This window comes from Bacillus inaquosorum, assembly GCF_023238325.1.
Lineage (GTDB): Bacteria > Bacillota > Bacilli > Bacillales > Bacillaceae > Bacillus > Bacillus inaquosorum.
Map to the genome: position 1 here is coordinate 1,157,916 of NZ_CP096592.1, position 115,343 is coordinate 1,273,258.

Annotated in this window: 116 protein-coding genes and 2 pseudogenes (2 of these 118 cut by a window edge); 60 read left to right on the top strand and 58 right to left on the bottom strand. The window is 45.8% G+C overall.

The features are described from left to right. Positions 1-513, bottom strand: partial view of a glycerophosphodiester phosphodiesterase gene (locus tag M1M80_RS05510; protein ID WP_060398270.1) — the 5' portion only. Its footprint begins 219 nt before the window's first position; the window shows 513 of its 732 coding nt (coding positions 1-513); it begins with the start codon at positions 511-513; its stop codon lies off the left edge, out of view. Positions 514-746: 233 nt separating this feature from the next. Here M1M80_RS05510 and M1M80_RS05515 point away from each other — a divergent pair, with 233 nt between their 5' ends. The 3 genes from M1M80_RS05515 (at position 747) to srtN (ending at position 2,938) form a co-directional block, all read left to right on the top strand. Next, positions 747-854: a YhdX family protein gene (locus M1M80_RS05515; RefSeq protein WP_003224203.1), complete on the top strand. Its 108-nt coding sequence runs from the start codon at positions 747-749 to the stop codon at positions 852-854. A gap of 150 nt (positions 855-1,004) precedes the next feature. Beyond that, positions 1,005-2,120, top strand: coding sequence for a small-conductance mechanosensitive channel protein MscY (gene mscY / locus M1M80_RS05520; RefSeq protein ID WP_003239536.1), 1,116 nt, complete (start codon positions 1,005-1,007; stop codon positions 2,118-2,120). 74 nt (positions 2,121-2,194) lie between these two features. Next, entirely contained in the window at positions 2,195-2,938 is a 744-nt protein-coding gene (gene srtN, locus M1M80_RS05525; protein ID WP_060398271.1) for a sirtuin NAD-dependent deacetylase, read from the top strand. A gap of 26 nt (positions 2,939-2,964) precedes the next feature. Here the strand turns inward: srtN and M1M80_RS05530 are convergent, their stop codons facing one another. After that, the gene (locus M1M80_RS05530; RefSeq protein WP_003239534.1) at positions 2,965-3,813 is read right to left on the bottom strand and encodes a polysaccharide deacetylase family protein; all 849 of its coding nucleotides are present in this window, start codon (positions 3,811-3,813) and stop codon (positions 2,965-2,967) included. A 285-nt stretch (positions 3,814-4,098) separates the two neighbouring features. Between M1M80_RS05530 and dat the strand changes: the two genes are divergently transcribed. Next, a complete protein-coding gene (gene dat, locus M1M80_RS05535) occupies positions 4,099-4,947 on the top strand; it encodes a D-amino-acid transaminase (RefSeq protein WP_003239533.1) in 849 nt (282 codons plus the stop codon). Positions 4,948-4,989: 42 nt separating this feature from the next. Here dat and nhaC read toward each other — a convergent pair whose 3' ends face one another. Together nhaC and M1M80_RS05545 are read right to left on the bottom strand one after the other, a co-directional pair. Next, positions 4,990-6,351 carry a Na+/H+ antiporter NhaC gene (nhaC, locus tag M1M80_RS05540; RefSeq protein ID WP_060398272.1) on the bottom strand — a complete coding sequence of 454 codons (1,362 nt, stop codon included), beginning with the start codon at positions 6,349-6,351 and terminating at the stop codon, positions 4,990-4,992. A gap of 123 nt (positions 6,352-6,474) precedes the next feature. Then, positions 6,475-6,975 (bottom strand): universal stress protein, encoded by a 501-nt coding sequence (locus tag M1M80_RS05545; protein WP_060398273.1) that lies wholly within the window; start codon positions 6,973-6,975, stop codon positions 6,475-6,477. Positions 6,976-7,138: 163 nt separating this feature from the next. Here M1M80_RS05545 and M1M80_RS05550 point away from each other — a divergent pair, with 163 nt between their 5' ends. From M1M80_RS05550 to bmrD, 3 genes are all read left to right on the top strand, one after another. Continuing rightward, a complete protein-coding gene (locus tag M1M80_RS05550; RefSeq protein ID WP_060398274.1) occupies positions 7,139-7,300 on the top strand; it encodes a hypothetical protein in 162 nt (53 codons plus the stop codon). A 119-nt stretch (positions 7,301-7,419) separates the two neighbouring features. Further along, on the top strand, positions 7,420-9,177 hold the full coding sequence (gene bmrC, locus M1M80_RS05555) for a multidrug ABC transporter ATP-binding protein BmrC (RefSeq protein WP_060398275.1): 1,758 nt from the start codon (positions 7,420-7,422) through the stop codon (positions 9,175-9,177). Next, positions 9,174-11,195 carry a multidrug resistance ABC transporter ATP-binding protein/permease BmrD gene (gene bmrD / locus M1M80_RS05560; RefSeq protein WP_060398276.1) on the top strand — a complete coding sequence of 674 codons (2,022 nt, stop codon included), beginning with the start codon at positions 9,174-9,176 and terminating at the stop codon, positions 11,193-11,195. Before bmrC ends, bmrD begins: the two co-directional genes overlap by 4 nt. A gap of 46 nt (positions 11,196-11,241) precedes the next feature. On the opposite strand, the gene M1M80_RS05565 is transcribed toward bmrD, so the two are convergent. The 6 genes from M1M80_RS05565 to spaC form a co-directional block, all read right to left on the bottom strand. Then, the gene (locus M1M80_RS05565) at positions 11,242-11,862 is read right to left on the bottom strand and encodes an NAD(P)-dependent oxidoreductase (protein WP_060398277.1); all 621 of its coding nucleotides are present in this window, start codon (positions 11,860-11,862) and stop codon (positions 11,242-11,244) included. Positions 11,863-11,899: 37 nt separating this feature from the next. Then, entirely contained in the window at positions 11,900-12,025 is a 126-nt protein-coding gene (locus tag M1M80_RS05570) for a hypothetical protein (RefSeq protein WP_080428983.1), read from the bottom strand. A 104-nt stretch (positions 12,026-12,129) separates the two neighbouring features. Further along, positions 12,130-12,333, bottom strand: coding sequence for a beta type acid-soluble spore protein SspB (gene sspB, locus M1M80_RS05575; protein WP_003233287.1), 204 nt, complete (start codon positions 12,331-12,333; stop codon positions 12,130-12,132). A gap of 210 nt (positions 12,334-12,543) precedes the next feature. Next, entirely contained in the window at positions 12,544-12,762 is a 219-nt protein-coding gene (locus M1M80_RS05580; protein ID WP_080010759.1) for a YheE family protein, read from the bottom strand. A gap of 151 nt (positions 12,763-12,913) precedes the next feature. After that, positions 12,914-14,275, bottom strand: coding sequence for a spore coat associated protein YheD (gene yheD / locus M1M80_RS05585; RefSeq protein WP_060398278.1), 1,362 nt, complete (start codon positions 14,273-14,275; stop codon positions 12,914-12,916). Beyond that, positions 14,265-15,356, bottom strand: coding sequence for a spore coat associated protein SpaC (gene spaC / locus M1M80_RS05590; protein WP_003239523.1), 1,092 nt, complete (start codon positions 15,354-15,356; stop codon positions 14,265-14,267). Before spaC ends, yheD begins: the two co-directional genes overlap by 11 nt. Positions 15,357-15,623: 267 nt before the next feature. On the opposite strand from spaC, the gene M1M80_RS05595 reads away from it, so the two are divergent. Both M1M80_RS05595 and M1M80_RS05600 read left to right on the top strand, forming a co-directional pair. Next, on the top strand, positions 15,624-16,757 hold the full coding sequence (locus M1M80_RS05595; protein WP_060398279.1) for a DUF445 domain-containing protein: 1,134 nt from the start codon (positions 15,624-15,626) through the stop codon (positions 16,755-16,757). 92 nt (positions 16,758-16,849) lie between these two features. After that, positions 16,850-17,203 carry a YlbF/YmcA family competence regulator gene (locus tag M1M80_RS05600; protein ID WP_060398280.1) on the top strand — a complete coding sequence of 118 codons (354 nt, stop codon included), beginning with the start codon at positions 16,850-16,852 and terminating at the stop codon, positions 17,201-17,203. Positions 17,204-17,246: 43 nt separating this feature from the next. Here M1M80_RS05600 and M1M80_RS05605 read toward each other — a convergent pair whose 3' ends face one another. Then, positions 17,247-18,320, bottom strand: coding sequence for a DNA alkylation repair protein (locus M1M80_RS05605; RefSeq protein WP_060398281.1), 1,074 nt, complete (start codon positions 18,318-18,320; stop codon positions 17,247-17,249). A gap of 488 nt (positions 18,321-18,808) precedes the next feature. Here M1M80_RS05605 and M1M80_RS05610 point away from each other — a divergent pair, with 488 nt between their 5' ends. Further along, positions 18,809-19,675, top strand: coding sequence for a Cof-type HAD-IIB family hydrolase (locus M1M80_RS05610; protein ID WP_003239519.1), 867 nt, complete (start codon positions 18,809-18,811; stop codon positions 19,673-19,675). Between the two features lie 111 nt (positions 19,676-19,786). After that, on the top strand, positions 19,787-21,292 hold the full coding sequence (locus tag M1M80_RS05615; protein WP_060398282.1) for a coproporphyrinogen III oxidase: 1,506 nt from the start codon (positions 19,787-19,789) through the stop codon (positions 21,290-21,292). A gap of 17 nt (positions 21,293-21,309) precedes the next feature. On the opposite strand, the gene khtU is transcribed toward M1M80_RS05615, so the two are convergent. The 3 genes from khtU to M1M80_RS05630 are packed head-to-tail and all read right to left on the bottom strand — an operon-like array spanning position 21,310 to position 23,428. Continuing rightward, positions 21,310-22,527, bottom strand: coding sequence for a K(+)/H(+) antiporter subunit KhtU (khtU, locus tag M1M80_RS05620; protein WP_003239517.1), 1,218 nt, complete (start codon positions 22,525-22,527; stop codon positions 21,310-21,312). 7 nt (positions 22,528-22,534) lie between these two features. Next, on the bottom strand, positions 22,535-23,032 hold the full coding sequence (gene khtT / locus M1M80_RS05625) for a K(+)/H(+) antiporter subunit KhtT (RefSeq protein WP_060398283.1): 498 nt from the start codon (positions 23,030-23,032) through the stop codon (positions 22,535-22,537). Between the two features lie 57 nt (positions 23,033-23,089). Further along, on the bottom strand, positions 23,090-23,428 hold the full coding sequence (locus M1M80_RS05630; protein WP_080428984.1) for a hypothetical protein: 339 nt from the start codon (positions 23,426-23,428) through the stop codon (positions 23,090-23,092). Between the two features lie 165 nt (positions 23,429-23,593). On the opposite strand from M1M80_RS05630, the gene M1M80_RS05635 reads away from it, so the two are divergent. Next, complete coding sequence (locus M1M80_RS05635; protein WP_060400011.1) at positions 23,594-24,361, top strand: enoyl-CoA hydratase; 768 nt, start codon at positions 23,594-23,596, stop codon at positions 24,359-24,361. A 20-nt stretch (positions 24,362-24,381) separates the two neighbouring features. Here the strand turns inward: M1M80_RS05635 and M1M80_RS05640 are convergent, their stop codons facing one another. Further along, a complete protein-coding gene (locus M1M80_RS05640; RefSeq protein WP_003239513.1) occupies positions 24,382-24,567 on the bottom strand; it encodes a YhzD family protein in 186 nt (61 codons plus the stop codon). A gap of 127 nt (positions 24,568-24,694) precedes the next feature. Between M1M80_RS05640 and M1M80_RS05645 the strand changes: the two genes are divergently transcribed. From M1M80_RS05645 to yhaL, 6 genes are all read left to right on the top strand, one after another. After that, positions 24,695-25,591, top strand: a complete 897-nt coding sequence (locus tag M1M80_RS05645; RefSeq protein WP_003239512.1) for an ABC transporter ATP-binding protein — start codon at positions 24,695-24,697, stop codon at positions 25,589-25,591. After that, on the top strand, positions 25,584-26,843 hold the full coding sequence (locus M1M80_RS05650) for an ABC transporter permease (protein WP_060398285.1): 1,260 nt from the start codon (positions 25,584-25,586) through the stop codon (positions 26,841-26,843). Before M1M80_RS05645 ends, M1M80_RS05650 begins: the two co-directional genes overlap by 8 nt. A gap of 106 nt (positions 26,844-26,949) precedes the next feature. Beyond that, the gene (locus M1M80_RS05655; protein ID WP_060398286.1) at positions 26,950-28,176 is read left to right on the top strand and encodes a metallophosphoesterase family protein; all 1,227 of its coding nucleotides are present in this window, start codon (positions 26,950-26,952) and stop codon (positions 28,174-28,176) included. A gap of 4 nt (positions 28,177-28,180) precedes the next feature. After that, a complete protein-coding gene (locus M1M80_RS05660; RefSeq protein WP_080429089.1) occupies positions 28,181-31,078 on the top strand; it encodes an ATP-binding protein in 2,898 nt (965 codons plus the stop codon). Positions 31,079-31,151: 73 nt separating this feature from the next. Further along, complete coding sequence (gene yhaM / locus M1M80_RS05665; protein WP_019257939.1) at positions 31,152-32,096, top strand: 3'-5' exoribonuclease YhaM; 945 nt, start codon at positions 31,152-31,154, stop codon at positions 32,094-32,096. 125 nt (positions 32,097-32,221) lie between these two features. Beyond that, positions 32,222-32,434: a sporulation protein YhaL gene (yhaL, locus tag M1M80_RS05670; protein ID WP_019257940.1), complete on the top strand. Its 213-nt coding sequence runs from the start codon at positions 32,222-32,224 to the stop codon at positions 32,432-32,434. Between the two features lie 42 nt (positions 32,435-32,476). Here yhaL and prsA read toward each other — a convergent pair whose 3' ends face one another. Beyond that, positions 32,477-33,352, bottom strand: coding sequence for a peptidylprolyl isomerase PrsA (gene prsA / locus M1M80_RS05675; protein WP_060398287.1), 876 nt, complete (start codon positions 33,350-33,352; stop codon positions 32,477-32,479). Between the two features lie 159 nt (positions 33,353-33,511). Between prsA and yhzE1 the strand changes: the two genes are divergently transcribed. Together yhzE1 and yhzE2 are read left to right on the top strand one after the other, a co-directional pair. Beyond that, positions 33,512-33,598: a sporulation protein YhzE1 gene (gene yhzE1 / locus M1M80_RS05680; RefSeq protein WP_003327753.1), complete on the top strand. Its 87-nt coding sequence runs from the start codon at positions 33,512-33,514 to the stop codon at positions 33,596-33,598. Positions 33,599-33,722: 124 nt separating this feature from the next. Continuing rightward, entirely contained in the window at positions 33,723-33,809 is an 87-nt protein-coding gene (gene yhzE2 / locus M1M80_RS05685) for a sporulation protein YhzE2 (protein ID WP_003155248.1), read from the top strand. Between the two features lie 342 nt (positions 33,810-34,151). Here the strand turns inward: yhzE2 and M1M80_RS05690 are convergent, their stop codons facing one another. Next, on the bottom strand, positions 34,152-34,670 hold the full coding sequence (locus M1M80_RS05690; RefSeq protein WP_060398288.1) for a DUF3267 domain-containing protein: 519 nt from the start codon (positions 34,668-34,670) through the stop codon (positions 34,152-34,154). Between the two features lie 206 nt (positions 34,671-34,876). On the opposite strand from M1M80_RS05690, the gene M1M80_RS05695 reads away from it, so the two are divergent. Continuing rightward, positions 34,877-35,218, top strand: a complete 342-nt coding sequence (locus tag M1M80_RS05695; protein WP_003239502.1) for a YhaI family protein — start codon at positions 34,877-34,879, stop codon at positions 35,216-35,218. Here M1M80_RS05695 and M1M80_RS05700 read toward each other — a convergent pair. Together M1M80_RS05700 and M1M80_RS05705 are read right to left on the bottom strand one after the other, a co-directional pair. Continuing rightward, positions 35,215-35,826, bottom strand: coding sequence for an HTH-type transcriptional regulator Hpr (locus M1M80_RS05700; RefSeq protein ID WP_003239501.1), 612 nt, complete (start codon positions 35,824-35,826; stop codon positions 35,215-35,217). The two genes, M1M80_RS05695 and M1M80_RS05700, sit on opposite strands and share 4 nt — an antisense overlap. A gap of 177 nt (positions 35,827-36,003) precedes the next feature. Continuing rightward, entirely contained in the window at positions 36,004-36,360 is a 357-nt protein-coding gene (locus M1M80_RS05705) for a YtxH domain-containing protein (protein WP_003239500.1), read from the bottom strand. Positions 36,361-36,488: 128 nt separating this feature from the next. On the opposite strand from M1M80_RS05705, the gene yhzF reads away from it, so the two are divergent. Next, positions 36,489-36,680, top strand: a complete 192-nt coding sequence (gene yhzF, locus M1M80_RS05710) for a membrane protein YhzF (protein ID WP_003239499.1) — start codon at positions 36,489-36,491, stop codon at positions 36,678-36,680. Positions 36,681-36,752: 72 nt separating this feature from the next. Here yhzF and M1M80_RS05715 read toward each other — a convergent pair whose 3' ends face one another. The 3 genes from M1M80_RS05715 to M1M80_RS05725 all read right to left on the bottom strand — a co-directional run bounded on the left by M1M80_RS05715 (position 36,753) and on the right by M1M80_RS05725 (position 39,057). Then, positions 36,753-37,271, bottom strand: a complete 519-nt coding sequence (locus M1M80_RS05715; RefSeq protein ID WP_060398289.1) for a tryptophan transporter — start codon at positions 37,269-37,271, stop codon at positions 36,753-36,755. Positions 37,272-37,394: 123 nt separating this feature from the next. Beyond that, positions 37,395-38,474 (bottom strand): 3-phosphoserine/phosphohydroxythreonine transaminase, encoded by a 1,080-nt coding sequence (gene serC / locus M1M80_RS05720; RefSeq protein WP_060398290.1) that lies wholly within the window; start codon positions 38,472-38,474, stop codon positions 37,395-37,397. A gap of 145 nt (positions 38,475-38,619) precedes the next feature. Next, a complete protein-coding gene (locus M1M80_RS05725) occupies positions 38,620-39,057 on the bottom strand; it encodes an HIT family protein (protein WP_003239494.1) in 438 nt (145 codons plus the stop codon). A gap of 488 nt (positions 39,058-39,545) precedes the next feature. On the opposite strand from M1M80_RS05725, the gene ecsA reads away from it, so the two are divergent. From ecsA to M1M80_RS05740, 3 genes are read left to right on the top strand one after another with little or no spacing between them, the layout of a single operon-like run. After that, entirely contained in the window at positions 39,546-40,289 is a 744-nt protein-coding gene (gene ecsA, locus M1M80_RS05730) for an ABC transporter ATP-binding protein EcsA (RefSeq protein ID WP_060398291.1), read from the top strand. Next, complete coding sequence (gene ecsB / locus M1M80_RS05735; RefSeq protein ID WP_060398292.1) at positions 40,282-41,508, top strand: ABC transporter permease EcsB; 1,227 nt, start codon at positions 40,282-40,284, stop codon at positions 41,506-41,508. Before ecsA ends, ecsB begins: the two co-directional genes overlap by 8 nt. 22 nt (positions 41,509-41,530) lie before the next feature. Then, positions 41,531-42,241, top strand: a complete 711-nt coding sequence (locus tag M1M80_RS05740; RefSeq protein ID WP_003239491.1) for an EcsC family protein — start codon at positions 41,531-41,533, stop codon at positions 42,239-42,241. A 16-nt stretch (positions 42,242-42,257) separates the two neighbouring features. On the opposite strand, the gene sndC is transcribed toward M1M80_RS05740, so the two are convergent. From sndC to hmoB, 4 genes and pseudogenes are all read right to left on the bottom strand, one after another. Then, positions 42,258-43,448, bottom strand: coding sequence for an N-acetyl amino acid acetylase SndC (gene sndC / locus M1M80_RS05745; protein WP_060398293.1), 1,191 nt, complete (start codon positions 43,446-43,448; stop codon positions 42,258-42,260). Positions 43,449-43,516: 68 nt separating this feature from the next. Beyond that, a complete protein-coding gene (locus M1M80_RS05750) occupies positions 43,517-44,908 on the bottom strand; it encodes a hypothetical protein (protein WP_080428985.1) in 1,392 nt (463 codons plus the stop codon). Positions 44,909-44,976: 68 nt separating this feature from the next. Continuing rightward, positions 44,977-45,294 (bottom strand): annotated as a pseudogene (locus M1M80_RS05755) (hypothetical protein). A gap of 42 nt (positions 45,295-45,336) precedes the next feature. After that, on the bottom strand, positions 45,337-45,837 hold the full coding sequence (hmoB, locus tag M1M80_RS05760) for a heme-degrading oxygenase HmoB (protein ID WP_060398296.1): 501 nt from the start codon (positions 45,835-45,837) through the stop codon (positions 45,337-45,339). Positions 45,838-45,958: 121 nt separating this feature from the next. On the opposite strand from hmoB, the gene M1M80_RS05765 reads away from it, so the two are divergent. The 6 genes from M1M80_RS05765 to M1M80_RS05790 all read left to right on the top strand — a co-directional run bounded on the left by M1M80_RS05765 (position 45,959) and on the right by M1M80_RS05790 (position 54,839). After that, the gene (locus M1M80_RS05765; RefSeq protein ID WP_060398297.1) at positions 45,959-48,103 is read left to right on the top strand and encodes a transglycosylase domain-containing protein; all 2,145 of its coding nucleotides are present in this window, start codon (positions 45,959-45,961) and stop codon (positions 48,101-48,103) included. A 121-nt stretch (positions 48,104-48,224) separates the two neighbouring features. Further along, positions 48,225-49,286, top strand: a complete 1,062-nt coding sequence (gene hemE / locus M1M80_RS05770) for a uroporphyrinogen decarboxylase (RefSeq protein WP_060398298.1) — start codon at positions 48,225-48,227, stop codon at positions 49,284-49,286. A 71-nt stretch (positions 49,287-49,357) separates the two neighbouring features. After that, on the top strand, positions 49,358-50,290 hold the full coding sequence (gene hemH / locus M1M80_RS05775) for a ferrochelatase (protein ID WP_060398299.1): 933 nt from the start codon (positions 49,358-49,360) through the stop codon (positions 50,288-50,290). A gap of 14 nt (positions 50,291-50,304) precedes the next feature. After that, positions 50,305-51,717, top strand: a complete 1,413-nt coding sequence (gene hemY, locus M1M80_RS05780; RefSeq protein ID WP_060398300.1) for a protoporphyrinogen oxidase — start codon at positions 50,305-50,307, stop codon at positions 51,715-51,717. A 148-nt stretch (positions 51,718-51,865) separates the two neighbouring features. Next, on the top strand, positions 51,866-52,441 hold the full coding sequence (locus M1M80_RS05785; protein ID WP_019257956.1) for a TetR/AcrR family transcriptional regulator: 576 nt from the start codon (positions 51,866-51,868) through the stop codon (positions 52,439-52,441). A gap of 70 nt (positions 52,442-52,511) precedes the next feature. Continuing rightward, positions 52,512-54,839: a YhgE/Pip domain-containing protein gene (locus M1M80_RS05790; protein WP_060398301.1), complete on the top strand. Its 2,328-nt coding sequence runs from the start codon at positions 52,512-52,514 to the stop codon at positions 54,837-54,839. Between the two features lie 41 nt (positions 54,840-54,880). On the opposite strand, the gene fabHB is transcribed toward M1M80_RS05790, so the two are convergent. After that, a complete protein-coding gene (gene fabHB, locus M1M80_RS05795) occupies positions 54,881-55,858 on the bottom strand; it encodes a beta-ketoacyl-ACP synthase III FabHB (RefSeq protein WP_060398302.1) in 978 nt (325 codons plus the stop codon). A gap of 129 nt (positions 55,859-55,987) precedes the next feature. Between fabHB and M1M80_RS05800 the strand changes: the two genes are divergently transcribed. From M1M80_RS05800 to M1M80_RS05815, 4 genes are all read left to right on the top strand, one after another. Continuing rightward, the gene (locus M1M80_RS05800) at positions 55,988-56,764 is read left to right on the top strand and encodes a YhfC family intramembrane metalloprotease (RefSeq protein WP_060398303.1); all 777 of its coding nucleotides are present in this window, start codon (positions 55,988-55,990) and stop codon (positions 56,762-56,764) included. A gap of 96 nt (positions 56,765-56,860) precedes the next feature. Continuing rightward, positions 56,861-57,046, top strand: a complete 186-nt coding sequence (locus M1M80_RS05805) for a hypothetical protein (RefSeq protein ID WP_250648307.1) — start codon at positions 56,861-56,863, stop codon at positions 57,044-57,046. A 134-nt stretch (positions 57,047-57,180) separates the two neighbouring features. After that, positions 57,181-58,221 carry a M42 family metallopeptidase gene (locus tag M1M80_RS05810; protein ID WP_060398304.1) on the top strand — a complete coding sequence of 347 codons (1,041 nt, stop codon included), beginning with the start codon at positions 57,181-57,183 and terminating at the stop codon, positions 58,219-58,221. Between the two features lie 12 nt (positions 58,222-58,233). Then, positions 58,234-58,641 carry an ASCH domain-containing protein gene (locus M1M80_RS05815; protein ID WP_060398305.1) on the top strand — a complete coding sequence of 136 codons (408 nt, stop codon included), beginning with the start codon at positions 58,234-58,236 and terminating at the stop codon, positions 58,639-58,641. Positions 58,642-58,677: 36 nt separating this feature from the next. On the opposite strand, the gene gltT is transcribed toward M1M80_RS05815, so the two are convergent. Together gltT and yhfH are read right to left on the bottom strand one after the other, a co-directional pair. Continuing rightward, positions 58,678-59,967: a glutamate/proton symporter GltT gene (gene gltT, locus M1M80_RS05820; protein WP_003239471.1), complete on the bottom strand. Its 1,290-nt coding sequence runs from the start codon at positions 59,965-59,967 to the stop codon at positions 58,678-58,680. A 270-nt stretch (positions 59,968-60,237) separates the two neighbouring features. Continuing rightward, the gene (gene yhfH / locus M1M80_RS05825; protein WP_003244802.1) at positions 60,238-60,372 is read right to left on the bottom strand and encodes a protein YhfH; all 135 of its coding nucleotides are present in this window, start codon (positions 60,370-60,372) and stop codon (positions 60,238-60,240) included. A 157-nt stretch (positions 60,373-60,529) separates the two neighbouring features. Between yhfH and M1M80_RS05830 the strand changes: the two genes are divergently transcribed. The 4 genes from M1M80_RS05830 (at position 60,530) to lcfB (ending at position 64,640) form a co-directional block, all read left to right on the top strand. Next, the gene (locus M1M80_RS05830; RefSeq protein ID WP_060398306.1) at positions 60,530-61,264 is read left to right on the top strand and encodes an MBL fold metallo-hydrolase; all 735 of its coding nucleotides are present in this window, start codon (positions 60,530-60,532) and stop codon (positions 61,262-61,264) included. A 12-nt stretch (positions 61,265-61,276) separates the two neighbouring features. Continuing rightward, the gene (gene lplA / locus M1M80_RS05835; RefSeq protein ID WP_060398307.1) at positions 61,277-62,272 is read left to right on the top strand and encodes a lipoate--protein ligase; all 996 of its coding nucleotides are present in this window, start codon (positions 61,277-61,279) and stop codon (positions 62,270-62,272) included. A 64-nt stretch (positions 62,273-62,336) separates the two neighbouring features. After that, positions 62,337-62,981 carry an SDR family oxidoreductase gene (locus M1M80_RS05840; protein ID WP_003239467.1) on the top strand — a complete coding sequence of 215 codons (645 nt, stop codon included), beginning with the start codon at positions 62,337-62,339 and terminating at the stop codon, positions 62,979-62,981. 117 nt (positions 62,982-63,098) lie between these two features. Next, positions 63,099-64,640 carry a long-chain-fatty-acid--CoA ligase LcfB gene (gene lcfB / locus M1M80_RS05845; RefSeq protein ID WP_060398308.1) on the top strand — a complete coding sequence of 514 codons (1,542 nt, stop codon included), beginning with the start codon at positions 63,099-63,101 and terminating at the stop codon, positions 64,638-64,640. A 40-nt stretch (positions 64,641-64,680) separates the two neighbouring features. Here lcfB and M1M80_RS05850 read toward each other — a convergent pair whose 3' ends face one another. Then, positions 64,681-65,076 carry a YhfM domain-containing protein gene (locus M1M80_RS05850; RefSeq protein ID WP_032732151.1) on the bottom strand — a complete coding sequence of 132 codons (396 nt, stop codon included), beginning with the start codon at positions 65,074-65,076 and terminating at the stop codon, positions 64,681-64,683. A gap of 149 nt (positions 65,077-65,225) precedes the next feature. On the opposite strand from M1M80_RS05850, the gene M1M80_RS05855 reads away from it, so the two are divergent. Continuing rightward, complete coding sequence (locus tag M1M80_RS05855) at positions 65,226-66,518, top strand: M48 family metallopeptidase (protein ID WP_003239460.1); 1,293 nt, start codon at positions 65,226-65,228, stop codon at positions 66,516-66,518. Between the two features lie 39 nt (positions 66,519-66,557). On the opposite strand, the gene aprE is transcribed toward M1M80_RS05855, so the two are convergent. Continuing rightward, a complete protein-coding gene (aprE, locus tag M1M80_RS05860; RefSeq protein ID WP_003239459.1) occupies positions 66,558-67,703 on the bottom strand; it encodes a subtilisin AprE in 1,146 nt (381 codons plus the stop codon). Positions 67,704-68,147: 444 nt separating this feature from the next. Between aprE and M1M80_RS05865 the strand changes: the two genes are divergently transcribed. Together M1M80_RS05865 and M1M80_RS05870 are read left to right on the top strand one after the other, a co-directional pair. Further along, positions 68,148-68,597, top strand: a complete 450-nt coding sequence (locus M1M80_RS05865) for a GNAT family N-acetyltransferase (RefSeq protein ID WP_060398309.1) — start codon at positions 68,148-68,150, stop codon at positions 68,595-68,597. A gap of 71 nt (positions 68,598-68,668) precedes the next feature. Further along, positions 68,669-69,661 (top strand): NADPH:quinone oxidoreductase family protein, encoded by a 993-nt coding sequence (locus M1M80_RS05870; RefSeq protein WP_060398310.1) that lies wholly within the window; start codon positions 68,669-68,671, stop codon positions 69,659-69,661. Here M1M80_RS05870 and M1M80_RS05875 read toward each other — a convergent pair. Then, positions 69,608-69,976: a hypothetical protein gene (locus M1M80_RS05875; RefSeq protein ID WP_060398311.1), complete on the bottom strand. Its 369-nt coding sequence runs from the start codon at positions 69,974-69,976 to the stop codon at positions 69,608-69,610. The two genes, M1M80_RS05870 and M1M80_RS05875, sit on opposite strands and share 54 nt — an antisense overlap. A 169-nt stretch (positions 69,977-70,145) precedes the next feature. Between M1M80_RS05875 and M1M80_RS05880 the strand changes: the two genes are divergently transcribed. Then, entirely contained in the window at positions 70,146-71,117 is a 972-nt protein-coding gene (locus M1M80_RS05880) for an ABC transporter substrate-binding protein (RefSeq protein WP_060398312.1), read from the top strand. Positions 71,118-71,148: 31 nt separating this feature from the next. Here the strand turns inward: M1M80_RS05880 and phoE are convergent, their stop codons facing one another. The 7 genes and pseudogenes from phoE to M1M80_RS05910 all read right to left on the bottom strand — a co-directional run bounded on the left by phoE (position 71,149) and on the right by M1M80_RS05910 (position 78,003). Then, on the bottom strand, positions 71,149-71,730 hold the full coding sequence (gene phoE / locus M1M80_RS05885; protein ID WP_003239453.1) for a phosphatase PhoE: 582 nt from the start codon (positions 71,728-71,730) through the stop codon (positions 71,149-71,151). Between the two features lie 70 nt (positions 71,731-71,800). Next, on the bottom strand, positions 71,801-72,895 hold the full coding sequence (locus M1M80_RS05890) for an acetyl-CoA C-acyltransferase (RefSeq protein WP_060398313.1): 1,095 nt from the start codon (positions 72,893-72,895) through the stop codon (positions 71,801-71,803). Position 72,896: 1 nt separating this feature from the next. Further along, positions 72,897-74,336 (bottom strand): acyl-CoA synthetase, encoded by a 1,440-nt coding sequence (locus tag M1M80_RS05895; RefSeq protein ID WP_060398314.1) that lies wholly within the window; start codon positions 74,334-74,336, stop codon positions 72,897-72,899. A 4-nt stretch (positions 74,337-74,340) separates the two neighbouring features. Next, the gene (locus M1M80_RS05900; protein WP_060398315.1) at positions 74,341-74,901 is read right to left on the bottom strand and encodes a biotin transporter BioY; all 561 of its coding nucleotides are present in this window, start codon (positions 74,899-74,901) and stop codon (positions 74,341-74,343) included. 134 nt (positions 74,902-75,035) lie between these two features. Next, positions 75,036-75,551: a methyl-accepting chemotaxis protein gene (locus M1M80_RS21660; RefSeq protein WP_373695039.1), complete on the bottom strand. Its 516-nt coding sequence runs from the start codon at positions 75,549-75,551 to the stop codon at positions 75,036-75,038. A gap of 240 nt (positions 75,552-75,791) precedes the next feature. After that, positions 75,792-76,460: pseudogene (locus M1M80_RS21665) on the bottom strand (protoglobin domain-containing protein); the annotation flags it as partial. A 13-nt stretch (positions 76,461-76,473) separates the two neighbouring features. Continuing rightward, on the bottom strand, positions 76,474-78,003 hold the full coding sequence (locus M1M80_RS05910; protein ID WP_060398317.1) for an FAD-dependent oxidoreductase: 1,530 nt from the start codon (positions 78,001-78,003) through the stop codon (positions 76,474-76,476). A 111-nt stretch (positions 78,004-78,114) separates the two neighbouring features. On the opposite strand from M1M80_RS05910, the gene M1M80_RS05915 reads away from it, so the two are divergent. Continuing rightward, positions 78,115-78,972: an SDR family oxidoreductase gene (locus M1M80_RS05915; RefSeq protein ID WP_003239442.1), complete on the top strand. Its 858-nt coding sequence runs from the start codon at positions 78,115-78,117 to the stop codon at positions 78,970-78,972. Positions 78,973-78,998: 26 nt separating this feature from the next. On the opposite strand, the gene M1M80_RS05920 is transcribed toward M1M80_RS05915, so the two are convergent. Beyond that, entirely contained in the window at positions 78,999-79,232 is a 234-nt protein-coding gene (locus M1M80_RS05920) for an IDEAL domain-containing protein (RefSeq protein ID WP_003239440.1), read from the bottom strand. Between the two features lie 292 nt (positions 79,233-79,524). Here M1M80_RS05920 and comK point away from each other — a divergent pair, with 292 nt between their 5' ends. Continuing rightward, on the top strand, positions 79,525-80,103 hold the full coding sequence (gene comK / locus M1M80_RS05925; RefSeq protein WP_060398318.1) for a competence transcription factor ComK: 579 nt from the start codon (positions 79,525-79,527) through the stop codon (positions 80,101-80,103). 45 nt (positions 80,104-80,148) lie between these two features. On the opposite strand, the gene M1M80_RS05930 is transcribed toward comK, so the two are convergent. Next, a complete protein-coding gene (locus M1M80_RS05930; RefSeq protein WP_060398319.1) occupies positions 80,149-81,048 on the bottom strand; it encodes an SDR family oxidoreductase in 900 nt (299 codons plus the stop codon). A gap of 207 nt (positions 81,049-81,255) precedes the next feature. Between M1M80_RS05930 and M1M80_RS05935 the strand changes: the two genes are divergently transcribed. After that, positions 81,256-81,525 carry an excalibur calcium-binding domain-containing protein gene (locus tag M1M80_RS05935; protein ID WP_019713871.1) on the top strand — a complete coding sequence of 90 codons (270 nt, stop codon included), beginning with the start codon at positions 81,256-81,258 and terminating at the stop codon, positions 81,523-81,525. 42 nt (positions 81,526-81,567) lie between these two features. On the opposite strand, the gene M1M80_RS05940 is transcribed toward M1M80_RS05935, so the two are convergent. The 3 genes from M1M80_RS05940 to M1M80_RS05950 all read right to left on the bottom strand — a co-directional run bounded on the left by M1M80_RS05940 (position 81,568) and on the right by M1M80_RS05950 (position 83,814). Beyond that, positions 81,568-83,037 (bottom strand): sodium:solute symporter family protein, encoded by a 1,470-nt coding sequence (locus M1M80_RS05940; protein WP_003239433.1) that lies wholly within the window; start codon positions 83,035-83,037, stop codon positions 81,568-81,570. After that, a complete protein-coding gene (locus M1M80_RS05945; protein WP_019257983.1) occupies positions 83,034-83,234 on the bottom strand; it encodes a DUF3311 domain-containing protein in 201 nt (66 codons plus the stop codon). Before M1M80_RS05945 ends, M1M80_RS05940 begins: the two co-directional genes overlap by 4 nt. 217 nt (positions 83,235-83,451) lie before the next feature. Beyond that, positions 83,452-83,814 (bottom strand): YhjD family protein, encoded by a 363-nt coding sequence (locus M1M80_RS05950; RefSeq protein WP_003239431.1) that lies wholly within the window; start codon positions 83,812-83,814, stop codon positions 83,452-83,454. 153 nt (positions 83,815-83,967) lie between these two features. Here M1M80_RS05950 and M1M80_RS05955 point away from each other — a divergent pair, with 153 nt between their 5' ends. The 4 genes from M1M80_RS05955 (at position 83,968) to M1M80_RS05970 (ending at position 87,379) form a co-directional block, all read left to right on the top strand. Beyond that, the gene (locus M1M80_RS05955; RefSeq protein WP_003239430.1) at positions 83,968-84,591 is read left to right on the top strand and encodes a TVP38/TMEM64 family protein; all 624 of its coding nucleotides are present in this window, start codon (positions 83,968-83,970) and stop codon (positions 84,589-84,591) included. A gap of 1 nt (position 84,592) precedes the next feature. Continuing rightward, positions 84,593-85,114 carry a signal peptidase I gene (gene lepB / locus M1M80_RS05960; protein WP_060398320.1) on the top strand — a complete coding sequence of 174 codons (522 nt, stop codon included), beginning with the start codon at positions 84,593-84,595 and terminating at the stop codon, positions 85,112-85,114. 167 nt (positions 85,115-85,281) lie between these two features. Beyond that, positions 85,282-86,775 carry a monooxygenase gene (locus M1M80_RS05965; protein ID WP_060398321.1) on the top strand — a complete coding sequence of 498 codons (1,494 nt, stop codon included), beginning with the start codon at positions 85,282-85,284 and terminating at the stop codon, positions 86,773-86,775. 76 nt (positions 86,776-86,851) lie between these two features. Further along, positions 86,852-87,379 (top strand): MarR family transcriptional regulator, encoded by a 528-nt coding sequence (locus M1M80_RS05970; protein WP_060398322.1) that lies wholly within the window; start codon positions 86,852-86,854, stop codon positions 87,377-87,379. Between the two features lie 26 nt (positions 87,380-87,405). Here M1M80_RS05970 and M1M80_RS05975 read toward each other — a convergent pair whose 3' ends face one another. From M1M80_RS05975 to M1M80_RS05985, 3 genes are all read right to left on the bottom strand, one after another. After that, complete coding sequence (locus M1M80_RS05975; protein ID WP_154599138.1) at positions 87,406-87,576, bottom strand: hypothetical protein; 171 nt, start codon at positions 87,574-87,576, stop codon at positions 87,406-87,408. Between the two features lie 57 nt (positions 87,577-87,633). After that, positions 87,634-88,788 carry an AbrB family transcriptional regulator gene (locus M1M80_RS05980; protein ID WP_060398323.1) on the bottom strand — a complete coding sequence of 385 codons (1,155 nt, stop codon included), beginning with the start codon at positions 88,786-88,788 and terminating at the stop codon, positions 87,634-87,636. Between the two features lie 107 nt (positions 88,789-88,895). Beyond that, positions 88,896-90,098: an MDR family MFS transporter gene (locus M1M80_RS05985; protein WP_060398324.1), complete on the bottom strand. Its 1,203-nt coding sequence runs from the start codon at positions 90,096-90,098 to the stop codon at positions 88,896-88,898. A 113-nt stretch (positions 90,099-90,211) separates the two neighbouring features. On the opposite strand from M1M80_RS05985, the gene M1M80_RS05990 reads away from it, so the two are divergent. Further along, on the top strand, positions 90,212-91,939 hold the full coding sequence (locus M1M80_RS05990) for an SgrR family transcriptional regulator (RefSeq protein WP_060398325.1): 1,728 nt from the start codon (positions 90,212-90,214) through the stop codon (positions 91,937-91,939). A 36-nt stretch (positions 91,940-91,975) separates the two neighbouring features. Here M1M80_RS05990 and M1M80_RS05995 read toward each other — a convergent pair whose 3' ends face one another. Next, a complete protein-coding gene (locus M1M80_RS05995) occupies positions 91,976-92,305 on the bottom strand; it encodes a four-helix bundle copper-binding protein (protein WP_060398326.1) in 330 nt (109 codons plus the stop codon). A 116-nt stretch (positions 92,306-92,421) separates the two neighbouring features. Further along, a complete protein-coding gene (locus tag M1M80_RS06000) occupies positions 92,422-92,859 on the bottom strand; it encodes a ferritin family protein (RefSeq protein WP_044427329.1) in 438 nt (145 codons plus the stop codon). Between the two features lie 182 nt (positions 92,860-93,041). Between M1M80_RS06000 and addB the strand changes: the two genes are divergently transcribed. The 5 genes from addB (at position 93,042) to hlpB (ending at position 105,185) form a co-directional block, all read left to right on the top strand. Next, positions 93,042-96,542: a helicase-exonuclease AddAB subunit AddB gene (gene addB, locus M1M80_RS06005; RefSeq protein WP_060398327.1), complete on the top strand. Its 3,501-nt coding sequence runs from the start codon at positions 93,042-93,044 to the stop codon at positions 96,540-96,542. Continuing rightward, positions 96,529-100,233: a helicase-exonuclease AddAB subunit AddA gene (gene addA, locus M1M80_RS06010; RefSeq protein ID WP_060398328.1), complete on the top strand. Its 3,705-nt coding sequence runs from the start codon at positions 96,529-96,531 to the stop codon at positions 100,231-100,233. The genes addB and addA overlap by 14 nt, the downstream gene beginning before the upstream one ends. A gap of 71 nt (positions 100,234-100,304) precedes the next feature. Beyond that, positions 100,305-101,480 (top strand): exonuclease subunit SbcD, encoded by a 1,176-nt coding sequence (gene sbcD, locus M1M80_RS06015; RefSeq protein WP_060398329.1) that lies wholly within the window; start codon positions 100,305-100,307, stop codon positions 101,478-101,480. Further along, a complete protein-coding gene (gene sbcC, locus M1M80_RS06020; protein ID WP_060398330.1) occupies positions 101,477-104,869 on the top strand; it encodes an exonuclease subunit SbcC in 3,393 nt (1,130 codons plus the stop codon). The genes sbcD and sbcC overlap by 4 nt, the downstream gene beginning before the upstream one ends. 13 nt (positions 104,870-104,882) lie before the next feature. Further along, on the top strand, positions 104,883-105,185 hold the full coding sequence (gene hlpB / locus M1M80_RS06025; RefSeq protein ID WP_060398331.1) for an HNH nuclease-like protein HlpB: 303 nt from the start codon (positions 104,883-104,885) through the stop codon (positions 105,183-105,185). A gap of 36 nt (positions 105,186-105,221) precedes the next feature. Here the strand turns inward: hlpB and M1M80_RS06030 are convergent, their stop codons facing one another. The 8 genes from M1M80_RS06030 to M1M80_RS06065 all read right to left on the bottom strand — a co-directional run bounded on the left by M1M80_RS06030 (position 105,222) and on the right by M1M80_RS06065 (position 108,813). Next, positions 105,222-105,440, bottom strand: coding sequence for a spore germination protein (locus M1M80_RS06030; protein WP_003239412.1), 219 nt, complete (start codon positions 105,438-105,440; stop codon positions 105,222-105,224). Positions 105,441-105,471: 31 nt separating this feature from the next. Continuing rightward, positions 105,472-105,873 (bottom strand): spore germination protein GerPE, encoded by a 402-nt coding sequence (locus tag M1M80_RS06035; RefSeq protein WP_032732143.1) that lies wholly within the window; start codon positions 105,871-105,873, stop codon positions 105,472-105,474. After that, the gene (gene gerPD, locus M1M80_RS06040; protein WP_019258000.1) at positions 105,866-106,048 is read right to left on the bottom strand and encodes a spore germination protein GerPD; all 183 of its coding nucleotides are present in this window, start codon (positions 106,046-106,048) and stop codon (positions 105,866-105,868) included. The genes M1M80_RS06035 and gerPD overlap by 8 nt, the downstream gene beginning before the upstream one ends. Then, positions 106,045-106,662, bottom strand: coding sequence for a spore germination protein GerPC (gene gerPC, locus M1M80_RS06045; RefSeq protein WP_060398332.1), 618 nt, complete (start codon positions 106,660-106,662; stop codon positions 106,045-106,047). The genes gerPD and gerPC overlap by 4 nt, the downstream gene beginning before the upstream one ends. A 23-nt stretch (positions 106,663-106,685) precedes the next feature. Further along, positions 106,686-106,919 carry a spore germination protein GerPB gene (locus tag M1M80_RS06050; RefSeq protein ID WP_003239410.1) on the bottom strand — a complete coding sequence of 78 codons (234 nt, stop codon included), beginning with the start codon at positions 106,917-106,919 and terminating at the stop codon, positions 106,686-106,688. A gap of 13 nt (positions 106,920-106,932) precedes the next feature. Then, positions 106,933-107,154 (bottom strand): spore germination protein, encoded by a 222-nt coding sequence (locus M1M80_RS06055; protein ID WP_003239409.1) that lies wholly within the window; start codon positions 107,152-107,154, stop codon positions 106,933-106,935. A gap of 422 nt (positions 107,155-107,576) precedes the next feature. Further along, positions 107,577-107,747 (bottom strand): aspartyl-phosphate phosphatase Spo0E family protein, encoded by a 171-nt coding sequence (locus tag M1M80_RS06060; protein WP_003239407.1) that lies wholly within the window; start codon positions 107,745-107,747, stop codon positions 107,577-107,579. Between the two features lie 142 nt (positions 107,748-107,889). Continuing rightward, complete coding sequence (locus tag M1M80_RS06065) at positions 107,890-108,813, bottom strand: CotH kinase family protein (RefSeq protein WP_003239404.1); 924 nt, start codon at positions 108,811-108,813, stop codon at positions 107,890-107,892. A gap of 154 nt (positions 108,814-108,967) precedes the next feature. Here M1M80_RS06065 and M1M80_RS06070 point away from each other — a divergent pair, with 154 nt between their 5' ends. From M1M80_RS06070 to wprA, 3 genes are all read left to right on the top strand, one after another. After that, on the top strand, positions 108,968-109,873 hold the full coding sequence (locus M1M80_RS06070) for a fumarylacetoacetate hydrolase family protein (RefSeq protein WP_019258003.1): 906 nt from the start codon (positions 108,968-108,970) through the stop codon (positions 109,871-109,873). 114 nt (positions 109,874-109,987) lie between these two features. Beyond that, positions 109,988-110,344: a YisL family protein gene (locus tag M1M80_RS06075; RefSeq protein WP_003239401.1), complete on the top strand. Its 357-nt coding sequence runs from the start codon at positions 109,988-109,990 to the stop codon at positions 110,342-110,344. Positions 110,345-110,509: 165 nt separating this feature from the next. Then, complete coding sequence (gene wprA / locus M1M80_RS06080) at positions 110,510-113,194, top strand: cell wall-associated protease WprA (RefSeq protein ID WP_060398333.1); 2,685 nt, start codon at positions 110,510-110,512, stop codon at positions 113,192-113,194. A 32-nt stretch (positions 113,195-113,226) separates the two neighbouring features. Here wprA and M1M80_RS06085 read toward each other — a convergent pair whose 3' ends face one another. Next, positions 113,227-113,784 carry a DUF2777 domain-containing protein gene (locus M1M80_RS06085; RefSeq protein ID WP_019258005.1) on the bottom strand — a complete coding sequence of 186 codons (558 nt, stop codon included), beginning with the start codon at positions 113,782-113,784 and terminating at the stop codon, positions 113,227-113,229. A 169-nt stretch (positions 113,785-113,953) separates the two neighbouring features. On the opposite strand from M1M80_RS06085, the gene asnB reads away from it, so the two are divergent. Next, on the top strand, positions 113,954-115,343 hold the 5' portion of the coding sequence (gene asnB / locus M1M80_RS06090) for an asparagine synthase (glutamine-hydrolyzing) (protein WP_060398334.1). The gene runs 455 nt beyond the window's last position; the window shows 1,390 of its 1,845 coding nt (coding positions 1-1,390); the start codon lies at positions 113,954-113,956; its stop codon lies off the right edge, out of view.

Sequence of the window (115,343 nt, forward strand, 5' to 3'; positions counted from 1 at the left end):
CTGATTTCTGGACAGCATGCCGAAATTGGGCCTTGTAATGACTGCTGTCGAAATCGATGGATAAAGCTCGCGGAACCGCTGGACGGAGCGGAACTGAAAGGATTGGACAATATTATTAATAGAAAAAGAAAATTGCCCTAACAGCTGTCCCACTTCTTCTTCAATTCCGACTTGAGATGAATGGCCTTTTAATTCAATTAAAAGGCCGATTTTTTTGTGGTAGCGCTTGAGCACCGCTTCCAAGGTTGGAATACGCTCTCCCTGAAAAGCGGGGCCGTACCAGCTTCCTGCATCGAGCTTCTGTAATTCCTCCAATGTAAAATCCTTAACAAAACCCGATCCGTTTGTTGTTCGGTCAACCCTGTCATCGTGTATCACAACAATCTGCCTGTCTTTAGTAAGCTGGACATCCAGTTCGATCATATCTGCATTCATTTTCACCGCAAGGTCAAAGGCGGAAATCGTATTTTCCGGAGCGTAGCCGGATGCTCCGCGATGGGCAATGGTGTACAAGCTCAGTCAGCTCCTCGTATGGGCATTTCTGTTATTGTATCAAATCCATATATGCGCGGCGATACAAACTGGTGAATTTTTTCTGCCAGATCGGAATCGTCCGGGCTGAGCGTTGCGTATAACTAAAAAAAGACACTCAGCGTATCAGAGCATATTTCGGCAGAAAATTAGGTCTTTCGACATGTTCACAACAAATTCTGATCCTTTATAATAGCAAAAAAGGAGGCGAGATCATGGGAAAAGGGAGAATTAGAGTGGAGGAAAGAATTAAAGCCGAAACGGATGCTGAAATGCAAAAAGCAACTCTCCTTGATCAGACACAAACGAAAAAAAGTAAGTGACTGTCCCTATTGAATCTGGCTGAAAAGATGAATTGAGAATTGGCCCCGGCGTTCCGCCGGGGTTTTGTGCTGCAAAGAGACATTTAGAAGAGCATCTTTACGAATCTTTTAGTATAATAAACATTCGATTGAGATAGAGGGGAGACTGTCATGCCAGATTATCTGCAGCAATATTTCACGCTTGATAAAATCATACAAATCGGCATCAGCTTGGCGATTTTGCTGGTGTTTCTTATACTTAGAAAACTGTTTACAAGATATTTCTTTAATCTGCTTTTTAATTTGACAAACCGGCCGAAAACAGAAATTTTCAAACAGGTGGTACTTGCGTTTGACAAGCCGGCCAGATGGTTTTTTGTTGCCTTGGGGCTGTTTTTAGCGATCCGCTATTCACCGTTTTTAGACGAGCAAATGCCGGTCATCAGCAAAATATACCGTTCACTGATTGTGGCGCTCTTGTGCTGGGGGCTTTGTAATTTAACCGCAACGTCGTCGTTTATCTTCCATAAGGTGAATCAGCGCTTCGAGCTGGACATGGATGATATTCTGGCGCCGTTTTTATCCAAATTGCTCCGTTTTGTCATTATTGCGCTCAGTGTCAGTGTGATCGCTCAGGAATTCAATTATGATGTCAACGGATTTGTAGCGGGCCTTGGTCTTGGCGGACTGGCTTTTGCGCTTGCCGCGAAGGATACCATCAGCAACTTCTTCGGCGGGATCATTATTATTACTGAGAAGCCGTTTACTATCGGTGACTGGGTGGAGACGTCGACGGTAACCGGATCAGTAGAGGATATTACCTTCAGGAGCACTAGATTCAGAACAGCACAGGGGGCACTTGTAACGGTGCCGAATTCTACGCTGTCGATGGAAGCGATCACGAACTGGACAAGAATGACCAAACGCCAAATTACGTTTTCCATTCATGTGTCCTACGCTACGCCGATTGAGAACCTTGAACGCTCCATTCGTTCTCTCAGAACAATGCTCTTGGAGCATGAAGGCGTTGATAATGAAACGATCATGGTCAATTTTGATACGTTTGCGGACAGCTATTACAATTTATTTTTCAACTTCTATACAAAAACAACGGTTTGGGCTGAAAACCTCGATATTAGAGAGGACATTAACTATAAAATCATTGAAATCCTTGGCGCAGAAGGTGTCGAGTTTGCCTATCCCGGCCAAATGGTTGTTGTAAAGCAAAAGCACCAAAACGATCCGTTCCAAGTGAATCTAAATAAAGAGGAAAAGGAACGGGCTTAAAAAGGGGAAGACTTCGTCTGACAGAGGCGGAGTCTTTTTCATGGTAAAATAAGAGAAAAAAAGGCGGTGTTGAGTTGGAAGCATTCAGAAAGATTTTAAATGAAGCGCAGCGAATTGTCGTGCTGACCGGAGCGGGAATGAGCACAGAATCAGGAATTCCCGACTTTCGTTCAGCCGGGGGCATTTGGACGGAGGATGCCTCAAGAATGGAAGCGATGAGCCTTGATTATTTTTTAAGCTATCCGCGTCTGTTTTGGCCCAAATTCAAAGAATTGTTCCAGATGAAAATGAGCGGCAGCTTTGAACCGAATGAAGGGCACTTGCTTTTAGCTGAGCTGGAGAAGCAAGGGAAGCAGGTTGATATCTTTACACAAAACATTGACGGCCTTCATAAAAAAGCCGGGAGCAGGCATGTGTATGAACTGCACGGCTCTATCCAGACAGCAGCTTGTCCGGCATGCGGCGCCCGGTATGATCTCCCTTATTTGCTGGAGCGGGAGGTGCCGGAGTGTACGGCAGCCGGAAAAGATGGGGAGATTTGCGGAACGGTATTAAAAACAGATGTTGTTCTCTTTGGCGATGCCGTCCTGCACTTTGACACCCTTTATGAAAAACTGGAACAAGCAGATCTTTTATTGGTCATCGGCACGTCTCTCGAGGTTGCTCCGGCGAGGTTTGTGCCTGAGGACGCAAGCCGGATTCCCGGCATGAAGAAAGTCATCATTAACCTCGAGCCGACGTATTGCGACAGCTTGTTTGACATGGTCATCCATCAAAAAATTGGAGAGTTTGCCCGGAGTTTGGGCATAAAAAAGTGAGGCTGCACTTATGCGCCTCACTTTTTTTATTCGTGAACAGGAACCATTGTGTCCTCTAACACTCCGAAGGAATAGCCCTTTTCTTTTAGTTTATTGATTAGTACCGGCAGCGCGTTTACTGTAGCAGGAAGATCATGCATGAGAATCACATACGGCCGGCTTGAATGGCCGTGTTCCATATTCTCAAGCTGTTGTAATACTGCAGTCACATATTTTGAATTGCGGTATTTCCAGTCCATGCTGTCGATCGTCCAATCCCAGTACACAAAACCGTCTTTTTCAAGATTGCGGATTTGTGAGGCGGTCAGTGACGGCTTGCTCCCGTATGGCGTTCGGACAAGATCGGTTTTATAACCTGTAATATCTTGCAGCGTGTCACGCGCCTCCTCCATTTCTTTTAACGGAGATGTCGGCGTTTGATAGAACAATTTGTTATTATGGGTGACGCCGTGTAAACCGAGTGCGTGGCCTTCCTTTTCTGACCTTTTCACAGCTTGTTTGAATTCGTTCATCCGCGGTGACAGCATAAAAAATGTCGCTTTTACATCAGCGCTTTTCAGTACGTCGAGCAAGCGGTTTGTAAAGGCTGACGGGCCATCATCGAAGGTTAAGTAAACCGTCTTATCTCCCATGTTCCGCTTTGTCTGCAGATGTTTTATCAGCAGATCGGGGGAGTCGTTTTTCAGCTTCAGGCTTTCCTTCTCATTGCGAAGCTGGCCGTTTGTTGTGACAGTGACTTCCTTTGCTTTTGATGAGCTGTTGGAATAACCTAAAATCACCATAAGCAAAAGCAGCACACATAAAACTGCTAAACTTGCAAATTTAAAAGCAAGCGAAACTGCAGAAGGAGAAGCGTCTCCTCTCGTTTGTCGCATAACAATCTCTCCATTGGCATAAAATCTCTACATATCGCTGTACAGCAGGCAGCTTATGAAGATGCCATATGTTTACAACCTATGTATTACCAGTCAAGTATACAGGAATAAAACTGGAAAGAACATAGGGAATTTGTCGAAATATCAGATTTTAAGGGAAAAATAAACTCCTTCCCGCTATAGATCTCTTGATCTTTCTGTTTTTCAGCTTGTCCAATATGATAGAATAAGTGACAACAACAGCTTGAAAAGCATCAGGGAAAATCTCGAAAAGGGAGGGCTTTTATGAAGGTTTTAGTCAATGGCCAGCTGATTGGGCGCAGCGAAGCATCGATCGATTTGGAGGATCGCGGTTATCAGTTTGGTGACGGTATCTATGAGGTTATCAGGGTGTACAAAGGGGTATTGTTCGGCTTGCGCGAGCATGCGGAGCGTTTTTTCAGAAGTGCGGCTGAAATAGGGATTTCACTGCCGTTCAGTATAGAAGATCTCGAGTGGGACCTGCAAAAGCTTGTACAGGAGAATGCGGTCAGTGAAGGAGCGGTATACATTCAGACAACAAGAGGTGTGGCGCCGCGAAAACACCAGTATGAAGCAGGACTTGAGCCGCAGACGACTGCTTACACATTTACTGTGAAAAAACCGGAGCAAGAGCAGGCATACGGAGTGGCAGCCATTACAGATGAGGACCTTCGCTGGCTGAGATGCGACATCAAAAGTCTGAATTTACTGTATAATGTTATGACAAAGCAAAAAGCCTATGAAGCTGGAGCATTTGAGAGCATTTTAATGAGAGACGGCGTTGTCACGGAAGGTACATCCTCTAACGTTTATGTTGTTATCAATGGAACGGTGCGGACACATCCTGCTAACCGGCTCATTCTTAATGGAATTACACGGATGAAGATTTTAGGGCTGATTGAAAAGAATGGGATCAAGCTTGATGAGAAGCCTGTCAGTGAGGAAGAGCTGAGACAGGCGGAAGAAATCTTTATTTCCTCAACGACGGCGGAGATCATTCCGGTCGTGACGCTCGATGGAGAGTCGATCGGAAGCGGTAAACCCGGACCGGTGACAAAACAGCTTCAGGCTGCTTTTCAAGAAAGCATTCAGCAGGCCGCAAGCATTTCATAATGAAGCATAAAAAAAGAGCCCGCTTTGCAAGCGGCGCTCTTTTTATTTTTTAACAAATCCAATCAAAATGGAGATCATCGGTGATATATAGAGGAAGAACGTAAACGGGATATAGTCTATGACGGGAACACCAAGCGCGCTCGCCATAAAAGCGCCGCTGACGCCCCAAGGGATCAACGGGTTAATCAATGTCCCGCCGTCCTCCAATGATCTTGTCAGAAATTTTCGCTGGATGTTTTGTTTGTCATATAAGGATTTAAATGATTGTCCCGGTATTAATATTGATAAATACTGTTCGCCGGTTGCAAGATTGACGCCGATGCTTGAGCCGACGGTCGCCGCAACAAGACGGCCTTTTGAGCGGATGCCTTTCATGACGCCTTCCAAAAGTGCAGAAATCAATCCGATTTTCTCCATCAATCCGCCCAGTGCAAAAGCAATCATAATGAGAGAGACAGAGCCCATCATGGATTGCAGTCCGCCTCTGTTGATAATTTTTGCGGCCGCTTCATTGTCAGTTTGGAACGTCGTGCCATTTTGCAAAGCTGTCATAAACGCCTGCAAGCTGCTGTCAGGTACAAAAATAGCAGTCAAAATTCCCGAGGAAATAATTCCGATAGTCAGAACGGGAATTACAGATACACGCTTAATCGCCAGCAAAACGACTAAGAGCGGGGAAAGAAGAGCCCACGGTGTCACGTTTGCGGCATCCTTTATTCCGGTGATGACATGTTGGATATCATCGGTTGAAGCAGCATCCGCTGATACAGATAAACCGAGAAAGTAAAACAAAACGATGGTGATAAGCAAAGCCGGAATGGTAGTGCCCATCATATGGCGAATATGTTCAAAGATCGGTATTTCGCCTATGCCGGCGGCGAAATTGGTTGTGTCCGACATCGGAGACATTTTATCACCAAAACAAGCACCGCATATGACTGCGCCTGCTGTCCATTCAAGGGGAACGCCGGCCGCACTCGCCACGCCGATCAGCGCTACCCCAATCGTGCTCACAGTTGTCAGGCTTGAGCCGACAAGTGTGCTGATGATCATGCATGAAAACAAAGCTGTCAAAAGAAGGTGGCTTGGTTCAATAAAGGACAGGGCATAAACTGTCACGGACGGTATGGCGCCGCTGTACATCCAAGCGCCGATTAAGATGCCGATCAGCGCCAGAACGATAATTGGCTGTACGCCGTTTTTGATTCCCTCTACAATCCCTTTTTCTAGGGTCTTCCAAGAAAAACCGAACCATAAACCGGCTGCTGAAAGCATGACAACACATAGAAACAGCGGGATATGCGGTTCTGTATGAAGAAAGAATAAGCAAGAAATAATGATGCCTAACATGAATATAAATAAACCGACGGCTAACGGAAACGTCAGCTTTTTTTGAGAATCCAAAATAACACCCCATATATCTTTAATGCTTTTGTGCTTTTGGGCACGAAAGCATTATAACAGAAAAAAACGAAAATCTATGTTTTTTCACAATTATGAATATAAAAAAGCGAGCACAGGGCGTGCTCACTTCACGATTAAAACGGGTATATCAGATTTCGCTGAAAGCTTTTCACTTACACTTCCGAATATTAGCTTTTTCAGCCTGTTTTGGTCTCTGCTTCCGGTTACGATCATATCGGCAGAAATGCGGTTTGCATGTTCGATAATCGACTCAGCCGGATCACCTTCTAATATATCGATATCTCCATTTGCCTGCTGGTCATTCAGCATCATTCTGGCTTCGGCGATGACTTCTTCCGTACGGTCTTCATAGATCATTGGCTCAGGTGGTGCAACATCTGATATCAGCGGATCAGGAACACTTGTCATGCTTCCGCCAATATAGCTTGCCCCTGCTGCGGGCCTCGGCGGGTCGATGATGGTTTGATTGTCTTTCATATCATGTGAATGGGCGACGGTAATGGCGGCATTTACGGTTTTAGCAAGATCGATGGCTGTCTGAAGCGCTTTCTTACTATTTTCACTTCCGTCAAACGCGACAATGATACGGTCAGCATGAAACATCATTCTCACCCTTTCAAAAAACGTCTTACAACACAATACCCGGATTTGAGTACAATTAACCTTTTCCTATTCAAGTCATGATTGACAAAAAAAGGTTTTGTTTATATGATGAAAAAAGATGAAATCAGAATGGAAGGAGGGTTTGCTATGCCAAGGAATTTGCGTGTTTATCAAACAGTTTCATATTGGCGCGGCAAACCCTATGTTCTGTTTAATTGAACGGTTTTTTTGGTCGAGCCGCGCGCTGAAAAGCGCTGTGCATATCATATCGGTTAGAAAAGGCATGGAGCTGACGCTTCATGCCTTTTTTATATACAAAATCTAAGGAAAGACAGGTGTATGGGATGTGAAGACAAATACAAAGGCGAGGGCAGCTCATGTCAAACTGAACGAAAAAAGCTGCAAGGAAAAAATAGAAGGCGGCTGATGAGGAGATGGGAATCGATGTTTTCAGTATTGAAAAAGCTTGGCTGGTTTTTTAAAGCTTACTGGCTGCGCTATACGATTGCGATTGTGCTTTTATTAGGAGTCAATGTAATTGAAATGTTTCCGCCTAAGCTCTTGGGGAACGCCATAGATGATATGAAATCGGGGGCGTTTACTACGGAAGGGCTGCTGTTTTATATCGGTATCTTTTTTGTGCTGACGGCGGCCGTGTATATCATGTCTTATTTTTGGATGCATCAGCTGTTTGGCGGAGCGAATGTGATGGAGAAAACTCTTCGTACGAAGCTGATGGGACATCTGCTGGCCATGTCACCGCCGTTTTATGAAAAAAACCGTACAGGCGATTTAATGGCACGGGGGACGAATGATCTTCAGGCCGTCAGTTTAACGACGGGGTTTGGCATATTGACGTTAGTCGACTCTACGATGTTTATGATGACGATCTTTTTGACGATGGGTTTACTGATTAGCTGGAAGCTGACCTTTGCCGCCATTATCCCGCTTCCCGTCATGGCGATTGCAATCAGTCTATACGGAAGTAAAATTCACGAGCGGTTTACGGAGGCCCAAAATGCGTTCGGGGCGCTGAATGACAGGGTGCTTGAATCTGTTTCAGGCGTGCGGGTGGTTCGCGCGTATGTACAGGAAACAAACGATGTCCGCCGGTTTAATGAAATGACCGCCGATGTTTATCAGAAAAATATGAAAGTGGCTTTTATTGATTCGCTGTTTGAGCCGACGGTGAAGCTGCTTGTCGGCGCCAGCTATCTGATTGGGCTCGGCTACGGAGCGTTTCTAGTGTTCAGGAATGAGCTGACGCTTGGCGAGCTTGTTTCCTTTAATGTTTATCTCGGCATGATGATTTGGCCGATGTTTGCAATCGGTGAACTCATTAATGTGATGCAGCGAGGCAATGCGTCTTTAGACCGGGTAAATGAAACTCTATCTTATGAACCGGATGTGACAGAGCCAAAGCAGCCAGCTGAATTGAAAGAGCCTGGAAATATCGTTTTCAGCCATGTCAGCTTTACATATCCAAGCTCAACAAGCAGCAATATTCAAGATATTTCTTTTACAGTGCGAAAAGGGCAGACTGTCGGGATTGCCGGTAAAACCGGGAGCGGAAAAACGACGATTATTAAGCAGCTTTTGCGCCAGTACCCTGCCGGTGAAGGGAGCATCACATTCTCAGGCGTGCCGATTGAGCAGATCCCTCTTGACCGGCTCCGCGGGTGGATCGGATATGTGCCGCAGGATCATTTGCTGTTTTCACGGACGGTAAAAGAAAATATTTTATACGGAAAACAGGATGCAAGTGATGAAGAGGTTAAGCAAGCGATTGCCGAAGCACACTTTAAAAACGATTTACACATGCTTCCGTCCGGTCTGGAGACAATGGTCGGTGAAAAAGGCGTGGCGCTGTCCGGCGGGCAAAAGCAAAGAATTTCGATTGCGAGAGCACTCATGGCGAATCCGGAGATTTTGATTTTGGATGATTCGCTTTCTGCTGTAGATGCCAAAACAGAGGCGGCGATTATCAGCAATATCAGAGAAAACCGAAAAGGAAAAACGACATTTATTTTGACGCACCGTTTATCCGCGGTAGAGCATGCTGATCTGATCCTTGTGATGGACGGCGGCGTGATTTCTGAGAGAGGCACGCATCAGGAACTGCTGGTAAATAATGGGTGGTACCGGGAACAATATGAAAGACAGCAGCTGTTCACTGCGGAGGAGGGGGGAGCAGGGGCATGAAAACAGGGAAAACGTTATGGAGATATGCACTCCTTTATCGAAAATTGCTGATCACAGCCGTCCTATTGCTTGCGATCGCTGTCGGGGCAGAACTGACCGGGCCGTTTATCGGCAAAAAAATGATTGACGACCATATCCTTGGCATTGAGAAAACATGGTATGAAGCTGCGGAAAAAGATAAAAACGCCGTTCAGTTTCACGGCGCCTCTTATGTCAGAGAGGACCGTATGCAGGGACCTGTTTCTAAAGAAAAAGAAGCGCATATTTATCAAGTGGGAATGGCGTTTTATTTTGTTGATCAGGCGGTCAGTTTTGACGGGAACAGAACGGTTTCTGACGGAAAGCTGACGATTACAAACGGCGATGAGAGCCGGACATATGCTGCCGAAAAGCTGTCAAAGCAGGAACTTTTCCAGTTCTATCAACCGGAAATAAAGGGAATGGTGTTTCTGATCTGTCTGTATGGGGGCTTGCTCGTCTTTTCGGTATTCTTTCAATACGGACAGCATTATTTGCTGCAGATGAGCGCCAACCGCATTATCCAAAAGATGAGGCAGGACGTGTTTTCGCACATACAAAAAATGCCGATTCGCTATTTTGACAACCTTCCGGCCGGCAAAGTGGTTGCACGGATTACCAATGATACGGAGGCCGTCAGGGATTTATATGTCACAGTGCTGTCAACATTTGTGACAAGCGGAATCTATATGCTCGGGATATTCACGGCTTTGTTTCTGCTGGATGTTAAGCTCGCGTTTGTGTGTCTGGCAATTGTGCCGATTATCTGGCTGTGGTCGGTCATATACCGAAAATACGCGTCTTATTACAATCAAAAAATCCGTTCGATCAACAGTGACATTAACGCAAAAATGAATGAGTCCATTCAAGGCATGACGATTATTCAGGCTTTCCGTCATCAAAAGGAAACGATGAGAGAATTTGAGGAATTAAATGAATCTCATTTTTACTTTCAAAACAGGATGCTGAATTTAAACTCCTTAATGTCCCATAACCTTGTCAATGTGATCCGGAACCTTGCGTTTGTCAGTCTGATCTGGCATTTTGGCGGTGCAAGCCTGAATGCGGCCGGGGTTGTTTCCATCGGTGTGCTGTACGCGTTTGTCGATTATTTAAACCGGTTATTTCAGCCGATTACAGGCATCGTCAATCAGTTTTCAAAGCTGGAGCTTGCACGGGTCTCCGCCGGCCGCGTTTTTGAACTGCTTGAAGAAAAGAATACGGAAGAAGCGGGTGAACCGGCGAAGGAGCACGCGCTGGGGCGGGTTGAATTTCGTGATGTGTCATTTGCCTATCAAGAAGGTGAAGAGGTATTAAAGCATATTTCCTTTACCGCCCAAAAAGGCGAAACCGTAGCGCTCGTCGGCCATACCGGATCAGGAAAGAGCTCAATTTTGAATCTCCTGTTTCGTTTTTATGACGCACAAAAAGGGGATATTCTGATTGATGGGAGAAGCATTTACAACATGTCAAGACAGGAACTCAGATCCCATATGGGCATTGTGCTTCAGGACCCGTACTTATTCTCGGGCACAATCGGTTCTAACGTAAGTCTGGATGACGAGAGAATGACTGAAGAAAATATCAAAAAAGCATTGCGGCAAGTCGGAGCCGAGCCGCTTCTGGAAAAGCTTCCGAAAGGCATTAATGAACCTGTGATTGAAAAAGGGAGCACGCTGTCCTCTGGAGAGCGGCAGTTAATTTCTTTCGCAAGAGCTTTGGCGTTTGATCCCGCCATTTTGATTTTAGATGAAGCAACGGCACACATTGATACAGAGACAGAGGCCGTGATTCAGAAGGCGCTCGATGTCGTCAAACAAGGACGCACAACCTTCGTCATTGCCCACCGGCTTTCAACAATCAGAAACGCGGATCAGATTTTGGTCCTCGATAAAGGAGAAATAGTTGAGAGAGGGAACCATGAGGAATTGATGGAGGTCAAAGGCCAATATTATCAAATGTATGAGCTGCAAAAGGGTCAAAAGCATTCCATTGCATAACGCTCAAAAACCCAAAACAATCGTGTTTTGGGTTTTTTATATGTACTTAATAAGCCAGTCCGGCACGGTATCCGACATACTCTCCTGTAACGAGCTCACGATAGAGAAAATCAGCAGTATCACCGACCGTAATGCTTGAACCGCCCTCCGGCAAAACGTCACGCTCCGCACGATAAACGCCGGTGGCTGTTCCGTCCGGGAGGTAAGTGGGGCAGATGATGGTCCAGTCTAAAGATGATTCTTTTAGCATTTCGTATACTTTTGCATGCTCCTTGGCTGCGCGGGTCAGCTTTCGTTTTGATTCATTTGTTTCAAACCGGTATTTTCCCGGTTCATATCGGGAATCAAGAATGCCTGCAGTGCCGATTGTAATCAGCCTTTTGATATGCTGTTCCAGCATAATGTCGAGAATGTGTGTCAAAGCTGCTGACAGGGTATCATCACCATCTGTACCGAGACAGCTGATCACGATTTCAGCATCCTTCATAACTTTTTTCACATCTTCCCGGCAGCGTGCGTTCCCTATAACGATTCGGTCTTTTGGAAGGGGAAGTTCAGTAGGTTGAGATCTGACCAGAGCATAAATGTCAAATTGTTCATCTGCGGCAGCTTGTTTTAAAAAAGCTTGTCCGACGCGGCCGCTGGCTCCAAATAAAGCGATTTTCATCAAAAAACCTCCTCGCCCTCATTATAAAAGGATGTTCTCAATTTGAACAGCGCGGGAAAGAATACCTGTACAAATAGACAGAACGATGGGAAACATATTCATGAATCAAGGATATACTTACGAACTGAACCAGTTCCCAATTCACAACGGCGATGAATGACACCCTTATTCCCTCCCTTTTTTTCTAGGATATGTGGATCAGGAAAAAAGGGTGACAAATATAAAGAGAGCGCGGAAACCGCGCCCTCATAGCCATATATTGAGTTGTTATTGTACTCTGCCGCCCATTTGCTGCTGAGCGAAAGATACTAAACGTTTTGTGATTTCTCCTCCGACAGAACCGTTAGCGCGGGAAGTTGTATCCGCTCCAAGGTTAACGCCGAATTCAGAAGCGATTTCAAGTTTCATTTGATCGATAGCCTGAGCTGCGCCAGGAACTAGTAAGTCATTTGAAGAGTTTTGGTTAGCCATGTGTAAAATCTCCTTTTTGTTTAGTATGGTTGGGTTAACTGGAGTTGCACCAGTCTGTGGACCCGTCTCGGGTATCACTGCCGTCTCGGCGTAACCCAATGCTTGCCGGCTTGTTACTAGTATTATGTTAAAATGGCCGGAAACTCATGCGGAGAATTGAGTGGTAAATCTTGAGAAGACATAAAAAAAAGCTTAGCCGTTCAGGCTAAGCTAGTCATAAATATGAAAAAGCATCAGTTCATGTATCTCGTTTTTAAGAGCAGGCTCGTCAGCGCGGGCGGGAAACAAATTTCCCCATTCAATCTCACCGCTTTTATGATAGATGCCTTCATAATGGGTCCCTTTATAATAAAACGAAATTCTCCATCCGGGCAGCTTTTCTTTTTGGAACAAAGGTTTCCAGCTGAAATGAGAAATCATTACGGCCACGCTCCTTAAAATTGATGTCAATTGACCTGGATACGAACGAATTATGTTCATTGTATCACTGTTTCAGAACATCATTGAAGAGGTCTTTGGGATACAGTTTGTCCCAGCTCTAGATAAAGATAGGCCCGCTTTAATAAAAAAAGCGGACAGATTACGAAGGCCACAGCGCTTCATGGGAGGTGATCGCCTTCTCGGATAGATAGGAGGCGTATTCAAAGCTTCTTCGTTTTGTTAAAGAATCAACATGATACAAATTCGGATGAGAAAAAATACTTCGGCCCGGCCGTGAATTCGCTTCAAACATCCATACTTTACCGTTCTGATCAATGCCAAAATCGAAGCCAATCTCCCCGATAAACCCCTCAATATGATCGTGAAGCACATGGCTTGCCGTCAGTGCCGCAGCAGAAAGCTTTTTAATGACCTCAACTCTTTCAGCGGGATCATCGTATACTTCTGCAAGTGTTTTAACAGTTCCGCCATTAGAAAGATGTGTTGTAATGCTGTTTTCTCCGGAAATTTTTACGGCTATTGCTGTCACAGTCCATTTCCCTTTTCTGTTTTTATTGGTATGGACACGAAAATCCGCTGGTTTGCCTTGAAATTTGATCAGATCAACACCTTGCTGAATGAGAAAGTCAGACGGATCGTGCTGTTTTTGAAATTCTGCCAGAAATGCGGCGGCATCGGAATAATCGATTGAAGAAAACGTTTTGGCGTCATTTGTATGTTTCACTGTCAGGCCATCGTCTGTTTTTGTCAGCTGATATATCCCAGTGCCGAGTGCTCCGTTTGCCGGTTTGATATAGACTTTTTTGTATGCACCACAGAGTTCTGCAATTTTCTCCACAGATGGTGTCAGCTCGGATTTCGGCAAAAAAGGGGCGGTTCTCGGATCTTTCTCGAGCAATTGATGAACGCTCCATTTATTAAAAAATGTTTTATTAAACCATGGGATTTGATATTCATCAATCAGCCGTTTTTTTGTATGTTGCAAGAGAAGCGAATCTTCAATTTTTCTGTTTGGCAAACGGTCATAAACGACGTTCGGCAGCGGGACGATTTTTTTCTCCCAGCCGTTTTCTCTGTATAGGAGCCCTTCAATCGTACCCTCCTCCCAATTGATTTGGTGCGCGCCGAAAACGAAGCAGTAGCCTCCTGCTTGCTCGTGTAACGTAACAAGCTTAGAAAAAAAGAGGGAACGATCCTTAAAAGGGCGCTCAAGAGATACGGTAAAACCTGCCGTAAAGATGCCGATTAAAGGCCCGATATGCACCGTATGATCATGAATCAGGATGTCAGCCCTGCTTCGGTGGGGAAGCAAAAGCTCATGAAACAGATTTTCTGAGAGAAGCACGGTTTGTTCTAGATGCCGTCTGTAAGAAACGTGGCATCTGACAACCTTCGTCCCGAATGCGGCATGCAAAAGTCCGTCTCGCTTCATGGAAGAGGGAAGAAACAGGGTATTTTCACTGGTTTTGTCTATGCCGATCAAAAACCGTTTACGATTCACGCGGAAGAACTCCTTTCTGGCTTTGCTCAGAAAACAAATATTGGCAGCGCTTAAGGGGACAGGTATACAGCTGTTCTTTTTGCTCGGGAGAGACACGCAGGATTGATTTCCTGCCCGGTTTGGAATTGATATCTAGGATCCAAATTCTCCCGTCCTTCGCAAGGCATATATCGAGGCCGAGTTCAAACAGCGGCCCGTAGCGTTCGTCAAGGTAATACGGAACCGACTGGGTAATCGAGAACACGTCATCAAGTAAGACCACTTGCTGTTTTTTCGGTATATCTTCAAACCATGAATCGAATGTCAGCGCATCAGATCCGCCTGACAAATTGGCCAAAAGCCCGTGTTTGTATCCGCGTCTCACTGCCTTTCCGACTGTATTCCATTCACCTGCTTCGTTTTTTTCCATGAAGAGGCGGATATCACACGGGTATTGCTCCTTATCTTGAATATTTAAATAAGGCTGAAGCAAATATTGATGCTGAAGCACTTTTTTGCACCATGTTTTGAAAGAAGTTTGGTTGGAAAAGGTTTTTGTCTGCTTATCCTTTCCGATGTGATAAGTAGCGGTTATGTTTTTCTTACCCAGCTCCAAAAGAATCACGCCTCTGCCTCCTGCGCCGAACGCCGGTTTTAAGATGCAGGCTTTTTCTTTGGTTAAAAAGGAGTGGATTTGTTCATAGCGGCTCACCTTCATCGTTTCCGGAATATAGGGGTTGATCACAGCGTGCTGCTGTAGATCATGAAGAACGGTCCACTTATCGGGAAGACCCAGCCCGATGAATTCCGTTTTCGGATATTTTTTGAGCCACTCAACGATCGGTTTTGCTTTTTGGGATTGTGAATCCTTGCCGTAAAAACAGCGGTCATAAATATAATCTGGAATCGCCATTTCAGTTTCGTTCCATGTGCTGCTGGCCGAATGATAGACCGATGCTTTGACACGCAAGGTGTCAGGTAAAATATCAAACGGTGTAAACCGGATGAAACGTATGCCAAATTCGGGTGCTCTTTTGGCCAACTCTGCGGAATAGTCCGCTTCATGCTGGCGGGATAAGGACATAAAACCAAGTGTTATCATGGTGAGACTCCCCCTTTTATTCAAAAGCTGCCGGCGGGTGTCAGCAGCTTTACGCTAAATACGTGTAAGACGAACGCAGCTGACGGTATTCTACTTTACAGAATACGATTCTTCACCTTGCCCTATTCCAAAAGAACAAGCTGATTTTCTGACAACAGGAATTTGTCTCCTCATTTGCTATGTGATTGCATCAGCCTCTATAATACGAATAGGTACAACATCTATATGAAAAAAAGCTGAAGCACAGATGGAGGAAGATGAATAGGAATGGGTATTGCAGGAACCTTTATTTTTATGATCGTGATCGGAGCTGCCATTGGAGCGGTGACCAATCATTTAGCAATTCAAATGCTATTTAGGCCATATAAAGCGTACTATTTGTTTGGTAAACGAGTTCCTTTCACGCCCGGGCTGATTCCGAGAAGACGGGATGAACTTGCAAAACAAATGGGACTGATGGTAGTGAATCATCTCTTAACCCCTGAGGGCATTAAAAAGCGGCTCGTCTCTGATACAGCCAAAGCGCAGGCTCTTCAAGTCGGGGAACAGCTGATTCAAAAGCTGTCACTTTCTGAAATGACAGTAAAAGAAGCACTTGAAAAAGCCGGGGTAAAGCGTCCTGATGAAGCGGCAGACGCATGGATCAGCAACTGGACTGATGATAAGCTGAATGAGCTTTTCCGCCAATACGAGCACCAATCGTTAAAAGAGCTGGTGCCTTTAGAAGTGCAGGAAAAGCTTGAGGAAAAGATCCCGATGATTTCAGGATATATATTGTCACGAAGTGTCAGTTATTTTGAAAGTGATGAAGGGAAAATCCGTCTCGGCAATATGATTGATGACTTTTTAAAAGAGCGCGGCATGCTTGGAAGCATGGTGCAAATGTTTTTGGGCAATACAAGCCTCGCGGACCGCGTGCTGCCGGAGCTGCTGAAGTTTTTGCGGAATGAGGAAACAAATAAACTGCTTTCTGATCTCTTGCAAAATGAATGGGGTAAGCTGAGGGAGTACACGTTTTATGAGGCAGACGAAAAATGGAATGCCAAAGCGCTCATTTTCAGCCTGAAACGAAGAGTGCTGCAAACATTCTCGACTGCTCCTTTCTTTGACAATACGATTGGCACGCTTACCGTGCGCTATGAATCTGAGCTGACCCAGCAAATGCTGCCAGCGCTGTTAGACAAATTGCTTGAAGGGATTTCGGCCAATCTTGAAAGTGTTTTAAAACGGATGCGCCTTGAGGAAATCGTCAAGGAGCAGGTGGATCAGTTCCCGGTGCAGCGTCTTGAAGAAATGGTGCTGTCCATTTCCAAAAAAGAATTTAAAATGATTACCTATTTGGGAGGCCTTCTCGGCGGAATCATAGGTGCGATTCAAGCATTGTTTGTCATCCTTTTTTAAGAAGAAATGGTTTTTGATTAATGAAAGCAGCTCCATAGTCTGTTATAGTGGAGTGGTATGTCAAACGGCAATGATGAAAGGAGCTATACACAATGGCTGTTAATTTTTATGATGTAGCGTATGATCTGGAAAAAGCATTACGCGGGAGCGAAGAGTTCACCCGTTTAAAAAACCTGTACGATGAAGTAAACGCAGATGAATCAGCGAAGCGCATGTTCGAAAACTTCCGTGATGTGCAGCTTAGACTCCAGCAAAAACAAATGGCAGGAGAAGAAATTACACAAGAAGAAGTGACGCAGGCTCAAAAAACAGTTGCGCTTGTACAGCAGCACGAAAAAATTTCTCAGCTGATGGAAGCGGAGCAGCGCATGAGCGTGCTGATCGGTGAATTGAACAAAATCATTATGAAGCCTTTAGAAGAGCTTTACGGCGGTGTCGAAGGCTAAACAGCAAAATCCCTTCTTGGAAAAGAAGGGATTTTTTATTCTTTCAGCAAACTTGGAAATCCAATGAATCTTTTACCTCTCCATTGATGATCACTGATAATGTATGAATTCCTTTGTAATGTTTTCTGGTAGTTAGATCCTTAAAGGATTGAATTCTTGTGTACGGCTTAGTTTCGTTTTTTCTAATATTTGTTTCTGTTATTTTAAATACTTTTTGATGACGCTGACCTCTTGCTTTTACAAAATCAATTGCGTACTCAATTCTTACTTTTTGATCCCTGTCTGAATGAATATAGAAAGAAAATTCAAGGCTTTCGCCAATGGCTATACGGCTGGATTGACATGTTAAATCATGTAATTGTATTGAATCAGCATTTTCATAACCAAAAAGCGATAAGGCCTGTTTATCACCCTTTTTTAATAAGGTCCGATAGGCGTGTTTGATGATCCAATCGGAATAGGGATGTGTTCCGTACCATTGATCTGCGACTTTTCTCAGCAAATGAGGATGCGTTTTTGATATATCATTAAGGTTGTTGGCCACGCTTTTCCTTACATACAAGGACTTGTCCTGCATCAGCTTCTCAAGGATCGGCAGAACGGGGGAAGGGTCTGATTTCAAAGCGGGTATCGATTTTCCCCATGGCAGGCGTGGCCTGCTTCCTTCGCTCGCAAGTCTTCTCACGTGTTCATTTTCATGCTCGGACCATTTAAGCAATTGTGCAATCATTTTTTCTTGATCTAAAAGCAAAAAAGGCCTCACAGCAAATTCTGAGGTTGAATATTGCGTAAAGTATTCCAATGCCTTTATTGATTCTTCCCAATGCGCTAACCCGTACTGTTCTACATAATCAGGGAATAGAATTCCGCTTAGTCCTTTAAAATGAGGGGCTGCATCCCGTAAAATTGTGAGCGCTTCATCGTAATGTTTTGGCAGTGTTTCGTATAAGGAAGCTGTAATGCGGCGCATCCGCTCTTTTAAAGCGAGTTCAGGCCAGTCTTCCTGCAGCAATTGTTCCTCGAATCTGTCTTGGTTAAAATCAGGACAAGATGCCTTTATATGGTGTATCAATTGAGATATCAGTTTTTCATTGTATATTTCTTTTAAGTCAGCCACCTGATCACCGCTCTTTCATTTATTATTTATATTATATGGGAATGTATGTTCTGAATCAAGCGATATATTCCAAAAATTAACAACCAATCCTACCTTAGTATACATCATATGGATACTTTTTTTAGTTAAAAAAACCCTTGTCATCAGCAAGAAAAACTGAGATAATGGCATTGAAAGCGCCTACACTTACCTGATTTCAATTGGATACGGTCGCATATCATGCCGTTATATAGAGGGGATAAGCAACAGAGAGTAAGTGTTCGGAGCGCATCATTGGTCAAACAAGGGGTTCCTGATACATGATTTTTCGTAAATCGAAATAACGATATTAGGGAGAATGGCTGCTTCGATCGTATCCTATCATAATGCCCAAAACATAAAGTCTGCTGAGCCAGGCTTTTTTTGCTTTGCAGAAAAGGTTGTTCTAAACACAGAGACAGGGTCATATTCTATACACAAGTACAGTCATCAAGGAGGGGGACATCTCTGTGTCAAAACAATTGCTTGCCTTAAATATAGATGGAGCGCTTCTTCGGTCGAACGGAAAGATTCATCAGGCAACGAAAGACGCGATTGAATATGTTAAGAAAAAAGGGATTTACGTCACACTCGTAACCAACCGTCATTTTCGTTCAGCACAGAAAATAGCAAAATCGCTGAAGCTTGATGCCAAGCTGATCACTCATAGCGGGGCATACATCGCTGAGAAAATAGACGCCCCGTTGTTTGAAAAAAGAATCTCTGACGATCACACCTTTAATATTGTTCAAGTGCTGGAGAGCTATCAATGCAATATTCGGCTTCTTCACGAGAAGTATTCGATCGGAAACAAGAAAAAGGTGAATTCAAATTTATTAGGGAAAGCACTCATTCACCCGTCTGATCCGATCTTTTATCCAGTCCAGTTTGTTGAATCATTAAGTGATCTTCTCATGGATGAGCCAGTGAGCGCACCTGTCATCGAGGTGTACACGGAGCACGACATTCAGCATGACATTACAGAAACGATTACGAAAGCTTTCTCTGCGGTTGATGTTATTCGCGTAAACGATGAGAAGCTGAATATCGTCCCGAAAGGTGTCTCGAAGGAAGCGGGTCTGGCCCTCGTCGCTTCAGAGCTGGGCCTGACCATGGATGATGTCGTGGCCATCGGACATCAGTATGACGATCTCCCAATGATTGAACTTGCCGGTCTTGGGGTAGCGATGGGGAACGCCGCTCCGGAGATTAAGAGAAAGGCCGATTGGGTCACAAGGTCCAATGACGAGCAGGGTGTTGCTTACATGATGAAGGAGTATTTCCGGATGCAGCAGCGAAAAGGATTTCTTGATAAGTTCCACATGAAACGTGTGTAAAAAAGCCGCTCGCGCCCTGACAGGTGCGGCGGCTTTTTTGCCGGATTGATTTTAACGGTTTATTTCTGTACACTAAAGAAAGTTTTGAATCTGATAAATTAGGTGATGAAGTTGCAAATTAAAATAGAAGGCATACATGATGACCGCCTGCATCGGCCTCTGCAAAATATTGCAAATTTGTTTTATGAAGAGTGCGAGCTTGTGTACGGCGGAGGGGAGCCCGCAGATGTTGTCATTTCTTTAGACTGTTCACAAACGGATGAGCATGTGACGGTTTCGGGAGAAGTGAAGGGAACTGGCATAACGGAACAGCATACAAAATCTTTTTCTCCCGGCATGAATGAAAAAGAAGCTTTTAAGCAAGTGAAAAACACGATTTCTTATGTGTATCTCAATCTTCTTCAAGCGCATACGGGCATCACGCAAAAGTGGGGAATCCTGACAGGGATCCGGCCGACAAAGCTGCTTCATAAAAAGCTGCAAAGCGGAATGCCGCAGGAGCAGGCACATGCTGAATTGAAAAAGGACTATTTAATTCATGATGAGAAAATCGGGTTAATGCAGGAAATTGTTGACCGGCAGCTGGCGGCAGTGCCGGATTTGTATCAAGTAAAGGATGAAGTCAGTATTTATATCGGCATTCCGTTCTGCCCGACAAAATGCGCGTATTGCACATTCCCTGCGTACGCCATCCAAGGGCAGGCGGGCAGAGTCGGCTCATTCTTATGGGGGCTGCATTACGAAATGCAGAAAATCGGCGAATGGCTGAAGGCGCATGATGTGAAGGTTACAACCATTTACTTTGGCGGCGGGACGCCGACAAGCATTACAGCGGAGGAAATGGATCTGCTGTATGAAGAAATGGTCCGCTCCTTCCCTGATGTGAAAAACATTCGCGAGATTACGGTAGAGGCCGGCCGCCCTGACACGATTACGGAAGAAAAACTCGCCGTTTTAAACAAATATGACATTGACCGGATCAGCATTAATCCGCAATCCTATGAAAACGAAACGCTAAAGGCGATCGGACGGCATCATACAGTTGAAGAGACCATTGAGAAATATCATCTTTCACGCCAGCACGGCATGAATAATATTAACATGGACTTGATTATCGGTTTGCCCGGGGAAGGCGTGAAGGAGTTCAGACACAGCCTTTCAGAAACGGAAAAACTGATGCCGGAATCCCTTACGGTTCATACTCTTTCCTTTAAACGGGCCTCAGAAATGACGAGAAACAAGCATAAGTACAAAGTCGCCGGCAGGGAAGAGGCTTCTCAAATGATGGATGACGCGGTAGCCTGGACGAAAGAGCATGGGTACGTGCCTTATTATTTATACCGCCAGAAAAATATTCTTGGAAACCTTGAAAACGTCGGATACTCTTTGCCGGGACAAGAAAGCATCTACAACATCATGATTATGGAAGAGGTGCAGACCATTATCGGCATCGGCTGCGGCGCAGCAAGTAAATTTATAGACCGTGATACAGGGAAAATTACGCACTTTGCCAATCCGAAAGATCCGAAATCGTACAATGAGCGCTTTGAACACTACACGGACGAAAAAATCAAATATTTAGAGCAGATTTTTGAGAGAACGACAAAGCAGCACTGATCACAGTGCTGCTTTTTTTATCCCTGTTTTCTTGCAGGCTGAACATCAGGCTTCCATTTAAATACCTTGTTCAGCAAGCGGTAAATTCGTTTTGATTCCTTTGTTAAAAGCGGCCCTAAAATCGCCAGAATGAGGACATATAATGCGGCAAACGGCTTTAAAGTGGCTGACAGGCCGCCGGCTATCCCGAGATTCGCAACGATAATCGAAAACTCTCCCCGTGATACGATCGTCAGTCCGATATTCGATGAAGCCTTATGGGAAAGCCCTGCGCGTCGTCCTGCCACCATTCCGGCGATAAAGTTTCCGAGAATGGTCAGAATCACTGCTCCCAGTGCAAGCCAAACCGCTTCACCGAGCGAAAACGGGTCGATGCTAAGGCCGAAGCTGAAAAAGAACATCGCGCCGAAGAAGTCGCGAAACGGAACGACAAGGTGCTCAATCCTATCGGAATGCTCTGTTTCTGAAAAAACCAAACCGAGCAGCAGCGCGCCAATCGCTTCCGCTACATGGATCGTCTCTGAAAACCCGGCGATAAAAAAGAGTGCGGCGAAAATGACGATAATAAACACTTCATTTGAGCGAATGTCCAACAGCTTATTCAAGAGCGGCGGGAGCTTTCTGGCTGCGATAAAAAACAGCAGCATATAACCGAAAGCGATCAAAATGGACAAGAGCGCACTCCCGACTGATGTCGCATCACCTAACACAAGGCCGGAAACAACGGACAAATACACGGCAAGGAAAATATCCTCAAACATAATGATGCCGAGAATCAGCTCGGTTTCCGGATTGGCCGTTCTTTTTAAATCGACGAGCACTTTTGCGACAATCGCACTTGACGAGATTGTGATGACGCCTGCGAGGACGAGGACTTCTAGAAAGGAAAACCCGGTGATAAACCCATAAAGCAGCCCGAGGCTGAAATTAATCAAGATATAAATCGTTCCGCCAATTGCAATTGATTTTCCGGATTTGATTAATTTTCCTACGGAGAATTCGAGTCCGAGATAGAAAAGGAGGAACAGCACGCCCATCCGCCCGAAAAACTCGATGATTTCACTGCTTTCTATAAACGTAAGGTCAATAATCCCCACTTTCGGCGCGTGCGGTCCAAGCAGCATTCCAAGCACAATCAGAAATGGAATAATCGAAAATTTAATTTTGTTGGCGATTACACTGGCAATCGCCACAAGAACAAGCGCAGTCCCGACTTCAAATACAAGATGATCCATCGGCCGTTCACACGCCCTCTCCAGAAAGAAAATCATGAATCAGTTTCTTCAGATGCTTTCTTTCACCTGAGAGGACAAGTGTGTCATTTTCTTCAATAACCGAATCGGCTCCGGGATTTAAAAGCTTTTCCTGGCTGTGTTTGATGATGGCAATCACAGTGACATCGTAGTTTTGGCGGACATCAAGCTCCCCGAGTGTGCGCCCGATTGATTTGGCGCCTTTTTCGACCTTAAACCATTCAATAATGAGATCGCTGAAGGCCATTTCGATGGATTCCAGCGCTTGCGGTTTATAGACCATGCCACCTAAAATAGCGGCAATTTGCCTTGCTTCAGAATCATCCAATGAGATATTGGAAAGAAGCTCATCGGGGTCCTGGTCATTAAACCGGTAAATTTCTCTTCTTCCGTCATCATGAATGATAATCGTCATTTTTTCGTGACTTCTCGTTTCGATTTCAAATTTTTTGCCGATGCCCGGCAGATCGTTTTCTTTAATATTCAATGAAAATCCCTCCGAATGTAGTGTTGGCTAAATGGGGTAAGTTAAAAACAAGAATATTTATATTCGGAGGTAATTAGACTGGTATTTGACAGGGACGGCACAAACCTTTTCCAACCTGTTTATCAGCGGTTCGTCAAGAGGTTTGACAGACAGCTGCCTGACAGACTGCGTCAGCGGGCTGTACTCTTTGATCAGCTCTGCCGGGTACATGCTGCCCGGCGACGGTGTTTTGGCCGTTTGTGTTTCCTGCGGATATGAGGACATAGGCACATAGCTGTCAGTGCTTGCTTCAAGCTGGGAAGGCAGAACCACGTCCGAAGGGGGAAAGTACACCATAAATAAACTTAACAGAAAACTGATCAGCAATTTATCCATGTTCCTTTCCCCCTTTCTCATCCTGATAATCCCTTCTTTTTCACTATATAAAACTTTATGTTTTCATTCAAACAATATGCATTTTTCAGTATCTATTGACCTTGAAAAATAAAAAGGTTTATTTGAGGATGGCGGGGAATGTATAGGAGAAAGAAAAAAGCAAGCGCATACATGGAGGTGCTTCATATGGAATTTATTCAATATGAACGGAATGGAGCCGTTGCCGAGATTATCCTGAATCGCCCTGATGCCCATCACGCCCTGAATGAACAGATGCTGTCTGAACTGAAGGAGGCGGTTGATAAGGCGGCTGCAAGCGAGGCGCTTATCGTTCTCCTGAGAGGAACCGGGAAAGGCTTTTCGGCCGGCGGAGACATCCGGATGATGACGTCAGAGCATGACCCTGATCAATTTAAGCAGCTGATGGATACGATTGAGGCTGTCACTTTGACGTTATATCAAATGAAGAAAGTGACAATTGCTGCTATTCACGGTGCTGCTGCGGGACTGGGCCTGAGTTTGGCACTGTGCGCTGACATTGTGCTCGCAGAAAAAAACGCTGTTCTCGCGATGAATTTTATCGGCATTGGGCTTGTTCCGGACGGCGGAGGACATTATTTGCTGAAGAAAAGAATTGGAGAGGCGAAAGCGAAAAAGCTGATTTGGACCGGGAAAAAGCTTTCCGCCGCGGAAGCCGCCGATATGGGCCTCATTGACGGGACATTTGCCGGAGACCCTGCGGAAGGCGCGAGGCCCTTTATCGAAACCCTTTTGGCCTCACCTCTTTTGGCGATGATCGAAACGAAAGCCATCTTTCAGAGCCTCCAGCTTGAAGAACTAAAAAAGGTGCTTTCTCTTGAACGCAGCGCCCAAGAGAAAATGAGAAGGACCAAGGATCACCAAGAAGGAATCCGTGCCTTTTTAGAAAAACGGGAGCCGAAGTTCCAAGTGTAACAGATCAGCCGGAAAGCTGATCATCTGTGAAACAAAATCAGCTTTCCGGCTGCATTGACTAAACGATGGGTATGACTGTGAAGCTCTTTTTCTTTTAACAGGGCCTCACCATGCGTTTTTGCCGTTTCTTCATTTTCTGCCTCGAATCGTTCGTTTACCAGTGTTTTCCCCGAAGGATCAAAAGCTGTAAGGAAATAATCAGCCATCAGGTTTCTCCTCCATTTTCAAGATTTATCGTTCTTTCTTCATTTATATTCTAAATAGGAAATCAAAATCCTTTATTATGTTTCATCCAAAATTAGTATATAATGGGTCAGGGAAGGAGGAGATTCGGTGCTTAAGATTGATCACGTAACGAAGACATTTGGAGATTATAAAGCCGTTGACGGATTGGACTTAGACATTCCGGAACAGCAAATGTTCGGTCTTTTAGGCGCAAACGGAGCGGGAAAAACGACGACGTTTCGCATGATCCTTGGCTTATTAAGCATTACGGAGGGCTCAATCAGCTGGAAAGGCCGTCCTGTGAATTACAGTATCAGCAACAAAATCGGTTACTTGCCGGAAGAACGGGGCCTTTATCCGAAAATGAAGGTAAAGGATCAGCTTGTCTATCTTGCCAGATTAAAAGGGATGGAGAAGCGGGAGGCTGTAAAAGAGCTCGGCACATGGCTTGATCGCTTCAATATAACAGATTACGAGAATAAGAAGGTGGAAGAGCTTTCGAAGGGCAACCAGCAGAAAATCCAATTTATTTCGGCAGTTTTGCATAAGCCGGAGCTGCTGATTCTTGATGAACCATTCAGCGGTTTGGACCCTGTCAATGTGGAGCTGTTAAAAGAGGCTGTAATCTCTCTGAAAAACAGCGGTGTTTCTATTTTATTTTCCAGCCACCGGATGGAGCATGTGGAGGAGCTTTGTGAGAACCTTTGCATATTGCAGAAAGGAAAGCCGGTTGTACAAGGCAGGCTGAAGGAGATAAAGCGTTCCTTCGGCAAAAAGAATGTCACGATTCACTCCGATGATGATCTGCGTTTTTTGCAGTCTCATGAAGGCATTCTTCAATGGAAGGAAACGGCCGGCGGCGTCAAGCTGCAGATTGCCAATGAAGACATCTCTCAAGAGATTTTTGCCATGCTCCAAGGAAAAGGGTTTATCAGAAAGTTCGAGCTTGAAGAGCCGTCACTGCATGATATTTTTATAGAAAAGGTGGGGGCCGTCTATGAATAAATTTTGGATCATGCTTTCTCATACATATAAAAATAAGATTATGGCAAAATCCTTTATTATTTCGACTGTTATCACGGTACTGCTTGTTTTAGTTGTAACGAATCTGGAGTCGATCATTTCTCTGTTTCAAGGTGATGATGCGAAAGAAAAAATCGCCGTTGTTGATGAAACAAACGAATTATATCCGGTTTTCTCGAAGCAGCTGAAAGCGGTGGATACAGACAGCGATCTTGATGTGAAGCAGTCGAAGCAATCGGAGGAAGAGGTCACAAAGCAAGTCAAAGATGAAGCGCTCGATGGCATGCTCATCATCAAACGTGATGAAAAAGGGACCATTTCAGGAACATATAAAGCGTTAACGATTTCTGATGAAAGCACATACCAAACGCTGCAGCAGGCGCTGACGCAAACCAAAACGGCTGTCGGAACGGCGGAGCTCGGCGTTTCGCAGGAAACGATCAGCAGCCTTTATGCGCCCGTTACCGTCGGGCAGGAGGCGCTGAAAGAGGGAGCGAAGTCTGAGGAAGAGCTGGGCCAGACGGTAGGGCTTGTTTATATTATGCTGTTTGTCATCTATTTCTCTGTGATTATGTATGCCAGCATGATTGCAATGGAGGTCGCAACCGAAAAATCTTCGCGTGTCATGGAAATTCTTATCTCAAGCATGCCGCCGATCCAGCAGATGTTTGCAAAGCTGCTCGGCATCGGGCTCGTCGGGATCACACAGCTTGCTGTCATTATAGCTGCCGGCTCATTGTCGCTAAGGTTGAACAAAACGAGCGAAACAGCTTCATCTGTCGGGGGATTTCTTAATCTGACCGACGTTTCAGCAACGACCGTTGTTTATGCTGTTATTTTCTTTTTGCTCGGATACTTTTTATACGCGACACTCGCCGCGTTTCTCGGCAGTGTCGTCAGCAGAATAGAGGACGTGCAGCAAACGATCACGCCGATGACGCTATTGGTTGTCGCCGGTTTTATGATCTCGATGTTCGGCTTGAATGCACCAGACGCAGGATTTATTACGGTAACCTCGTTTATTCCGTTTTTTACGCCAATGATTATGTTCTTGCGCGTCGGCATGCTTGATATTCCGTTTTGGCAGGCGGCTGCCGGAATCGGAATCACACTGCTCACCATTATCATACTGGCCGTCATCGGCGCCAGAATTTACAAAGGCGGTGTGTTGATTTACGGCAATTCAAGCGCGTTCAAAGCGATCAAACAAGCGCTGCGTTTAGCGAAAAACTGATTGGAAAACAGCCTGGGGATTCTCAGGCTGTTTCTTTATTGACAGAACGTGCATTCGCAAGAATTCGGTGCTAAAATAAGGGTACTTCATCCTGGAAAGGAGCAGAATGTTGACTGATCTAACCTTTATTCATGCGGCAGACCTTCATCTTGACAGTCCGTTTTACGGGATATCGCATCTGCCGGAACCGATTTTTGCCCGGATCAAAGAAAGCACGTTTGCAAGCGTGAGACATATAATAGATGCCGCAGTGAGAGAAAACGTTGATTTCATTTTGCTGGCGGGGGACCTGTTTGACGAAGCCAATCGAAGCTTAAAGGCCCAACTTTTTTTAAAAAAACAGTTTGAAAGACTCAGAGAGTGCGGGATTTCAGTTTATGTGATCTTTGGGAACCACGATCATCTGGGCGGGGAGTGGACGCCGATTGAATGGCCGGCGAATGTCCACATTTTTACGTCCGCTGTTCCTGAAGAAAAATCGTTTTATAAGCAAGGCAGGCGCATAGCAAGCATTTACGGCTTCAGCTATCAGGCCAGAGCCGTAACGGAAAACCAAGCCGCCCGCTACCGGAGGTCAACTGATGCGCCGTTTCATATCGGTATGCTTCATGGTACGTTATCGGGATCTGAAGGGCACGATCCGTATTGCCCGTTTACACATGACGATCTCGTAAAAAGCGGGATGGATTATTGGGCGCTTGGCCATATTCATAAACGCCAAATTCTTTCTGCCGGGAACCCGGCAGTCATCTATCCGGGAAACACGCAAGCGCGCCATATGAAGGAGACTGGAGATAAAGGCTATTATCTCGTTCGTGTGACAAACGGAGACATTTCTTATGAATTTCAGAAAGCGCATGATGTCCTGTGGGAAAAAGCCGCAGTTGATGTGACGGAGGCAAAGAATATGACTGCCCTTTTCCAAATGGTTGAGGACGCGTTTTCGAAGCTGCGGATAAAGGGGAGCCCTGTTTGTGTAAAACTCGTATTGCAAGGGCGGGCGCCGGAATGGCTGCTGGAGGCGCCGAGAGGCACTTTGGACGAGCTTCTTGAAGCTTTTCAGGAGCAAGAGGCGGAGGAGGAACACTTCATTTGGCCGCTTTCATTAGAAGATGAGACAGAAAAAGAAACAAACCTTACAAACCTTGACCCTTTTTTCGGCGGTTTATTTGAAGACATTGATGGCGGCGATCTCTCAGATGTGCTGGAAGGGCTTGAGCGTCACCCTGTATATAGAAGGCACGCGGACCGGTTTAGCCAAGAGGAGTTAAAGGAAATAAAAGAGCAGGCACAAATTTTATTGAAAAGACAGCTTAAGGTGCTTGAAACATGAGGCGGTGAAAGCTTTGCGAATTAAATCTTTACATATCTACCATTACGGGAAATTTTCCAATCGGACCTTTCACTTTTCCGCCTCACCTGTCCAATTAATCTACGGATTAAATGAGGCAGGAAAAACGACGATGATGTCATTTATTGAAAGCATGCTGTTCGGTTTTCCGAAAACGAAAAAATATGAACCGAAAACAGGCGGTGTCTACGGCGGTGTTCTTGAAGCTGAACATCCTGAGTATGGGGTGTTGAAGATCGAACGGACGAAAGGGACTGCCGAAAAGCTGAGAGTGTACACAGAAAAGGGCGAAGTGAAGCAGGGAGATTTTTTAAAGCAGCTATTCCAGGGCACGGACAGGGCGCTGTACAAAGCCATTTATTCGTTTGACGTATTCGGGCTGCAGGAAATTCACGCCTTTAATCGGGACAAGATTGGGGAATTTCTGCTGTTTTCCAGCTTGTTTGGCGCCGAGGCCGTATCTAAACTTGATTCAAGACTGGCAAAGGAAAGCGAAAGGCTCTATAAACCAAACGGGCGAAACCCTCAATTGAATCAGGAGCTGGAAACGCTTAAGCAGCTGACAGCGAAGCTCAAACAGGCGGAAGCAGAGGAAGCGGGCTATCATCAGCTTCTTGAGGAAAAAAGAACGCTAGAAGCCCGTCTGGCAGCGGCAGAAACTGAATTAAAAGAGGTAGCAGGACATTTTCGAACGATTGAGGGAGCGATTGAGCTGAAGCCGCTGCTAAATGAAAAAGCGGCGCTGGAACAGGCGATTGCTCAATATCCGGAACAGGCAAGACAATTTCCGGCTGATGGGCTGCATCAGCTGGAAAAGTATGAATCCCATCTTCACCCGAAATCCGCACAGCTTGAGGCGCTTCGGGTGAAGATGGCAGAACTGGATAAGCAGATGCAAAAGCTTAACCCGGATAAAGAAATAGTGGCGAAAGAAACGCTGATACAAGAGCTTTCGGCAGGGTTTCATATGTATCAATCCTGCGGAGAACAGCTCGCCGCCATTCAGGCACAGCTGCGCCAGTCGTCTGCACAGGCAGCGGCCGGGCTGGAACAGCTCAATAAAACGGATGAAAATGAGCTTTTGAATATGAACACGTCATATGACTATGAATGGCAGCTTCAGCAGGCGGTGCAGCAATACGTGCAGGCAAGAGACAGAAAACGGCAGCTTGATGAGACGTTTGAACTTGCCCGGCAAGAGCTGGAAGACGCAGAAAAGGCTGTTCATGCTGCTTCGTCCGCCATCCTTGAAAACAGCCAAAGAAAAGATAAAGAAGCGGCTCTTAAAGCATATGATGAAGCACAGGGGCAGCATCAGGAGCAAGCGAAGCTGAGAGAACAGCTGAAGTTTTTTGAAAGGCAGCAGGCAAAACAGAAAAAGACTGTTATTGCAGCTGGTATGTTGTTCATCGTTCTATTTCTGCTGCTGCAGCAATGGATTCCCGCCATAAGTATCGGCGCTGCTCTTATCGTGTATTGGCTTGCATCAGGGAAAAAAACACCGTCTTCCCGAAACAGCGGGGAGCCGAGACAGCCAATGACGGACATTTCGCCGGCAGAAGCCGAAGCGCTTCGAGAAGCGTTATGGGAGGATGTCCGCAATAAACAGCATCTCATCACACAGCGGGCAGTGCTCCAGCAAAAAGAGACGGCTTATGAAAGGGTCATCCAGCAGTTTGAACAGTGGGAAGCCGATATGGCCCCGTCCTTTACTCAGGTCGAGCGTTTTATGAAGGAGCTCGGATTCAAGGAAGATCCGTCTTTTTTGCTTGATGCTTACAGCTTAATGAAGGATGTCAAAAAAGAAGTGAAGAAAAAGCATGAGCTGACAATTGAAGCGGGACGGCTGAAAAAACACCGGCGCACATTCGAAGAACGCGTCAGCAAGCTTATGTCTGAGAATCATAGTGAGAACATCTCTTTTTCGGACGCCCTTCACACATTGCAAAAAAACGTTGAACGTGAAAAAGAAATCGAGAAGCAAAAAAAGGGAATTGAAACAGATATTCACTATACAAAGGAGCAGCTGCTGGAGCTGGAGCAAGAAATACAGTATTTTCAAGCCCAGATCGAACAGTTATTTGCCACGGCGGCTGCGAAAGACAGAAATGAGTTTTGCGCCATTGCAGACATCAGCAGGAAATTGAAGGATACGGAGATCAAACTTCATCACATAAACGCACAGCTTCAAGGCGGACACCCTGAGGAGATTGAACTGGCGGATTCCAATACGCTTACTGAATTGAAAAACAAGCAATTCGTTGAGAATGAAAGAAAAGAACGGCTGACTGAGGAGATCCAACAGCTTGGGAGTCAAATCGCACTGCTCTTCGTCAAACAGGAACAATTAGAGGCGTCGGGATTGGTCTCAGACCTCAAGCTGCAAACGGAAATGCAAAAAGAGCGTGTCAAAGAAACCGCTAAAAAATGGGCCTCAATACAAATGATCAAACAGGTGATCCGAAACAAATTGGAGCGTCATAAAAAAGTCGAGCTTCCGCGCCTTCTGGAGACCGCCGGAGAATTTTTCCGTCCATTGACTGATGGAAGCTACAAGACGATTTATTTTTCTGAAACGGATGATTCCATTATGGTCATGCATTGTGATGGAACTGTTTATCATGCCGATGAGCTGTCACAAGGGACGTGTGAGCAGCTGTATACAGCGATCCGATTTGCTCTGGCCGTTACACGTCAGGATTGGGCCAGGTTACCGTTCCAGCTTGACGACAGCTTTGTCCATTTTGATCAGGAAAGGCTGAAACGTGTATTAGACGTTCTTTACGATTTATCTGAAGGCGGAAGGCAGATTTTGTATTTTACATGCCATGACCATGTTAAAGATGCATTTCAAAGCAGCCAGATCATCCATTTGGTGTCATAAAAGAGGTTCTATAGCTGTAAATCGGTATGTGATATACTGATATTATGTAAGATACGGAGGGAGCTTTAATAGAATGGCTAAAGGGATTATGCTACATGAGGTTGGCGAACAGGTGGACCAATATCTATTGATTAAATCCTCGACAAAAGGGATTGCAAGCAATGGGAAACCGTTTTTAACGCTGATGCTGCAAGACCAGTCAGGTGATATTGAAGCGAAGCTGTGGGATGCCAAGCAAAGTGATGAAGTGACCTATGCGCCGCAGACGATTGTGAAGGTCGTGGGGGATGTTCATCATTATCGCGGGCGCACCCAGCTGAAGCTGAGAAATATCAGGCCGGTAAGCGAGCATGAAAACGTCAATATTGATGATTTTTTAGAAACCGCACCGATTCCGAAAAATGAAATGATGGATACCATCACTCAATATATATTTGAAATGAAAAATCCGAATATCCAGCGGATCACAAGGTTTTTAGTCAAAAAACACGAAGCTGAATTTATGGATTATCCGGCGGCTACGAAAAACCACCATGAGTTTGTCTCAGGTTTAGCGTATCATGTCGTCTCTATGCTGAATCTGGCGAAATCCATTGCAGATTTATATCCGTCTCTTGACCGTGATCTGCTTTATGCCGGTGTTATCCTGCATGATCTTGGAAAAGTGAAAGAGCTGTCCGGACCTGTTTCCACTTCGTATACGGTCGAAGGCAATTTGCTCGGCCATATTTCGATTATGGTGACAGAGCTGTCAAAAGCGGCTGAGGAGCTTCAAATCGATTCTGAAGAGGTGTTAATTCTTCAGCACTTAATTTTAAGTCACCACGGCAAAGCAGAATGGGGCAGCCCGAAACCGCCGATGGTGAAAGAAGCGGAAATATTACATTATATAGACAACCTGGATGCGAAAATGAATATGATGGACAGAGCGCTTGAGCGCGTGAAGCCAGGCGAGTACACTGAACGTGTATTTGCGCTGGAAAATCGTTCCTTTTATAAACCGACTTTTCACAAATAAACAAAAAAGGACTGATGCTGAAACATTCAGCTCAGTCCTTTTTTATGCGTTATTGCCGCTCATAACTTGTCTCATTCCCGCATATGGTTAAGAATAAAGAATCTATGCAAAAGGGGGAGGAGCCCGTGTTATTTTTTCCATGGTGGGTGTATCTTTGTATTGTAGGCATCATTTTCAGTGCATATAAACTTGTGGCGGCAGCCAAAGAGGAAGAAAAAGTAGACCAGTCCTTTATTGAAAAAGAAGGGCAGATTTATATGGAGAGGATGGAAAAGGAGAGAGAACGCCGCAGTTCTCAGCAGCGTGACGAAGAAAATCCAAACCATTCTATTGCATAAAAAAAGCTGTGCAGCTCAATGAGCGTGCACAGCTTTTTTTTATTATTTAGAACTGTTTGAAGATGAAGAAGTGCTGCTGCTTGTAGAAGATGTATTGAATGTGTCTTTCAGTTCTTTATCTTTTACTTCGATGTCAGCTTTCTTCATGACTTTTTGAACAGCTTCCTGAACGGCATTGCTGTCATTTAGTTTTTGTTCAAGCACTTCAGATTTCAGCTCTTTTTTCATATCTTCGTATTTACCGCGTTCTTCTGTCTTTTTAATGATGTGATAGCCGTATTGTGATTTTACAGGATCACTGACTTCACCTGTTTTTAATTTGAATGCAGCTTTGCTGAATTCAGCCACCATACCGTCTTTTGCGAACCAACCAAGGTCCCCGCCTTTTGAAGCAGAGCTGTCTGTAGAGTATTCTTTCGCAAGGTCTTCAAATTTCTCGCCTTTTTTCAGCTTTTTCTCTACTTCTTCAGCTGTCTTTTTATCAGCGACAAGGATGTGGCTTGCACGGATTTTGCCTTTTAAGCCTTCCCAGTACTCTTTGATATCGGCATCTGTTACTTTGATGTTATCTTTAGCGGCTTTTTGTGTCAGTAATTCATATTTTACTTGCTCTTTAAGGTAATCTTTTCCGTATTGATCTTCGAGGGCAGTATATTGATCGCCAAGCTGTGATTTGTATTCTTTCAGCTTGTTGTCAATTTCTTTATCTGTAACTTTATATTTCTTGTCTAATACTTTTTCTTGCACCAGCTGTGTCAGTACGCTTGCGCCAGCTGTTTTCTTCATGTTTGTGTAAAGCTCGCCTTTTGTTACATCGCCTGCGTCTGTTTTTGCGATGACTTCTTTGTCGCCGCCGCTGCAAGCACTGAGAGCGAGGATGCTTGTAGCGGTAATAGCTGCTATTGCGATTTTCTTCATGGTTTTCAAACACTCCTAATCATTCCAAATTAAATTGCCTATGCGTATCATAACATATTGTGGCTTTCTGTAAAAAGATTTTAAATAAAGGGCATTCGTCTAGTCAAACTTTTGCTGATGACATACTTATATATTGATCAAGAAAAGGAGGTATGTAACATGAGCGGAGGATACTCTAACGGATTCGCGTTGCTCGTAGTACTGTTCATTTTGCTTATCATCGTAGGTGCAGCTTACATCTACTAAGCAGCCCGGGGATCGCTTGCACGATAAGCGATCCTTTATTTTCACTAGCGCCTAATCGTTTCAATCATGAATTGCATAAGATGTAATTGGTAAATAAAGCTTTTTACAGGAGGTGCTTTTCAAGATGGGTGAAGTATTTGCAGGCGGTTTCGCTTTATTGGTTGTTTTGTTCATTTTATTGATTATCATCGGCGCTTCTTGGCTGTACTAATCAAAATAAGAAAGCATAGCTGCTTAATCAGCAGCTATGCTTTCTTTCATATTTACACAGTAAAGGAGATCTCCACAAACGAAGAGATCAGTAAAATTAATATAGATACATTAATAAATCGGAATACCTTATCCTGCCGCTCTTCAGGAATCTCTCTGACAAGGCATAATGTATTGGTGAGCCTGTTTATGAAGTATAAAATAAACATGGCAGCCACGATAAAATAGAATAAAATGATGGGAGATTCCCCCTCTCTCTGAACTGTCCCATATTACATTACCAAATATTTATTAAAAAAGATAGAATGCAAATTGAAAAATCGCCACTAGCGCCAAGGTTTGACTACTTTTCAACAAGAATATCCAAGCCGTCCTCTTCCTGATCAATAAAACAGGCTTTCGGCGCTTGTATCAGCTTGAGAGCCAGCAAAAAGTCAGGCAGACAGTAGCCGGCATGAATGCCCGAAATCATGCAGAAATAATGGGCGTGATTCGGAAATGCCAGCGCGGCGTAAAACAATACAGGCGTAATCAGCAAAAACGGGCTTACGAGCGAAATCAGCATTGTTGTTTTTGGTATTCGTTTCCATGTGCGCATGCGCAATATGTAAAACTTTTTTTCTATTTTTCTTTTTTTGCAGATGATTGGCAGGACATGGATGACTTTATGTGCAAATAAAATAACGACGAGCAAACCGCCAAATAAAGGTACATATTCATCGCTTAAGCTTGTGCCAGGCCGCAGCAGCTCAAATGCTAAAAAGGTAGATATAAAAACCAAAATCATAAAACATACAGCAGTTAATATTATGCGAACGGCACCATAATCCTTCATGAGATTTATGGTCTTCCAGCAATTCATCAAAGTCATCCTTCCATACATCTTGAATAGAATCTCAAAATAATTTACTCCTCCCAAGAGAAAAAATCAATGCTTTTTAAGAAAAAATATCGTGTAGCAGGTATTTTTTTGAAACAAGCAAACAAACTGCGAAATATGGGGTTAGAACTTTCTTCTCAGTGAATTATCAGCTAAAATAAGATTAAAGATAGAAAGAAGTGGTGTGGATGGATTCGATGGATCATCGCATTGAGCGATTAGAATATTACATACAATTATTAGTGAAAACAGTAGATATGGACAGGTACCCCTTCTATGCGCTTCTCATTGATAAAGGGCTGAGCAAGGAAGAAGGGGAAGAGGTTATGAGGATTTGCGATGAATTGTCAGAAGAGTTGGCAACACAAAAAGCGCAAGGATTTGTAACTTTCGATAAGCTCCTTGCGCTTTTTGCCGGACAGCTGAATGAAAAATTGGATGTTCATGAAACGATTTTTGCACTGTATGAGCAGGGGCTTTATCAAGAGCTGATGGAAGTGTTTATCGACATCATGAAGCACTTCGATTAACTGTTTACAGGTTCGAGCTCTTCTGCCGGTTCATCCGCAGCACTGTCCTTTGCTTTTTTCTTCAGTTTTCCGTTTACGCTTTCAAAGTCATTGTCAATATTGGTGAGTGACGTTTCGAAAATTTCCATAAAATCATCGCCGTAGATATGGCGTATCATACACATCATTTCTGCCACTTCAGGGAATTTTCCGAATAAATGATACAGAGGCTGTGACCCTTTAAAAACCGCATTGCGAGTCGGATCAAATTCCTCAAGCAAGCTCCAGAATACCTCAGTGCCTTCCTCTGTCAATTGAACGTATGTGTTCCGTTTATCATTCAGCCGTTTAGAGAACCTTAAATATCCTCGTTCTTCCAGCTTTTTTGAAAAGTTGAATGCGGTTGATACGTGCATGACCCCGAATTTCGCGATTTCAGAAATGGAAGCTCCATTCAATTGATACGCAATCCATAAAATATGATGCTCATTAATATTCAGGTCATACGGTTTGAGCCATTGCTGCCAATCCTTCTCAATTGATTTCCAAAGAGCCTTGCTAAGCTGAGCCATTTTCTGGGTGAAGACCAGAGCCTCTTTCACATCATAGGGCGGTTCCACTCGATTCATTACGTCACCTGCTTCTCTTTTTCTTTTTCTCTATTATGCCAATAAAATAAAGATTAATAAAGATGAAAATTTAAGAATTTTTTAATAAATTCACAATCCATTGCGGTGAGAGGCTTTTTCGGCAAAAAAAAATGCGGGTCCAAGTTTGGCCCGCATTTTTTTCTTTTGAATAGGATATTAGTTTTGTAAGGTTTTCTCCAGCTGTCTGATTTTCTCTTCGATATCAGCGATTTCTTTTTGCAGATCCTGCTGGTGAGGTTTGATCTCTTCCTGCCATTTTTTAATGGACGTTTGAAGCTCGCCGCTTACGTCTTTAATGACATCCGTGCTTTCTTTTGCCGCTTTGATCAGCTGGTCTTTTAATGCAAGCCCGTCTGATTTTAAGCGTTTGATCGTTTCTTCAAAAGAATCATAATTGGTTTTCATTTTTTCACGCAGCTGCTTTCCTGAGGAAGGTGCAGTAAGAAGAACTGCTGCTCCTCCGATGATGCCGCCTACGAATAGTCCTGTTAATAGAGAACGTCCGTCCGCCATTACAATCACCCCGTCTTTTTCTTGAAATAGGATTCATTCAGCATTTTTCATTTTTGTTGAAAGCCTGAACTTCTATACATAGCTTGCTTTATTTTAGCATATTTTTTAAGTGAAAAGGAGGGAGAAGGTTGTCTGTCTTTATGATTGTGTTATCCTGCATCACCCTTGCCTTTGCTTCAGGCGCTGTTTATTATATCAGACTTCTCAGCCAGGCTGCTTCTTATCCGCCCAAGAAGGTTATCCGGCAGAAAGCGCTTGTTTGTTCAACCGGAACCGCCTTTACACTATGTCTTATCTTTTTCACAAAACTCTTCGCTTAAAACATGCTGACATGCTGCGGGCTCTTTGTCGAAAAAACCTCTCCCGGAAGCGGAAGAGGTTTTGGGTGACAATTATTTAGCAGCTTCCATAATACTGGAACGTCTTAAGATGGTTTGCACGATTGGATAAATAATGATCATGGCGATGGTATTCAGCACAGTGGCCGGCAGAACAACAGCCGCGAACAATGCGGTGAAACCGCCAGGCAAACCGACGATCAATAAAGCTGACGTTAAAAATACAATTCCCGATAAGATGGTCCCGATCGCTGTCAGCACTGCGGCTGCACCTGTTTTTTGGCTCCTTCTGAAACAAAGGAACAGGATGAAGAACAGAAACGCTGACACGGGTTTATCGATGATGTTAGGAATCTGTCCGGCTGGGAATGCTGTTGTAAGCGCGGAGATGATTCCAGTCACAATCCCGATGACGAGTACGTTTTGCACCCGCGGGAACAGCAGGATGCCCATGAACATCATGATCAGCATCATATCTGGTTTCATGCCGCCTAAAAAGGGCGGAATAATGGAATGAAGCGCTGCGCCGATTGCGGCAAACAGAGCCATAGTGACTAACTCTTTTGTTTTCATATCTATGCTCTCCTCTGCTAAGCTTTTTGCCCTCCAATAATATGCTCGTCATTTATTGCGAAGGCTTAAAGAATGTGATATGCAAACAGTATACCAAACGAACGGTTTGCATAGCCAGACTTTTTACTCATTTTCCTGCTGGAATTTCTTCATGAACGCAGCTAATTTTTCACAGTCTTCGAGAGATACCGCGTTATAAATAGAAGCGCGGCAGCCTCCTACTGAGCGGTGTCCGCCAAGGCCGACCATTTTTGCTGCTTTTGCTTCCTGAACGAATGTTTTTGTTAATTCGTCATCACGAAGCGTGAAGGTAACATTCATGCGTGAGCGGCTGTCCTTTCTGGCATGCCCTTTATAGAATCCGTTGCTTTCATCAATACAGCTGTAGAGAACCTGAGCTTTTTGTTCATTGCGCTGTTCAACAGCGTCCACACCGCCGTTTTCCTTCAGCCATTCCAGAACAAGGCTCAGCATATAAATCGCAAATGTCGGCGGAGTGTTGTAGAGTGAGTCCGCTTTGACATGCGTTGAATATTTCAGGATTTTTGGAACGTTCGCATTTTCATTTTGCAGCCAAGTTTTTTTCATGATGACAACTGTCACACCGGAAGGGCCGAGGTTCTTTTGAGCGCCTCCGTAGATCACGTCAAACTTGGACACATCGATTTTTCTGCTCAAAATATCGCTGGACATGTCAGCTACGAGCGGAATTGGGGAATTCGGGAATTCCTGCCACTGTGTGCCGAAAATCGTATTGTTGGACGTGATATGTAAATACGCACCGTCTTTTACATCTGAAAGGTCAACCTCCGGAATAAAACTATAATTGTCTGCTTCACTTGTAGCAGTGACAGACGTATTTCCGAACAGCTTCGTTTCTGCCAGTGCTTTTTCAGACCATGCGCCGGTCATCACAAAATGCGCGGTTTTTTCGGGTGTTAAAAAGTTCATCGGAAGCATTGAGAATTGAAGGCTTGCCCCGCCTTGAAGAAACAAAATATCGTAATCTTCCGGGATGCCCATCAGTTCGATTAAAAGGCTTTTCGCTTTTTGGTGCACCGCTTCATACTCTTTGCTGCGGTGGGAAAGCTCCATAACGGACATGCCGGATTCGTTAAAATCAATAAATTCTTTCTGTGCTTTTTGCAGAACTTCCAATGGCAGCGCTGCAGGACCTGCGTTAAAATTCGTTGTACGTTCCATCATGATCTCTCCCTGTTTTCCACGTTAATGTATAAAATAATACAATTATCCTATCACAAAAATTCAGTTTTTTGATAAAAAATTAGAATAATCAAAAGAAATTGACGGATGTTTGCGAAATGTTCACAAATAAAAAAACCTCATCTTATGATGAGGCCAGGCGTTTTGCGATAGAGGAAGAAATGTTCTGCAGATCCTCCGGTTTGTAATCATCAGCATGTGTTTTCCAAACTGCTCCGAATCCGTCTCCTTTTCCGTAGCGCGGGATGATATGCATATGATAATGAAAAACAGATTGTCCTGCTTTTTCGCCGTTATTGTTCAGCGTATTTAAGCCGATTGGTTCAAATTCATCCCGGATGGCACGGGCGATTTTCGGAACGGCGTGAAAATATTGTTTTGCTAATTCATCCGTAAATTCATACACATTTTCGATATGTGTTTTCGGAATGACAAGCGTGTGTCCCTTTGTCACTTGGCTGATATCAAGGAAGGCCAGCACATGTTCATCTTCATACACCTTTGCGGACGGAATGTCGCCGGCGATAATTTTACAAAAGATACAATTCTCTGCACTATGCATGAGGGTTCCTCCTTATGAAATTGTTTAGTATGTATACACTCATCGTACCACAGAAATGCAGAAAATAGAAAACAGGATGAACGGCGAGCGTTCACCCTGAATGCAGAGGAAGAGCTTATATGAAGAAAATGTGATATGCCTTTGGTAAGCACCTCATTTGTCAATAAAATGAAGACTTGTTTAATGCCTAACGATTCCCTGCGATAAACACCTCATTTGACAATTTGCTTCATAGATGAAGAATTCATCAATTCAGTGAAGAGAAATGGTTTGAGCATTGGACATGTTTATTTTCTATCCAACTGTATCTAAGACGTCTTTGACAAACACCTCATTTTTCAGTTGATATGCTTTTCCTCTACGACCATTATGATGTCCAGAAAACTGTCTCTTTATGACAGCAAATTCATCATTTGTTAAAAGGGAATTGTTTCAAATCAGGCCTTGTTTTTGGTACTATGAAGAAAAACAATATAAGGGGAGAAACTATGTCTCTGCTATCGGTAAAAGACTTAACCGGCGGATATACAAGAAATCCGGTTTTAAAAAATGTATCATTCACCCTTGAACCGAATCAAATTGTCGGCTTAATCGGGCTGAACGGTGCGGGTAAAAGTACAACAATCAGACATATTATCGGGCTGATGGACCCGCACAAAGGATCGATCGAATTAAACGGGAAAACCTTTGCTGAGGATCCGGAAGGCTACCGCTCACAATTCACCTATATACCTGAAACACCTGTTTTATATGAAGAGCTGACGCTGATGGAGCACCTTGAATTAACAGCCATGGCATACGGCCTGTCAAAAGAAACGATGGAGAAAAGGCTGCCGGCGCTTTTAAAGGAATTCCGAATGGAAAAGAGGCTGAAGTGGTTCCCGGCTCATTTTTCCAAAGGAATGAAGCAGAAGGTTATGATTATGTGCGCATTTTTGGCAGAGCCCGCGCTCTACATTATTGATGAGCCTTTTCTAGGGCTTGATCCGCTTGCGATTAACGCACTGCTTGAGCGAATGAATGAAGCGAAAAAAAGCGGGGCGAGCGTCCTGATGTCAACACACATTTTGGCAACGGCAGAACGCTATTGTGATTCGTTTATTATTTTACATAACGGCGAGGTGCGGGCGCGCGGCACGCTGTCCGAGCTGAGAGAGCAGTTTGGAATGAAGGACGCGGCGCTGGACGATTTGTATCTTGAGCTTACAAAGGAAGACGCTGGCCATGAATAATATGCTTGATATTTGGCAGTCGCGGCTGCAGGAGCATATCAAAGAAACAAGAACGTACATGAAATATATGCTCAATGATCACCTTGTCATTGTTTTGATCTTTTTTCTCGCGGGCGCTGCAAGCTGGTACAGCAAATGGATACGGGACATTCCCGCTCACTTTCCGTCCTTCTGGGTGATGGCCGTATTGTTTTCGCTCGTGTTGACAAGCTCTTATGTGCGGACGCTTTTGAAGGAGGCTGACCTTGTCTTCTTATTGCCGCTTGAAGCGAAAATGGAGCCTTACTTGAAGCAGGCGTTTGTCTACAGCTATGTGTCTCAGCTGTTTCCGCTGATTGCACTGAGCATCGTTGCGATGCCGCTTTATTTTGCTGTCGCACCGGGAGCTTCGCTCGCATCGTATGCGGCAGTATTTGCACAGCTTTTGCTTCTGAAAGCGTGGAATCAGGTGATGGAATGGCGTACGACCTTCCAGAATGACCGAGGCATGAAACGGATGGATGTGATCATTCGCTTTGCGGCGAATACGCTTGTTCTTTATTTTGTGCTCCAATCTGTTTATATGTATGCGCTTGTGGTCTATGTCATTATGGCTGCTCTTTATCTGTATATGTCTTCCTCAGCAAAACGGAAAACGTTTAAATGGGAGAGCCATATTGAGTCCGAATTGAGACGGAAGCAGCGTTTCTATCGGATTGCCAACCTGTTCACTGACGTGCCGCATTTGCGAAAGCAAGCGAAACGGAGAGCCTACCTCGACTTTTTGCTGCGGCTCGTGCCGTTTGAACAGCGCAAAACGTTTGCCTACATGTTCACCCGCGCCTTTTTGCGTTCAAGTGATTATTTGGGCATTCTCGTCAGATTAACGGTCATTTTCGCGCTGATTATTATGTATGTGTCGGCAAGCCCGCTCATTGCAGGGGTTTTGACTGTGTTTACCATTTTCATTACGGGCGTTCAGCTTCTGCCGCTGTTCGGCCATTTTGACCATCTGGCGCTTCAAGAGCTTTACCCTGTGACAAAAGAAACGAAGCTGAAAAGCTATTTCTCTCTATTAAAAACTGTACTTATCGTTCAAGCGCTGCTGATGTCTGCTGCATCTGCCTATGCTGCCGGCATGACAGGTTTTCTGTACGCGCTAATCGGTTCTGCCGTTCTGATTTTTGTTGTTCTGCCGTCTTATATGACAACCAGACTGAAAAAACATGGCAAGCTGTGAGCTTGAAAAAGGGGTAGGTCAAATGACAGACAATCAGCTGCTGATGCAGGAAGCCCTTCAATGGAAAATGCATTTTTTGCGAAAGGATTCCATGTTTGAACGCTTTTCGAAGCGTGTGCAAACGAAGGTGAATGAGCGGATTCCTGAAAAAATCCATACGGTTGTCACCGAGAGCGTGAAAAAAATGGTGGAAGCGACGATGGCCGGCTCCAATATTATCACCTATAAGAAGGATACAAGCACACTGTCGCTCAGTGAAAAAAACGAACTGGCGAAAAAAACAATTGTTTCTTATCAGAAGGTGGCAGCTGCTGAGGGAGTCGGCACCGGAGCAGGCGGCATTTTTTTAGGCATTGCCGATTTCCCGCTGCTGCTTTCGATTAAGATGAAGTGTTTATTTACTTTATCCTCAATTTATGGCTTTGATGTGAAGGATGCACAAGAAAGAATGTTCTTGCTGCTCGTGTTTCAGCTTGCGTTTTCGAGTGATGACTGCCGCAAATCGCTTTTTTCTGTCATTGAAAATTGGGAGACGGAGAAAAAGAGCATCGACTGGAGAGTGTTCCAGCAGGAATATCGCGATTATATCGACGTCGTGAAGCTTTTTCAGCTTTTGCCGGGAGTAGGAGCGGCAGTCGGCGGTATTGCCAATTATAAGCTGCTTGCTCAGCTTGGCGAGACGGCAAGACACGTTTTTCATCTGAGAATAGTAAAGGAAACAGCCGGAGAATAAACACTCCGGCTGTTTTTTATAGCATATGATATGTGATCGCGGCACCCGCAAGCACCTTGGCCGCTGTCAGCATTGCTTTTTCATTGATGTCAAATTTCGGATGATGGTGGGAATAGACTCGTTCTGGCTGTTCAGGAGCGGCACCTGTAAAGAAAAAAGTGCCTTTGACGTTTTGTAAGTAATAAGCAAAATCCTCACCGCCCATTTGCGGTTCACCGTCAATGACGTGCTGAACGCCCTCAATGTTCTTTGCGATGCTGACCAAGTGGCTTGTTTCTGCAGGATGGTTCACAACTGCCGGATAGCCCCGTTCATAGTTGTACTCATAGGACGCGCCGTGCATGGTGCACACTCCTTTTACAACTGCTTCAATTTCTTTCTCCAGCATGCTGCGGACATTTTCGTCAAAAGAACGCGCTGTGCCAATAAGTACCGCTTGGTCTGCGATAACATTAAACGGGTTGTCGGCGATGAAAGAGCCTGTCGAAATAACGGCGGATTGAATCGGATTGACTTTGCGGCTGACAATGTGCTGCAAAGAGGAAACGATTTGCGAGCCGATCAGGACGGCGTCTTTTGTATCATGCGGATGAGCGCCGTGTCCGCCCTTCCCGTGAATGTTGATCGTAAATCGGTCTGCCGCCGCCATCACGGCGCCGGGGCGGCAGAGAATGGTTCCGAGCGGCTCAGTCGCCCAAAGATGCGTGCCGAATATCACATCCGCGTTTTCGAGACAGCCGTCATCAATCATTGGCTTTGCGCCTCCCGGATAATATTCTTCCGCATGCTGGTGGATCATCACAAACGTTCCCTTCAGCTCATGTCTGTTTTGGTGAAGGACCTTCGCCACTGCGAGAAGAGCTGCCGTATGGCCGTCATGGCCGCATGCGTGCATGACACCTGGTACCTTGGAAGCGTAAGGAACATCTTTTTCATCTTGAATGGGGAGGGCGTCAAAGTCGGCCCGCAAAGCGACGGTAGGGCCGGGTTCGCTTCCTTCTATATATGCTAAAACCCCTCTGCCGCCGACATTCGTGCGGATCGGAACTCCTAACGATTCATAATAGGAAGCAATAAAGGCGGCGGTTTTTTCTTCTTGAAACGAAAGCTCAGGATACATATGAAAATGGCGCCTGATCTCGACCATTTCTTCAAAACAGCTGTCGAGCTGTTTGTTAATCTCTTTCTGCAGTGTGGATATGGACAAAGCCGCTTCCCCCTTTTCTATGCTTTTCCATGATTGTATAGAAAAAGTCTGAATATTTCAACTTGCTTTCAAAGCAGAACCATGGCTGCGATGGTTGTCACTGAAAGGCCAATCACGACGGGGATAAAGTTTTTTCTGGCAAGCTCAAAAGGATCGACCTTGCAAATGGCAGCTGCGGGAATCAGCGCCCATGGGACCAGTGTTCCGCCGCCCACCCAGATGGCAGATATTTGACCGAGTGCGGTCAGAACGGCTGGATCAGCATGAAGAGCGGACGAAAAGAGCTTGGCGATAGAGCCGGCGAGAGAAATACCTGAAAACCCTGATCCGTCTAGGCCGGTTATGGCCCCAGCTGCAGTTAAGGCAGCGGCGGCAAGCTCCTTTGACATGGGCATCGTATGGGATAAAGCGATGCCAAGATCATTGACAATTCCGTGGGAACCTTTAGGGAGTGAAGTGCCCAGTATGGTTTCAAAGCCTGAGTCACCAAGGTAGAAGAAAGCGGCAATCGGGATGACGGGGCCGAAAACCTTAAAGCCGAACTGGAATCCATCAATAAAATAGCCAGTGATTTTCTCAAGTTCTTTTTGCTTATACACGAGAAAATGAACGATCATGAGGATGCAGATCGCAGACCCGCCAATTAACGCGGTCGCATTATTTCCCTGAAGGTTAAACAAGAGCATGCAGGCGATATCAGCAAGAAAGACAAGCGGAATCAAAAGAGCCAGTGTGGATCGCAGACGTTTTGGCAAGTACAGCGAGGTGTTTTGTTCCTCAGAAAGTACGGGGGTAAAAAAAACTGGACGTAACTGTTTTTTGCGTTCGCGCTGAATCATGAGAAATGCCGCAGTCGTTGTGGTCACGCCCATAATGAGCACAAGAGGAATGCTGGCCGAAACGACATCACCGACTGGAATGCCTGCTGCATCTGCTGTCAGCTTTGGTGCCGCCTGAATGACAAAATCTCCTGACAGGGCAAAACCGTGGCCGAATAAGTTCATGGCCATGGCGGAGGCAATAGGCGGCAAACCGGCGCGGGCGGCTGCCGGAAGCAGGACGGCGCCGATCAAAGCGACACCTGGAGAAGGCCAGAAGAAGAGAGAAATGGCGAACATCAGGCCGCCAATCAGCCAGTAGGCGATTACAGGACCTTTCACAAGGCGTATAAAGGGAGAAATCATCGCTTCATTTATCCCTGTTTTCGTTAACAAATCACTCATCGAAACGATAAAGCAAATGATGAAAATCGTGGGCAGCAGTTCGCCAGCCGCGTAGATAAAGCTGTGGAATAAACTGCTGACAGAAGCTGAAAGTGAATGGCTGGCCCATAATGATATGATAAAAATGCCGAATAAGGAAATAAAGGTCGTATCTTTCCGCAGCAGCATAAATAGGATAATCGCCCCGATAAAAAACACATAAAGAACATGGACAGACAAAATCCCGATTTCCATCATTGATCACTCCTTCCGCTTCCTACAGATTATTCATAGGCGGGCGGAAGGTGCCGGGACAGAAGGCAGGGTTATGATGGAAGATGAACATTGATCTGTTTTAGCTGTTCAATCAAATGATGCTGCAACACTCTGTTCGCTTTTTGCTGATGTTCTGGGAAGCATTCAGGAGAAAAAATGACGCTCCCATCAGCAAGCCAGTTTTTTCTGTAGGCGACGATGCTTTCCGATGGCTCGAAATATGAACCATCCTCGCGCTGCATGTCGTAATCGTCAAATCCGAACTGAAAACCGCAGCACGGGCAGATTTCATAAGAATGATTCCCTTCCTTATCATATGCCGGTTCAGCCAGTCCCTTAAACCCGCAGATTGGGCAAGTATACTTCATTTTGCTTTCCTCCAATAAATAAGCTGCCGGACATGCCGGCAGCTATTCGACAGCGAAATATGTGGTGACATACGAAGGCCGGGAGAAGATTGACGTTGTGTCAACTCCGGCAGACGTGCCGCGTTTTTTGTGGGCTTCTTTGTATGAATCTGACTGCTGCCAGTCTTGAAAGGCTCTTTCGGTTTCCCACATGGTCAGAATGACATAGGTGTCACTGTCAAGCGGACGCAGTACGCGAATCGCTTCAAAACCAGGCTCGTTTTCGACTTTTCCCGCTCTGTTTTTAAATCTGTTTTCAAACAGCGGACGTCCTTCCTGAGTGACGGCAATATTGTTCAATACTGCAAAACCGGGATGCTTCATCTCTCCGACTTGGTCAATGACTTCATAAGCGTGGGGTGCCTGGAACACCGTATCTCCGTTTGTTTCGTGGATCAAAATCGCGTTTTCCTGTCCCTGCATCAAAAGGATGTTTTCTGAAGGATGCTTCTTTACGATCGTTTTTAAAAAAACGGCTGTCCCATATGTAATATAAACCTTCATATCAGCCACCTCCTGCTTGCTAGTATATCAAAACAATGGTATAAGTTTCTATTGGCGAGTGCTTCGAACATAATTCCAAACAATTTTTCCCATACTACCTTTAGAAAGGCGAGGTGAGTTTATGTTTAAGGTAAAGAAAAAGAAACTATTTATACCGATCATTATTTTAGTGTTAACTGCTTTTCTCGCTTTAATAGGATATATTTCAATTATTTTTCTCGGGCATTATGTCATAGATGAAAAGAAGCTGATTCTTCATGCCTCTTCTAAAATTGTGGATCAAAACGGAGATGAGGTTGCAAGCCTGTATACAGAAAATCGTGAGCCGGTCTCGATCAATGAGATTCCGAAGCAGGTCAGAGAAGCGTTTATCGCTGTTGAGGATAAACGGTTCTATGAGCATCACGGCATTGATGTGAAATCTGTCGGAAGGGCAGTGTACCGCGATATATTAGCAGGCGGAAAGGTGGAAGGCGGAAGCACGATCACCCAGCAGCTTGCCAAAAATATTTTTCTGACACATGACAAAACGTTTTTAAGAAAAACAAAAGAAGTGATCATTGCGATCAACCTTGAACGGGATTACAGCAAGGACAAGCTGCTGGAAATGTATTTGAATCAGCTTTACTTCGGACATGGGGTCTACGGCATACAAGCGGCATCCCACTATTATTTTAATAAAGAAGTAAAAGATTTGACTGTATCTGAAGGGGCGGTTTTGGCCGCTATTCCGAAGGCGCCTTCTACGTATTCTCCTGTTTTGCATCCTGATAAAAATAAGGAGCGGCGTGATACGATTCTCGGCATGATGAATGACCAAGGCTACATCAGTGCGAAAGACGCTGTCAGCGCGCAGGGCCGAACGCTTGGGCTGCACGTAAAGAAACAGTCGGAAACACCCTGGTTTGACAGCTATATTGACCTTGTGATTGAAGAGGCGGAGGACAAGTACTCCATTTCCGGAGAGCAGCTCCTTCAAGGCGGATACACGATCAAGGTGCCGCTTGATTCCAAGCTGCAGAAGACGGCTTATCAGGTGATGAAGCAGGGAAGCTATTATCCTGGAACAGATCAAAATGCTGAAGGAAGCGCGGTCTTTATCAATAACAAGACAGGCGGTGTGGAAGCGGCGATCGGCGGAAGAGATTACACATCCAAAGGATATAACCGCGTCACAGCTGTCCGCCAGCCGGGTTCCACATTTAAGCCGCTTGCAGTATACGGACCGGCGATGCAGGAAAAGAAATTTAAGCCATATTCTCTATTGAAGGATGAACTGCAATCCTACGGAGATTATACGCCTAAAAACTATGACAGCCGGTATGAGGGCGAAGTGACCATGTCTGACGCCATTACGTACAGCAAAAACGCGCCGGCTGTCTGGACGCTGAATGAGATCGGCGTCGAAACAGGAAAATCTTATTTGAAAGCAAACGGCATTGATATCCCTGATGAAGGCCTTGCCCTCGCTCTCGGCGGCTTGGAAAAAGGCGTTTCACCGCTTCAGCTTGCCGGCGCGTTCCATACATTTGCAGCGAATGGAATGTATACTGAGCCGTACTTTATTTCTAGCATAATGGATGAAGACGGAGAAACAATTGCCGATCATAAAGAAGAAGGAAAGCGGGTATTCAGCAAGCAGACGTCCTGGAATATGACAAGAATGCTGCAGCAGGTGGTCAAAAAGGGAACGGCCACGTCCGGCACCTATCACGGAGACCTGGCGGGAAAAACCGGTTCCACGTCTTATACAGGCGTCTCTGGCGCGACAAAGGACGCCTGGTTTGCCGGCTATACGCCGAAAATAACCGGAGCTATCTGGATGGGCTATGACAAAACGGATCAAAACCATTATTTAAAAGGCGGCAGCGCGTATCCGACGAGACTGTTTAAGGATATTTTGACACAGGCAGGAGAAACCGGTTCTGTGTTTACAAAGCCTAAAAACGTCAAAGAACTGGAAAGCCCGATTGAGCTGGAGCCGGTCAAAACACTGACAGCGGATTACACATTTAAAGCTGCGGGACTGTTTACCATTGAATTAAAATGGAATGCCCAAGAGGATGATCGGGCTGTATACAGAATTTATGTAAATAAGGACGGCAAGGAGACGCTTCTTGATTCAGTTGAAGGAAAGGGAAGCTATGAAATCCCTTATGCCAACTTGTTTTCGGGCGCTTCTTATAAAATTGTGCCTTATAATATACAGACAAAAAGAGAAGGGGAAGGAACCGATTACGTTCAGCCTAAATTGTTTTCCTCTTAATGGAATTCGGCGATTTTTTGAACTTTGAGCCTCATTTCTATACCATTTGCCCAAAACGAGGTATAGTGTAATAAGTCAAGAAATACGAACGTATGGTTGCAGTATGAAAGGTGGAAATCAGATGAGTAAACGAGAAACGTTTAACGAGACGTTTTTAAAAGCTGCACGGGGAGAAAAAGCGGATCACACGCCTGTATGGTATATGAGACAAGCGGGGCGCTCACAGCCGGAATACCGTAAGCTGAAGGAAAAATACGGATTGTTTGACATTACACATCAGCCCGAACTTTGTGCCTATGTCACAAGACTGCCGGTTGAGCAATACGGTGTCGATGCTGCAATCCTTTATAAAGATATCATGACTCCGCTGCCGTCAATCGGTGTGGATGTTGAAATCAAAAACGGGATCGGGCCTGTGATTGATCAGCCGATCCGGTCTCTGGCGGACATTGAAAAACTCGGCCAGATTGATCCGGAACAGGACGTGCCGTACGTGCTTGAGACGATTAAACTGCTTGTCAATGAACAGCTGAACGTCCCGCTCATCGGTTTCTCAGGTGCGCCTTTTACATTGGCTAGCTATATGATCGAAGGCGGTCCGTCTAAAAATTACAATAAAACAAAAGCCTTCATGTACAGCATGCCGGATGCATGGAATCTGCTGATGTCCAAGCTTGCCGACATGGTAATCGTGTACGTGAAAGCGCAGATTAAGGCAGGCGCAAAGGCGATTCAAATCTTTGATTCGTGGGTCGGCGCGCTGAATCAGGCAGATTACAGAACATACATCAAACCCGTAATGAACCGGATTTTTTCAGAGCTTGCGGAGGAGAATGTGCCGCTGATTATGTTTGGCGTCGGTGCAAGCCATCTGGCAGGTGATTGGCATGACCTTCCGCTCGATGTGGTCGGGCTCGATTGGAGACTCAGCATTGATGAAGCCAGATCAAAAGGCATCACCAAAACAGTGCAGGGCAACCTAGACCCGTCCATTTTGCTTGCGCCATGGGAAGTCATTGAGAAGAAAACGACGGAAATACTTGATCAGGGCATGAAATCGGACAGCTTCATTTTCAACCTTGGACACGGAGTATTTCCTGACGTCAGTCCTGAGGTTTTGAAAAAACTGACAGCATTTGTCCATAAATATTCACAAAACAAAAAAATGGGTCAATATTCCTAAGCATATCTTTTGGTATCATGATGATATCCTGTCAAAATGTTTGTATCAGATCATTAAAGAGGGTGTAAACAGTGAGTAGAAAGAAAATGGGGCTTCTCGTTATGGCGTACGGCACGCCTTATAAAGAAGAAGATATCGAGCGTTATTATACACATATCAGAAGAGGCAGAAAGCCTGAGCCTGAAATGCTTCAAGATTTGAAAGACAGATACGAAGCAATTGGCGGCATTTCACCGCTTGCAAAAATCACAGAAGAGCAAGCGCACAAGCTTGAACAGCACTTAAATGAGATTCAGGACGAGATTACATTTAAAGCGTATATCGGGCTGAAGCATATCGAGCCGTTTATTGAAGACGCTGTGGCCGAGATGCATAAGGACGGCATTACAGAAGCAGTCAGCATCGTGCTGGCACCGCATTTCTCCACGTTCAGCGTGCAGTCCTACAACAAACGTGCCAAAGAAGAGGCTGAAAAACTTGGCGGCTTAACGATTACGTCTGTTGAAAGCTGGTACGATGAACCGAAGTTCGTGAAATACTGGGTTGACCGAGTGAAGGAAACATATGCGTCAATGCCTGAGGATGAAAGAAAAAACGCGATGCTCATCGTATCCGCACACAGCCTGCCGGAAAAAATCAAAGAATTTGGAGACCCGTACCCGGATCAGCTTCATGAATCGGCGAAATTGATTGCTGAAGGCGCAGGCGTTTCCGAATATGCGGTCGGCTGGCAAAGTGAAGGGAACACGCCTGATCCTTGGCTCGGACCTGATGTGCAGGATTTAACACGTGATTTATTCGAACAAAAAGGCTATCAGGCATTTGTATATGTCCCTGTCGGATTTGTCGCGGATCATTTAGAAGTGCTTTATGATAATGATTATGAATGCAAAGTGGTTACTGACGATATCGGCGCAAGCTATTACCGCCCGGAAATGCCAAATGCAAAGCCGGAATTTATTGACGCATTAGCAACAGTTGTATTAAAAAAATCAGGACGTTAAAGAAGGCGATGAACATGAGTGACGGCAAAAAACATGTAGTCATCATCGGCGGCGGCATTACCGGTTTAGCCGCCGCCTTCTATATGGAAAAAGAAATCGAAGAAAAAAATCTGCCGCTTGAGCTGACACTTGTTGAGGCAAGCCCGAGAATCGGCGGGAAAATCCAGACTGTCAAGAAAGACGGCTATATCATCGAAAGAGGGCCTGACTCATTTCTGGAACGGAAGAAAAGCGCTCCGCAGCTTGTCAAAGATGTAGGGCTTGAGCATTTGCTTGTCAACAATGCGACCGGGCAATCCTATGTGCTTGTAAACCGCACCCTGCATCCAATGCCAAAGGGTGCCGTGATGGGGATCCCGACAAAAATTGCGCCGTTCGTTTCAACCGGCCTATTTTCTTTGTCTGGGAAGGCAAGAGCCGCTATGGATTTCATCCTGCCTGCAAGCAAATCAAAAGACGACCAGTCATTGGGAGAATTTTTCCGCAGACGTGTCGGAGATGAAGTGGTCGAGAATTTAATCGAGCCGCTCCTATCAGGCATCTACGCAGGCGACATTGATAAACTCAGCCTGATGTCGACATTCCCGCAATTTTACCAGACGGAACAAAAGCACAGAAGCCTGATCCTCGGCATGAAAAAAACAAGGCCTCAAGGCTCCGGCCAGCAGCTGACGGCTAAAAAACAAGGGCAGTTTCAGACACTGACAACCGGTTTGCAGACCCTTGTAGAAGAGATTGAAAAGCAATTAAAGCTGACGAAGGTGTACAAAGGCACAAAAGTGACCAAGATCAGCCGCGGCGGCACTGGCTACTCGCTTGATCTGGATAACGGCGTCACACTTGATGCTGAATCAGTGATTATGACTGCTCCGCATAAAGCGGCTGCGGGAATGCTTTCTGAGCTTCCTGCGATTTCTCATTTGAAAAATATGCACTCTACATCCGTAGCAAATGTCGCCTTGGGCTTCCCTGAAGGCGCTGTCCAAATGGAGCATGAGGGGACGGGCTTTGTCATTTCAAGAAACAGCGATTTCGCGATCACAGCCTGTACGTGGACAAACAAAAAATGGCCGCACGCAGCGCCGGAAGGCAAAACGCTGCTTCGGGCATATGTCGGAAAAGCCGGAGACGAATCCATTGTCGATCTCTCAGATAACGACATTATCAACATTGTGTTAGAAGACTTAAAGAAAGTCATGAACATAAACGGGGAGCCGGAAATGACATGTGTCACGCGCTGGCATGAAAGCATGCCGCAGTACCATGTCGGCCATAAGCAGCGTATCAAGGAGCTGCGAGAATCACTGGCCTCCGCATATCCGGGTGTCTACATGACAGGCGCTTCTTTTGAAGGTGTCGGTATTCCCGACTGCATTGATCAAGGAAAAGCTGCCGTGTCTGACGCGCTTACCTATTTATTCAGTTAAAAACCTCCGCTGTATGGCGGAGGTTTTTTTTATTGTGCAATGGCAATATTGAGTAAAAAAATGATTGAATTGATCAGCAGGTTATGATACATTTGCATATGTACTTAATGACTAAAATGTTCAAACGGTCAGTTTCGAGGTGAATACAATGTCAATAGATCGAAAAAAGCTCATTTTGGAGGCGGCCACAAAGTCTTTTACGCAGTTCGGGTATAAAGCGACGACAATGGATCTTGTGGCAAAGCTTGCGAACGTGGGGAAGGGAACCATCTATACTTTTTTCAAAAACAAAGAAGAGCTGTTTGACGAGATTTTCACTACTTTATTGAAGGAAATGAAACAAAAAGCGGACGAAGCGATGGAGCCGAACCTTCCGTTCCATGAAAATGTGCACAGAGCGCTGTTTGCCATTCTGGAGTTCAGGAAAACACATCAGCTGACGATTAAAATTTTTCAAGAAAATGCTGAGATTGGTACAATGGCAGTTCAGGAAGTGATCCAAAAAATGGAGCGAGGCATTCTGTCTTATATCAAAAATAAGATTGAAGACGGGATCAAGAACGGTGCAATCAAGCCGTGCGACCCTGAACTGACAGCTTTTGTGATGCTGAAGCTTTATATCGCGCTCATTTTTGATTGGGAAAAACAGCATCCCCCGCTCGATAAAGAGACGATTGCGGAACTGCTTGAATTGTATGTTGTCAAAGGGTTGTCAGCTAACTAGATAATCCTTTCTCTTTGCAAGAAAATGACCATTTTTCATGATGAGTCAGTTTTAGAATGGAGGCATCAGGATGAACACAATACGAAGTCAGTGGAAAGACATCGTAACAAGTAAAAAATTATTAATTCCCATCATTGCCATTTTGTTTGTCCCGCTTATTTACAGCGGCGTGTTCTTAAAGGCTTATTGGGACCCATACGGCACAGTTGACCAGCTGCCTGTCGTTGTCGTCAATCAAGATAAAGGAGCAACGTATGAAGGAGAAAAGCTTCAAATTGGTGATGACCTGGTCAAAGAATTAAAGGATAATAAAAACTTTGATTGGCATTTTTCCAGTGATCTCGACCAATCATTAAAGGACTTATTAAATCAAAAATACTATTTAGTTGTCGAGATTCCTGAGGATTTTTCTAAGAATGCCAGCACTGTATTGGACAAAAATCCGAAAAAGCTCGATCTGAAATACCATACGAATGCCGGTTCAAACTATGTAGGGGCAACGATCGGTGAAAAAGCGATTGATAAACTGAAAGCCTCTGTTTCAAAAGAAGTGACCGAGCAATATACGAAAGTCATTTTTGATAACTTTAAAGATATCGCCAAAGGTTTGAGCGACGCGAGCAGCGGAGCGAAAAAAATTGATGATGGCACAAAGGATGCGAAAAACGGAAGCGCCCAGCTGAAAGAAAATCTTGCGAAGCTGAAGGAAAGCACAGCTACTATCAGCGACAAAACGGCACAGCTCGCAGATGGAGCGGCTCAGGTGACGAGCGGCATCCAATCGCTTGACAGCTCGCTCGGTAAATTCCAGGACAGCAGCAACCAGATTTATGATAAATCTGGTCAGCTTGCAGCAGGATCAGGCAAGATAACGGGCAAGCTAAATGAACTGAATGCCGGACTTCAAAAAGTGCAGCAGGGCTTGCCTAATCTGACAAACGGGCTGGATCAGCTCAACAGTAAAGCGAAAGAAGAGTCGGAGAAAGCAGCAAAAGCGGAAAAGCTCATTAATGCGCTCGATTTAACGAAGCTTGAAACAGCTGTGAACAACTTGGAAAAGTCAGAAACTGCGATGAAGGAATTTAAGAAACAACTGTCTGACTTTGAAAACAGTTTGAAAAACCGAGATCAGGCATTTAAAAATCTCATCAACTCGAGTGATTTCTTAACAGCGGAGCAAAAAAGCCAGCTGATCAATTCTGTTGAAAAGCAGCTTCCGAAAGTTGATGCACCTGATTTTGATCAAATGCTAAGCCAGCTTCCTGCAGCTGATCAGCTGCCTGACATTGCAACGATAAAAAGCTCATTGGAAGATGTGAAAGCGGAGGTTGCACAGGTGAAGGCATTGCCGGAAGCTACCTCTAAGCTTTATAACGGCGCAAAAGCTACTCAAGACGCGATTGACAAATTAACTGCTGGATCTGAGAAGCTATACAATGCTTCACAGCAGCTGACAGATGGCCAAAATAAATTGACAGCCGGTATCGGTGAATATAATAAGCAGTTTGCAAAAGCAAAAGCGGGCTCAGAGCAATTGGTAACAGGAAGCAGCCAAGTATCCGGGGGCTTGTTTAAACTGTTAGACGGGTCTAAACAGGTCCAAAGCGGATCATCAAAACTTGCAGACGGGTCTGCGTCACTTGATACAGGTTTAGGCAAGCTATTGGATGGTACAGGAGAGCTGTCTAGTAAGCTGAAGGATGCGGCAGATCAAACAGGAGATATCGATGCTGACGATCAAACATACAGCATGTTTGCTGATCCGGTGAAAACCAATGATGACGCCATTCATTCCGTTCCTAACTATGGAACAGGGCTGACACCTTATATCCTGTCAATGGGCTTGTATGTCGGCGGCATCATGCTGACGGTTGTCTTCCCGCTGAAGGAAGCGTCAGGACGTCCGAGAAACGGTTTTGAGTGGTTCTTCAGCAAATTCAATGTCATGATGCTCGTTGGAATTATTCAATCGCTGATTGTGGCGACGGTTCTTCTTCTGGGAATTGGTCTCGAGGTTGAGAGCACGTGGAGATTTTACGTATTTACGATCATTACGAGTCTCGCTTTCCTTGCGATGATTCAATTTTTGGCAACAACGATGGGCAACCCGGGACGATTTATCGCAGTCATTATTTTAGTGCTGCAGCTGGGAGCGAGCGGAGGAACCTTCCCGCTTGAATTGCTTCCGAATTTCTATCAGGTCATCCACGGCGCATTGCCGATGACCTACAGCATTAACGGATTCAGAGCGGTCATTTCAAACGGGGATTTTGGCTACATGTGGCAGATGGCCGGCGTCTTAATCGGCATCGCCCTCGTTATGATTTTGCTCAGCATTTCTTACTTTACGATTTTAAGCCGGAAGGAAGAATCATCAGAAGAACAGCCGGCTTCATAATGAAAAAGAACTTGTTTCCTTGGAAACAAGTTCTTTTTTTATTACATTCCCCATTTGACAAGCAATCCTGTATAGGTTAAACCGCCGCCAAATCCGAAAAGCATCACGGTTTGATCTTTTTTCAGCTTCCCGGCTTTCACTGCGAGATCTAGCGCCAAAACAATCGAAACAGAGGACGTGTTTCCATAGTATTCGACACTGGTGAGCGTTTTTTCGATCGGGAACGGTGTTTTTTCACAAATCGACTCGATCATGCGCAAGTTGGCGCTGTGAGGGACAAACCAATCGAGCTCGCCGCTTGTCAGCCCTGCTTGATGTAAAAGGCGTTCAAATTCGCGGGGAACGGTTCTTGCTGCCCATTTATACACTTCGCGGCCGTTTTGGACCATTTTACCGGAACCAGCAAGCGGCATCCCGTTCAGTTCATTCCGCAGTGCGGCACGGTACAAAATATCGCCGCCGTTCCCGCTTGTTCCTTGGACAGACGCAAGAAATCCAGGTGTCTCTTCATCTCGTTCTACCAGAAGCGCACCCGCTGCGTCGCCAAACAGAACGCATGTCGTTCGGTCCGTATAATCCGTTACCTTTGACAATGTCTCCCCTGCGATGACGAGAATTTTTTGATGAAGGCCGGATGTGATCAATCCGTTTGCTAAATGAAGGCCGTATGTAAGCCCGGCGCACGTCGCATTAATATCCAGCGCGCCGGTGTTTTCCCAGCCGAAATATTCCTGCACACGGCATGCCGTACTCGGAAAGGCGTAATCTGATGTTGTTGTGGCAACGAGGATCATATCCACATCATCAAGAGTCCCTTCATAACGGCTCTTGAGATCCTTCACCGCTTCTATGCATAAATCAGAGGTAAACTGCTGTTCATCTGCAATCCGGCGTTCTCTCATTCCTGTGCGCTGAACGATCCATTCATCAGACGTATCAACGATCTTTTCTAAATCTGCATTTGTTAAACGTCTGCTCGGTGCATAGGTGCCGATAGCTGTAATTTTTGCTTTTGACATATGAATCACTCCTTATGGTCAGATTATATCACTAGATCTTAGTATCTGGTACTAAAAAGAAGGGTTTTTCATAAAAAAAGAGAAATTGTGAAATAGGGAATCTATGAAATAGAAAAAGGAGGCTGAAAAATGGTCAGTCAAGGAGCAGTAGTCTTTATGGCGATATCCGGGGCTATTGCGTTTTTATTGCCGATCGGACTGATTGTATGGTTTAAGCGAAGGTATGGCGCCTCGCTGAAGGTGTTTTTTATTGGCGCTCTCACGTTTTTTGTCTTTGCCCAGCTGCTGGAGGGCGGCGTTCATGTTTATGTACTGCAAGTGAATGAAATGACGAAAGAAGCGATGCAACATCCATTATGGTATGGCATTTACGGGTGCTTGATGGCCGGGATTTTTGAGGAGTGCGGAAGGTATATTATGATGCGATTTTTTATGAAGCGCCATCATACTTGGGCGGATGGCTTGGCTTTCGGAGCAGGACATGGCGGGCTTGAGGCCATCCTGATTACAGGCTTGTCCTCTATCTCGCTTATTGTATATGCGTTTGCGATCAATAGCGGAACGTTTGAACAGCTTTTGATCAATGACGACATCAAACAGGCACTTTTGCCGATTCAGGAACAGCTGCTGCATACTCCTTCGTATGAGTGGCTGCTGGGCGGAATTGAAAGAATCAGTGCGATTGCTGTCCAGATCGGGCTGTCGCTGCTTGTCCTGTATGCGGTTAAAAGCCGCCGGCCGCTGTTTTTGCTGTATTCTATTCTTTTACATGCGCTGTTTAATGTACCGGCGGTTTTATACCAAAAAAGAATCATAGAACATGCTGCTGCTGTTGAAATCATTGTTGCTCTGATAGCGGCCGTATCAGTTTATTGGATTGTAAAAGCAAAAAGGCTGTTTCAATAAAAGGTCCAAGCAGCAGTAATGCCCGCTTGGAAAAATGTGAATGGAAATATTCATTAAGCATGGGTCATCAGAATATTTCTGATTCAGTCTTTAGCAATGACAGCAAGAGTGTCTGTGTTTTTTACAAGAGAAACAATGGTGTTTCTTTTTCTTCTTCTTCTCGCAAGGGTCATGGCATTCTTTCTTTTTCTTGCAATGGTCGTGGAAATCTTTATCGAACCACTCGTCAAAGAACCAAAAATCATCGAACCAATCGTGACAACGACATTTCTGTTCATGTGAATGACGACAGCACATAGATATCCCTCCTCTTCCCATGCTCTCTACAGCATATGAGAGAGTGATAGGAAAAGATTGGACGGGTCCCTCGGGAAAAGAGTATATTTTAAATAGAAAAATAAAAGGAGGAATGTCCTATGACGTCCGTACGTAAAACGATGGAGCTCATTAAAGAACTTGTATCAATCCCAAGCCCCACAGGAAATACATATGAGGTGATCAATTATATTGAAAGCCTTTTAAGAGAATGGAAGGTAGAAACGGTTCGGAACCATAAGGGCGGATTAATTGCAACGCTTCCCGGACGCGATACATCCCGGCACCGCATGCTGACGGCGCACGTTGACACCCTCGGCGCTATGGTAAAAGAAATTAAAGCTGACGGCCGGCTGAAAATCGATTTGATCGGCGGGTTCCGCTACAACTCGATTGAGGGGGAGTATTGCCAAATTGAAACCGCCTCGGGAAAAACATATACAGGCACAATTTTAATGCATCAAACGTCTGTGCACGTATACAAAGACGCGGGTAAAGCTGAGCGGAATCAAGAGAATATGGAGATCCGCCTCGATGAACCTGTTCACTGCCGGAAAGATACGGAAGAGCTTGGCATTGGCGTCGGAGATTTTGTGTCGTTTGATCCCCGTGTCGAGATCACATCAAGCGGATTTATTAAATCGCGCCATTTGGATGACAAAGCAAGCGTCGCCTTATTGCTCCGCTTAATTCATCAGATTCAAACAGAAGACATTGAATTGCCGTATACAACTCATTTTCTCATTTCAAATAATGAAGAGATCGGATACGGCGGGAACTCGAATATTCCTCCTGAAACGGTCGAATATCTGGCGGTTGATATGGGTGCTATCGGAGACGGGCAGGCGACAGATGAATATTCAGTATCAATCTGTGTGAAGGATGCGAGCGGGCCGTATCATTATCAGCTTAGAAAGCATTTAGTCCATTTAGCCGAGAAGCACCATATCGACTACAAACTTGATATTTATCCGTACTACGGGTCTGATGCGTCAGCAGCGATCAAATCCGGGCATGATATTGTGCATGGCCTCATCGGGCCGGGAATTGACGCTTCGCATGCATTTGAACGCACCCATAAATCATCTCTTCGCCATACGGCTAAGCTTCTGTACTATTATGTACAGTCACCAATGGTTTAAAGGGGAAGGCGAATGAAGATTTATGAGCTCAAAAGCACATTCGGCTGGGAAGGTGATGGCGGCTTGGGGGAACAGCTGATTCAGCAAATCCTCGCCGGAGAAAAAACAGCCACGTGCGCGCCGAAATCATTATATTCAAAAGTTGAATTGAGTGACGTGTATCAAACAGCGGGTCAGCTTGTTACCGTTTATGATAAACATGACAAGCCGAGATGCAATATAAAAGTGACAGATGTGTTTGAAACGACCTTTGGAGCGCCTGATATGAGGTTAGTCAAAGGAGAGGGCAATGGAGATCGAATTGATGAGTTTCAGGAGGACCATCGGATGGCATGGGCGGAACTCATCAAAAACGGTGAACTGGAGCTGAATGAGGATACTGTTTTGATTACAGAGCTGTTTGAGCTCGTTATAGATTAAAAAAGCCTGCGGGGCAAGAACCCCGCAGGCTTTTCATTAACCGGAAATGGTTGCGTTTTGGTCTGCTTTTGCTTGGGACATGACCGTTTCTGCTTTCGCAGGATTAAACATGCCTTCCCATTTAGACATAACAACGGCAGCAAGCGCGTTACCAGTCAGGTTGACAACTGTACGTGCCATGTCCATGATGCGGTCTACACCGGCAATAAAGGCAAGTCCTTCAGCCGGAACGCCGATGGTGCCAAGTGTCGCAAGCAAGACAACAAAAGAAGTACCAGGCACGGCAGCCATCCCTTTAGATGTCACCATTAATACGAGCACAAGCGTAATTTGGTGCCAAATTGTCAAATCAATGCCGTATACCTGTGCCAAAAACAGCGCGGCAATAGATTGATAGAGAACGGAACCGTCTAAGTTAAACGTATATCCGATCGGAATAACAAATGAGACAATGCCTTTCGGGCAGCCGATTTTCTCCATTTTTTCCATGATGCGAGGAAGAACCGTTTCAGAGCTGGACGTACTGAACGCCAGTAAGATTTCGTCCTTCATGTAAGCAAGGAATTTGAAGATGCTGATTCCGGCAATTTTTGCGACAATCCCGAAAATGACAATTAAGAAGAAAGCAAGCGCGACATACACCAATCCGACGAGCTTTCCGAGAGAGAGTAGAGAACCGAGTCCAAATTTAGACACAGTCACTCCGATAAGCGCGAAAACGCCGAATGGCGCTACTTTCATCACAAGGTTTACAACGTGGAACATGGCATGGGATACACCTTCGAAAAAGGCTAATACAGGCTTGCCCCGTTCGCCGATCGCTGAAATTCCCAATGCAAATAGCACTGTAAAACAGATGATGGCAAGAAGATCCCCTTCAACCAAGGATTGGAAGAAGTTTGTTGGCACAATATGCAGGAACGTTTCCGCCACTGATTTATTGCTTTGTTCTTTTTCAGTTTCAACATATTGACTGATGTCCGTTTTTTGAGCTTCGTGTATATTAACTCCTGTACCCGGATGGAAGATGTTTGCAAGGGCTAGTCCGAGAATAATGGCAAAAGTCGTAATAATCTCGAAGTACAGAATCGTTCTGAAGCCTAATTTACCGACTTGCTTTCCATTTCCTGCACCGGCTACACCGATGATTAAGCTGGAGACAACAATAGGAATCACTATCATTTTGATTAAGCGTAAAAAGAGATCCCCGATTGGCTGCAGGTAAGTAGGCAATGCTGGGTTGCCATACCAAATAACGCCAACAATGACACCTAGAATAAGTCCAACGAATATTTGTGTGGCTAATCCAAACTTAATTCTTTTCATAGATTACCTCCCAAAAAACAAAGTATCAACATATATCATGAATAGACATATATTTAATCTCACTATTAGATCAAATTATAATAGATAAGAATCGAATTCGTCTATAGTAAATTATATTTTGAAAATGAAGAATATTCAAAAATATGGCGTGGAACACCAGAATTATCTAAAAACAGGTGAGCTTTGACCCAACAAGACTATTATTTCAAAATAAAGAGATATGAGAAAAATCAAGAAAATCCCGCGCGTGATGCGCGGGATTTTCGCTCATTACAAATCGTTTACTTTTATACAGTCATTGCAGATATTACCATAACACTCATGCTGCTCTTCTATCTTTTTTCCACATTCCGCGCACTTTTTCGAAGGCAGGTTTCTAAAAAATTCTGTGATTTTTCCGAGCATAACCAATCCCTCTTTCCCCTTTGTAGTGTTTCCATTGTAATATAACAGATTATAAAAATCAATAACTGTTTTGATACAATGTTTAAAACATGCTTTTTTTAAGAAAAATGGGTATATTGAAGGAGGATCAATTTTCTTGAAAAGATAGGAGGACATTATGAAAGTTACAGTTATCGGATGCTATGGCGGTTTTCCGGCCGCAAATGAAGCGACGTCGGGCTATTTGTTTCAGTCAGGTGATTACTCTTTGCTTGTCGATTGCGGCAGTGCCGTATTATCTAAGCTGTTCGGATATGTGCCGGCGGAAAAGCTGGATGCGGTGGTTCTGTCTCATTATCACCATGACCATATCGCTGACATCGGGCCGCTGCAATTTGCCAAGCAAGTCGGTTCGTTTCTCGGCAAAGGAGAGCACACGCTTCCGATTTACGGACATGATGCTGATATAGAACAGTTTCAAAAGCTTACATATAAAACACATACAAAAGGGATTGCTTATCAGCCGGATCAGCCGCTGACTGTCGGTCCGTTTACGATCACCTTTTTAAAAACAATTCACCCGGTGACGTGCTATGCCATGCGGATTACGGATGGCAGCCATACTGTCGTATATACTGCTGATTCCAGTTACCAGGATTCATTTATTCCGTTTTCGGAAAATGCCGATTTGTTGATCTCAGAATCCAATTTTTATGCCGATCAAGACGGGACAAGCGCAGGCCATATGAACAGCCTGGAAGCCGGGCGAATTGCAAAAGAAGCGGGAGCGGGAGAGCTGCTGCTGACGCATTTGCCGCATTTCGGCGTGCATGACAATCTTCGCAAAGAAGCGAAAACCGTTTTTAACGGCGAAGTGAATATTGCGAAATCAGGTTTTGTGTGGGAAGGATAAAGGAGGAGCACCATGTTATTTATAGACAATCAAAACATCAATGATCCGCGGATCAATCTTGCTATCGAAGAGTACTGTGTAAAGCATTTAAACCCAGAACAGCCGTATTTGCTCTTTTACGTGAATCAGCCGTCTATTATCATTGGGAAAAACCAAAATACGATAGAAGAAATCAATACAAAATATGTAGAGGAAAACGGAATTATCGTCGTCCGCCGTTTATCAGGCGGAGGCGCTGTGTATCATGATCTGGGGAATTTGAACTTCAGCTTTATCACAAAGGATGACGGGGACAGCTTTCATAACTTTAAAAAGTTCACTGAGCCGGTGATCCAGGCTTTGCACCAGCTTGGGGTTCAAGCGGAATTGAGCGGCCGGAACGACATTGTCGTAGATGGCCGGAAAATATCCGGAAACGCCCAGTTTGCGACAAAAGGACGCATTTTCAGCCACGGCACTCTCATGTTTGACTCAGCCATTGATCATGTTGTGTCAGCATTAAAGGTGAAAAAGGATAAAATTGAATCAAAAGGGATCAAGTCAATCAGAAGCCGTGTGGCAAACATCAGTGAGTTTCTTGACGATAAAATGACCACGGAAGAATTCCGCAGCCATTTGCTTCGCCATATTTTTAACACAAATGACATTCAAAATGTGCCGGAGTATAAGCTGACGGAAAAAGATTGGGAGGTTATCCATCAAATTTCAAAAGAGCGCTATCAGAATTGGGATTGGAACTACGGACGCTCACCGAAATTTAACCTTAATCATTCGAAACGCTATCCGATCGGGTCGATTGATCTGCGCCTGGAAGTCAAGAAAGGCAAGATTGAGGACTGCAAAATCTTCGGAGATTTCTTCGGTGTCGGTGATGTATCTGAAATTGAAAACATGCTGGTCGGAAAACAATATGAACGCAGCGTTATCGCTGATGTGCTGGATGATGTGAATCTCAAGCATTACTTTGGGAACATTACGAAAGAGGATTTCCTTGATCTGATTTATTAAGGCAAAACACATTGTTTGAAAGAGCGATTGTGTTTTTGAAATAATGGAGGCAGGAGGGATTCACATGAAAGTGTTTTTAATCGGAGCGAACGGACAAATCGGTCAAAGACTCGTTTCTTTATTCCAAGACAATCCTGATCATTCCGTCAGAGCGATGGTCAGAAAAGAAGAACAGAAAGCGTCTCTCGAAGCTTCCGGTGCAGAAGCTGTGCTTGCGAATCTGGAGGGCAGCCCGGAAGAAATCGCCGCGGCGGCAAGAGGCTGTGACGCGATCATTTTCACAGCCGGTTCAGGCGGCAGCACAGGCTATGATAAAACGCTGCTGGTGGATCTTGACGGAGCGGCAAAAGCAATGGAAGCTGCGGACATCGCCGGAATCAAACGGTTTATCATGGTCAGCGCCCTGCAAGCCCACAACCGTGAAAATTGGAATGAAGCACTTAAACCTTATTATGTGGCCAAGCATTACGCTGATAAAATTCTCGAATCCAGCGGCTTAACCTATACGATTATCCGTCCGGGGGGGCTTCGCAATGAGCCTGGAACGGGAACTGTTTCAGCAGCGAAGGATCTGGAGCGAGGATCTATTTCCCGTGATGACGTTGCGAAAACGGTCATTGCCTCTTTGGATGAAACCAATACGGAAAATCGGGCCTTTGATTTGACAGAAGGAGATACTCCGATTGCCGAAGCATTGAAGAAACTATAACAGTACGGACACTCGGGGCTTTTTGCTCTTGAGTGTTTTTTTCTGTTTCTCTATAATGAAGGGGAAAGCTTATCTTCAATAATGAATGACTGTTCATTCACTTTAAGGGGTGGGAGAATGAATCTCGTTTCGAAATTGGAAGAGACAGCATCTGAGAAGCCCGACAGCATCGCATGCAGGTTTAAGGATCACATGATGACGTATCAGGAGCTGAATGAAAGCATTCAGCGATTTGCGGACGGCCTTCAGGAAGCCGGTATGAAGAAAGGGGACCATCTTGCTTTACTGCTTGGCAATTCGCCGGATTTTATCATCGCGTTTTTTGGTGCGTTAAAGGCCGGAATTGTGGCTGTACCCATCAATCCGATGTACACGCCGACAGAAATCGGTTATATGCTGACAAATGGCGATGTAAAAGCGATCGTGGGCGTTGATCAGCTTTTGCCGCTTTATGAAAGCATGCATGAATCGCTGCCGAAGGTTGAGCTCGTCATTTTATGCCAGACGGGAGAGGCTGAGCCGGAAGCTTCAGACCCAGAGGTCAGAATGAAATTGACAACGTTTGCAAAAATATTGCGTCCGACATCTGTCGCTAAACAAAGGCCAGAGCTTGTCCCTGATGATACCGCGGTTATTTTATATACGTCAGGAACAACCGGAAAACCGAAAGGCGCAATGCTGACCCATCAGAATTTGTACAGCAATGCCAACGATGTCGCCGGCTATTTGGGAATGGATGAGAAGGACAATGTGGTCTGCGCTCTTCCTATGTTTCACGTGTTTTGTTTAACCGTCTGTATGAATGCTCCGCTTATGAGCGGCGCAACTGTCTTGATTGAACCTCAATTCAGTCCGGCATCTGTTTTTAAGCTTGTTAAAGAGAGGCAGGCGACCATTTTTGCCGGTGTGCCTACGATGTATAATTACTTGTTTCAGCATGAAAACGGAAAGAAAGATGATTTTTCTTCCATTCGGCTGTGCATTTCAGGAGGCGCGGCCATGCCAGTCGCACTGCTGACGGCGTTTGAAGAAAAATTCGGCGTTACCATTTTGGAAGGCTACGGGCTCTCGGAAGCATCACCCGTCACGTGCTTTAACCCGTTCGACAGGGGCAGAAAACCGGGCTCTATCGGGACAAGTATTTTACATGTCGAAAACAAGGTCGTAGATCCGCTCGGACGCGAGCTGCCCGATCACCAGGTCGGTGAATTGATCGTGAAAGGTCCTAATGTAATGAAAGGCTATTATAAAATGCCGATGGAAACAAAGCATGCGTTAAAAGACGGATGGCTTTATACAGGGGACTTGGCAAGACGGGATGAGGACGGCTATTTTTACATTGTTGACCGGAAAAAAGACATGATCATTGTAGGAGGATACAACGTGTATCCGCGTGAGGTGGAGGAAGTGCTGTACAGCCACCCGGATGTCAAGGAGGCGGTTGTCATCGGTGTGCCGGACCCTCAAAGCGGGGAAGCGGTAAAGGGATATGTTGTACCGAAACGCTCTGGTGTAACAGAAACGGACATCATGCAGCATTGTGAAAAACATCTGGCAAAATACAAACGGCCTGCTGCCATTACGTTTCTTGACGACATTCCGAAAAATGCGACAGGGAAATTGCTCAGACGGGCGCTGAGGGATATTTTGCCTCAATAATATGAAAAAGCGAAGCGGCGGAGCTTCGCTTTTTCATTTTTTAATCCTTTGCTTCTTTTTTAATAATGTTTAGCAGCGCCTTTGTATCGCGTTTACTTAATTTGTAGTATGTGCCGTCCTTCAAATAAACGGCTTGCTGGCTGCCGTCAACCCATAGTCTGAATGAGTCGTACCGGTCTTTATGAAACTTGATTGTCCCTTCGTAATCAGGGGTTGATGTTTTTTCTGTCTTCAGCTGTTTTCCCTGATTCATAATGTCCAGCATGTCTTTGACGTGCTGCCTTTTTTCAATCTCGATATCTTCTCGGCCGCTTGAAGACAGCGTAATCAAATCCGCGTCTACCGATTGATACACATCGCCTGACCGGCTGTAAAGATAGAAAAATGCAAGAAACACAAGACCGATAACCACGATGGCTGCCACTATTTTTTTCATTTGCATCACTCCAAACATTGTTAGTTTTCCCAGCGATCGGGCTTTCCATGCTTAAAAGGACGGAAAAGTACGAGCGCATAGCTTGGTTCTAAGAATTTGAATTTATGACTACAATAGAAGTAACGGGTTGATGTGAGGAGTGAGGCGTTATGCGGAAGTGGATTGCGGCAGCAGGGCTTGCATACGTGCTGTACGGGCTGTTCTTTTATTGGTATTTTTTCCTGTCCGGTGATTCCGCAGTACCGGAGGCCGTGAAAGGGACGCAGGCTGATCCGGCTTCTTTCATGAAGCCGTCTGAATTGGCAGTGGCCGAGCAGTATTCGAATGTAAAGAATTTTCTATTTTTTATCGGGATTCCTCTTGATTGGTTTTTGTTCTTTGTATTGCTGGTCAGCGGCGCTTCAAAGAAAATCAAGGGATGGATGGAAGCGGCCTTGCCTTTTCGGTTTTTGCAGATCATTGGTTTTGTGTTTGTGCTTTCGCTGATCACAACTTTGGTGACACTGCCTTTAGATTGGATAGGCTATCAAGTATCGCTTGACTATAACATTTCTACACAGACAGCGGCCAGCTGGGCTAAGGATCTGGTCATAGACTTTTGGATCAGCTTTCCGATCTTTACGCTTTGCGTTCTCGTGTTTTATTGGCTGATCAAAAGGCATGAAAAAAAATGGTGGTTATACGCTTGGCTGTTAACTGTGCCGTTTTCGCTGTTTCTGTTTTTTATTCAGCCGGTCATTATCGATCCTTTATACAATGATTTTTATCCGCTGAAAAACAAAGAGCTTGAAAGCAAGATTTTAGAGCTGGCAGAAGAAGCCGATATTCCGGCTAATCATGTATATGAAGTGAACATGTCTGAAAAAACAAATGCGCTTAATGCCTATGTCACAGGAATTGGGGCCAACAAACGGATTGTATTGTGGGATACAACGCTGAACAAACTTGATGATTCAGAAATTCTCTTTATTATGGGCCACGAAATGGGCCATTATGTCATGAAGCACGTCTATATCGGACTGGCCGGCTATTTGCTCGTGTCGCTCGCTGGATTTTATGTCATTGATAAGCTTTACAAGCGGACGGTCCGCTTTACCCGCAGCATGTTTCATTTAGAGGGAAGGCATGACCTTGCAGCACTGCCGCTGTTATTGCTTTTGGTGTCCGTTTTGAGCTTTGCGGTCACGCCTTTTTCTAATGCCGTCTCGCGTTATCAAGAGAATAAGGCTGACCAGTATGGGATCGAGCTGACGGAAAACAGAGAAGCCGCTGTCAAAACGTTTCAGGATTTGGCCGTGACGGGACTGAGCCAGGTCAATCCTCCGGAGCTTGTTAAAATATTCAGAGGCAGCCATCCTTCGATTATGGAACGGATTCAACGAGCGGAAAAAGAAGAGAATGCGCCAGAACATCCTGCCTCAGAACAGGATGCTGACAAATAAAAAGAAGCAGGTATGGAGGAACCTGCTTCTTTTTTTCTATTATTGTGCAGCTGCTTGTACATTGATTAACCCTTTTCCATAGTAGAAAGAGCTTCCAAGGTATGTTGCAGTGCTTTCTAAACGATCACGGACTTGCGCGTTTGTCCAAGTCGGGTGCTTAGAAAGAATTAACGCTGCTGCTCCGGCAACGTGAGGAGTCGCCATTGACGTTCCGTTGTAAGCACCGTAAGTGCCTCCAGGAAGTGTGCTTTGGATGGACACGCCAGGAGCCATTACATCAAGCTCAGAACCTGCGCTTGAGAATGAAGCTCTTTGGTTGCTGCTGTTTACCGCACCTACCGCAATGGTAGAAGGATATTTTGCAGGGTAGCCGACTGTGCTTGTGCTGCCCGATGAACCTTCGTTTCCGGCAGCGGCAGCAACAACGATGCCGCTGGAAACGGCTTTATCAACTACTGTTTTCAGCGCTGTTGAACCAGAAGGTCCGCCAAGGCTCATGTTGATAACATCCATATTGTTGGAAATAGCCCACTCAATGCCGTTAATAATCCAGCTGTATTGGCCGCTTCCTGTTGAGTCAAGAACTTTTACTGCATATAACGATGCGTTTGGCGCTACGCCCAGAACACCGATTGTGTTATTAAGAGCGGCAATCGTACCGGCTACATGTGTGCCGTGAGAACTGCCGTCCTGATATGGGTTTGTTTCAGAAGGTACGAAGCTTGCTCCGCCTTTGACGTTTAAGTCAGGATGAGAAGAATCAATTCCGCTGTCGATAACAGCTACTTTTACATTAGAGCCTGTGTAGCCTTGAGAGTGAAGAGCCGGCGCTTTAATTTGAGAAATGCCGTAAGGAACAGATTGCGCATATTCATGTGCAATATGATCTTCTTCCACATATGCAACGCTAGGATCTTGTTTCAATTCTTTTACAGCTTTTTCATCCAATGTTGCTGTGGCTGCGTTAACATACTTAAACTGCTTTTGAACTTTTCCGCCTTTCTCAGAAATAACATCCTTTTTCTTGGCGGAACTCATGGCACTCATTGTCTGTTTGAATCCGACAATGTATTTCTTTTCTGTACTGCTTTTTCCGGCAGCCTGCGCAGACATGTTGCTGAACGCCATCGTAAAGATTAACGTTAACGCAAACAACAAGCTGATCCACAATTTTTTGCTTCTCACTCTTTACCCTCTCCTTTTAAAAAAAGATTCAGAGTAGCCCCACTTAAGGGACTATTCTGTTAATTTATTGTAATAGATGGAATAATATTTTAGTAGACCCATTTTTTTGCGATGATTTTATCTCTATTTAGGTATATCATCTCTCGCTATTTCTGTAGAGACTCGAAATAACTAATTTTATACAGAAAAGAACGAAAATAGACATGAGTAAATGTTCATTATGCTGAAATGTCATGCTTTTTCAGGTTAAATGCTCCTGAGTCCCCGCAAATTCCTGTCGAAAAAAATCCTTCAAATGACCTGCATATGTTTCCGTGAGATCAATGGATATTATCGTGATATTTTTTCTATGTATGCTGATAAAAGTATTCTGAAAAACAAACTTTACAGAAAATTCTATTAAAGTTAAAATGAAACGATTATAGAGAGGGAGGAAGAAATGAGATGAACATTCGCCAAGCAAAGACATCAGATGCAGCAGCCATCGCGCCGTTATTTAACCAGTATCGGGAATTTTATAAGCAGGCGTCCGATCTGAAAGGGGCAGAGGCTTTTTTGAAAGCGCGTCTGGAAAATCACGAGTCTATTATTTTGATAGCTGAAGAAAATGGAGAATTCATAGGTTTTACCCAGCTCTATCCAACGTTTTCTTCTGTGTCAATGAAAAGAATCTACATATTAAATGACTTATTTGTCGCTCCTCATTCGCGAACAAAGGGAGCTGGCGGGCAGCTGCTGTCTGCCGCAAAGGATTATGCTGCGGAAAACGGGGCAAGTCGTTTATCGCTTCAGACTGAACGCCACAACCTGACGGCAAGAAGCTTATATGAGCAAAACGGCTATGAAGAGGATACTGCATTTGTCCATTATCGTCTCAGTGTGCCGGCGAAGTGAAAATGGAAGCTTGATGATTTGGTTTTTTGAACGTTCTTCGGTTACGATAGAAACGAAAAGGAGTGTGCCGAATGTCAACGTTATTTCAAGCATTGCTGGCAGAAAAAAATGCCGATGATGTTTCAGTCAATGTAAAAACCATGTCAACAGAGGATTTGCCGAAAGATGGCGTCCTGATTAAAATTGCTTATTCCGGCATCAATTATAAAGATGGCCTGGCAGGAAAAGCAGGCGGAAATATCGTCAGAGAGTATCCGCTTATTTTAGGCATTGATGCTGCGGGTACGGTTGTCTCTTCCAATGATCCGCGTTTTGCCGAGGGAGATGAAGTGATTGCAACAAGTTATGAGCTTGGTGTCTCCCGCGATGGCGGATTAAGTGAATATGCTTCAGTGCCTGGTGACTGGCTGGTGCCTTTGCCAACAAATCTTACTTTAAAAGAAGCGATGGTGTACGGAACGGCGGGATTTACAGCGGCGTTATCGGTGCACCGGCTTGAACAGAACGGCCTGTCTCCGGAAAAAGGGAGCGTGCTTGTCACAGGAGCAACCGGCGGTGTCGGCGGAATTGCTGTATCGATGCTGAACAAGCGGGGCTATGAAGTGGTGGCAAGCACCGGAAACCAGGAGGCGGCTGATTATTTGAAGCAGCTCGGTGCAAGCGAAGTGATCAGCAGGGAAGATGTCTATGACGGAACGCTTAAGGCGCTGTCCAAGCAGCAATGGCAGGGAGCGGTTGATCCAGTCGGCGGAAAACAGCTTGCCTCGCTTTTAAGCAAAATCCAATATGGCGGATCTGCCGCGGTGAGCGGCTTAACGGGCGGGGGAGAGGTTCCTGCTACGGTGTATCCGTTTATTCTTCGCGGGGTCAGCCTGCTCGGAATCGACTCAGTGTACTGTCCGATGGATGTCAGAGCCGCTGTTTGGGAGCGCATGTCTTCCGATCTCAAGCCTGATCAGCTGCTGACAATCGTGGATAGGGAAGTACCATTGGCAGAAGCGCCGGCTGCGTTAAAAGATATTTTGCAAAATCGCATTCAAGGAAGAATCATTGTGAAGCTTTAACAGGCCCAGCTTGCAGAGAAAACTATGTTTTTCTGCAAGCTTTTGTATTTTCAAGAATATGTACAAGGTATTAAGCTGATGAACTGCTGTGTCCCGAAACAATCCGCCATTTGCCATTTTTGTTTTGCCATACGCGTGTGTAAGTAATTTCACCTTCAAAATGTGTTCCGATGCGCTGATCCAAAACATCAATGCTTGTTTAACAAAAATAAGGTCATCAGCCAGAAGTTGATTCAATGCTTCCGTATCACTTGAAAGCATGGCCGTTTTTAACCATTCCTTTTCCTTTAAGAAACCTATTTGATTTTTATCCATACCATTTCCTCCTCTCTTCCTATTAGTTACAGTGAGATATGTTTTTCCTGTAAGCCGGACTTTCTCTTCTCATTTTAAAAATAATTAGTGATAATGATTCTCATTCCGTGTTATACTATCTCTTGGACATCTTACTCTTAGAAACTACATACAGGAGAGACTAAAACGCATGAAGAAAACACTGATTATTCTTACAGTTTTACTTCTTTCTGTCTTAACGGCTGCCTGCTCGTCTTCAAGCGGCAATCAAAACAGCAAAGAAAATAAAGTGGCGGTAACACATGATTTAGGGAAGACAAATGTGCCTAAGCAACCGAAGCGGGTTGTTGTTCTTGAGCTTGGTTTTATCGACACGCTGCTTGATCTCGGCATTACACCTGCCGGGGTTGCCGATGATAATAAAGCGAAGCAGCTGATCAACAAGGATGTGCTGAAGAAAATTGATGGCTACACATCTGTCGGCACCCGCTCACAGCCAAGCATGGAAAAAATCGCTTCATTAAAACCCGATTTAATTATTGCTGATACGACCCGGCATAAAAAGGTATACGATCAGCTCAAAAAAATCGCACCGACGATTGCGCTTGATAATTTAAACGCGGATTATCAGGATACAATTGACGCTTCACTTACGATTGCAAAAGCAGTCGGCAAGGAGCAGGAAATGGAGAAAAAGCTGACGGCGCATGAAGAAAAGCTTAATGAGACAAAGCGAAAAATCAGTGCTAACAGCGCGTCCGTGCTTTTAATTGGAAATACAAACGATACGATTATGGCCAGAGATGAAAATTTCTTTACATCAAGACTTTTAACACAGGTCGGCTATCAATATGCAATCAGCACGTCAGATAACAGCGAATCAGGCAATGGCGGCGACTCAGTGAACATGAAAATGACACTTGAGCAGCTCCTGAAAACAGATCCGGATGTGATCATCCTGATGACAGGCAAAACAGATGACATCGATGCGGACGGCAAACGCCCGATCGAAAAGAATGTGCTGTGGAAGAAGCTGAAGGCAGTAAAAAACGGACATGTGTACCACGTGGACCGCGCAGTATGGTCTCTGCGACGCAGTGTGGACGGGGCGAATGCTATTTTGGATGAGCTTCAGCAAGAGATGCCAGCTGAGAAGAAATAAAAGAAAAGACAGGCGAACGCCTGTCTTTTTCTTATTTGATAAAGCCGGATAAGTGGCTGTTGATATTATAGTCTTTAATTCGCCATTTCTCTTCTGCAAATTCAATGTTGCTGAGGCAGGCGTTGACAAGGCGAGTGCTTTGTAGCTCTGGGTCACCGCCGGAAATTTCCGTCAGCAGTGCGTGAATCGCTGCGCCGTGCGCGACGATCAGCACCTTTTGGTTTGGATACGCCTGATTCACTTTTACCAAACCGCCCATCAGCCTGTCAGTGAGCTCTTCCAGCGTTTCCATATTAGGATAGTTTTTATCCGGATATCGCTTTGTCCGTTCTTCCAGTTGCATGCCCTCCGCATCGCCGTAATCGCGTTCCTTAAAGTCATCCATTTCGACAATTGGAAGATGCAGATATTCATTAATGATTTCCGCGGTTCTTTTCGCTCTTTTCAGCGGGCTCGTTACAATGACATCCCAAGAAAAATCCTTTACGTATTCTCCGGTTTCTCTCGCTTGGCGTTCACCTGTCGCGTTCAGCGGGATATCGGTTTTGCCTTGACATTTTTGCTGCAGGTTCCAATCGGTTTCTCCATGTCTTACTAAGCAAACGGCTGTCATAAAATCCCCTTCCTGACTTTGGTCATATCGCTATTATACTAAATCAAAAGCGCGCATCCTATGAAAAAGCCTATGCCATAATTTCAAATAATAAAGCCAGCCCGATTCCGCCGCCGCTTCCGATAGCAGCAACGGCATATTGACAGTCTGTCCGTCTTTGCGTTTCATAAAACAATCTGGTTACCAGAGCTGCACCTGATGCGCCGTACGGATGGCCAAGAGCTAACGCGCCGCCGCGCACATTGATTTTTGAAAAGGGGATGCCGAGTTCTTGCGAGCAGACACAAATTTTGACGGCAAAGGCTTCATTGATTTCATATAAATCGATATCATCAGGTGTTAAATTGTGTGTGATTAAGAGATTACGGATTGCATCAACCGGTGCAGCGGGCGGATAGTTTGGGTGAATCCCGCTGACGGCGCTGCCGATAAACCGGAGCACTGGCTTAAGCCCTAGGGCTGCCGCTTTTTCTTCTTCCATTACAAGGAGAGCGGCCGCTCCGTCTGATATGCCGCTGCTGTTGGCTGCTGTAACCGTTCCGGAGCTGGTGTCGAAAACCGGCTTTGCACGGGGAATAATTGCTTCCATCGGCCGCTTTTTCAGAAATGCTTCGTCCATCTCCAATTCCCCGAGAGGAACAATCTCTTGACGGTAATATCCTTCATCATGCGCGCTTCTGCTGCGTTGATGGCTGAGAAGCACATATTCATCCTGCTTTTTTCTGCTGATGGAATAGCGTGCTGCCGTATATTCTGCTGCTATGCCCATGTCAGGATCACCGATCGCATCTGGAGAAAACCGGGCCCGCTCTGAAAAGGGCGATTGGCTGCTGCTTTCTGAGCCGCCCGCGATATACATCGTGCCGGCTCCCGCTTGAATGAGACTGCAGGCATAGCGTACAGCTTCAAGGCCGGAGCCGCACTGTCTGTCAATCGTCATCCCGGGAACCGATAAAGGCAGTCCGGCTTGCAGAGCTGACAGCCTGGCGAGATTGCCGCCTCTGCCGGTCGCGTTTCCGAGAATCACCTCGTTGATTTGATCCTCTAGCTTTCGGCTGAGACAGCTGATGATGGGAGCCGCCAAATCCTCCGGGAGAAAGTGGTTCAGCAGCCCGTTTTGTTTTCCAAAGATCGTTCGTTTTGCATCAACAATAACCGCATTCAAGTTACACTGCACCCTCTTCTAGCCATTTCCTCACGCTGGAACGGGCGATTTTTCCGCTGCTCGTTTCCGGCAAGCAGTTTGTAAACACCCATTTTTTCGGGATTTTGTAGGATGCCAGTTTCTGTTTGCATAAAGCTTTCAGCTTTCTGGCATCAGTGTTTCCGTGAATGACAGCTACAGCGATTTCTCCCCAATACTCGTCAGGGATTCCAACGACTGCCGCGTTTTCAACCTCTGGACAGGAGAGAAGCACACGTTCAACCTCTTCTGGGAAAATATTTAATCCTCCGTACACGATCATCCCGTTTTCTCTTCCTGATATGTATAGAAAGCCATCCTCATCGACACAGCCCATATCATCCACTGTCATCCAGCCGGATTCATCTGGTGCGCTGCCGTTGACATAGCCGGAAAACCGCATCGGGCTTTTGACAAATATTTTCCCGATTTCTCCGGGCTGACAGCGTTCTCCCGCAGCGCTGCGGATTTCAATCTGGACGTTGTGAAAAGGGCGGCCGGCTGAATGCGGCTTCCGTTTGCTGTCTTCCGGTGAGGAATATGTCACAAAGCTAAGCTCTGATGTGCCGTAAAAATCGTATAGCTTGAGATGAGGCCATTTTGCGGCCAGCTTTTTCTTAGATTCTGCCGGCCAGTCTGCACCCGATGAAATGATTTTGACAGGACTGTCGGGAAAGCCCTCAATCCGGGCAATGGCATCTGTCATCGTCGGTACGGTATAGAGAACGCTGACTGATTCACGGCTCAGCCATTCCTTCGTTTGAGCAGGGGAGAACTTTTTCAGTAAACAAACGGTTCCTCCGAGAAACAAGGTGCTGACAGCCCCATATAGGAAGTGAGAGGACATTAACGTCCCGGGAATCAGAACCTTATCATCTGATGAAATCGAAAAATCTGTTTCTGTACACGTAAAGCTCTCTATCCATGAGCGGTGAGATCGCGTGAAGGCCTTCGGTTTTCCTGTCGAGCCCGACGTAAATCCCATATAAAAAGGGTGCTCCGGATCAATGGTAGGCAAGGGATCAGCGGATGCCTCAGAAATATCTGCCATACAGTTATCCAGCAAAACAACAGGTGTCTGGCTATCTGTCAGTTTGTTTTTGAAAAAGGCTAAAGTAACCACAAGATCCGCATTGCTTATGGACAGCCGCTCCTTGCATTCAGCCGCGCTCCAGCGTGTGTCGATGGGAACAGCCGTGCATCCCGCCGCTGCAGCTCCGGCAAACAGCTGTAAAAACGCCAGGCTGTTCGGGAGCAGGATCGCCACACGCTTCGGCATGCTCGGCAGCGACCGCAGCCAATTTGCGGTTTGAGAGACAAGAAGAGCCCAATCCTGGTACGTGATTTGCTCCGATTCAGTATGGATCGCCACACACTCGGGCGATTTTTCGGCAATAGATGAATAGGTATGAGTAATTGTCATAAAATCAGCCTCCTTTCGTAAATATCGTATCAGAAAGAGACAAGGCTTGGGTGATTTTAATGGCCAGAAACGCAGATACAGCTGCTTTTATCAAATCACCAGGCACATATGCAAGGCTCATGAAGGCGGCCTGTGACAAATCAATATGCATGATAAAAGCTTGTACTGGTATACCGAGCAGATAAATAAAGATGATGCCGAATACAATATGAGTGAAAAAGAGACGCAATACAGTCACCTTTCGCAGTCTGGAAATAGCTAAACTGATCAGCCATGAGGCGAAGGGATAAGCGATCAAAAAGCCCGCGCTCGGCCCGAAAAAAACGCCAAACCCGCCTCGTCCGCCGGGCAAAAGCGGCGCTCCGAAGGCAACGAGCAGCAAAAAGGCAAGCTGGCTTAAGAAAGCAGACTTAGGCTTGAGGATGCTGCCTGCCAGCATCACACCAAGCGTTTGTAATGTAATCGGAACGGGTGTAAAAGATAAGAAGAGAGGGGGCATAAAGCCAAGCACTGCCATCAGTGCGGTAAAAATGGCAATATGCATCATGTCTATTAATCTCAGCATGTGAAATCCTCCAAACAGTAATAAAATATGGTTATACAATAAATGCAGACAATTATTATGTCAACTTATTTTTAATTTTAGTTAACATACTAAACATGAAAAAACCGGCTGCATGGCATGCCGGTTTTTGATGTTTATTCTTCTGTCAGAATGACAAGCGAATCAACAGATGCTGCCACGTGAGAAACGGCGCGGCTGACTTCCTGAAGCCCTCCAAGAAAGGCCTGCAAATCGACGTCGATTTTGCCTGATTGCTCTTTGCTGATTTTCATGCTGTGGACGATTTCATCGAATAAGCGGTTAATTTGTGTCATTTTTTCTTTGCTCTCGCTGACTAGCCCATTCACGTCTTTGATATGCTTTGAGACGATGTTGATTTGTGTATTCGTATTGTTCACAAGCTCAGACACGGTAGAGACGGTTTTTTTCGTGTCCTCAGAAAGCTTACGCACTTCGTTTGCCACTACGGCGAAGCCTTTGCCGTGTTCGCCGGCGCGGGCAGATTCAATAGAAGCATTGAGTGAGAGGAGGTTTGTTTGTTCAGCAATGCCTGTGACGATGCCGAAGATTTTTTCAATTTGCTGTGCGATTTCATCCAGCTTCACCATTTCCTTTTCGATTTGGACAAGGCTTGTGTCAATTTTGTTCATCTGTTTTTGCTGGATTTCAAGCTCTTTTTTCCCGCCGATAGACTTTTCTTCAACAGTGCTGGATGTCACTGTGCCGGCTTTGGATGCTTCGGAAATGCCTTCGGATTTGTCCACAAGCTCTTGAACAGATCTGCTCGTTTCTGAAAACAGATTGGCAATCGACCCGGAGGTTTCTTGAATTTTCTGATGAAGAAGGTTTTTCTTTTCCTCTTGTTCATCGCGGGTTTGGTTGTACTCGCTTTGAAACGCTTCAAGGACAAGCTGCTGTTCTAAGTTCAAGATTTTAGTTGTCGCTTTAATAGCTTTCAGCAGTTCTTGGTGATTTGTAATAGATGTCTCGTAAATGTCAATCATGGACAGAAGCAATTCTTGAAACGCGCCCATGTACCATTTTGGCAGGAGGCCGATTCTTAAATGAATGGAGGCGATTTTGTTTCGCTTTTCAATGAATTCATCATCGATAACGCCTGCAAACATTTCCTGAATATGCCGTTTTAACGTTTGTTTTAAGCGGTCAACTGAGCTGTGGTCATTAATGATGTCCATCAATGAGCTTTCGTGGTCAAGGTTTTTATAGAACGCATCGACGATGTATACGATGTTTTCTTGAATTAATGGCTGAAGCTGCTCTAAAACGTAAAGCTCGGCATCTCCTAATCTGACCATTTTGAGCTGTTTTTTGACATCTGCATGTTTGTTTGTGAGCTGAATGCGGTTTTTTTGCTGTCCGTTTGAATCAGAAAAATAAGCTGTTTCTTGTTTTCTATCTTTTTTAAATAACAATACAGTGATCCCCCTTGGGAAAAATATAATTTTTACTTTTTGGCTTTTTAAGCCTTTTTCTTTTTTATCGGTCAAGGGGAACATGAATGAAGATACAGATGAAAAATATTTATAAAAACCGTTCATTAAAATGAACGGTTTAATTGAGGTCTATTTGTTTTAATGGTTTAATGGCTGGGCCCTCCACAACTTCTCCGGTTGGCTTAAAGCGTGACCCATGGCACGGGCAATCCCACGTATGCTCGCCGTCGTTCCACTCGACCTCGCAGCCTAAATGGGTGCACGTCGTATCGACGAGATGGAGGCAGCCTGTTTCATCTCTGAATGCTCCCGCACGTCTGCCGTTAATGGTGACGGCTTTTCCTTCACCCGGCGCGATCTCTTCAAATTGGACGTCAGGCTTTTCAAGCTTGCCTTTAATGAAATGCTTGGCGACATCGGCATTGTAAGAAATCACTTTCTGCAGTCCGGGGTTCAGATGGAAACGGGACGGCGTGAAAATGCTTTCGTATGGATTGTCTTTTTTCTCCACAAGGTCTGACAATAGAGTGGCCGCGACAGCTGATGATGTCATGCCCCATTTTTTGAACCCGGTCGCTACAAGAATATTGTCCTCATTTTCCGACATAGGCCCGATAAACGGAATTTTGTCGATTGTGACAAGATCCTGGGTGGACCAATAATATGGGATGCTTTCGATGCCGATCGTGCTTTCTGCAGCTTTTCTCAGTGATTCGTAATGTGTCGACATGTCTTTTCCCTGGCCGGTTTTATGGCCTTCTCCGCTGAAGAGAATCAGTTTTTCTCCGTTTACAAGGGTATAGCGGAGCGCCACTGACGGCTGATCGATACTCAAATACATGCCCTCGGGATATTCGATCTTCGGCTTGATGGCGAGGACATAGGATCTGTCAGCGTACATTCTCGTTGCATATAATCCGCCTCCGTCATAAAAAGGGAAGTGGGAGCAGCATATGATAAAGCGGCTCTTAATGGCGTGTCGGGTTTTTGTAATGACTTCAGGCCTTTCTCCTTTTTTGATATCAAGCGCAACTGTGTCTTCAAAAATCCGTCCGCCTTTTTGAACAATCTGCTCCAGAAGCGCTTTTAAGTATTGCAGCGGATGAAATTGGGCTTGATTCTTCATGACAAGCGCCAGCTTAGAACCTAAGGGAACCGGAAGATCCTTGATAAGGTCTCTTTCAATTCCAAGCTTTGTATATGCCTCATGCTCAGTGCGGATTTTTTGCACAGCGTTTTCATTTGCTGTGTAGAGATAAGCGTCTTGTTCGGTCCATTCGCAATTAATTTGATGTTCATCAACAATTCCTTTTATGTAATCAACTGCGTTTTGATTTGCTTCATAATAAAGCCTCGCGTGGTTCAACCCGAAATTGCGGATAAATTCATCGTAAATCATGTCGTGCTGTGCCGTAATTTTAGCGGTTGTATGGGCAGTGGTGCCGTTGAGGACCTGATTTGCTTCAATCAAGACGACACGGAAGCCTCTTTTCGTGAGTTCATATGCCGTTGTGATTCCCGTAATCCCGCCCCCGATAATGGTGACATCACATTCAGTATCCTCTTGAAGCGCCGGAAAAGAAGGCAGGTCAGTCGATGTTTTCCAGTATGTTTCGGGTGCTTCCTTTGCAAAATATGGATTAGCCAAGCCATTATACCTCCAATCAGATTTATTCTTAATTTTTCCATATTCTATCTTTTCATACATAGGAAGCAGGCATTGTTCATAACATAGTAGGGTTGAAAAGGAGTGATTTCATTGGCGAATCAAAAAAAGAAAACATTGCCGCCTCAGCATCAGAACCAGCAGCCGGGCTTTGAATATCTCATGGATCCCCGTCCGGTTTTTGATAAGCCGAAGAAAGCGAAAAAATTAGAGGGCAAAACCGCTATTATTACTGGAGGAGACAGCGGGATCGGACGTGCTGTATCGGTGTTATTCGCAAAAGAAGGGGCTAATGTGGTCATTGTATATTTGAATGAGCATCAGGACGCCGAGGAAACAAAGCAGTATGTAGAAAAGGAAGGGGTAAAATGCCTGCTGATTGCAGGAGATGTCGGAGATGAAGCGTTTTGTAATAATGTGGTCATGCAGGCAAGCCAAGCATTTCCGTCGATTGATATATTGGTTAACAATGCAGCTGAGCAGCATGTCCAGCCCGGCATTGAAAAAATCACAAGCCACCAGCTGATCAGAACTTTTCAAACGAACATTTTCTCCATGTTTTACTTAACAAAGGCGGTGCTGCCTCATTTAAAAAAGGGAAGCTCTATCATTAATACCGCTTCAATTACCGCCTATAAAGGGAATAAAACGCTGATCGATTACTCAGCGACAAAAGGAGCGATCGTTACGTTTACAAGATCACTTTCCCAGTCGCTTGTTCAGCAGGGCATACGGGTCAATGCAGTAGCGCCGGGCCCCATTTGGACACCGCTTATCCCGGCCAGCTTTGCCGCAAAGGATGTGGAAGTGTTTGGGTCAGATGTGCCGATGGAACGCCCGGGACAGCCGGTGGAAGTGGCGCCAAGCTATTTATACCTTGCGAGTGACGATTCCACATATGTCACAGGACAGACGATTCACGTTAATGGCGGAACAATTGTAAATGGGTAATAAAAAGCCAATCCTTGAGGATTGGCTTATTCGCTCTGCTTGAGCGCTGCATATTCTTTAGAGAGCGTAAGAAACGCATCTTTATCTTTTTCGTCCAAGGCTTTGTTGATTTGGTCCGTCAGCATGGCAAGCCGACGCTTATACAAGGATTCATCGAGCACCATTTGAATGTAGACATCCGTCATTGTGACATCAAATTCTTTTGTTTTTTGCGTGTTGCGGGACTTCATGAGCTCAGTGTACGATTTTTTCTCTTTCATAAAGAATCCCCCCAATGCCTTTTTTATAGTATATGGATATAAGTCGAAAAAATCAATAAATTTTTATAATTTTTAGACAACTAATACTTGGCAATCTATCGACATATCCTGCAAAATGCCGTAAACCGGAAGATCATAAGAAGGTAAAATCGGTTTATTACTAGTTGTTTAGTACCAATAAGTATCATTAAAAGATGATTTTAGCTTATTTGTTAAAAAAACCTGTCGTTTTATAAAAACAGATGATAGATTATTAGTATAAATTTTGCAGAAAAAGGATGGAGGCCATAATATGAGTCAGAAAACTGACGCACCTTTAGAATCGTATGAAGTAAACAACGCAACAATTGCCGTGCTGCCAGAAGAAATCGACGGCAAAATCTATTCCAAAATTATTGAAAAAGACTGCGTGTTTTACGTCAGCATGAAGCCGCTGCAAATTGTCGATAGAAGCTGCCGGTTTTTCGGATCAAGCTATGCGGGAAGAAAAGCGGGAACTTATGAAGTGACAAAAATTTCACACAAACCGCCGATCATGGTGGACCCTTCGAACCAAATCTTTTTATTCCCTACACTTTCTTCGACAAGACCCCAATGCGGCTGGATTTCCCATGTGCATGTGAAAGAATTCAAACCGACTGAATTCGACGATACGGAAGTGACGTTTTCGAACGGCAAAACGATGGAGCTGCCGATCTCCTGCAATTCGTTCGAAAACCAGGTTTACCGGACAGCATGGCTCAGAACCAAATTCCAGGACAGAATCGAACACCGCGTGCCGAAAAGGCAGGAATTTATGCTGTACCCGAAGGAAGAGCGGACGAAGATGATTTATGATTTTATTTTGCGTGAGCTCGGGGAGCGGTATTAGAAAATAGAAAGGAGCTGACCGAACAGGGCAGCTCCTTCTCCTGCTTTAGGCCGTCGGAATTCCGCCGGTGATGCCGTATACCTGGGATGTCACATAGCTTGAATTCTCTGAAGCTAAAAATACATAAACATCTGCCAATTCTGCTGGCTGTCCAGCGCGGTTTAGCGGTGATGGCGGCGTGCCCTGGCCGAATTTCGGGATGTTTTCCGTCGGCTGTCCGCCGGAAATCTGCAGCGGCGTCCAAATTGGCCCAGGTGCAACTGAATTCACTCTGATGCCTTTGGAAGCCAGCTGTTTTCCCAGTCCGACGGTAAAGCCGATAATGGCGTTTTTCGTTGCTGCGTAATCTAACAGCATCGGGCTTGGATTATAGCCTTCTACTGAGGTGGTGGTAATAATCGACGCGCCTTCCGGCAACAACGGAAGAGCCGCTTTTACAACCCAATAAAGGGAAAAGACGTTCACTTCAAATGTTTTATAGATTTGTTCAGTAGGCAGATCTTCAATGTTTTCGACCGCTTGCTGTTTGCCGGCAACCAGCGCCAACACATCCAGTCCGCCGAGTTCCTGATGCGCCTGTTTGACTAGGTCCTGGCAAAAGGGTTCGTCGCTTAAGTCTCCGGGGATCAGCACTGCTTTTCGCCCTTCTGCTTCTATCAGTTCCTTCACTTCTTCAGCATCAGGCTGTTCCGCAGGCAAGTAGTTAATGGCTACATCGGCGCCTTCCCGGGCGTAAGCAATCGCGGCAGCGCGGCCGATACCGGAATCGCCGCCGGTGACAAGCGCTTTTCGGCCGGTGAGTTTACCCGATCCTTTGTAGCTTTTTTCTCCGCAATCCGGCACCGGCTTCATGTTCTGCTGCAGGCCGGGCGGTTCTTGATATTGTTCAGGAAATTCATCATGAAAAAATGCTGTTAAAGGATTGCTAAGATTTGAATCAGACATCGTCAACGCTCCTTTTCTGTTTGGTGTACATTCGTATGTGTACCCCTGAGCATATGGAGAGAAACATGTTTTGGCAGTTTGAACGCTGAAAGACAAGGAAAAACCAGCCCTTCTTCCATATTTATCTTGTAAAATAGGACTGGATGAATTATGATAAAATCCAGCTATAAAACAACTAAATATTGGATAAGAGGGGAGTATATCGTCATGAAAAAAGCGGCGGCGGTCTTGCTGTCACTCGGTCTCGTTTTCGGTTTTTCATACGGGGCAGACCATGTGGCGGAAGCCAAAACAAAGGTGAAGGTCTATAAGAACTGCAAGGAGTTAAATAAAGTATACAAAGGCGGGGTGGCCCGCACGTCGAAGGTGAAAAACAAAGGCGGAAAAACGAAGTACAAGCCTTACGTCTCCAAGGCTCTTTATGATGCCAATAAAAAGAAAGACCGCGATAAAGATTATATCGCCTGTGAACGCTAAACAAGAAAAAGCAATCTGATGTCCAGATTGCTTTTTTTATGCTTATGCCGCCTGATCGGCCGCAGCGCTTTTTGCTTTTCTGGTCATAAGGCTGATTGCCATCATGACCGTGATGTTCAAAAGCAAGGCGACTATGCCGACATTTAAATCTTTTGCGGCTTGCGGCAGCGCCGGAAATAAAGTGCCGATTGTTGTTTCCGTCAATGTAATATAAGAAACGGCTCCGACACCTGTAATAATGCCTGCGAATGCTCCCTGCTTCGTCACTATATGATGCTTGAACAGGCTGAACAGAAGGGCCGGGAATAATTGTGTAACCAGGCTGTAGCCCATCAATAGCAGCGTAACGATGGTATTCCCGCCTTTAAAGGTAAAGTACACCGAAATCAGCGCGAACACCGGCACTAAAAACTTAGCAAGCGCCGATACTTGCTTATCTGTCGTGCGGGGAGCGAACACTTTGTACACATTTTTTGCAAACAGCGTGGAGGCTGACATTAAGATCATAGATCCCGGCACAAGCGCCGTCAGCAGTCCGGCAGCGCCGACGATCCCGACAAACCAAGGATCAAATGTTTGCAGTGACAGTCTCAAAAGTGACAGATCTCCATCTGCGCCTTTCAAACCTGGAACTTGCAGGATAGCCGCAAAGCCGACGAAAAGGACGAAGAGCAGGACCAGCTGGTATAAAGGCATGATAATGGCGTTTTTGCGAAAGACTTTTGGGTTTTCGGCTGAATACGAAGCGGAAAACGTATGAGGCCACATGTAAAAACCAAGCGCTGTCAAGAGCACGGTTGAACTGAACCACGCTGCACTTTGTCCCGTATCGGGAAGCGTAAGAAAGCCCGGCTTTGCCGTTTCAATCTGCTGAAACATGTCTTGAAATCCGCCGTAGTAATGAATCGGCAAATACACACCTAAAAACAGAACGACAACCAAAATCATGATGTCTTTCACAACCGATATCCAGGCAGACCCGTGAATGCCGGATACCATAACGTAAACCGTGATGGAAATGGCGCCGATCCAGATGGCGGCGGCCGGAGAAATTTTGCCGTACGATGTTTCCGATACAATCAGCCCGAGGCCTTTCAGCTGCAGCACAAGATACGGAATGAGCGCTGCGATGCCCACCAGTGAAACGAGCACGCCAAGCAGCGGACTGTTATATTTTTTAGTGAAAAAATCAGACTGCGACATCAGCTTATGATGTTTCGCGTACGTCCAAACTGCCGGAAGTAGCCAATAAGAAAGGATATAGGCCAGACAGCCGTACGCGATGATGTAAAAGGCCGGTCCGCCTTTCCCGTAGGCCCAGCCGCTTCCGCCGAGAAACGTAAATGTGGTATAAATTTCGCCTGCCATCAATAAGAAGACAAACACGGTTCCGAAGCCGCGGCCTCCGACCGTCCACTGCTCAAGGTTCATGTCTTTTCCTTTTTGGGCGCGTATACCGAGAAAAATGCTCAAGAGCAGGACGCCAAAAATGATCATGAGAGCTGCGTTCATTCTGCTCCCTCCTTTTTATTTTCGTTGTCGAGGACATACACAAGCGCCATCAACGCAGAGGTTAAAAGAGCCCACAGCACGATATAAGCAAGAATAAACGGCATGCCGAACACATAGGGAGTCACTTTATTTGCAAAAGGGATGCCGAGTAAAATTCCGATAAAGGGCAAAGCGGCGAGAACGTGAATCAGTTTCATAAAATCCTCCTTCGATTTAGGGTGGGGTGTGCAGCGCACTGAAAATGATGTCGCAGATATGACAGTACATGTCATTTTTTGGGGTGAAAAGGCTGTGGTTCGAATTATAAATAAATTTATTTTGTTTGTATAGTGTGAATTATCTGATATTTATTGTTGGAATCGCCCGAAGAGGGGAGCGGGCAGTCTTGGAAGAGCGCAGAATGATCCAAAAGACTCATGGCCTGTCAGGGGCAAATAGATAGAACGTTAATAATTCGCTGACCTGCTCCCGGATTCGAGGATTAAAATAGCGGTGCTTTTCTTCATAACCATCGATCACAAATACATAAAGCGTAAAGGCCTCATCGCGTTCCGCCTCGTGGATCGCAATTTTTCTTTTCCTCAGTTCTTTTCTGACTTCAATCAAATCCTTTTGTGCTATTTTTAATGATTCGCTGATAAGCTGTTTATAAGGATGCTTCAATTTTAATGTGCTTTGCTCAATTCCGGCGAGATCACGATTAAAAATTGTAATTGCCATGGGCAAAAAGAGAGCCCGTTCAATTAATTCGTATATTTCCTCCTGCAAATTCGGCATTGCTGACTCCTTCTTTCTAACGGGAACGTTTGTTCTATATGTATTCTATATCGGCTGGTGAAATGTTTCAAGACAGAAAAAATCGCCAAAACTTTTTAGTTTTTTGCTGATAATGTGTAGAATAAGGATAGACAAACCCGGTAAGGAGTATAAATGTTGGAGCATTTTTTATCCTATTTTACACAAGAACATTTAACTGAATTATTTCAAAGCTATAGGGCTTTCGGTCCGCTCATAGCTGTGCTGCTGCCTTTAGTTGAAGCATTTCTTCCGTTTTTGCCGCTGATCGTGTTTGTGGTGGCGAATACGAACTCGTTTGGCCTGTGGGAAGGATTCATCCTGTCTTGGGCGGGATCAACTGCTGGATCTATTCTCGTATTTTTGATTGTCCGTCAATACGGACAGAGAAGATTGCTTGGATTTATCCGCAGTCATCCGTCGGTCAGAAAGCTGATGTTATGGGTGGAACGGCACGGCTTCGGTCCTGTGTTTCTTCTGCTTTGTTTTCCGTTTACACCGTCAGCCGCGGTGAATGTTGTTGCCGGTTTGTCAAGGATCGGAACGCGGCCGTTTATTTTGGCGGCTGCCTCGGGAAAGCTTGTCATGATTTTTATGATCAGCTTCATCGGATATGATCTGCACGCGCTGATCACACAGCCGATTCGAACGGTCATCGCCGTATTGGTGATCGCTGTCTTATGGTATGTCGGCAAAAAGGTGGAGCGGTACCTGCATGTGAGAGCTAGTCAGCGTGAGCATGATGGAGGGAGACAGTAACATGAAAAAACGGTTTTGGTTTCTTGCCGGTGTAGTGTCCGTCGTTCTCGCCATTCAGGTTAAAAATGCCGTCTTTATTGATTATAAAGTGGAAGGCGTCAGCATGAACCCGACCTTTCAGGAAGGGAACGAACTGTTGGTCAATAAATTTTCGCATCGATTTAAAACCATCCATCGTTTTGATATTGTCCTTTTTAAAGGCCCTGATCAAAAAGTGCTGATTAAGCGGGTAATCGGCCTGCCCGGTGAATCGATCAAATATAAAGATGATCAGCTGTATGTGAACGGAAAGCAGGTTGCTGAACCATTTTTGAAGCAATTGAAATCAGTTTCCGCCGGAAGCCATGTAACAGGTGATTTTACGTTGAAAGATGTGACAGGAACAAGCAAGGTGCCGAAAGGTCAATATTTTGTCGTTGGAGATAATCGCATATACAGCTTCGACAGCCGGCACTTTGGTCCAATTAGAGAAAAAAATATAGTCGGTGTGATTTCCGATGCTGAACAAAAAGACGCCAATTGAAGCGGCGTCTTTTTTTGTGCTGGTTTGGAAAAATGTGTTGAAGAAAAAATTGTAAGGAGTTATAATCATAATTGTTACGTGTGTAACAAAAAATATTTTATTTTTGGTTTTTCTTTTATTTTTAGTGGTTTTCATTAGTTTTATATGAAACAAAAGGAGTGATTTAGATGAATGTTGAAGCAGTGATTATAGGGGGAGGGCCGGTCGGATTTATGCTGGCTTCCGAGCTTGCGATGGCTGGAGTGAAAACATATGTGATTGAGCGGCTTGAAAAGCCTGTTCCGCATTCCAAGGCGCTGACGCTGCATCCCCGCACGCTGGAGCTTCTTGAGATGAGAGGGCTGCTGGAACGTTTCGTATCCAAGGGAACCAAGATACCTTCCGGACACTTTTCGATGCTGGATACCCGTCTTGATTTTTCAGGCTTGGATACGGGCTGTCCTTACACGCTTTTGCTTCCGCAGGCCAAAACAGAGCAGCTGCTTGAGGAACATGCACGAAGCTTGGGGGCAGAGGTGTTTCGCGGGGCAGAGGTGCTGGCGGTTACGCAAAACGAAGCAGAGGCGCAAACGATTTTCAAGGATCGGGACGGCAGTGTGCGGACGATCACAAGCATGTTTGCCGTTGGTGCCGATGGAGCAGGAAGTACTGTCCGGAAACAGGCTCGAATTGAGTTTCCGGGAACAGACAGCACCATTACAGCAGCGCTTGGAGATGTGGCGCTCCTTTCTCCGCCGCCGTCAGGCGTGCTGTCCCTTTGCACAAAAGAGGGGGGTGTCATGATCGTGCCGCTTTCTCCGGACCGATACCGTGTAGTCGTGATCAGCCCTTATCGCACGCAGACGCCGAAAGATGTGCCTGTCACTGAGGAGGAGCTAAAAACTGATCTCATACGAATTTGCGGGACTGACTTCGGTTTAACCGAGCCTTCCTGGATGTCACGGTTCGGGAACGCCGCACGCCAAGCGAAGCGGTACCGCAACGGCAGAATCTTCCTTGCAGGGGATGCGGCGCATATTCATTTTCCAGCGGGCGGCCAAGGGCTGAATGTCGGCCTTCAGGATGCGATGAATCTTGGATGGAAGCTGGCGGCGGCCGTCAAGGGCGCTGCGCCTTCATGGCTTTTAGACAGCTATCATGAGGAGCGGCACCCGGCTGCAGAAGGGCTCCTGAGGAACACGGAGGCGCAGACAAAACTGATTGATTTCACTCAAGCAGGCCTCCATTTGCGGAGTATGATGTCGGAGCTGCTTGCCTATCCTGAAGTGAATCGATATGTAGCGGGGCAAATTTCTGCGCTCGATGTCAGGTATGAAGCTGATCCAGATATGCCGCCGCATCGCTTGAACGGGTCAAGGCTCCCTGATATGGAGCTGATTCTTTCCGACGGCAGTTCGGAACGGCTGTACAGCTGTCTCCAAAATGGGACATTCGTTTTGCTGTCATTGATGCAAGAAGCTGATGAGCATAGCCGATTGAAAGGCTTGTGTACGGTAACCGCCTCGCTTGCAGAACCGAATGAAGAGTTAAGGGACGTGCATACAATATTAATTCGCCCTGACGGACATGTTGCCTGGGCCGTGGATGCATCGGCGCCTGATTGTGCCGAGTTGATTCAAAAAGGGATTAGCCGCTGGCTTTCCGTCACCAGCCGGGTGTAAGGTAATTCGATTGTTTCATCTGTAACAAAACGGTATGATAGAAGAAACAATCGAATGAAAAAGGATGGAAAACCCGATGAACACAGACCATACGAAACGCAATCTTTTTGAATTGTATGCGGAGCTCATTCATCAGCAGGAGAAATGGGAGGGGCTCATTAAAGCCTTTTTGGCTGACGAATTGAAGAAGCTTGATGCCGAGCACGGGAGTAAATCTCAATTGTCGATGACAGAAATTCATGTTCTATCCTGTGTCGGGGACAATGAACTAATCAATGTCACGTCTATAGCAGAAAAAATGAATACGACAAAAGCGACTGTATCACGCATCAGCACAAAATTGCTCGGCGCAGGTTTCCTTCATAGAACTCAGCTCAGCGATAACAAAAAGGAGGTCTACTTCCGACTGACGCCGGCTGGGAAAAAACTTCACAATTTGCATAAATATTATCATCAGAAGGTCGAACAGCGTTTTCTGTCATTTTTTGACCGTTATACAGAGGAAGAGATTCTTTTTGCGGAACGGCTGTTTCGGGATTTGGTGACAAAATGGTATCCGTCGTCAGAAGAAATGGAAGATGGTCTTCACAACGTATTTAAATAAAAAACACGCACTGAGGTGCGTGTTTTTCACGTTTCTTCTTTCTTTTTCAGGATGGTAAGGTAAATCAGATTTCCTCCGGCTAAAATCGTAAGCGGCAGTCCAGGGGAGCCGGATGTCACCACATTATAAATCAGCCAGATTCCTAAGCATATTCCATAATATAAGTGCATTGTTTTCTCGGGATTGCTGCGCAGCAAAAGAGTCACTCCTTCCCCATCTGCTGTAAGTGTACCATGGGAGGATTGTTTTTCCAATTAGGCATTGCTGCCGCTGATCGAGCTTTCTTTGTCTTTTTTTTCACCATGAAGATGGTGAAGCAGACGATAAAACGGCGGCAACAGGGCAATGACAAGGATGACGCGTATGACCTGAACCGCGACGACAAAGGTGGAATCGGCATGCAAGGTAACAGATGTCGTCGCCATTTCTGCAATGCCGCCGGGGGCAAATGCCAGAACAGAAGTGATGAGCGAGATGCCTGTCAGCTTGGAAACGATCAAGGCGCTCAAAAACATAGCCGCGATTAAACCGACGGATGAGACAAAACCGACGATGATAACACGGGTGACGCCGGAAAACATGCTTTTATACATCTTAGAGCCGATCGTAGCCCCGAGAAATACTTGCGATACGTGGTTAGCTTGTGACGGCCACCAAGCCATCATGTCGTGTCCCGTCACCGCAGCTCCGCCAACGTGGACAAGTGCCACACCGAGCATACTGCCGAGCAGCCATGGAGCCGGGAACTTTAAACGTTTCGCAGCTTTACAAGCTCCCCAGGCAGCGAGAATAAGAACGGCGGTCCACAGAACGGGAGCAAGCCTAAAATCTGCCGTTGCTGAGGAAAGCGTTTCTGCTGCGGCACTTGCGGAAGAATCTTGTTTTGTATAGATCAGGATGACCAAAAATGGAATGGATAGCACCACGAGCAGCACCCGCATCATTTGAACGAGGCTGACAATGGCGGTATTGGCGCCGACCTCTTGCGCGATGCTCGGCATGGCGGACAGTCCGCCGGGAGCTGTACCGACAAAGCTTGTCATCATATCCGTTTTGCTGAAACGCCAAAGCACATATCCTGACAGCAAGGCCAGCAGTATAGACAATATCAGCATAACGCCGACTGAAAACCAATGGTCTTTAAGGACAGAGAGAACGGATAAGTTCAGCTTTTGGCCCAATTCGATGCCGAGGATCATCTGTCCGAGGGCGAGCCATCGGCGGCTAATTCCTTTTTGGTCTGGCGCCATCATGAGCCATGCCGGACGTATCATGGCGAGGCAGCAGGCGACAATCAGCGTTCCGATCATCCATCCAATCGACATTCCGGTTAATGAAAGAATAAACCCCCCGGCTGCACTGATTGCGATAAACCATAGATCTTTGAGGAGATTTTCGTCTTTCTTCAATGTAAAACCCTTCTTCCTTTTCACGTAACACTCCAATTGTTCACGTAGTGAATGTATTATTACTATAGTATATTTTCGTTGATAAAGAAATTATGAATTATTTTCTATTAACCATTCATTTTTCTTATGACCTTGTATTCGAGTCTTTCTATTGTGTAAGTCAGGCATAAACCTGTTGCAAGCAGACACGCGGCAAGGGAGTAAAAAATCACTTCTCCGCCAAACGATGTCAGGATCAGCCCTCCTGCCAGGGGCCCGATTGAGCGGGAGATATCCCAATGCAGGCCGTATACCGCATAAAACCGGCCGAGCAGATGGGGCGGTGCCAATTTCGAAATGAAGGTCTGGATGTGAGTTAATCCGATGCTTTCGCCAACCGTCATCACCGCTGCCGTCACTAAAAGCATTGTCAGGGAGGCTGAGCATGCAAAGCCGGCAGCCGCAAGGGAGTAGCAGATGTAAGTAATGAAAAGGATTGTTTTCATTGAAAGCTTTTCTGTCCCTTTTACAAGAGGAACTTGGAGAACAAAGCTGAATAAAGCTTTTGCCGCCGAGTAGATCGTCAGTATTGACAGATAATCAGAAAACATGTTTTTGCTGAAGAGCCTGTATGTTGTTTCTGTTTGCGCGTATAACATGCTGATGGGGAGAGAAAGCAGCAACAGAAGCAGTACAGGCCTGTATATCGTAAAGCTTGCGGACATTTCCGGTGTAACAGCTGGCTTTAGCGGCTTTGTTTCTGGCAGTTTCAGTGCAGCGATCAGAAAGTAGGTAAACAATGCCGCGGTATCTAAAGCGAATATCCACACGGGATTATAATTGTAGAGCAGCATTCCCACTAGCGGCCCTGCCGTCAGGCCCGCCGAATAGATCGCATTGATGACCGCAAACACTTCCGAACGTTTGCTTTCCGGCGTACTTTCGGCAATTTGGGCGCGGGAAGCAGGTATGTACAACGATCTCCCGATGCCATTCATGACGTAGAGAATGGCGAAAAAATACGCATGCTCGGCAAACACAAACCCCGTCATGGCAGCTGATTGCAGAAGCAATGCGATCAGAATCGCTGTGCGCCGCCCGAGCTGGTCCGTCACTCGTCCCGCAACGAGCGTCAAGCAAATATCAGCTAATGGCTGAAGACTGATGATAAGCATCGGAATCATGACACTGCCGTTTAATTGTTCATGCAGATACAGCACCATGAAAGGACCCATCATTGCACCTGTCAGGCTTGTCAGCATTTCTCCGAAAAAGCGGAGCCAAACGGGAGCAGTGTATCTCGATTTTATAGATTGAAAGCTGGTCAACATGTGATCGCCGCCTTTCGCTGTTTGGTATAGTAGTAGTGTATAGAAGAGGCGGCGGCCCAAAAAGTGAAGAAAAGAAGAGAAAAAGATTCCCCTTTTGTCGGGAGGTGCGGGGATTGAAGCTGATTGAGCACTACGTGGCACTCGTAAAAACAGGAAGCGCTGCGTTTGGGCAAATGAACGAAATGACGCTCACTGAAATGGCTGACAGTTTATTTTGTACAGAAAGAAATGCAAAGCTCATATTACATAAGCTGGAGAACAAGAATTGGATTATCCGGGAAAGCGGGGCGGGGCGCGGCCGTAAATCGAAAATCGCGTTTCTTCGCCAGCCGGAGGAGCTGCTTCTTCAAACTGCCAAGGAATATACAATGGCTGGAAAGCTTATAAAGGCAAAGGAACTGCTTCAGCAGTATCAATCCGCGTTTCCGGGGCTTCAAAACGAATATGACATGTGGTTTTCTGAGGTATTCGGCTTTGTGACAGAGACCGGCTGGGATGGAGAAAAGGATGTGCTCCGGCTGTTCATCACCCCTGGAGCTGTCAGCAGTTTGGACCCGTGCCAGATATTTTTGCGGTCTGAGGGGCACTTCGTCAAACAGATATTTGATACATTGCTTACATTAGATCCGGCTGTGCAGGAGCCGAAGCCTCATTTGGTTCATGGATGGGAAGAGGCGGGGAAAAAACGATGGAGATTTTTTCTTCGAAAGGGAGTGTCTTTTCATAACGGACAGCCGCTGACGGCGCGGGATGTTGCATTTACGTTTCAACGCTTTTTGGCACAGGCTGACAACCCGTATAAATGGCTGTTACACGGAGTGAAGCAAGTCTTAGAAAATGGCCCTTATTGTGTGGATCTCATACTCGATAAGCCAAATGAGCTATTGCCGTATGTTCTTTGTGATGAACGGCTGTCCATTCTGCCGGCGAAACAGGGCGGCGGGATCAATGGATCAGGGCCTTTTCGGGTGATTCAGCATCACCGCCAGATGCTGGTGCTTGAAGCCAATGAACACTACTTCAAAGGGCGGCCCTTTTTGGATCGCGTTGAGTTTGTGTTTTCGGAACAAGCCGGAGAGATGAACGGTTTTACCATTCAAGAAAAACAAACATGTCCTGAGCAGCAAATTGTTTTTGATGAAAGGCATGTTCAGTATTTGTCGCTCAATCTGAAAAAGAAGGGGCCTCTTCAGCACCGAAGCTTTAGAAAAGCGCTCCGCCTGCTGATTTCCTCTCAACGTCTTGTTCGTGAAGCGGGAGGGCACCGCAGAATCCCGGTTACGTCTTTTTTGCATCCGAATCTTTTAGATTGGGGCGGCGTTTCACCTTCTGAATTGCTGAAGCAAAGCGGGTACGAGGGAGAAACGCTGGTGCTGTATACCTTTTCGGAAACGGATCATCGTGAGGACGCCGAGTGGATTCAAAATGTTTGCGCCCAACAAGGTATCAGGCTAGAACTTCAATTCTGTGACCCTGCTGATCTGAGCCGGCCCGAAATCGTGCAAATGGCGGATATCATTCATGACAGTGCGACGTTTTATCAAGACAGTGAGTTTGGTTTTCTGCATTTGCTGCTGTCGCAGAACAGTTTTTTGAGTCAACACCTATCTGAAAAGCTGGAACAGATATGCTCAGGAATGTCAGAACGCATTTTTTCGACGCCTGACCGCTGTTCGAGAATCAATATGCTGCGGGATATTGACTGCCAGCTTATACAGGAGTTCAATGCGATTCCGCTGTATCAAAATGTGCTGCAGGTGACATCAAGTGAGAATGTGAAAGGACTGATGCTTGATGAAGAGGGGTGGATTGATTTGTACTCCGTGTGGCTGTCCAAATGAAAAAGAGGGTTCTTTTTTTTGAACCCTCTCCGTCCTTTATGACGCTTCCATGCTGCGGCATTGTTCAGCGCAGGCAAAGCAGGACTTCGCACATGCCTGGCAATGATCGTGGTCATGCTTTTCGCATTCAGTGCCGCACGCTTCACAAATATCGGCGCAAAGTGCGCAGATTTCTTTCATGAACGGGCTGTCTGTTTGCATGGCTTTGACTGCCAGCGCGCAAATATCCGCGCATTCCCTGTCAAGCCGGATACAGCCGCTGAGATCGTGATACGCGTTTTCTTCCAGGCATTTTGTAAAACAATGATTACAAGCCTCCATACAATCAATGCAAGCCTCAATACAAGCTTCTGAATTTTGCTCCATGGTTGATCCCCCTGTGTGGCAGTGTATAGTTTTATGTTTCCCGGCTTTATTTGAAAAAAACAGGTGAGTGCGTTTTTGGGTGAGGGGATATGTGGGTATTCACTGTGCAGGTATATTTAACGTTTCATCAAGAAGTATAGAAACCAGACAGCGTGATTTTGTTCATCACGGGCGGCGCGCGTAAAGATGCCTTTCGCTTTTAAGTTTGGGGTTTCCTCGGCCGCACGCAAGTAAAAGTCGGCTGTTTCTTGTTCATCTTTAAAAGCGGCGTCCAGCCCTCTCGTGAAAGTGTCCGGGCATTCCTCCGTCTGTTTTGGCATGATGTGTTTGCCGGTAATGGCACCGTACAGTGTGGAAAATTCACGGAGGTGGCGCATTTCGTCACGCCTGATTTCTTCAATCTGTTTTCTGACTCCATCGCGGCAGGTAAGTTCGGCAAGCTTGCGATAGCATTGAATCGCGCTGAATTCTCCGTTAATGGCCTTTTTTAAATTCCGAATCAAAACAGGATCTTCCCGGTATGGCGCCGGATAGGGGTAGTAGCTGTAATACACGAGGGGTCAACTCCATTCCTAGGAATTGGGTTTTCGTAAAAGTATATGTAGGGCGGGGAGACATGTGCGGAGAAATTCAGCTTTTTATATGCGAAAAGGCCGTTTTTACCAATAGATCAGATTGGTCATTTTCGTCAACATTCGATAAAATATATAGAGATAAAAAGAGAGGGGTCTTCTAATTGGGAGCAGAGTTTTTAGTAGGCAGGTCCGGGAGTGGAAAAACGAAGCTGATCATCGACAGCATTCAGGATGAACTGCGCCGGGCTCCATTCGGGAAACCGATCATTTTTCTAGTCCCGGATCAAATGACGTTTTTAATGGAATACGAGCTTGCTAAAACGCCTGATATGGGCGGAATGATACGCGCTCAAGTGTTCAGCTTTTCACGATTGGCCTGGCGCGTCCTCCAGCATACGGGAGGCATGAGCAGGCCGTTTCTTACGAGCACAGGCGTACAGATGCTCCTGCGGAAGCTCATTGAGGAGCATAAACAGGAGTTTAAAGTCTATCAAAAAGCGAGTGACAAAAGCGGGTTTACCGCACAGGTAGAACGGATGCTGACAGAGTTTAAGCGCTACTGTCTGGAACCGGAAGACATCCGCCGGATGGTGGAAAGCGGAACGGCTTCCGAGTATCGCGGAGAACGTATTTTATCTGAGAAGCTTCATGATTTATCGATTTTATATCAACAGATGGAAAAAAGCCTTGCAGGTCAATACCTTCACTCTGAGGATTATTTAACATTGCTGGCAGAGCATGTTCCGCTTGCAGAAGATGTAAAAGGCGCGCATATCTATGTGGACGGCTTTTATCAGTTTACACCGCAGGAATTCAGGGTGTTGGAGCAGCTTATGGTTCATGCAGAGCACATCACGTTTTCGCTGACAGCGGACAAGCCGTCATATGAGCGGGAGCCGCATGAACTGGAATTGTTCAGAATGACGGGAAAAACCTATTACCGCCTGCACCAAAAGGCGAAGGAACTGAATCTGGACATTACGTATAAAGAGCTAAGCGGGACTGAACGGCATACGCGCACACCGGAATTGGCACATTTAGAGGCGCAGTATGAAGCGCGTCCAGCCGTTCCGTACGCAGAAAAACAAGAGGCCTTTACTGTGATGCAGGCCGCAAACAGACGAGCTGAGCTGGAAGGCATTGCCCGGGAAATTCACGCTCTTGTCAGAGAGAAGGGCTATCGCTATAAGGATGTAGCGATTCTTGCGCGCCAGCCGGAAGACTACAAGGATATGGTGAAGGAAGTTTTCGCAGATTACGAGATTCCTTATTTCATTGACGGAAAAGCATCAATGCTGAACCATCCGTTAATCGAATTTATCCGGTCGAGCCTTGATGTTTTGAAAGGGAATTGGCGTTATGAAGCAGTGTTTCGCTGCGTGAAAACCGAACTGCTATTCCCGCTTAAAGAGCCGAAGACTAAGGTGAGAGAACAGGTCGATCAGCTTGAAAATTACTGTATCGCCTACGGGATCAAAGGTGACCGCTGGACAAAGGGCGACCGTTTCCATTACAGACGTTTTGTGTCATTGGATGATGATTTTGCGCAGACCGACCAGGAAATCGAAATGGAAAACATGCTGAATGACACACGCGACTGGATTGTTCCTCCGCTTTTTCAGCTCCAGAAACGAATGAAAAAAGCAAAGACGGTTCAGGAGAAGGCGGAGGCGCTCTACCGCTATCTAGAAGAGACGGATGTGCCGCTGAAGCTGGATCAGGAAAGACAGCGTGCAGAGGAAGACGGCAGAATCATTGAAGCACAGCAGCATCAGCAGGCGTGGGATGCAGTCATTCAGCTGCTTGAGGAGTTTGTTGAAATGATGGGGGATGATGAGATTTCTCTTGATTTGTTTCAGCAAATGATGGAAGCCGGCGCAGAGTCGCTTACATTTTCTCTTATTCCGCCTGCGCTTGACCAGGTGTTTGTCGGCAATATGGATTTGTCCAGAATGTATGGCACCTCCTGTACCTTTGTGCTGGGGGCAAACGACGGCGTTCTGCCGGCGCGCCCAGATGAAAACGGAGTGCTGTCGGATGATGACCGGGAATGGCTGAAAACGGTTGGGGTTGAGCTTTCCTCAGGCGGGCGGGAGCGTCTGCTTGATGAGCATTTCCTCATCTATATGGCGTTTTCCAGTCCGTCTGACCGGCTGTACGTATCGTATCCGATTGCTGATGCGGAAGGAAAAACGCTTCTGCCGTCGATTGTCATTAAGCGGCTGGAAGAACTGTTTCCGCAGCATAAGGAGCGCCTGTTGACAAATGAACCTGAGCAGGTCAGCGATGAGGAACAGCTGATGTATGTCGTCAATAAAAGCGTGGCACAGTCCTTTACCGCGAGCCAGCTCAGGTTATGGACTCGGGAATACGACATCAGCGACGTCTGGTGGAGCACGTACAATGTGTTGATGAGTGAGCCGGACAGGCTGCAATCGAAAAAGTTATTCTCAAGCCTGTTTTTCCGGAATGAAGTGAAGCAGCTTGAACGCAGCGTGTCGAGACAGCTCTATGGTGAACGCATTCAGGGCAGTGTATCGAGAATGGAAACCTTTAACGCGTGCCCGTTCTCCCATTTTGCGTCACACGGGCTGCATCTGAAGGAACGGCAATTTTTCAAGCTCGAAGCACCGGATATCGGCCAGCTGTTTCATTCCAGCTTAAAGCTGATTTCAGACCGGCTGCGCGAGCAAAAAATGGATTGGCGCGATTTAACGAAAGAGCAGTGCGAGCTGTTCTCCCATGATGCGGTAGAGCGTCTGGCGCCGAAACTGCAAAAGGAAATTTTGCTCAGCTCAAACCGGCATTATTATGTGAAGGAAAAACTGCAAAAAATTGTGACACGCGTGTCCGGCATTTTAAGCGAGCATGCGAAAGCGAGCGGTTTCGTGCCGATCGGGCTTGAACTGGGCTTTGGAGGAAAAGGGCCGCTTCCGCCGCTGACCTTTAAGCTGAAAAACGGCTGCACGATGGAGCTCGTCGGGCGAATTGACCGCGTAGATAAAGCGGAAAGCTCAAAAGGCCTGCTTCTAAGAATTGTCGATTATAAATCAAGCGACAAAGGCCTTGACTTAGCGGAAGTATATTACGGACTGGCGCTGCAAATGCTGACGTACCTTGATTTATCGATTACTCATTCAGCCGACTGGCTCGGAATGAGAGCGACGCCGGCCGGAGTGCTGTATTTCCATATTCATGACCCGATGATTCAATCTAACCTCCCGCTTGGGCTTGACGAGATCGAACAGGAGATCTTTAAGAAATTTAAGATGAAGGGCCTGCTCCTCGGCGATCAGGAAGCGATTCGCCTCATGGATACGACTCTTCAAGAGGGACGGTCAAATATCATCAACGCCGGCTTGAAAAAAGACGGCTCTCTCAGATCGGACTCGGCGGCAGTCGGCGAAAAGGAATTTGAGCTGCTGACGAAGCATGTGCGCCGCACCTTCCAAGAAGCAGGCGAACAAATCACCGACGGACGCGTATCGATTGAGCCTTATAAAATGAAGAACAAGACACCGTGCACATACTGTGCGTTCAAATCAGTATGCCAATTTGATGAATCATTAGAAGAAAACGAGTATCGCCCGTTAAAGGCTGAAAAGGACAAGACGATACTTGAGTGGATAAAAAAGGAGGCGGATGGCAATGAACATTCCTAAACCGGCAGACAGCACATGGACAGATGACCAATGGAATGCCATTGTTTCAACCGGCCAGGATATTCTTGTGGCAGCGGCGGCGGGCTCCGGTAAAACCGCTGTGCTCGTTGAACGAATGATCCGGAAAATTACCGCAGAAGAAAACCCGATTGATGTAGACCGGCTTCTCGTTGTGACATTTACAAACGCCTCAGCGGCAGAGATGAAACATCGGATCGCGTATGCCCTGGAAAAAGAGCTTGTAAAGCGCCCCGGCTCGCTGCATATCAGACGCCAGCTGTCTCTTTTAAACCGGGCCAGCATTTCGACACTTCATTCCTTTTGCCTGCAAGTGCTGAAGAAATATTACTACTTGATCGATCTTGATCCGGGCTTTCGGATTGCTGATCAGACAGAAGGCGAGCTGCTCGGGGATGAAGTGCTGGACGAGCTGTTTGAAGACGAATACGCGAAGGGTGAAAAGGCGTTTTTTGAGCTTGTTGACCGCTACACGACAGATCGGCACGATTTGGATCTGCAATTTCTCGTCAAACAGGTGTACGAGTATTCCCGTTCTCACCCAAACCCGGAGGCATGGCTGGAAAGCTTTGTTCATTTATATGATGTATCGGAAAAGAGCGCAATCGAGGAGCTTCCGTTTTATCAATATGTCAAAGAGGATATTGCGATGGTGCTTAACGGAGCGAAGGAGAAGCTGCAGCGCGCGCTTGAACTGACGAAAGCGCCGGGCGGACCGGCGCCGCGCGCTGACAATTTTCTTGATGATCTTGCGCAGATTGATGAACTGATTCAGCATCAGGACGATTTCACTGAGCTTTATAAGCGGGTGCCCGCAGTCTCTTTTAAGCGCGCGAAAGCAGTAAAAGGTGACGAGTTTGATCCTGCGCTCCTTGAAGAAGCGACGGATTTGAGAAATGGCGCAAAAAAACTTCTCGAAAAGCTCAAAACCGACTACTTTACGAGAAACCCTGAACAGCATTTGAAAAGCTTAGCCGACATGAAGCCTGTCATTGAAACACTCATACAGCTTGTCATCAGCTACGGAAACCGATTCGAAGCCGCGAAGCAGGAAAAATCAATCATTGATTTTTCAGATTTGGAGCATTACTGTTTATCCATTTTGACAGCTGAGAACGACAAAGGCGAACAGGAGCCGAGCGAGGCAGCAAGATTTTATCAGGAGCAGTTTCATGAGGTGCTCGTTGACGAATATCAGGATACCAACCTAGTACAGGAATCGATCCTGCAGCTCGTCACAAGCGGACCGGAAGAGACCGGCAACCTGTTTATGGTAGGAGATGTCAAACAGTCGATTTATCGATTCAGGCTTGCAGAGCCGCTTCTTTTCCTCTCCAAATACAAACGGTTTACAGAGAGCGGAGAAGGCACGGGACGGAAAATCGACTTGAATAAGAATTTCCGAAGCCGGGCTGATATTTTAGATAGCACAAACTTTTTATTTAAACAGCTGATGGGCGGCAAAATCGGTGAGGTTGATTATGACGAGCAGGCTGAGCTGAAGCTTGGTGCGGCGTACCCGGACAATGATGAGACGGAAACAGAGCTGCTGCTGATCGACAACTCAGAAGAGACGGATGCAGGCGAGGAAGCAGAAGAGCTGGAAACGGTGCAGTTCGAGGCGAAAGCGATCGCTAAGGAAATTCGTAAGTTGATTTCATCGCCATTTAAGGTGTATGACGGAAAAACGAAAACACACCGCAATATTCAATACCGCGATATCGTGATTTTGTTACGTTCCATGCCGTGGGCGCCGCAAATCATGGAGGAGCTGAGAGCACAGGGCATACCGGTTTACGCCAATTTAACGTCAGGCTATTTTGAAGCGGTCGAAGTCGCGATCGCGCTTTCTGTGCTGAAGGTGATCGATAACCCGTATCAGGATATACCGCTTGCCTCTGTTTTGCGCTCACCGATTGTCGGGGCAGATGAAAACGAGCTGTCTTTGATCCGGCTTGAAAATACAAAAGCGCCGTACTATGAAGCGATGAAAGACTATTTGGCTGCCGGCGACCGGAACGACGAGCTTTATCAAAAGCTGCAAACGTTCTACGGACATCTGCAAAAATGGCGTGCGTTTTCGAAAAACCACTCAGTATCTGAGCTGATTTGGGAAGTGTACCGCGATACAAAATACATGGATTATGTCGGCGGGATGCCGGGCGGAAAACAGCGCCAGGCCAATTTGCGCGTTCTCTATGACCGGGCGCGCCAATATGAATCGACGGCATTTCGCGGCCTGTTCCGTTTTCTGCGGTTTATCGAACGCATGCAGGAGCGGGGCGATGATCTTGGAACGGCGAGAGCGCTCAGCGAGCAGGAGGATGTTGTCCGCTTAATGACGATCCACAGCAGCAAAGGGCTCGAATTTCCAGTCGTGTTTGCAGCGGGTCTCGGACGGAACTTCAACATGATGGACTTGAACAAATCGTACCTGCTGGACAAGGAGCTCGGGTTTGGCACGAAGTTTATTCATCCGCAATTGCGCATCAGCTATCCGACGCTTCCGCTCATTGCCATGAAGAAAAAAATGCGCAGGGAGCTATTGTCAGAGGAATTGCGTGTTCTCTATGTCGCATTAACGAGAGCGAAGGAAAAGCTGTTTCTGATTGGCTCGTGCAAGGATCATCAGAAACAGCTCGCAAAATGGCAGGCAACTGCGTCCCAAACTGACTGGCTTCTCCCGGAATTTGACCGCTATCAGGCAAAAACCTATTTAGATTTCATCGGGCCGGCTCTTGCCAGACACAGAGATTTGGAGGCTTTGGCTGAAAACGGTGCGGGAGCGCATGCTGACATATCAGGCCACCCGGCTCGTTTTGCCGTTCAAATGATCCATTCCTATGATTTGCTGGATGATGATCTGGAAGAAAGATTGGAAGAAAAAAGCGAGCGCCTAGAAGCGATCCGCCGAGGTGAACCAGTTCCCGGCCCGTTTGCGTTTGATGAGAAAGCCCGGGAGCAGCTAAGCTGGACATATCCGCATCATGAGGTGACGCAAATTCGCACAAAGCAGTCAGTTTCTGAGATCAAGAGAAAAAGAGAGTACGAGGATGAATACAGCGGCAGGGCCCCCGTTAAACCGGCAGATGGAAGCATTCTGTACAGGCGTCCCGCTTTTATGATGAAAAAAGGTTTGACAGCGGCGGAAAAAGGGACGGCCATGCATACGGTTATGCAGCATATCCCGCTCACCCATGTGCCGACAATAGAAGAAGCGGAGCAGACGGTTCACAAGCTTTATGAAAAAGAGCTGCTCACTGAAGAACAAAAAGCCGCTATTGATATAGAAGAAATCGTTCAATTTTTCCATACAGAAATCGGCGGACGGCTGATCGGCGCTAAATGGAAGGACCGGGAAGTGCCATTCAGTTTAGCGCTTCCGGCTAAGGAGATCTATCCTGATGCACAGGAGGCGGATGAGCCGCTTTTAGTGCAGGGAATCATCGACTGTCTCTATGAAACTGAGGACGGTTTATATCTCTTGGACTATAAATCAGACCGGATTGAGGGCAAATTCCAGCACGGTTTTGAAGGAGCGGCCCCGATCTTGAAAAAACGATACGAAACGCAAATTCAGCTGTACACGAAGGCAGTTGAGCAAATTGCAAAAACACAGGTAAAGGGATGTGCGCTTTATTTCTTTGACGGAGGGCACATTCTGACATTATAGCGAGATCCGTAAGCTCCGGGAATTCAGGCGGAGCGGATCTCGTTTTCTATACAAAAGAGAGGTGAAAGCATTTGCGGATTTTACATACGGCTGACTGGCATCTTGGAAAAACACTTGAAGGAAGAAGCAGGCTGAGTGAACAGGCCGATGTGCTTGATGAACTGAATACGATTGTAAAGGAAGAGCAGGTCGATGCCATTGTAATGGCGGGGGACGCGTTTGACACCGTGAACCCGCCGGCTTTAGCCGAGCAGCTGTTTTATGAAAGCCTGTCTGCGCTCAGTGACAGGGGGAAGCGCCCGATTGTTGTCATTGCCGGAAACCATGATAATCCTGACCGTTTGTCCGCCGCTTCACCGCTGACACATGAAAACGGCATTTATTTAATCGGCTATCCGACAACAGAACCGCTTCATATTGAAGTGCCTTCAACTGGGGAGCTTTTGGCTGTCGGAGCACTGGCGTACCCATCTGAAGCGCGGTTAAATGAAGTGCTTTCCGATACATTTGATGAAAAGCTGCTCCGTGATCATTATGACGTGAAAATCAGGCAGGCGTTTGAGCATATGACAAGCCGATTCCGCAAAGACGCAGTGAAGGTTGCCGCCAGCCATATTTATGTCGCAGGCGGAAACCAAACGGATTCAGAGCGGCCAATTGAAGTCGGCGGCGCTTATACCGTGGCTGCTGAAAGCCTGCCGGCGGATGCGGCTTACGTGGCGCTCGGCCATTTGCATCGCCCGCAAACGATCAAGCGGGCGCGTACCCTTGCGCGTTATTCAGGATCTCCGCTCGCCTACAGCTTTTCTGAAGCGGGCTACGCCAAATCAGTGACAATCGTGGACGCAAAACCGGGGGAAGAGGTCTCTTGGAATGAGGTTTTATTATCAAGCGGCAAGCCTCTTGTGAAGTGGAAAGCGGCAAATGGCTTAAGCGAGGTGTACAGCTGGCTGGATGAAGGCAGAGATCAGAATGCCTGGATTGACCTTGAAATTCGTGTGGCGGACCAGCTGTCACTTGAAGAAATTCATAGGCTGAGGAAGGCGCACCCGGGCTTTATCCATATCAGGCCGGTTTATGAAGAACAGAACAAAGACCGGGAACGGATCGAGGTTAAGCATGTGTCGATCGAGGACCGCTTTAAGAAATTTTATGAAAAACAAACTGGCGGCGCGGTGCCGGATGAAGAAATGGTGAAGCTGTTTTTAGAGCTTGCATCAGGCGTTGAAGAGGAGGATGCGAAATGAAGCCGATCGCCTTAAGCATTAAGGGGCTCCACAGCTTTAGAGAGGAGCAGACGATAGATTTTGAAGGCCTTTCCGGTGCCGGTGTTTTCGGCATTTTCGGCCCGACAGGAAGCGGTAAATCCTCCATCCTCGACGCAATGACGCTTGCTTTATACGGAAAGGTGGAGCGGGCGGCGAATAATACCCACGGGATCTTAAACCATGCGGAAGATACGCTGTCTGTTTCCTTTACCTTTGCGCTTCAGACGAATCATCAAATCTCTTACAAAGTCGAGCGCGTGTTTAAGAGAACCGATGAAATGAAGGTGAAAACGGCACTCTGCCGCTTTATCGAAATCAAGGATGAGCATACGGTGCTGGCTGATAAAGCCAGCGAAGTGAATAAAAGAGTGGAGGAGCTCTTGGGGCTGACGATCGATGACTTTACGAGAGCGGTGGTCCTGCCGCAAGGGAAATTTGCTGAATTTCTGTCTTTAAAAGGGGCGGAGCGCAGACATATGCTTCAGCGTTTATTTAATTTGGAGCAGTATGGAGACCGGCTTGTGAAAAAGCTGAGACGGCAGGCGCAGGAAGCCAATGCCAGAAAAAATGAAATGCTTGCTGAACAGTCCGGTCTCGGGGAGGCGAGCTCGGAAGCGGTTGAGCAGGCGGAACAGGCTCTCGAACAAGCTGAAGCCCGGCTGGAAGCGATGAAGAAGAATCGTGATCAGGCAAAGGAGCGGTTTACGGAGCATCAGGAGATTTGGAATGTCCAAAAGGAAAAATCCTCTTACGAAGAAGAGAAAAAACGTCTCGAAGAGGAACAGCCGCACGTAGACAGCTTGCAAAAGCGCCTGCTGGAAGCAGAAACAGCCGCCGCTCTGAAGCCTTATGCGGACCGATACGCAGAAGCGATCCAGCATGAGGAGAAAGCTGCAAAGGAACAAACGCTTGCTCAAAAAGAGTTAGCAGACCGGACAGGTTTCTTTCATCAAAAACATGAAGAGTATGAAGCATGGCGCCGGCATAAAAGCGAGAAAGAGCCTGAGCTTTTAACTGAGCAGGAACAGCTTTCCCGCTTGCAGGAGATCGAAATCAAACTGAGCGAGGCCAAGCAAGAGGAAGCTCGCAAAAAGGCTGAACTCCAGCAGAAAGAAGAAGCTCTTCAATCTGTCATGAATGAATTGGAGACTGTAACAGACCGTCTGACACGGGGACAAAACAGGCAGACGGAATTAAAGCAGCAGCTTAAATCCCTGCAGGTGACTTCTGATGAGCGAAAAAGCTGTCAGCAGGCCGCAGAAATGGTATTGCACATCAGACAAACTGAGGAGCAAATCACAAAAGAGCAAAAACGAAGTGACGCATTGAATCTTGCGCTGCAGAAGATGCATGAGGAGAAGAACACACTCGTTCAAAAGATGGAAGCTGAAAAAAACAACATCATTCAGGCATATGAGGCTGTACAAACCGTGTACCATTTGGTATGCGAGACGGAACGGTCATTAACAAATATGACTGACCGGGCTAGAAAAAGACAACACGCGCTTCACTCGCAGCGTGAAAAAGCAAGGGTGGCACTGCTGACAAAAGAGTTAGCCGAAAAGCTGACCGCCGGACAACCTTGTCCGGTCTGCGGCTCAACCCATCATGATCCGTCGGCCTCAGCACATGAAACATATGAGCTCGACAGCAATCTTGAAGAGGACATCAAACAGACAGATGTGTTGCTGACGGAAGCGGCAGCTCTCAGCCAGGAGATTCTTTCAGCTAAAATCACTCTTGAAGAACAGTCCGCGCGCTTTATTGAACAGTGCACATTTTTGCAAACGATTCAAGCGCAGAACCTTGAAGCAGCAGCTTCTTACGAAAATCTGCCGGTGCATGATGCATTCGATCATGCCAACATTGAATGGAAACGAGTCAAACAGGACATTCTTTCTGTTAAAACACGAATGGCACAAATGATCAGTGCCTATCAGGAGTCTTTAAAAAAAGCCGAGCAGCTTAATGAAAAAATCGGTTTTGAAAAAAGAGAGGCTGACCGCATTGAAAACATCATCGCCGAGCTTCAGTCCTCAATGGACAGCCGCCTGAACATGTTTAAAGAAGCATTTCAGGATGAAGCTGTGGATAAAGCGGAAAAATGGCAGCAAGCCATTGAAGAAAAAGACCGGGCTGCAGAAGAATGCGAGAAACGAATTGAGCGCAGCATCGCATTTCTTGCTGAGCATGAAGCACAAAAAGAAAAGCTGCGGGAGTCGGGGCATCAGCTTGAGCGGGAAAAGCTGGAGCTTCATTATGCGGCTGAACGCATCAAGAGCGTGATAGCGGATTATGAGCACGAACTCGGAGATTACGCAAAAGGAGATTCGATCGAAATCAAACTCCGCTCTGTCCAGCAGGATATAAAGCTGTTAAAGGAAAAAGAGCAATCTTTATATGAAGAACTGCAAAACGCCCAGATGAAACTCAATCAGGCGAAAAGCCGCGCTTCAGCAAGCGAGCTCACCCTGCAGGAGGCGAAGGGCAGATTGGAAAAAGCGAAAGCCGATTGGCTTGAGCATGCGAAAAGCACCTGCTTTACCCGGACTGAAGAGGTGGAGCAAAGTCTCATTCCAGCCGATGAGCTTGAAAAGATGAAAGCCAGCATAGACCAGTTTATGGATAAACTGAAGCAAAATGCTGCAAACTTAAAACGTGTAGCAGAGATACTTGCCGGCAGAGCCTTATCAGAGAGCGAATGGAGCGAAACCGTTACGGCATTACAAGAAGCAGAGGACGCATTTGGCGCTGCTATAGAGGAAAAAGGCGCGGCAGCGAAAGCACTTGCCGTCATTCGCGATCATCATAAACGGTTTAACGAAATTGAAGCTGAACTGAAAAAATGGCAAACACATATCGACAGGCTGGATAAGCTGCAAGCTGTGTTTAAAGGCAATACCTTCGTCGAATTTTTAGCTGAGGAGCAGCTTGAAAGCGTTGCGCGGGACGCGTCAGCAAGACTTGGCATGCTGACGAGACAGCGCTATGCCATTGAAGTGGATTCAGAAGGCGGGTTCGTGATGCGGGATGACGCGAATGGGGGCGTCAAACGCCCGGTATCCAGCTTATCTGGGGGAGAGACCTTCCTCACCTCGCTTTCTCTCGCTCTTGCGCTGTCTGCGCAGATCCAGCTTCGCGGAGAATACCCGCTCCAGTTCTTTTTCTTAGATGAAGGGTTCGGCACCCTCGATCAAGATCTGCTGGATACGGTTGTGACAGCCTTAGAAAAACTGCAGTCAGACAATCTGTCTGTCGGTGTCATCAGCCATGTGCAGGAACTGCGGGCGCGGCTTCCGAAAAAGCTGATCGTCCATCCGGCTGAACCGAGCGGCCGCGGTACACGGGTATCACTTGAGTTGATGTAAGGGAGGACCGGATATGGCAAAGCAGACTGCCGGAATATGTGAGCTGTGCGGCCGAAGCGATGTCCAGCTGACAGAGCACCATCTCACACCGAAGGAAGAAGGCGGAACGTTCCTGCCGACAGCGATTCTCTGTATTCCTTGCCATAAACAGATTCATGCCTTATATACAAATCAAGAGCTTGCGGTTCGCTTAAACGGAATAGATGAACTCAGAAGCGATCCGCAGCTTGCCCGGTTTGTCAGCTGGATCAGAAAACAGCCGCCTGAGAAGCTGATCAAAACAAAGAAATCAAATGAACGAAAGAAGAAAAAATGACCAAAAAGCAGCCCTCTCTTTGCAGAGCGGCTGCTTTTATCCATTTCCAACCATATCCTGATCACTGACATCGGGGTCTATATAATTTGTCGCGTTGATTGCATTGTTTAATAGAAGGAAATCTCCCGTGTTTCCTGCTCCCGAACCGAGCGCAGATTTTGAAGAGCTTTTCGGAGAAAGGTAAAAGGAATCACCAAAGTTTACGACTCCGCCCGATATGGAATTGATAGCTATAGGCCCGACAATTGCTGGCATAAACGACACCCTTTATCGAAGTCTCTGTTTATTATATGCTCTTGGCGGGCGATTGTGAGCGCGGTGACTGAATCTGTCTAATATGTTTGATTCTCGCATCGCCGCGGACATGCGAAGCCGCCCCCGCATGAAAAACAGAAGAGGATGAGACCCCTTGAATTTTGATGCTGCGTACATGAATGACCGGCACTTCGTGGCAAAATGCGCTTTGTACACCTGTTTCGGGAATCGGCTTCACTGCCTGCTGCTGAAAGATCTGGTACTCCTTTCTGTTAAATGAACCTTCATTTTCATAAAACGTTGAAAGCGAGCGCTGAACAGCCAGTACTTTTATCTTCATATCGATTTCGTTTGTATCGCCAACTTGAAACACACTTGATATTCCAAGAGAGTTAAATTTAATCAGTCTGATGCGGGAAATACGCTTAAGCATTATTTGACGGCAGCGGAGCAAACGGCCCGATGATAAGAGATTCAGGCGGCGTATCGAAAATAGAAGAAAGATAGATAGATTCAGTGTCTCCGATGTGGAAAACAGAGGAGCTGGATACACCATTCATCCGGATATCCCCGACTTCCAGGTTGCGGTTGATGACTGTAAAGATCATGCTTGCTCATCTCCTTTCATTTCGGATGGGATATGTTCAAGAAAATGTTCTACAGCACGGATCACGTCACGCTTCACATGCTCAGCGATATGTTCTGCATATTGTTTAGGCGGTGTGTTTTCTTCTTTTTTGATATGGGACATATAATAGTGAATCCGGCTGTCCATTTGTTTTCTGATGTCTTCAATGACATGATGCCTGTTTGTATCGTCAAGCCTGCTGTCATACTGATTTTCAAGCTGCTCCAGCACATTTGGGATTTCCTCGGTTAAGTACATGTCGACATTCTGGCGGATCTGCTGCATGAGCTGGGCGCTCTCTTCCTGCTGCATCATCCCGATTTCAGGTGCCGTTTGGCTGACTTCAAAATTTTGGACGCTGTTCGGGTCTGTCGGATTTAAACCGATATTCAATGTCCCGTCGAGCCTTTCGATTTTCAGCTGATCAAATTTATACTCCACACGCTCAATGGTAGTGGCCGGCCGCTGTTTCATCGTATTCATTTCAGCTTGAATCTCTTTCAGCTGCCGTTCGAGCTGCTGAATATGAAGCGCCTGCTGCTGAACGAAGGAATTCAAGTTTTGCAAGTAAGAGGAAACAGATTGATCATACATGTTCTTTCACCTCTTTCATATGATTAACGGCCAGGAGGCTGGAGCGGGACCAATGTTCCTGTATCGGGCTCATCTAATTCAACTGGCTCCCCCTGAGCGGAAACCTCGGGGGCCGCTTCTACATAGCTGCCTGTATTGTACAGGTTAGAAAGCGATTTAATGGACCCGGCGCTTCCGATTTGCAGAATGGAGGAGTTGCTGATTGATTCCAGCCGGAGATAGTTAATTTGAATGGTTTGATTAATATAAAAGTTCATGAAGCACACTCCTTTACGCATTCCCTACGATCGGCTGATCAACTGCATCGTTGTCATACACATTCGTCGCGTTTTTGTAATTCATCACCTTGAGGCTGTCACCGGTATTAAAACTGCCCGCACCGGCAAACGTTCTGACCTCGGCCTGAGGAGAAATCGTAATACAGTCCCCGATGTGAATGACTCCGCTCGTACCAATCGCATTAATTTTAAACGCTCCGACAATGGCCGGCATACGAGCACATCCTTTGTTGAAATATTGAAAAAAGGCAGGTAAAGTATAAATAGAATTTGATTTTAATTGGGCTATTCACGATAGCTTATGACAAACGCACATATGTGTGAGAGAAAATTAGAGGGGACATATCGGCTTCAAATGTAAGCGATCGCATTTTTCGGACCGTTATGTTTAAACATTTCAAAAGCGGGTATTGAATAAACTGAGCGGAAAAGCGGCGATGGATGCCGCTATCCGCCTGCGTGATTTTTGTTTCAGTTTCTATGGTGTTTTTGCGTGTGGGAAATGCTTTTTGGAGTATGTCGTGCTGCGGTATCCGTTTTTTGGGCGGGCACATTCTCGCCCTGAGGTATATCCCTGAAGTGCTGAGCAAAAAGCGGAGTTACATGTGGTGTATTCAAATCGTTATAGAAAATGATTCACATACGGGAGTTTTCAGGATATCCCCCAAAAATCATTTCTTCTTTAATTCGGCTGTTCAGCAGACTGTCCAGCTTTTGGCTGCATTGAATCGTCTCCTTTGAATTCATGCCGTATTTTTGTGCTGTTTCAATTAGTGTGATTCTCATTTCTTCAATTTTACTGTTCATTACACGATCTCCAATTCTAGAATTTTATTTTGATAAATACAGGATATCGTTAGTATAACCTATTTTTGCTGAAAAGGTTGCCTTTCGTCAATTTGACTGAAAAAGCGACAATTTTTGTTGCGCTTTTTTATGGAAGAAAGGACTATAGTCTTGCTAAGTGTGCTTGCAAAAAGTCCTGCCGCTCCTCTATTTCTCTAAGTATATTTGTCTGCTCCTTTTCGAATTGCAAGGGGCTTTTTTTTATGAATGGATCATCATCAGCCTTTTGACAAATGTCAAGATGCCAATCTCTGATGAAAGGAGACAATCGTTCAATTGTAAACGACCGGTTCAGCACGTTTTTCATTAACGTGTGATATTGCGACCGGAAGGCGGGAATGGAAAGAAGCCTTGACGAGAGCGTCTGCCCTTTAGTCAGCAGAGGGTCTTCGTCAGATCTTCCGTGTGCGGCAAGCGATCTGGTCTCTATCGGGGAAACGTGAAGCCGGCCGGATTCGTTTAAACACAATGTGTAATAAAAGCCTTGATTGGTGCAGGCGCTGCCGATCAGCCACAGAAAAAACAGTTTGACATCCAAATACATTTTAATGCGCTCAGCTAATTCGTCATCTCCAGCTGTACGGATCAGCATGAGAAATTCATGTAAGAACGCGGCAGATCCATCTTTGAAAACGGACAGCGGAACCCTGGGATCGGCGGTCTTCACTTGGTAACCTGCCCTATCGGCTAGCAGATGGTTCTTGATGCTCAAATAAATGCCTTCTGGCTGGCCATTGATGGTCAGAAAGCTGTACGAGGCAGCGGGAGCAGGAACGCCGATCTGATCAAAAAAACAATAGGCGAGCCTGCGCCGCATCAATGACGGATCATCCTGTTCCGCATTCAAAAAAAGTGTGTTTTCACCAAGCAGAGACTTCTCCCAGCTGATTTCATAGGATGCCTTTTCCGCTCTGTCACGCTGTGTGAGAAGAATGGGAGAAACTGATCGGTCTGTCACCAAAAGCCCCTTGGCAGCTCCTTTTCTATTCAGCTGCTGCCGATGAAAAAATAAGTGTATGTTCTCCATATTCTTTCCTCCTCCTCAAAACGCCATTTGTATGATATGTACAGCAAGCCCGTCCCGAAACGAAATGAAAACGGACACGAGAAAAAGGGATTTCTGCATTCGACAGAGAATACATGAAGGAGCATTCTGATTTAAAAGATGATGGAGGAATAACATGAAATTTGCGACAGGGGAACTTTACAACCGAATATTTGTCGGCCTGATCATTGATGATGATAAAATTATGGATTTGCAAAAGGCTGAAAAAAAATTGTTTGAACTTGAGACGATTCCGGGATCGCTGATTGAATGTATCGCAGAAGGGGATAAATTCGTTGCGCATGCAAGGCAGCTGGCAGAGTGGGCAAAGAAACCGAATGATGAGCTGGGGTCATTTATTTATTCATTATCTGAGGTGAAGCTTCATGCACCTATTCCTAAGCCGTCAAAAAATGTCATCTGCATCGGCAAAAACTACAGGGACCACGCGATTGAAATGGGAAGCGAGGCTGACATTCCGGAGCATCCGATGGTGTTTACAAAATCGCCAGTAACGGTTACAGGGCATGGTGATATTGTAAACAGCCATGAAGAGGTCACCTCTCAGCTCGATTATGAAGGAGAGCTTGCTGTCGTCATCGGAAAAAGCGGCACTCGCATATCAAAAGAAGACGCATATGACCATATTTTCGGATATACGATTGTGAATGATATCACGGCGCGTGATCTGCAAAAAAGGCATAAGCAGTTTTTTATCGGAAAAAGCCTGGATACGACATGTCCGATGGGACCCGTGCTTGTACATAAATCATTGATTCAGGAGCCTGGGCGCCTCAAGGTTGAAACGAGAGTCAACGGCGAGCTGCGCCAATCGGGATCGGCGAGCGATATGATCTTTTCCATTCCAGAATTAATTGAAACCCTCTCAAAGGGGATGACGCTTGAAGCGGGAGACATCATTGCAACCGGTACGCCATCCGGTGTCGGAAAGGGATTTAATCCGCCAAAATTCTTGCGGTCAGGTGACAAAATCGACATTACGATTGACCCGATCGGAACGCTGTCAAACCAAATCGGCTGAATCAAACAGGAGGGCGGACTCGGACCCGCCCGTTTTTTCTGAGTCTATCTTTGTGGCAGAGGACAAGTTCATGGTACTATAAGTGGGGTAATTTATCTGATAGGGGGAACATATATGACACACCTACATATTACAACATGGGTGGTAGCGCTGATTCTGCTTTTTGTCAGCTACTCGCTGTATTCGTCACAAAGTGCGAAGGGCGCAAAAATCACTCATATGATTCTGCGGTTATTCTATATCCTTATTATTTTGACAGGAGCTGAGCTGTTTGTCCGTTTCGCCAACTGGAACGGAGAATACGCCGGAAAAATGATTCTCGGCATTATCACCATCGGCCTGATGGAAATGCTCCTCATCCGCAAGAAAAAAGACAAATCAACCGGAGGCTTATGGATCGGCTTCGTCATTGTACTTGTGCTGACAGTGCTGCTTGGCCTGCATTTGCCAATCGGTTTTCGATTGTTTTAATAGAAAAACGCGAACCCGGCTCTATGATAGAGTCGGGTTTTTGTATATTTTCCCCCTTATATTCCAAATTATTTAAAATAACCTTAAAATTCCCTGTAAGCGGTATCTCGTCCTATGAAATTATGATACCTTCAAGTAGATTCAATATTTTGCAGGAGGGATATCATGAAACGCAAAAAATTCAGCTCGTTTGTGGCGGCAGTGCTTATTTTTGCACTGATCTTCAGCCTTTTTTCTCCGGGAACCAAAGCGGCAGCGGCCGGTGCGATCGATCAGGCGGCGGCTCTGGAAAACGGCAAAGAACAGACAGGCACCATGAAGGAACCGGAACAGGTGAAATGGTACAAAGTGACTCCGGGAAAAGTGGATATTCAGAATCATTCACATATGGCACTGACCGTAAAGAGTGATTCAGCACTGAATGTATCTGTATATCCAAGTATGGAAAAAGCGCTTAAAGATGAAACGTTTGAGATGTACCGTTCTTACACAGCGGAGGATGGAAAAAGCGAAATCAATTTTCCATACGCGTGGAGCGGCCCTTACTATGTAAAAGTTGAATATCTTGGTGATGAAGAACCAGAGGACGGCGGAACGGCAGAAGCAGCTGCGGAAGCCAAGTATACGATTGGATATAAAGGCACCAAAAAGCAGCCGTCAGATTTAGAAGAGGAAGAAGCTTGTCCGGTGGAAATGAGTGTCGATCAGAAAAAATCGGGAAAAAGCATCCTGGACAAGCTGAGAGCGATACGTGATGAGCAGCTGAGCCAAACAGCAGAAGGCAAAGAGCTGACTAGCCTTTACTACAAAGCGGCGCCGTTTATCGTGGCAAAGCTCGCACTCAATAAAACAGCGAGAAATGAAATTTATCAGGATCTTGTGACATTAAAGCCGTTGTTTGATGATGTGTCAGAAAACGGTGTGTCATCTTCATATAAGATTACTGAAAAGGATCAAAAGGCAATCAACCGGCTATACGATAAAGCTTTACAATCAGTCCCGTCTTTCCTTAAAGAGGAGATAAAGATACAGGCGGAACGATTAAATATCAAGCAGCTGCAAGGCAAAACAGCAGGAGCAGTGTTAACAGAAAACAATATTGCGGCAAAAAGTGAAGTTCAGACAACAAAGGTCATTTTCAAGGTGAAAGACAATAAAAGCCTCTCGTCAGTACATAACGAAATGAAGGGCTTTTCTGCAAGCGCGCAATCGAAAAAAGACATTTCTAATGTGAAAAAGGCAAAGAAACTGTTTGACAATCTCTACTCATTTGAACTGCCGAAAGATGAGAAACAAAACGGCACATATACGGCAAGCGCAAAACGGGTGAAAAGCGCTGCTGCGACATTATCCAAGATGTCTAACGTAGAGTTTGCAGAACCTGTACAGGAATACAAAAGCCTGTCAAAGGATATTCAATACCCGTACCAATGGCCGCTTAAAAACAATGGTGATAACGGCGGAATAAAAAATGCGGATGTGAAATACGAGCCTGCCAGCACATTGCTGTCTAAACGCAAGCTCAACGATACATTAATTGCGGTAGTAGACACAGGTGTGGACAGCACGCTTGCTGATTTAAAAGGAAAAGTAAGAACCGATCTCGGGCGTAATTTTGTCGGCCGGAATAACAACGCAATGGATGACCAGGGGCATGGGACGCACGTCGCCGGCATTATTGCTGCCCAAAGCGATAACGGTTATTCAATGACTGGTTTGAACGCCAAAGCGAAAATTATTCCGGTAAAAGTGCTTGATTCCACAGGAGCCGGAGATACTGAACAAATTGCTCTCGGCATCAAATATGCTGCTGATAAAGGAGCAAAGGTGATTAATTTAAGCTTAGGCGGAGGCTACAGCCGCGTGATTGAATTTGCTTTGAAATACGCTGCTGACAAAAATGTCTTAATTGCCGCAGCCAGCGGGAATGACGGAGCCAATTTCTTATCGTATCCTGCTTCATCTAAATATGTGATGTCAGTCGGAGCAACGAACCGCATGGATATGACCGCGGATTTCTCTAACTATGGAAAAGGTCTGGATATCTCTGCTCCAGGGTCTGATATCCCTAGCTTAGTGCCGAACGGGAATGTCACGTACATGAGCGGAACCTCCATGGCGACGCCATATGCTGCCGCTGCTGCAGGATTGCTGTTTGCTCAAAACCCTAAGCTGAAAAGAACAGAAGCAGAGGATATTTTGAAAAAGACGGCGGACGATATTTCCTTTGAAAGCGTCGATGGCGGGGAAGAGGAATTGTATGACGATAATGGCGATCCGATTGACATTCCAAAGACGCCTGGAATAGACTGGCACTCAGGCTACGGGCGGCTGAATGTCATGAAGGCTGTCAGCGCAGCTGATGTACAGCTCAAGGTCAACAAGCTTGAAAGCACACAAACAGCCGTCAGAGGAAGTGCGAAGGAAGGCACGCTGATCGAGGTGATGAACGGCAAGAAAAAACTCGGCAGCGCCAAAGCTGGAAAAGACAGTAAGTTCAAGGTCAATATCCCGACTCAAAAACAAGATCAAGTCTTGTATGTGAAAGCAACAAAAGGCGATGCGAAAACATCTTATAAAGTTGTCGTCGTCAAAGGAAAACCTTCCGGCACACCGAAAGTAAATGCTGTGAAAACGAAAGATACGGCAGTGAAAGGGAAGGCGAACAGCAAGGCAACGATCAGAGTGAAAAACAAATCAAAGAAAGTCATTGCTTCTGCCAAAGCTGACGCGAAAGGAACGTTCACGGTGAAAATCAAAAAACAAAAAGCCGGAACGGTGCTTTACGTCACGGCTGCTGATACAGACAAAAAAGAAAGCAAGGATGTAAAAGTTGTTGTTGAAAAGTAATCAAAAAGCGGTGCCTTCCTGCACCGCTTTTTTTATTTGCGCCCCCGCTGGACCGCTGAATACATAATGGATCGCTTTCCATTTGAAGCCGTCCATTCGAATCGGTCTCCCGTCCCTTCACTGCTGTAGTGATGCTGCACCGCGCATTGGGCGGTGTCATTTGAAAAGTGATAAAAAGAAACACCCTGCTCCTCCGAAATATTCGAAAAAACGCCTTTATTATAAGAAAACACACAATCGAATACCGATAAGCCGAAGCTGTGCAAGTGCTGCAAAAATGCGAGAAAGGTTTCGTCATCAAGCGAATCTAAAAGCGCCATGAGCGGCCGCTTGACTGATTTTTCATAGCGGATGCGTTCTCCGCCGGAAAGGGTGATGTTTTCTTCACCGCATGCCAGAATCAATTGATCCTGAAAGCCGGCCTGCTCCCACTTTCCTTTATGCTGTATCCAGATTGGGCTGTGATGGAGACTGTCCGCCAGCAGTATATCGCCTTCCTCGTTTTCGATTAAACAGATGCCGTCTTCGATGAGGATGGTGCCGTACTCCCACTTTCGTTCCTCTGTATATATCAATTGTTTCCGTTTCATACATGCTGTCTCCTTTTTCTTCTTTCCTCTCCTTTCTATCCAATTCAAGCCTGTCCCATACAACTCTTTTATGGACAAATCAACTATCTGCCTATAGATGCATAAACTTACTAAGGTGCTGAAAGAAACGAAATTGTTACGAAAGAAACGGGATTGGAGCTGATATCACATGTGTGGAATTACGGGTTGGGTCGATTTTAAAAAGCAGCTCGTCCAGGAAAAACAAACGATCAACAGAATGACAGACACTCTTTCCAAACGGGGGCCTGATGATTCTAACGTTTGGGGGGAGCACCATGTTTTATTCGGACATAAAAGGCTTGCGGTCGTTGATATAGAAGGCGGACGCCAGCCGATGGCATGCACCTTTAAAGGAAATACGTACACCATTATTTATAATGGCGAGCTGTATAACACGGAAGATCTGCGCAAAGAATTGCGGGCGCGGGGCCATCAGTTCGAGCGGACATCAGATACCGAGGTGCTGCTGCACAGCTACATTGAATGGCAGGAAGACTGTGTAGACCATCTCAATGGCATATTTGCTTTTGCTGTGTGGGATGAAAAGCGCGATCTGCTGTTTGCGGCGAGAGACCGTCTCGGCGTGAAGCCGTTTTTTTATACGAAGCAAGGCTCTTCTTTTCTCTTCGGGTCGGAAATCAAAGCGATCCTTGCACACCCTGATATAAAAGCACGGGTGGACAGAACAGGACTTTCTGAAATTTTCGGGCTTGGGCCGTCCAGAACCCCGGGCACCGGCGTATTTAAAGGCATAAAAGAAGTCCGGCCGGCCCATGCGCTGACGTTTTCCAAAGACGGGCTGAATATTTGGCGTTATTGGAATGTCCAAAGCGAAAAACATACGGATGGTTTTGGTGATACTGTTGCCAATGTCAGATCATTGTTTCAGGATGCGGTGACGCGGCAGCTTGTGTCGGATGTGCCGGTTTGCACATTCCTATCAGGCGGACTGGACTCAAGCGCCATTACTGCGATCGCGGCAGGCCATTTTGAAAAGGAAGGGAAAGCACCGCTTCATACTTATTCGATTGATTACGAAGAGAACGATAAATTTTTTCAAGCGAGTGCCTTTCAGCCCAATGATGACGGACCATGGATTGAAAAAATGACAGAGGCCTTCGGCACGACGCACCACAAATGCGTGATCAGCCAAAAAGATCTCGTCGATCATTTGGAGGAAGCCGTGCTGGTCAAAGATTTGCCTGGTATGGCTGATGTCGACTCGTCTCTGCTGTGGTTTTGCCGGGAAATCAAAAAGGATTTTGTCGTCAGCCTGTCGGGAGAGTGCGCGGATGAGATTTTCGGCGGGTATCCGTGGTTCCATATGGCAGACGTTGAGTCGGGCTTCCCATGGATGAGGTCGACGGAGGAGCGGATCAAGCTGCTTTCTGATTCGTGGCAGAACAAATTGAATCTCAAAGAATACGTAAATGCCAAATATGAAGAAACCTTGGCAGAAACGCCATTATTAGACGGAGAAACGGGTGTGGACAAAGCAAGAAGACAGCTGTTCTATTTAAATATGCTTTGGTTTATGA

Excerpts from the sequence above, each read along its gene's own strand:
- M1M80_RS05790 (WP_060398301.1), top strand. The coding sequence starts at position 52,512 with ATGAACACAATACGAAGTCAGTGGAAAGACATCGTAACAAGTAAAAAA.
- M1M80_RS05840 (WP_003239467.1), top strand. The coding sequence starts at position 62,337 with ATGAAAGTGTTTTTAATCGGAGCGAACGGACAAATCGGTCAAAGACTC.
- M1M80_RS05950 (WP_003239431.1), bottom strand. The coding sequence starts at position 83,814 with ATGCCGAATTTGCAGGAGGAAATATACGAATTAATTGAACGGGCTCTC.
- M1M80_RS05900 (WP_060398315.1), bottom strand. The coding sequence starts at position 74,901 with ATGCTGAGATTAATAGACATGATGCATATTGCCATTTTTACCGCACTG.
- M1M80_RS05740 (WP_003239491.1), top strand. The coding sequence starts at position 41,531 with ATGACAGACAATCAGCTGCTGATGCAGGAAGCCCTTCAATGGAAAATG.
- M1M80_RS06085 (WP_019258005.1), bottom strand. The coding sequence starts at position 113,784 with ATGAAACGGAAACAATTGATATATACAGAGGAACGAAAGTGGGAGTAC.
- M1M80_RS05855 (WP_003239460.1), top strand. The coding sequence starts at position 65,226 with ATGCGGAAGTGGATTGCGGCAGCAGGGCTTGCATACGTGCTGTACGGG.
- yhaM (WP_019257939.1), top strand. The coding sequence starts at position 31,152 with ATGGCTAAAGGGATTATGCTACATGAGGTTGGCGAACAGGTGGACCAA.
- M1M80_RS05705 (WP_003239500.1), bottom strand. The coding sequence starts at position 36,360 with ATGGCGGACGGACGTTCTCTATTAACAGGACTATTCGTAGGCGGCATC.
- M1M80_RS05700 (WP_003239501.1), bottom strand. The coding sequence starts at position 35,826 with ATGAATCGAGTGGAACCGCCCTATGATGTGAAAGAGGCTCTGGTCTTC.
- ecsA (WP_060398291.1), top strand. The coding sequence starts at position 39,546 with ATGTCTCTGCTATCGGTAAAAGACTTAACCGGCGGATATACAAGAAAT.
- yhzE1 (WP_003327753.1), top strand. The coding sequence starts at position 33,512 with ATGAGCGGAGGATACTCTAACGGATTCGCGTTGCTCGTAGTACTGTTC.
- M1M80_RS05865 (WP_060398309.1), top strand. The coding sequence starts at position 68,148 with ATGAACATTCGCCAAGCAAAGACATCAGATGCAGCAGCCATCGCGCCG.
- M1M80_RS05995 (WP_060398326.1), bottom strand. The coding sequence starts at position 92,305 with ATGGAGCAAAATTCAGAAGCTTGTATTGAGGCTTGCATTGATTGTATG.
- M1M80_RS05785 (WP_019257956.1), top strand. The coding sequence starts at position 51,866 with ATGTCAATAGATCGAAAAAAGCTCATTTTGGAGGCGGCCACAAAGTCT.
- M1M80_RS05880 (WP_060398312.1), top strand. The coding sequence starts at position 70,146 with ATGAAGAAAACACTGATTATTCTTACAGTTTTACTTCTTTCTGTCTTA.
- M1M80_RS05970 (WP_060398322.1), top strand. The coding sequence starts at position 86,852 with ATGAACACAGACCATACGAAACGCAATCTTTTTGAATTGTATGCGGAG.
- M1M80_RS05870 (WP_060398310.1), top strand. The coding sequence starts at position 68,669 with ATGTCAACGTTATTTCAAGCATTGCTGGCAGAAAAAAATGCCGATGAT.
- yhzE2 (WP_003155248.1), top strand. The coding sequence starts at position 33,723 with ATGGGTGAAGTATTTGCAGGCGGTTTCGCTTTATTGGTTGTTTTGTTC.
- M1M80_RS05545 (WP_060398273.1), bottom strand. The coding sequence starts at position 6,975 with ATGTTTCATGCTGACCGTATCATTGTCGCGTTTGACGGAAGTGAAAAT.
- gerPC (WP_060398332.1), bottom strand. The coding sequence starts at position 106,662 with ATGTATGATCAATCTGTTTCCTCTTACTTGCAAAACTTGAATTCCTTC.
- yhfH (WP_003244802.1), bottom strand. The coding sequence starts at position 60,372 with ATGCTCGGAAAAATCACAGAATTTTTTAGAAACCTGCCTTCGAAAAAG.
- M1M80_RS05935 (WP_019713871.1), top strand. The coding sequence starts at position 81,256 with ATGAAAAAAGCGGCGGCGGTCTTGCTGTCACTCGGTCTCGTTTTCGGT.
- mscY (WP_003239536.1), top strand. The coding sequence starts at position 1,005 with ATGCCAGATTATCTGCAGCAATATTTCACGCTTGATAAAATCATACAA.
- khtU (WP_003239517.1), bottom strand. The coding sequence starts at position 22,527 with ATGGATCATCTTGTATTTGAAGTCGGGACTGCGCTTGTTCTTGTGGCG.
- M1M80_RS06065 (WP_003239404.1), bottom strand. The coding sequence starts at position 108,813 with ATGGAGAACATACACTTATTTTTTCATCGGCAGCAGCTGAATAGAAAA.
- M1M80_RS05630 (WP_080428984.1), bottom strand. The coding sequence starts at position 23,428 with ATGAGAAAGGGGGAAAGGAACATGGATAAATTGCTGATCAGTTTTCTG.
- M1M80_RS05565 (WP_060398277.1), bottom strand. The coding sequence starts at position 11,862 with ATGAAAATCGCTTTATTTGGAGCCAGCGGCCGCGTCGGACAAGCTTTT.
- prsA (WP_060398287.1), bottom strand. The coding sequence starts at position 33,352 with ATGAAGAAAATCGCAATAGCAGCTATTACCGCTACAAGCATCCTCGCT.
- hmoB (WP_060398296.1), bottom strand. The coding sequence starts at position 45,837 with ATGAAGGTTTATATTACATATGGGACAGCCGTTTTTTTAAAAACGATC.
- hlpB (WP_060398331.1), top strand. The coding sequence starts at position 104,883 with ATGGCAAAGCAGACTGCCGGAATATGTGAGCTGTGCGGCCGAAGCGAT.
- serC (WP_060398290.1), bottom strand. The coding sequence starts at position 38,474 with ATGGAACGTACAACGAATTTTAACGCAGGTCCTGCAGCGCTGCCATTG.
- M1M80_RS05750 (WP_080428985.1), bottom strand. The coding sequence starts at position 44,908 with ATGATGGAAATCGGGATTTTGTCTGTCCATGTTCTTTATGTGTTTTTT.
- M1M80_RS05875 (WP_060398311.1), bottom strand. The coding sequence starts at position 69,976 with ATGGATAAAAATCAAATAGGTTTCTTAAAGGAAAAGGAATGGTTAAAA.
- M1M80_RS05945 (WP_019257983.1), bottom strand. The coding sequence starts at position 83,234 with ATGAAACTGATTCACGTTCTCGCCGCTTTGCCCTTTATCGGAATTTTA.
- M1M80_RS05765 (WP_060398297.1), top strand. The coding sequence starts at position 45,959 with ATGTTTAAGGTAAAGAAAAAGAAACTATTTATACCGATCATTATTTTA.
- M1M80_RS05920 (WP_003239440.1), bottom strand. The coding sequence starts at position 79,232 with ATGAAAGAGAAAAAATCGTACACTGAGCTCATGAAGTCCCGCAACACG.
- M1M80_RS06060 (WP_003239407.1), bottom strand. The coding sequence starts at position 107,747 with ATGAACAGTAAAATTGAAGAAATGAGAATCACACTAATTGAAACAGCA.
- M1M80_RS05830 (WP_060398306.1), top strand. The coding sequence starts at position 60,530 with ATGAAAGTTACAGTTATCGGATGCTATGGCGGTTTTCCGGCCGCAAAT.
- M1M80_RS06055 (WP_003239409.1), bottom strand. The coding sequence starts at position 107,154 with ATGCCGGCCATTGTCGGAGCGTTTAAAATTAATGCGATTGGTACGAGC.
- M1M80_RS05815 (WP_060398305.1), top strand. The coding sequence starts at position 58,234 with ATGAAGATTTATGAGCTCAAAAGCACATTCGGCTGGGAAGGTGATGGC.
- wprA (WP_060398333.1), top strand. The coding sequence starts at position 110,510 with ATGAAACGCAAAAAATTCAGCTCGTTTGTGGCGGCAGTGCTTATTTTT.
- M1M80_RS06035 (WP_032732143.1), bottom strand. The coding sequence starts at position 105,873 with ATGCTTAAGCGTATTTCCCGCATCAGACTGATTAAATTTAACTCTCTT.
- M1M80_RS05965 (WP_060398321.1), top strand. The coding sequence starts at position 85,282 with ATGAATGTTGAAGCAGTGATTATAGGGGGAGGGCCGGTCGGATTTATG.
- M1M80_RS05985 (WP_060398324.1), bottom strand. The coding sequence starts at position 90,098 with ATGTTGACCAGCTTTCAATCTATAAAATCGAGATACACTGCTCCCGTT.
- M1M80_RS06050 (WP_003239410.1), bottom strand. The coding sequence starts at position 106,919 with ATGAACTTTTATATTAATCAAACCATTCAAATTAACTATCTCCGGCTG.
- M1M80_RS21660 (WP_373695039.1), bottom strand. The coding sequence starts at position 75,551 with ATGAACAAAATTGACACAAGCCTTGTCCAAATCGAAAAGGAAATGGTG.
- M1M80_RS05805 (WP_250648307.1), top strand. The coding sequence starts at position 56,861 with ATGACAGCAAGAGTGTCTGTGTTTTTTACAAGAGAAACAATGGTGTTT.
- M1M80_RS05515 (WP_003224203.1), top strand. The coding sequence starts at position 747 with ATGGGAAAAGGGAGAATTAGAGTGGAGGAAAGAATTAAAGCCGAAACG.
- M1M80_RS05895 (WP_060398314.1), bottom strand. The coding sequence starts at position 74,336 with ATGACAATTACTCATACCTATTCATCTATTGCCGAAAAATCGCCCGAG.
- M1M80_RS05530 (WP_003239534.1), bottom strand. The coding sequence starts at position 3,813 with ATGCGACAAACGAGAGGAGACGCTTCTCCTTCTGCAGTTTCGCTTGCT.
- ecsB (WP_060398292.1), top strand. The coding sequence starts at position 40,282 with ATGAATAATATGCTTGATATTTGGCAGTCGCGGCTGCAGGAGCATATC.
- M1M80_RS05930 (WP_060398319.1), bottom strand. The coding sequence starts at position 81,048 with ATGTCTGATTCAAATCTTAGCAATCCTTTAACAGCATTTTTTCATGAT.
- M1M80_RS05635 (WP_060400011.1), top strand. The coding sequence starts at position 23,594 with ATGGAATTTATTCAATATGAACGGAATGGAGCCGTTGCCGAGATTATC.
- M1M80_RS05725 (WP_003239494.1), bottom strand. The coding sequence starts at position 39,057 with ATGCATAGTGCAGAGAATTGTATCTTTTGTAAAATTATCGCCGGCGAC.
- spaC (WP_003239523.1), bottom strand. The coding sequence starts at position 15,356 with ATGATAACACTTGGTTTTATGTCCTTATCCCGCCAGCATGAAGCGGAC.
- hemY (WP_060398300.1), top strand. The coding sequence starts at position 50,305 with ATGAGTGACGGCAAAAAACATGTAGTCATCATCGGCGGCGGCATTACC.
- gerPD (WP_019258000.1), bottom strand. The coding sequence starts at position 106,048 with ATGATCTTTACAGTCATCAACCGCAACCTGGAAGTCGGGGATATCCGG.
- M1M80_RS05940 (WP_003239433.1), bottom strand. The coding sequence starts at position 83,037 with ATGAACGCAGCTCTCATGATCATTTTTGGCGTCCTGCTCTTGAGCATT.
- M1M80_RS05800 (WP_060398303.1), top strand. The coding sequence starts at position 55,988 with ATGGTCAGTCAAGGAGCAGTAGTCTTTATGGCGATATCCGGGGCTATT.
- M1M80_RS05600 (WP_060398280.1), top strand. The coding sequence starts at position 16,850 with ATGGCTGTTAATTTTTATGATGTAGCGTATGATCTGGAAAAAGCATTA.
- comK (WP_060398318.1), top strand. The coding sequence starts at position 79,525 with ATGAGTCAGAAAACTGACGCACCTTTAGAATCGTATGAAGTAAACAAC.
- M1M80_RS05640 (WP_003239513.1), bottom strand. The coding sequence starts at position 24,567 with ATGGCTGATTATTTCCTTACAGCTTTTGATCCTTCGGGGAAAACACTG.
- M1M80_RS05955 (WP_003239430.1), top strand. The coding sequence starts at position 83,968 with ATGTTGGAGCATTTTTTATCCTATTTTACACAAGAACATTTAACTGAA.
- bmrD (WP_060398276.1), top strand. The coding sequence starts at position 9,174 with ATGAAAACAGGGAAAACGTTATGGAGATATGCACTCCTTTATCGAAAA.
- sbcC (WP_060398330.1), top strand. The coding sequence starts at position 101,477 with ATGAAGCCGATCGCCTTAAGCATTAAGGGGCTCCACAGCTTTAGAGAG.
- M1M80_RS05690 (WP_060398288.1), bottom strand. The coding sequence starts at position 34,670 with ATGAATTGCTGGAAGACCATAAATCTCATGAAGGATTATGGTGCCGTT.
- fabHB (WP_060398302.1), bottom strand. The coding sequence starts at position 55,858 with ATGTCAAAAGCAAAAATTACAGCTATCGGCACCTATGCACCGAGCAGA.
- lplA (WP_060398307.1), top strand. The coding sequence starts at position 61,277 with ATGTTATTTATAGACAATCAAAACATCAATGATCCGCGGATCAATCTT.
- lepB (WP_060398320.1), top strand. The coding sequence starts at position 84,593 with ATGAAAAAACGGTTTTGGTTTCTTGCCGGTGTAGTGTCCGTCGTTCTC.
- hemE (WP_060398298.1), top strand. The coding sequence starts at position 48,225 with ATGAGTAAACGAGAAACGTTTAACGAGACGTTTTTAAAAGCTGCACGG.
- M1M80_RS05695 (WP_003239502.1), top strand. The coding sequence starts at position 34,877 with ATGGATTCGATGGATCATCGCATTGAGCGATTAGAATATTACATACAA.
- gltT (WP_003239471.1), bottom strand. The coding sequence starts at position 59,967 with ATGAAAAGAATTAAGTTTGGATTAGCCACACAAATATTCGTTGGACTT.
- lcfB (WP_060398308.1), top strand. The coding sequence starts at position 63,099 with ATGAATCTCGTTTCGAAATTGGAAGAGACAGCATCTGAGAAGCCCGAC.
- M1M80_RS05810 (WP_060398304.1), top strand. The coding sequence starts at position 57,181 with ATGACGTCCGTACGTAAAACGATGGAGCTCATTAAAGAACTTGTATCA.
- sspB (WP_003233287.1), bottom strand. The coding sequence starts at position 12,333 with ATGGCTAACCAAAACTCTTCAAATGACTTACTAGTTCCTGGCGCAGCT.
- M1M80_RS05655 (WP_060398286.1), top strand. The coding sequence starts at position 26,950 with ATGTTGACTGATCTAACCTTTATTCATGCGGCAGACCTTCATCTTGAC.
- M1M80_RS05850 (WP_032732151.1), bottom strand. The coding sequence starts at position 65,076 with ATGAAAAAAATAGTGGCAGCCATCGTGGTTATCGGTCTTGTGTTTCTT.
- M1M80_RS06030 (WP_003239412.1), bottom strand. The coding sequence starts at position 105,440 with ATGCCAGCAATTGTCGGGCCTATAGCTATCAATTCCATATCGGGCGGA.
- dat (WP_003239533.1), top strand. The coding sequence starts at position 4,099 with ATGAAGGTTTTAGTCAATGGCCAGCTGATTGGGCGCAGCGAAGCATCG.
- M1M80_RS06070 (WP_019258003.1), top strand. The coding sequence starts at position 108,968 with ATGAAATTTGCGACAGGGGAACTTTACAACCGAATATTTGTCGGCCTG.
- M1M80_RS05650 (WP_060398285.1), top strand. The coding sequence starts at position 25,584 with ATGAATAAATTTTGGATCATGCTTTCTCATACATATAAAAATAAGATT.
- addA (WP_060398328.1), top strand. The coding sequence starts at position 96,529 with ATGAACATTCCTAAACCGGCAGACAGCACATGGACAGATGACCAATGG.
- M1M80_RS05715 (WP_060398289.1), bottom strand. The coding sequence starts at position 37,271 with ATGAAAACAAAAGAGTTAGTCACTATGGCTCTGTTTGCCGCAATCGGC.
- phoE (WP_003239453.1), bottom strand. The coding sequence starts at position 71,730 with ATGACAGCCGTTTGCTTAGTAAGACATGGAGAAACCGATTGGAACCTG.
- M1M80_RS06075 (WP_003239401.1), top strand. The coding sequence starts at position 109,988 with ATGACACACCTACATATTACAACATGGGTGGTAGCGCTGATTCTGCTT.
- M1M80_RS05595 (WP_060398279.1), top strand. The coding sequence starts at position 15,624 with ATGGGTATTGCAGGAACCTTTATTTTTATGATCGTGATCGGAGCTGCC.
- bmrC (WP_060398275.1), top strand. The coding sequence starts at position 7,420 with ATGTTTTCAGTATTGAAAAAGCTTGGCTGGTTTTTTAAAGCTTACTGG.